This window comes from Streptomyces sp. NPDC021562 (genome assembly GCF_040640875.1).
GTDB lineage: Bacteria > Actinomycetota > Actinomycetes > Streptomycetales > Streptomycetaceae > Streptomyces.
The window spans coordinates 1-106,962 of sequence record NZ_JBFACN010000029.1; the positions used below are offsets into that span (position 1 = coordinate 1).

The window sequence follows — 106,962 nt, forward strand, 5'->3', positions numbered from 1 at the left end:
CCCCGCGGGGGGGCCCGCCCCGCCCCCGCCCCCGGCCCGGTGGGGCGCCCCGGGTTTCCCCCCGCCCCGCCGCCCCCCCCCCCCCCCGGCGGGGGGTCGCGGGAGCCGGCGTCGTCGTCCGGCGCCACGGCCGGGCAGGCCGGTCCTGACCCGTCGCGCACCCCCGCCGTTGTCAGTCGTGTTTGGTAAGAATGCAAGCGTGAGCAGCGAGAACGGGCAGGGGAGCGGGGGCGCCGAGGGGGCGCGGCCGGAGCAGCTCGCGCTCATCCGCGAGAGCGTACGGGGAGCCAAGGTGCCCCGGGCCAAGCCGCGGACCTGGCGGGGGGCCGCGCTCGCCGAGCGGCTGCCGGTGGCGCGCGTGCTGGTCGACAAGGGTGTGCTGCATCTCGACCGGTACTTCGACTACGCCGTCCCCGCCGAGCTGGACGCCGACGCACGGCCCGGGGTCCGGGTCCGGGTCCGGTTCGGGGCCGGCCGGAACCGGGTGCGGGACGGCCGCCGGGAGGGCGGGGGCCTCATCGACGGCTTCCTGGTCGAGCGGCTCGACGAGTCCGACTACTCCGGGCCGCTGGCCGCGCTGGCACAGGTCGTGTCGCCCGAGCCGGTGCTGAGCGAGGAACTGCTGCGGCTGGCGCGGGCCGTCGCCGACCGGTACGCGGGGAGCCTCGCCGACGTGCTCCAGCTCGCCGTGCCACCGCGCAGCGCGCGGGCGGAGAAGCGGCCCTCGCCCGAACCCCTGCCGCCGCCCGCGGCACCGGATCCCGGCTCCTGGCCACGGTACGAGCACGGCGCCGCCTTCATCGAGTCGCTGGCCTCCGGCGGCGCCCCCCGGGCGGTGTGGAACGCCCTGCCCGGGCCGGAGTGGAGCGAGGAGATCGCCCGGGCCGTCGCCGCCGCGCTCGCCTCGGGACGCGGCGCGCTCGTCGTCGTACCGGACGGGCGGGCCGCGGCGCGGGTCGACGCCGCGCTGACCGACGTCCTCGGCACGGGGCGGCACGCGCTGCTCACCGCCGACGCCGGGCCGGAGAAGCGGTACACGCAGTGGCTGGCCGTCAGCCGCGGGGCCGTCCGGGCGGTGGTGGGGACCCGGGCGGCCATGTTCGCGCCGGTACGGGACCTCGGACTCGTCGCCATCTGGGACGACGGGGACGACAGCCACAGCGAGCCGCACGCTCCCCAGCCGCACGCCCGGGACGTGCTGCTGCTGCGGGCGGCGCTCGACAGGTGCGCGTTCCTGCTGGGCGGCCGCAGCTGCACGGTGGAGGCCGCGCAGCTGGTGGAGAACGGCTGGGCCCGCCCCCTGGTGGCCGGCCGGGAGCAGGTGCGGCGCACCGCGCCGCTCGTCCGCACGGTGGGGGACGGCGACCTCGCGCGGGACGAGGCGGCACGGGCCGCCCGGCTGCCGACGCTCGCCTGGCAGGCCGTACGGGAGGGACTGCGGCACGGACCGGTCCTGGTCCAGGTGCCCCGGCGCGGCTATGTGCCGCGGATGGCCTGCGCCCAGTGCCGGGAGCCGGCGCGCTGCCGGCACTGCGCCGGACCGCTGGAGGCACGGGACGCGGGCGCGCTGCGATGCGGGTGGTGCGGGCGCGAGGAGAGCGACTGGCACTGCCCGGCGTGCGGCGGCTTCCGGCTGCGCGCCCAGGTGGTCGGGGCCCGGCGGACCGCGGAGGAGCTGGGGCGGGCCTTTCCCGCCGTGCCCGTGCGGACCTCGGGACGCGAGCATGTGCTGGACACCGTGCCGGGTACGCCGGCGCTGGTCGTGAGCACCCCCGGCGCCGAGCCGGTCGCCGAGAGCGGTTACGCGGCAGCCCTTCTGCTGGACGGCTGGGCGATGCTCGGGCGGCCGGACCTGCGGGCCGGCGAGGACGCGCTGCGCCGGTGGATGGCCGCCGGGGCACTGGTGCGGCCGCAGGGGGAGGGGGGCACCGTGGTCGTCGTCGCGGAGCCGACGCTGCGGCCCGTGCAGGCGCTGGTGCGCTGGGATCCGGTCGGACACGCGGTGCGCGAACTGGCCGAGCGGGCCGAGCTGGGGTTTCCGCCGGTGTCCCGGATGGCGGCGGTGTCGGGAACCGCCGAGGCGCTGGCCGGGTTCCTCAGCACGACTGAACTGCCTCCGGACGCCGAGGTGTTGGGGCCGGTCCCGCTGCCCGTGGTGCGAGCCGGGGCGCCTCGGCGGGTCGGCGCGCCGCCACCCGGAGAGCACTGGGAACGGGCGCTGGTACGGGTGCCGCCGGGCAGCGGCGCGGCACTGGCGGCGGCGCTGAAGTCCGCCCAGGCGGCGCGGATGGCGCGGGGGAGCGGGGAGCCGACGGTGCGGGTGCGGATCGATCCGCCGGACATCGGGTGACGAGAGCAAGTCGCCGGCATCGGCTGACGAGAGCGAGTCGCCGGCATGGGGTGGCGAGAGTGAGTCGCCGACATGAGGTGGCGAGAGTGAGTCGACGGCATCGGGTGACGAGAGCGCCAGGCCGGACACCGGAGGGTGAAGGGGTGCGGCCGGGCAGACGGCTGCCCTCCCGGGTGCTTGCCGGGAGGGCAGGGGGCGGGCTGGTGCCCTGAGGTCAGCCGTGGCGTACGCCTTCTCGGCGGGGCGTCAGCCGTTGCGCGGGCCGGGGAAGGCGGTGGGCCTGGCCTCGTCGCGCAGGGTGGGGCTGCCCGCGGTCGGCTGCGTGGGCATGGAGCGGGCGGCGGGGACCGTGGGCACGGTGGGCAGGCCGGAGCCCACGTTGAGGGTGCGGGTGCCCGACGGCTCCGCGGGCCGCTCGGTCTCGGGGACCGCCGTGGCCTGGGCCGTGGCACGCCGGGCGCCGTAACGGCGGTGCACCGCCTGCTTGGTGACGCCGAGGGCGGAGCCGACCGCGTCCCACGAGAAGCCGAGCGAGCGGTCGAAGTCCACGGCGGCCGTGACCAGGGTCTCGACGCTGTCCCGGAGTTCCTGGGCGAGCCGGACCGTCGGGGCGGGAGCGCGTCCGTAGACGACGAACCCCGTGGACGGGCCGGAGCGGCGCGGGCGGTAGACGTTGCCCAACTGGGCGGTGAGCGTACGCAGTGCGTCCACCTGCCGGCGGACCCGCTCGATGTCCCGCACCAACAAGTGCAGGCTCGCCCGGGCCTGGGCGTCGTGGGTTGCGTGGTCGGCCATGAACAAGCCTCTCGAACCGGCGTGAAAGGAACGGGCCGCGCGTGCGGCCCGTGGTGGTCAACTCTCTCTTGACCAACGCGTGGACGCTCCGCTGGTCACGGTGTGGGGGCGTATGGGCATATGCGTACGCCCTGTTCGTTCACCCGCGCACCGTCCTCGCCCCACGGGTCGGCCGGGAGGCCGGCCGACCCGTGGGCGCCGGACCGGTGTCGTGGCACGGAGCGGCATAGACTGGTGCGTCACCCGTAAGTGCCCCCGTCCGAGAGGCCCTCAGCCGCCCATGAAGCTCGTCTTCGCCGGTACCCCCGAAGTCGCCGTTCCCGCTCTGGACGCGCTCATCGCCTCCGGGCGGCACGAGGTGGCCGCCGTGGTCACACGGCCCGACGCGCCGGCCGGGCGAGGGCGCAGGCTGGTCGCCTCGCCCGTGGCCGAGCGGGCGGCGGAGGCCGGCATCGAGGTGCTGAGGCCGTCGAAGCCGCGCGATCCCGAGTTCCTGGAGCGGCTCAGGGAGATCGGGCCGGACTGCTGTCCGGTGGTGGCGTACGGGGCGCTGCTGCCGCGCGTCGCCCTGGACGTCCCGGCCCACGGCTGGGTCAACCTGCACTTCTCGCTGCTGCCCGCCTGGCGCGGAGCGGCCCCCGTGCAGCACTCCATCATGTCCGGGGACGAGATCACGGGGGCGTCGACCTTCCTCATCGAGGAGGGGCTCGACTCCGGACCCGTCTACGGCACCGTCACCGAGGAGATCCGGCCCACCGACACCAGCGGCGACCTGCTGACGCGGCTCGCCTTCGCCGGGTCCGGGCTGCTCGCCGCCACCATGGACGGCATCGAGGACGGCACCCTCAAGCCGGTGCCGCAGCCGGCCGAGGGCATCACCCTCGCCCCGAAGATCACTGTCGAGGACGCCAGGGTCGAGTGGTCGGCGCCCGCGCTGCGCGTCGACCGGGTGGTCCGGGGCTGCACCCCGGCCCCCGGCGCCTGGACCACCTTCCGCGGCGAGCGGCTCAAGCTGATCCAGGTCACGCCGGTGCCCGAGCGGACCGGTCTCGCGCCCGCCGAGATCGCCGTGGGCAAGAACAGCGTGCACGTGGGGACCGGGTCGTACGCCGTGGAACTGCTCTGGGTGCAGGCCCAAGGCAAGAAGCCGATGCGGGCCGCCGACTGGGCGCGCGGCGTGCGCATCGGCGCCGGGGAGACCCTCGGAGTCTGAGCCCCCCTTCCCAGCAGCGGCTTTCCGGCGTACCCGGCGTACGCTTGAAGGCCGCACCATTCCCGTACCCGGAGCACCTTTTTCGTGAGCGAGCAGTCCCGGCGGCCGCGCAGACCTGCCAAGCCCTACCGCCGTCCCCAGAAGGACCCCGTCCGCATCCTCGCCTTCGAGGCGCTGCGCGCCGTGGACGAGCGGGACGCGTACGCCAACCTCGTGCTGCCGCCGCTGCTGCGCAAGGCCCGGGAGAAGGAGGGACCCGAGAAGTTCGACGCCCGGGACGCCGCGCTCGCCACCGAGCTGGTGTACGGGACGCTGCGCCGGCAGGGGACGTACGACGCGATCATCGCCGCCTGCGTCGACCGGCCGCTGCGCGAGGTCGACCCGCCGGTGCTCGACGTGCTCAGCCTCGGGGTGCACCAGCTGCTCGGGACCCGCATCCCCAGCCATGCCGCCGTCTCCGCCTCCGTCGAACTCGCCCGCGTGGTGCTGGGCGACGGGCGGGCCAAGTTCGTCAACGCGGTGCTCCGCAAGGTCGCCCAGGACGACCTGGAGGGCTGGATCGCCCGCGTCGCTCCCGCCTACGACGACGATCCCGAGGACCACCTCGCCGTCGTCCACTCGCACCCGCGCTGGGTCGTCTCCGCGCTCTGGGACTCGCTGGGCGGCGGCCGCGCCGGGATCGAGGAGCTGCTGGCCGCCGACAACGAACGTCCCGAGGTGACCCTGGTCGCCCGCCCCGGGCGGGCCACCACCGAGGAACTGCTGCGCGAGGACGCGGCCGTCCCGGGGCGCTGGTCGCCGTACGCGGTGCGGCTCACCGAGGGCGGCGAGCCCGGTGCCGTCCCGGCCGTCCGGGAAGGCCGTGCCGGGGTCCAGGACGAGGGCAGCCAGCTGGTGGCCCGCGCGCTGGCCGACGCGCCCGTCGAGGGGCGCGACGAGAAGTGGCTGGACGGCTGTGCCGGGCCCGGCGGCAAGGCGGCGCTGCTCGCCGCGCTGGCCGCCGAGCGGGGGGCGTCGCTGCTCGCCTCCGAGAAGCAGCCGCACCGGGCCGGACTGGTCGCCAAGGCGTTGCACGGCAACCCGGGGCCGTACCAGGTGATCGCCGCCGACGGCACCCGGCCGCCGTGGCGGCCCGGCACCTTCGACCGGGTCCTGATGGACGTCCCCTGCACGGGCCTGGGCGCGTTGCGCCGCCGCCCCGAGGCACGGTGGCGCCGCCGCCCCGAGGACCTCGACACCTTCGCCCCGCTCCAGCGCGCCCTGCTGCGCACCGCGCTCGACTCGGTCCGGGTGGGCGGTGTGGTCGGCTACGCGACCTGTTCCCCGCACCTGGCGGAGACGCGGGCCGTGGTCCAGGACGTGCTGAAGCAGCGGCCGGACACGGAGCTGGTGGACGCGCGTCCGCTGCTGCCGGGCGTGCCGGAGCTGGGGGAGGGGCCGGATGTGCAGCTGTGGCCGCACCTGCACGGCACGGACGCGATGTATCTGGCCCTGATCCGGCGGACCGGCTGAGGGGGACGCGGGCCAGGGAAGGCAGGCCCCGGAACCTGATTCGGCCCACCCCGCCGGGGCATGGCACGCTTGGGGCATGGCCGTGCAGATCAACCCCAGCATCCTGTCCGCAGACTTCGCCCGCCTCGCGGACGAGGCGAAGGCGGTCGAAGGCGCCGACTGGCTCCACGTCGACGTCATGGACAACCACTTCGTCCCGAACCTCACGCTCGGCGTGCCGGTCGTAGAGTCCCTGGCCCGTGCTACGGACACCCCGCTGGACTGCCACCTGATGATCGACGCCCCCGACCGGTGGGCGCCCCAGTACGTCGAGGCGGGTGCTTCTTCCGTCACCTTCCACGTCGAGGCGGCCGCCGCCCCCGTGCGGCTCGCGCGGGAGATCCGGGCGAAGGGGGCCCGCGCCTCCATGGCGCTCAGGCCCGCGACGCCGGTCGAGCCGTACGAGGACCTGCTCCCCGAGCTGGACATGCTGCTCATCATGACGGTGGAGCCGGGCTTCGGCGGTCAGGCCTTCCTCGACATCATGCTGCCGAAGATCCGCCGCACCCGGGAGCTGATCAGCAAGCACGGACTGGAGCTGTGGCTCCAGGTCGACGGAGGAGTTTCGGCGTCGACGATCGAAAGGTGCGCGGACGCCGGAGCCGATGTTTTCGTGGCAGGTTCCGCGGTATACGGGGCAAACGACCCGGCAGAGGCGGTACGTGCACTGCGCACCCAGGCGGAGGCGGCCACCGCCCAGGCGTCCTGGGCGTGCGACCACTGAGGTACGGGAACGTGAACGGCTCCGATCAGGGCTGATCAAGTGCGCCGGATCTGCAAGGATGAACGGCGTATCCAGAGTGTGAACAGCAGTGAGGAGATGGCCGTGTCGGGTATGTCGGCGGGCCGGTCAGCCATGCGGATGGGACCCGCTGAGCTGGTGCAGGCGGCGGCCATGGCCCGCCGCTTCTACCTCGAGGGCAAGTCCAAGATCCAGATCGCTGAGGAGTTCGGCGTCAGCCGCTTCAAGGTGGCGCGTGTTCTGGAGACTGCCCTCGAAAGGGATCTCGTACGCATCGAGATCCGGGTGCCCGCCGAGCTGGACGCCGAGCGCTCGGACGCGCTCCGCGCCCGCTACGGTCTGCGGCACGCCGTGGTGGTCGAGTCCCCGGCCGAGGCGGAGGAGACCCCCGACCCCGAGAACCTCGGCGAGGTGGCCGCCGACCTGCTCGGCGAGCTGGTCAACGAGGGGGACGTGCTGGGCCTCGCGTGGGGCCGCTCCACGATCCACATGGCGGCGGCGCTGGACCGGCTGCCGCCCTGCACGGTGGTGCAGCTGACGGGCGTGTACGACGCCGGGACCTCCGAGCGCGGTTCGGTGGAGGCCGTGCGGCGGGCCGCTCAGGTGTCCGGCGGCGACGCCCACCCCATCTACGCGCCGATGCTGCTGCCGGACGCGGCCACCGCGGCGGCGCTGCGCAACCAGACCGGGATCGCCCGGGCCTTCGAGTACTTCGACAAGGTCACGGTCGCCTGTGTCTCCATCGGCTCCTGGGAGCCCGGCATCTCCACGGTGCACGACATGCTCAGCGACGAGGAGCGCGCCCACTACGCCACCCTCGGTGTGGCCGCCGAGATGGCCGCGCACCTCTTCGACGCCGACGGCCGCCGGGTCGGGCGCGACCTGGGGGAACGATGCATCACGGTCAAGGCCGACCAGTTGCGCCGGATCCCCGAGGTCGTCGCGATCGCGGGCGGGCAGCGCAAGGCGGCCGCGATCGACGCGGTCCTCAGGTCGGGGCTGGTCACCAGCCTCGTCACCGACACCTCGGCCGCGGACTACCTCATGACGGCGGGCGTCACCCCGAAGCCCGCGCTGAACCGCGCCGACCCGGACGGCCCCTGAGGGTCCCGAGGGCGTGCCGACGCACACGCGCCGCGGCCGCATGAGCTGCTTACCGGGTCGCGGTCCTGCTTGCCGGGGTCTCGGTCCGCCGGACCCCGGGCTGGGGCCCGGTCGGGTTTGCCTGTGCTCTGCGCCCCCGGATCTCGGGTCCGCCCGGACTTCGGGCCTCCTCGCGGCCTGCCTGGGCTCTGGGCCGCCGGGTTTCGGGGCCGCCGGGTTTCGGGGCCGCCGGGTTTCGGATCCGCCAGGTCTCGGGACCGACGGGACTCCGGGCCTGCCGGGGCGTCGGGCCTGACCGGGCTCTGGGCCGCTGGGTCCTGGGTCCGCCCGGACTTCGGGGCTCCTCGCGGCCGGTCGGGCCTGCCGGGCCGTTGGGCCCGTCAGGGAACCGGCCCGGGTGGGGCTCGGGCCCCGTCGGGGTCACTCCTGCTTCGGTAGCGCCGCGTCGATCAGTGCCGCGGCTGCTTCGCGGGCGACCGTGCCTGCCGACGGGTCGCGGTCCATCCGTGCGGACACCCCGCCCCCGTCGTACAGCAGGTGGAGCTGGTGGGCGAGTGCCTCGGGGTGCGGGGCGCCGGCGTCCCGGGCGAGGTCGGTGAACAGGGTGCGGATCCAGCCGCGGGCGGCGTCGGACGCCTCCTCGATGGCGCTGCCGTGCTTCGCCTCCGCGCTCGCCGCCACGAAGGCGCAGCCGTGGTAGGTCTGCTGGGCGTACAGCTCGGCCTGTGCGTCGAAGACGGCCAGCAGCCGGTCCCGCGGACCGTCCGCCCGCTCGACACTGCGCAGCAGACGCTCGGTCAGCTTGGCGTGCCGGGAGTCGAGGTAGGCGCGGATGAGCTGTTCCTTGCCGCCGAAGGTGTTGTACAGCGAGGCCTTGGCGACCCCGGCGCGCTCGATGATCCGGTCGATCCCGACCGTCTGCACGCCCTCCGCGTAGAACAGCTCGTTCGCCGCTGCGAGCAGCCGCTCCCGGGCCGTGGGTGCCTTGGCGCTCAACGTCTTCGTCATGCCGCTCACCTTCTCCGACTCTCCCATTCTACGGTCGGTCAGACCGGTCTACTCAGTGGTCGCGACGCCGGTCAACGGGACCTCTCCGCGTGCTCGGCGGCATGGACGGCCGGGGTGCTGCCGGAGGCGACCAGCACCCCGGGCCCGCTCTGCGGCCGGCCACGCAGCAGCAGAGCGGCCAGGGCCAGCAGTGCCAGGGCGATGACCACCGCGCCGTACTCCTCGGAGGTCGGCACCAGGCCGCCGCCGTGCACCACCAGCACTCCGGCGACGACGGACGGGACACCCATGCCCAGGTAGGAGACGACGAAGAGCAGGGACAGCACGCCGGAGCTCTCGTGCGGCCTGGTCAGCGGCATCACGGTGCGGATGCCGCCCTGGAAGCCGCTGCCGAACCCGAGGCCGGCCACGGCCGTCCCGGCGAAGAACAGCACCGGCTCACTCTGGTCGACGGCCACCAGGGTGAGCGTCACCCCGGCGATGAGGGCCGCGATACCGGTGTACATCACGGTGGTCGCCGAGGCGGCACGCAGGAGGAGGACCGAGCCGGCCGCCACGAACGCCAGGACGAAGAGGCCCAGGCCGCCGTAGACGGCGGAGGTCGAGCCGACCAGGGTGCGGACCAGGGCCGGTCCGAGGGAGCCGTAGAAACCGGCCAGCGCCCAGACGGCGAACATGACGGGGGCGGTCGCCAGGACGGCACCGCGGACGGTCCGCGGGAGCCTGATCTCGGGCACCAGGCTGGCCGCCGCACCGGGCTTGCGGGTGACGGTCTCGTCGATCAGGGCGACGGCGACGGCCTGGGCCGCGAACACGGCCAGCAGACCGAGGTAGACGGTGTGGGTCGGGGCGGGCAGGTACTGCACGACGAACCCGCTGACCAGGGCGCCCGTCGCGGTGCCCACGCCGGGCGCGAAGGCGTTCGCGAGCGTGCCGCGGGAGCGGTTGATGTCCATCATCCCGGCCCCGATCGCACCGAGCGCGGCGCCGGTCGACAGGCCCTGCACCACACGGGCGACGAGCAGTTCGCCCACTCCCGAGGCGGTGGAGAAGACCAGCATCGCGGCGGCCTGGGCGGCGATCGCGGTGATCAGCACCGGGCGGCGGCCGACGTGGTCGGAGAGCTTGCCGAGGACCAGCAGGCCGGAGAGCACGGCGATCGCGTATACGCCGAAGACGACGGTGGTGGTGATCGGGGTGAAGCCCCATTCGGCCTGGTAGGTCGCGTAGAGGGGGGTGGGCGCGCTGGAGGCGGCGAGGAAGGAGACGACGACGGAGGCGAGCACGTAGAACGCCGCACGGGGCGGGATCGGCTTGCCGGGGGCTGCGAGGTGGTTCATCGGTGTTCGGTGGTTCATCGGTGTTCCTTCGCGGGGACGGGGCCGAGGAGCGTCGGTTCCGGAGCCGGTTTTTGAGTAGACCGGTCTGTCCATATGGCCACGTCAACCTCTTGGACAGCTCTGTCTATTCCCGTCTCCGGAAAGAATCCGGAAGGCGGCCGACGGCCTTCGGCGCCGAGTATGTGTACGACAGGCCGAGCGCCGAGCACCGATCGCATCCGGAGGACACGTTGACCGCAGATCCCCGACCCGAGCCGGGAGCAGAACCACAGCCCGTGCTCAGCCCGTTGACCACCGCCGCGATCTTCCTGGTGGTCACCGTCCGCCCCGGTGGCGAGGAGGCCGCACGCGACGTGCTGGGCGAGCTCCGCGCACTGGAGCGCAGCTTCGGGTTCGGTGCCCCGGAGGCCTCCCTGAGCTGCGTGGCGGGCATCGGCTCCGACGCCTGGGACCGCCTGTTCGACCACCCTCGCCCGGCCGGCCTGCACCCCTTCCAGCCTCTTGAGGGCCCCCGGCACACGGCCGTCGCCACCCCCGGCGACCTCCTCTTCCACATCCGGGCCACCCGGTTCGACCTGTGCTTCGGGCTCGCCGCCGAGGTCATGCACCGGCTGCGCGGCGCGGTCACCGTCGAGGACGAGGTGCAGGGCTTCAAGTACCTCGACGCCCGCGACCTCCTCGGCTTCGTCGACGGCACCGAGAACCCGGTCGGGGCCGCCGCCCGCAGAGCCGTGCTGATCGGCGAGGAGGACCCCGCGCACGCCGGCGGCAGCTATGTCGTCGTCCAGAAGTACGTCCACGACCTCGACGCCTGGAACGCCCTGCCGGTCGAGACCCAGGAACGGATCATCGGCCGCACCAAGGCCACCAACCTCGAACTGGCGGAACCCGCCTCCCACGTGGACCTGAACACCGTCACCGGACCGGACGGCGAGGAACAGCAGATCCTCCGCGACAACATGCCCTTCGGCAGCCCCGGCCGCGGCGAGTTCGGCACCTACTTCATCGGGTACGCCCGTACCCCGGACGTCACCGAGCGCATGCTGCGCAACATGTTCCTCGGCACCCCGGACGCCGGCCACGACCGGATCCTCGACTTCTCCACGGCGGTCACCGGCACGCTCTTCTTCGTGCCCTCCGGCGACTTCCTTGACGACCTCCCGACTGCTCCTGGACGGTGCTGAGATGACGACGAGTCCGCACGTGGTCACGCTCGACCTCGCGGGGGTCGCGGACAAGGCCGGCCTCATGGACCGGGCCGTGTCCGCCCTGGGCCTGCCCGACTGGTTCGGCCGCAACTGGGACGCCCTCGCCGACAGCCTCCGCGACCCCTCGGTGTGGCCGCCCCCGGCGGCGGACCGCGGGCTCCTTGTCGTCGTCACCGGCTGGCAGGAGTACGCAGAGGCGCGGCCGGACGAGTGGCGGGTGGCCCGGGACGTCCTCACCCGGGCGGCCGCCGGCGAACCCGCCCTCACCGTGGCCCTGGCACTCGGCTGACCCCCTTGGAGGTTCCTCCGAGGCGCCGCTGACCTGCCTGGATGTTCGTCCCGGGCATCACACGCCGGTGCCCATGGGAGAATGAAGTACGTGCTTTTCCCTCTGGCCGGCCGGTCCGGGGGTCACCTCTGATCGACTGGGATGTGCGGCACGTGCGTTTCCTCAATGACATCCAGCCCGCGTACGACCTGACGTACGACGACGTCTTCATGGTGCCGAGCCGCTCCGCGGTCGGCTCGCGTCAGGGCGTGGACCTCGGCTCGCCGGACGGCACCGGCACCACGATCCCGCTGGTCGTCGCCAACATGACCGCGATCGCGGGCCGGCGGATGGCCGAGACGGTGGCCCGGCGCGGTGGACTCGTCGTGATCCCGCAGGACATCCCGATCGACGTGGTCACCGATGTCATCACCTGGGTGAAGAGCCGCCACCTGGTGCTCGACACCCCGATCGTGCTCGCCCCGCACCAGACCGTCGCCGACGCGCTGGCCCTGCTGCCCAAGCGGGCGCACAACGCCGGTGTCGTCGTCGACGAGGGCGGCCGTCCCGTCGGCGTCGTCACGGACCGGGACCTCAGCGGCGTCGACCGCTTCACCCAGCTCGCCGAGGTCATGTCCCGCGACCTGCTGCTGCTCGACGCGGACATCGACCCGCGGGAGGCGTTCAACAAGCTCGACGCGGCCAACCGCAGGTACGCCCCGGCCGTCGACCGGGACGGCAAGCTCGCCGGCATCCTCACCCGCAAGGGCGCCCTGCGCGCCACCCTGTACACCCCGGCGACCGACGCGAACGGCAGGCTGCGCATCGCCGCCGCCGTCGGGATCAACGGCGACTTCGCGGACAAGGCGGAGCAGCTGCTCCGCGCGGGTGTGGACACCCTCGTCATCGACACCGCGCACGGCCACCAGGAGTCGATGATCAGCGCGATCAAGCTGGTCCGCGACCTCGACCCGCAGGTCCCGGTCGTGGCCGGCAACATCGTCTCCGCCGACGGCGTCAAGGACCTGATCGACGCGGGCGCCGACATCATCAAGGTCGGGGTGGGCCCGGGTGCGATGTGCACCACCCGCATGATGACCGGCGTGGGCCGGCCCCAGTTCTCGGCGGTCCTGGAGTGCGCCGCCGAGGCGCGGAAGTACGGCAAGCACGTCTGGGCCGACGGCGGTGTCCGGCACCCCCGCGACGTCGCCATGGCACTGGCCGCGGGTGCGTCCAACGTGATGATCGGTTCCTGGTTCGCGGGGACCTACGAGTCGCCGGGGGACCTCCAGCAGGCCGCCGACGGCCGGCTGTACAAGGAGTCCTTCGGCATGGCCTCGGCGCGGGCGGTGCGCAACCGCACCTCCGAGGAGTCGGCCTACGACCGGGCCCGCAAGGCGCTCTTCGAAGAGGGCATCTCGACGTCCCGGATGTTCCTCGACCCGGCCCGGCCGGGGGTGGAGGACCTGATCGACTCGATCATCGCGGGGGTGCGGTCCTCCTGCACGTACGCCGGCGCGGCGTCCCTGGAGGAGTTCGCCGAGAAGGCGATCGTGGGCATCCAGAGCGCGGCCGGGTACGCGGAGGGCAAGCCGCTGCACGCCAGCTGGAGCTAGGCGCGTCGGGCTCGTGTTCTACTTCGGGTACGGCTACCGCCGGTCCCGTCCTGCACCGTCCGAAAGCTGAACGACCCCTTGCTGAACGATCTCGACGAACGCATCGTGCACGCCCTCGCCGAGGACGCCCGCCGCTCCTACGCGGACATCGGGCAGCTGGTCGGCCTGTCCGCGCCCGCCGTGAAACGCCGCGTGGACCGGCTGCGCGCGACCGGGGCGATCACCGGATTCACCGTACGCGTCGATCCCGCCGCCCTCGGCTGGGAGACCGAGGGGTTCGTCGAGATCTACTGCCGGCGCAACACGTCTCCGGAGACCATCCAGCGGGGGCTGGAGCGGTACCAGGAGGTGGTGGCCGCGTCGACGGTCACCGGTGACGCCGACGCGGTCGTGCAGGTGTTCGCGTCGGACATGCGGCACTTCGAGAGGGTGCTGGAGCGGATCGCCGGGGAGCCGTTCGTCGAGCGGACCAAGTCGGTACTGGTGCTGTCCCCGCTGCTGAGGAGGTTCTCTTCGGGGGCTCCGGGGTGAGAGCGGGAGCGGGGGAGGGGGCGGGGGCGGGGGGTCCGGTGGGTGCCGGGTGCGGGTGGTTCGTGGCTGATCGCGCAGTTCCTCGCGCCCCTTGGTGGGCGGTGGCACCGCGCTCTGAAGGGGCGCGGGGAACTGCGCGACCAGCCCCACCGGCCCGCACCCGGCACTCCGTCGCGCCCCCCGCTACTCCGCCGTCTTCCGCGCCAGCGGGTTGCTGCCGATCGAGTTGTGCACGCTGAAGCTCACCGCGTCCGACCGGTACCGGTCGTCGGACCACTCCACCGGCCGCCCCTCCCGCGTCGTCGTCACCCGCCGCACCCGCAGCAGCGGGCTCGACCGCCGCACCCCCAGCAACTCGGCGTCCCGCGCGCCGCAGGCGACCGCGTCGATGACGTGCTCGCCGTACGCGAAGACCAAGCCGGTGTCCTCATAGAGGCGTTGCGTCACCGACGGGCACTCCGGTTCTATCTCCGCCACCGCCGGGGAGATCCAGTCCGCGTACACCGTGCGTTCCAGCAACACCGGTTCGCCGTCCAGCCCGCGCACCCGCAGTACGTGCAACACCGGTGTGCCTACCGGGAGTTGGAGACGGACGGCGTCCTCCTGCGCAGCGGGCCGGTACTCCTGCGCCACCACGTGTCCGGTCGCCTCGCGGCCCATCGACCTGGCCCACTGCGCAAAACTCCGCAGCTCCGCGAAGCTCTGGCTGCGGCGGCTGGCCAGCACCACCCGGCGGGCGCCCTGACGGGAGCCGATCAGCCCCTCGGAGGTGAGCGCGGCGACCGCCTGGCGGACCGTGCCGCGTGAGACGCCGTACTGCGCCGCCAGCTCCGTCTCCGAGGGCAGCCGGCTGCCGACGGTGTACTCCTCGCGGTCGATGGCGCGCCGCAGTTCGTCGGCGATCTCCTCGTGTCGCGCCGTCATGCTTCCCCTCTGAGTAGATCGCTGTGCACAGCGTGACCAGCCTAATCGACGTCCCCCGGTGATGCGTGTCAGCCCGTGTCCGGCCAGGATTGTGCAGGGAATAAGGGGACGGAGTTTCGCCGCCGTTCATGAAGGGGAAACCCACGGCGGGCGTACTAAGGCCAACTTGTTCAGACAAGTTGCCCGGTGCCATCCGCAGCGCCACCCACCCTCGTGCGTACTCCCTGGAGAGACCGTGACCGTGTCCCTGCCGAGAACCGCCCTCCTCGGCGGCTCCCTCGCCGCCGTAGCCGCGCTCGCCCTGAGCGCCTGCGGCGCCGCTCCCGACAACGCGTCGGCCACCACCTCCGGTGGCAAGAACGCCGCCACCGCCACCTCCGCCGCCGACCTCGGCGGCATGGACAAGCTGGTCGCCGCCGCCAAGAAGGAGGGCACGCTGCACATCATCGCGGTGCCCCGCGACTGGGCGAACTACGGCGCGATCATCGACGGCTTCCAGAAGAAGTACGGCATCAAGATCGAGGACGAGAGCCCCGACGGATCGAGCCAGGACGAGATCAACGCCGTGACCTCGCGCAAGGGCCAGGACCGGGCGCCCGACGTGCTCGACCTCGGCTCGTCGTTCGCGCTCAGCGCCGCCCAGCAGGGCCTGCTCGCACCGTACAAGGTCACCTCGTACGCCGACATCCCCGAGGGCCAGAAGGACCCGCAGGCCCGCTGGTACAACGACTACGGCGGCTACATCTCCATCGGCTGCGACGCCAAGCGCGTCAAGACCTGCCCGACCACCTTCGCCGACCTGCTGAAGCCGCAGTACAAGGGGCAGGTCGCCCTCAACGGCAACCCGACCAAGTCCGGTTCGGCGTTCGGCGGCGTCTACGCGGCGGCGCTCGCCGGCAAGGGCTCCTTCGACGACATCCAGCCGGGCCTGGACTTCTTCGCCAAGCTGAAGAAGAACGGCAACTACACGCCCGTCGAGTCCACCCCGGCCACCGTCGAGAAGGGCGAGACGCCCATCTCCATCGACTGGGACTACCTCAACGCCGGCTACGCCGACGAGTTCAAGTCCAAGGGCGTGGACTGGAAGGTCGCCATCCCGGCCGACGGCCAGTACGCCCAGTACTACTCCCAGGCCGTCAACAAGGACGCCCCGCACCCGGCGGCCGCCCGCCTGTGGCAGGAGTACCTGTACAGCACCGAGGGCCAGAACCTGTGGCTCAAGGGGTACGCGCGCCCGGTCCTGATGTCCGCCATGGAGAAGGCCGGCACGCTCGACAAGACCGCCGCCGCCAAGCTCCCCGCGGTCACCGGCACCCCGACCTTCCCGACCGAGGCCCAGCAGGACAAGGCCAAGACGGTCCTCTCGGCGGGTTGGTCGAAGGCCGTATCCGGATGACGGCCACGCTCACGCGGGCCGACGTGGCGACCGCCGCTTCCCAGAAGCGGCGGCGCCGCGCCCCCGGCTGGCTCGCCGTCGTCCCGCTGCTCGCGTTCACGGCCGTCGCCTTCGGGCTGCCGGCCCTGGCCATGCTGAACGGCGCCTTCACGGTCAAGGACCCAGATACGGGGACGAGTTCGTACACCACGAGCAACCTCGGCGACTCGCTCCAGGGGCCGTACCTCACCGCGCTCGTCGGCAGCGTGAAGCTGTCCGCGCTCTCCGCCGTCATCGCCGCGGTCCTCGGGCTGCCGCTCGCGCAGGCCGTGGTCGGCTCGCGCTCCCGGGCGCTGCGCGAGGCGGTGCTCACGGCCTCCGGTGTGCTCGCCAACTTCGGGGGTGTGCCGCTGGCGTTCGCGTTCGTCGCGACCCTCGGCAACGCCGGTGTGCTGACCGTGCACCTCGGGCTCGCCCGGCACGGCTGGGACCTGTACAGCTTCTGGGGACTCGTCCTCGTCTACCTGTACTTCCTGATCCCGCTGATGGTCCTCACCATCACCCCGGCCCTGGACGGCCTGCGCGCCCAGTGGCGGGAGGCCGCGCTCAACAACGGCGCCACCGGTGTGCAGTACTGGCGGTACGTGGCGCTGCCCGTCCTCACCCCCTCGCTGCTCGGCGGCCTGGTGCTGCTCTTCGGCAGCGCCTTCGCCGCCTACGCCACCGCCGCCGCCATGGTCGGCAGCGCGGTCCCGCTGGTCACCCTGCAGATCGCCGACGCCCTCTCCGGCAACGTCCTGGTCGGCCAGGAGAACGTCGCCCTCGCCCTGAGCCTGGACATGGTGCTGGTGGCGGGCCTGGTGATGGCGGTGTACCTGCCCCTGCAACGACGGAGCGCCCGATGGCTCGACGCCTGACCCCCTGGCGCTGGGCCGTCCTCGGCCTGGCCGCCCTGTACTTCCTGGTCCCGCTCGCCGCCTCCGTGCTCTTCACGGTGGACGTGCCCGGCCAGGGCGTCACCTTCGACGCCTACACCCGGATCATCTCCGCCGACGGCTTCCTCTCCAGCCTGCTGCTCTCCCTGGAGCTGGCCGTCGCCACCATCGCCGTCGTGCTCCTGCTGTTGGTGCCCGCGGTGGTCGCCCTGCGGCTGAGCGCGCCGAAGCTGCGGCCGGTCGTCGAGATCGTCTGCTCGCTGCCGCTGGTGGTGCCGCCGATCGCGTTCGTCGCCGGCATCGTCACCGTGCTCAAGTGGGGCCCCGACCACCTGTCCCGGACCCCGCTGTTCGAGACGTTCGTCGCCGTGCAGAACCCGGACTTCCCGGTCGTCCTGGTGGTCGCCTACGTCGTGATGGCGCTGCCCTTCGTGTACCGGGCGCTGGACGCCGGGCTGCGCGCGATCGACGTGCGCACCCTCGTCGAGGCCGCCCGCAGCTGCGGTGCCTCCTGGCCGCAGGCGCTCGTCAGGGCCGTCCTGCCCAATCTGCGCGGGGCGCTGCTCAACGCGTCCTTCCTCACCCTGGCGCTGGTCCTCGGTGAGTTCACCGTCGCCCGGCTGCTCGGCTTCGAGCCCTTCGCCGTGTGGATCTACGACGTCGGCGGCTCGCAGGCCCAGCTGTCCGTCGCCGTCTCCGTGCTCAGTCTCCTGGTGACCTGGGCCCTGCTCCTCGCGCTCGCCGGTGCCGGCGGGCGTGACCGAACCGCTTCCTCCCGGGGATGAACCATGAGTGTCAGCACGCCCGACAACGCCGCCACCGTCGAATTCCGGGGACTGCGCCGGGAGTTCGGGGCCACCGTCGCCCTCGACGGACTCGACCTGACCGTACGGCCGGGGGAGTTCCTGGCCTTGCTCGGCCCGTCCGGCTGCGGCAAGACCACCGCCCTGCGCATGCTCGCCGGGTTCGAACACCCCGACTCCGGCGCGGTGCTGGTCGAGGGCGAGGACGTCACCCGGGTCCCGGCCCACCGCCGTGACGCCGGGATGGTCTTCCAGTCGTACAGCCTCTTCCCGCATCTCGACGCCGTCGACAACGTGGCGTTCGGGCTGCGCATGCGCAAGGTGCGGGCGGGGGAACGGCGCGCCAAGGCGGCGGAGTTGCTGGACCTCGTCGGGCTCGGTGACAAGGGGGAGCGGTTCCCGCACCAGCTCTCCGGCGGCCAGCAGCAGCGGATCGCGCTCGCCCGCGCCCTCGCCCTGCGGCCCCGGGTGCTCCTCCTCGACGAACCGCTGTCCGCCCTCGACGCCAAGGTCCGGCTCACGCTCCGCGAGGAGATCCGCCGGCTCCAGCAGGAACTCGGCATCACCACGTTGTTCGTGACCCACGACCAGGAGGAGGCGCTGTCCGTCGCCGACCGGGTCGCCGTGATGCGCGCCGGGCAGCTCGAACAGTGCGCCGAACCCGCCGAGCTGTACGGCCGCCCGGCCACCGCGTTCGTCGCCGAGTTCGTGGGCACGATGAGCCGGATCCCGGGGACGGTCAGGGGCGGCTCGGTCGAGGTGCTCGGGCAGCGGCTGCCCGTCGAAGGACAGCCGTCCGGCGCCGGCGAGGTCGACGTCCTGGTGCGGCCCGAGGCCGTCCGGGTGCGCGCCGACGCCTCCGGTACGGCCACCGTCGTCGCCACCGCCTTCCTGGGCGCGGTCGTCCGCGTCACCGTACGGCTCGCCGACGGTACCGAGGCCAAGGCCGACCTGCCCGCCCACGAGGCCGCCGCACTGGGCGCCGGATCCGCCGCGACCGTCTCGCTGCCCGAGCGGCCGGTGCTCGTCGCCGAACGCGTCCAGAAGTAGCGCCCCCCGAAATCCCGCCCCGCCCCCCACGTGAGGAATGACGACAACGTGACCCCCCACCCCCGGCTCCCGCTCCAGGCCGTCCTGTTCGACATGGACGGCACGCTCGTCGACACCGAGCGACTGTGGTGGGAGGCGGTGGAAAGCGTCGCCGGACGGGCGCTCGGCGAGGCCGACGAGCCCGACGTACTGGGCCGTCCGGTCGAGCACACCGCCCAGTGGCTGGCCCACGCCAGCGGCCGGCCCGCCGCCGGGCTCGCGGCCGAGCTGCACCGGGAGTTCGCGGACCGGGTCCGCACCGGCATCGTGCCCCGCCCCGGCGCCCTCGACCTGCTGGACGCCCTGGCCGCGGCCGACGTGCCCACCGCCCTGGTCACCGCGTCCCCCCGCGCGGTCGCCGGCCTCGTGCTCGACGCCCTCGGCCCCGGCCGCTTCGCCGCGTCCGTCACCGCCGACGACACCGGCCGCACCAAGCCCGCCCCGGACCCCTACCTGGCCGCCTGCCGGGCGCTCGGCGTCGACCCGGCGGCGTGCGTGGCCGTCGAGGACACCGAGACAGGGGTCGCCTCCGCGGAGGCCGCCGGGTGCGCCGTGCTGGCCGTGCCCTCGCTCGCGCCGATCGCCGACGCGCCCGGCCGGACCGTCCGGGACACGCTGGTCGGGGTCACCCCGAAGGAGCTGAGCGCGATGGCCGTACCGGAACTGCGGGTCATGTCCTGGAACCTGTGGCTCGGCGGCAGCCTGATCACCGACCACCGGGCCAAGCAGGTCAAGACCGTCCTGGACGCGCGCGCCGACGTCGTCGGGCTCCAGGAGACCGCCGGCACCTCGGCCCGGGACCTCGCCGCGGCCCTCGGCTGGCACCACCACACGGCCGGCGAGAACCTCGGGATCATCAGCCGCTACCCGATCACCGCCCGCCTCGGCGACCCGGAGGTCGGCTTCTACGGGGCCGCCGGGGTGCGCATCGCCGTCCGCCCCGGCCGCGAGGTCGACATCTGGACCGCGCATCTGCACTACACGCCGTACGGACCGTACGAGTACCACTTCGACGGGCTCGGGGCGGACCAGCTGGTCGCCCACGAGGAGGTGCGGCTCGCGCAGCTGAAGGAGGCGCTGCGGTGGATCGGGGACGGTGCCGTGCCGGTCGTGCTGACGGGCGACTTCAACTGCCCCTCGCACCTCGACTGGACGGCCGTCGAGTGGCCGGTGACCAGGGCCGCCGAGGAGGCCGGGTTCCACGACTCCTACCGGCAGGCGCACCCCGACCCGGTCGCCGCACCCGGGCACACCTGGTCGCCGGTCCACCCCGTCCACGAGGACGGCGGCGGGCGGCCCGAACCGCAGGACCGGATCGACTACGTGCTGCACAGGGGGCTGCGCGTGCTCGACTCCCGGACCTGGGTCAGCGGCACCCCGGCCTCCTGGCCCGAGGTCGCGGACAACGACTGGCCCTCCGACCACGCGGCCGTCGTGACCACGTTCGCCGTCGAGCCGTGACCCCGGCACCGCTGACGGGGACCGCGGCACGGCGGCGGGAGCCATGACCCGGCGCAACGAATCGCCGCCCAAGCCACCCCGCACGCAACGAACCGCTCACCACCGCGCAACGGCTCCTCCTTGTCCGGTTCGGCCCGCCGACCGTACGGTCTAACTGGCCCCCAGACCCCCCTTCCGTAACCGGTGAGGACCCGCATGCGCACCGCCCTGCTCCAGAGCTCCGGCCGCCCCGGCTCGACCGTCGAGAACCTCAAGGTGCTCGACGAGGCCGCCGCCCGGGCCGCCGCCGCGGGCGCCGCGCTGCTCGTCACCCCGGAGATGTTCCTGACCGGCTACGCGATCGGCGACGGCATCGGCCGCCTCGCCGAGCCCGCCGACGGCGACAGCGCGGACACGATCGCCGAGCTGGCCCACCGCCACGGCCTCGCGATCGCCTACGGCTACCCGGAGCGCGCCGGCGCCGGCGTCCACAACTCCGTCCAGCTGATCTCCGCCGACGGCACCCGGCTCGCGAACTACCGCAAGACCCACCTCTTCGGCTGCTTCGAACGGGACCACTTCACCCCGGGCGAGCAGCCGGTGGTCCAGGTGGAGCTGGGCGGAATGAACGTCGGCCTGATGATCTGCTACGACGTCGAGTTCCCCGAGCTGGTCCGCGCGCACGCCCTGGCCGGTACCGACCTGCTGCTGGTCCCGACGGCGAACATGCACCCGTTCCAGTTCGTCGCCGAGTCCCTGGTCCCGGTGCGGGCCTGGGAGAGCCAGATGTACGTGGCGTACGTCAACCGGGTGGGCAGCGAGGGCGAGTTCGAGTTCGTCGGGCTCTCCACGCTGGCCGGGCCCGACGGGATCGCCCGGGCCCGCGCCGGACGCGGCACGGAGCTCCTCCTCGCCGAGGCGGACCCCGCCTTCCTCGCCGCCTCCCGCGAGGCGAACCCGTACCTGAAGGACCGCCGCCCCGGCCTCTACGGGTCCCTGGCCTGACCTTCCCGCCCCCCTCGCTTCTCCTTCGCCCTTCTCCTCCGTCTCCCTTCTCCCTTCTCCCTTCTTCACGCATGTCGCAAGGAGTCCGTACCCCATGACGTCCACGGTGCCCAACGCCGTCGAGCACGCCGACGAGCAGCAGCCGCCGATCACCATGTTCGGCCCGGACTTCCCCTACGCCTACGACGACTTCCTCGCCCACCCGGCGGGCCTCGGCCAGGTCCCGGCGACCGAGCACGGCACCGAGGTGGCGGTCATCGGGGGCGGACTGTCCGGCATCGTGGCCGCGTACGAGCTGATGAAGATGGGCCTGAAGCCGGTCGTCTACGAGGCCGACCGGATCGGCGGCCGGCTGCGGACCGTCGGCTTCGAGGGCTGCGACCCCTCGCTGACCGCCGAGATGGGCGCGATGCGCTTCCCGCCCTCGTCCACCGCCCTCCAGCACTACATCGACCTGGTGGGGCTCCAGACCCGGCCGTTCCCCAACCCGCTCTCGGAGGCGACCCCTTCTACCGTGGTCGACCTCAAGGGCGAGTCGCACTACGCCGAGACGATCGCCGACCTGCCGCAGGTCTACCGGGACGTCGCCGCCGCCTGGAACACGTGCCTGGAGGAGGGCGCCGACTTCTCCGACATGAACCGTGCGATGCGCGAGCGGGACGTGCCGCGCATCCGCGAGATCTGGTCGCGGCTGGTGGAGAAGCTCGACAACCAGACCTTCTACGGCTTCCTCTGCGACTCCGAGGCGTTCCGGTCCTTCCGGCACCGGGAGATCTTCGGCCAGGTCGGCTTCGGCACGGGCGGCTGGGACACGGACTTCCCCAACTCGATCCTGGAGATCCTGCGCGTCGTCTACACCGAGGCCGACGACCACCACCGCGGCATCGTCGGCGGCTCCCAGCAGCTGCCGCTGCGCCTCTGGGAGCGCGAGCCGGAGAAGATCGTCCACTGGCCGTACGGCACCTCGCTGAAGTCCCTGCACGTGGACGGCGAGCCCCGCCCGGCCGTGACCCGGCTGCACCGCACCGCGGGCAACCAGATCACCGTGACCGACGCGAACGGCGACATCCGGACCTACCAGGCGGCGATCTTCACCGCCCAGTCCTGGATGCTGCTGTCCAAGATCGCCTGCGACGACTCGCTCTTCCCGATCGACCACTGGACCGCGATCGAGCGCACCCACTACATGGAGTCCAGCAAGCTCTTCGTGCCCGTGGACCGGCCGTTCTGGCTGGACAAGGCCGTCGACGACAGGGGAAATCCGACCGGCCGGGACGTCATGTCGATGACGCTCACCGACCGCATGACCCGCGGCACCTACCTCCTCGACGACGGCCCGGACCGGCCCGCCGTCATCTGCCTCTCGTACACGTGGTGCGACGACAGCCTGAAGTGGCTGCCGCTGTCCGCGAACGAGCGGATGGAGGTCATGCTGAAGTCGCTCGGCGAGATCTACCCGAAGGTCGACATCAGGAAGCACATCATCGGCAACCCGGTGACGGTCTCCTGGGAGAACGAGCCCTACTTCATGGGCGCGTTCAAGGCCAACCTGCCCGGCCACTACCGCTACCAGCGGCGCCTGTTCACGCACTTCATGCAGGACCGGCTGCCCGAGGACAAGCGGGGCATCTTCCTCGCCGGCGACGACATCTCCTGGACGGCGGGCTGGGCCGAGGGCGCCGTGCAGACCGCGCTGAACGCCGTCTGGGGCGTCATGCACCACTTCGGCGGAGAGACCGACCGGACCAACCCCGGCCCCGGCGACGTCTACGACGAGATCGCCCCGGTGGAACTCCCCGAGGACTAGGAGGCGGGCGCGGGCCGGTGCTCGCGGCTCAGTCGCGCAGCGGGGTGAGCAGCATGCGGCTCGCGAGGCCGACCGCCGCGTCCAGGCGGTCGGCGGACTCCTCGGCCAGGTCCTCGAACCGGCGCAGCGCCCACAGGGCCCGCGCCGCCGACCAGGTCGCGTCCCGGGCCCGTTCCAGGCTCCAGGAACCGAGCAGGTGGGTCAGCGGGTCGGCGATCTGCAGCAGGTCGGGTCCCGGCATCAGGTCCTCCCGGATCCGCTCCTCCAAGGAGACGAGGAGGTCGCCCACGCGGTCGAACTCGTCCTCCAGCTCGGCCGGTTCGCAGCCGAGGGTACGGCAGGCGTCCACCACGGCCAGCGCCAGGTCGTGCCCGATGTGGGCGTTGATGCCCGCGAGGGCGAACTGCAGGGGCCGTACCCCCGGATGGCGCCGGAACTGGAACAACGGCCGCCAGCAGGCCGGCGGGCGGTGGCCCGCGGCCTCCGCGTCCACCGCCGTCAGGTAGCGCTCGGCGAACCGCACGTCCAGCGTCGCGGCGGCTCTCGGATCCCCGAACCGGCCCGCCCGCAGGCGACGCCCGACCTCCTCCGTGACGGCCAGGTAGACGCGGTTGAACACCGCCACGCCGTCCCGCCGGGGGAGGTCCTCGTCCAGGGCGCGCATCCGGGAGACGACGGTGTCGACCGGAGCGGTGAGGTGTTCCAGCTGCGCCATGGGGGCAGGGTCCCAGCCTCGGGCCGGCGCACGGGCCGACGGGCCCGGCGCTTCCCCGGAACGGGGGAACGGCGGCCGCCGGGACCCGTGCCCGCCGTCTGCCTAGGGCCTGGTGTCGTCGTAGGAGCTGGTGCCCTCGTCGAGCAGCGGTTCCTGCGACTTGAGGTGCGCCGGGGCCATGGCGCGCAGCGCGTGGTAGCCGGTGATGACGACCAGGGTGCCGAGCGCGATGCCGCTGAGGGAGAAGGTGTCGGTGAACTTCATGCTGACGTTGCCGACGCCGATGATGATGCCCGCGGCGGCCGGGACCAGGTTCAGCGGGTTGCGCAGGTCCACCTTGGCGTGCAGCCAGATCTGGGCACCGAGCAGGCCGATCATGCCGTAAAGGATCACCGTGATGCCGCCGAGCACCCCGCCCGGGACGGCGGCCACCACCGCGCCGAACTTGGGGCACACGCCGAAGAGCAGCGCGAAGCCCGCGGCGGCCCAGTAGGCGGCGGTGGAGTAGACGCGGGTCGCGGCCATCACGCCGATGTTCTCGGAGTAGGTGGTGTTGGGCGGGCCGCCCACGGCGGAGGAGAGCATCGAGGCGGCGCCGTCCGCCGAGATCGCCGTGCCGAGCCTGTCGTCCAGCGGGTCGCCGGTCATCTCGCCGACGGCCTTGACGTGTCCGGCGTTCTCGGCGACCAGGGCGATCACGACGGGGAGGGCGACCAGGATCGCGGACCACTGGAAGGACGGGCCGTGGAAGGACGGCAGCCCGATCCAGTCGGCCTTGCCGACGCCCGAGAGGTCCAGGCGCCAGTGGTCGGTGACCTTGCCGCTCGGGCTCATCGAGTGGATCCGGCCGAAGATCCGGTCGAGGGCCCAGGACAGGACGTATCCGAAGACCAGGCCCAGGAAGATCGCGACGCGTGACCAGAAACCACGCAGACAGACGACGGCCAGACCGGTGAACAGCATCACCAGCAGCGCCGTCCACTGGTCCTGCGGCCAGTAGGTGGCGGCGGTGACGGGCGCCAGGTTGAAGCCGATGAGCATCACGACGGCGCCGGTCACGATCGGCGGCATCGCGGCGTGGATGATCCGGGCGCCGAAGCGCTGGACGGCGAGCCCGATCAGGAAGAGCACGGCACCGACCACGAGGGTCGCGCCGGTGACCGTGGCGCTCGTCCCGCCCTGTGCGCGGATCACCGCGGCCACCCCGACGAACGACAGCGAACAGCCGAGGTAGCTGGGCACCCTGCCGCGCGTCGCCAGCAGGAAGATCACGGTCGCGACGCCGGACATCATGATCGCGAGGTTGGGGTCGAGGCCCATCAGGACGGGTGCCACGAAGGACGCGCCGAACATGGCCACCACGTGCTGGGCGCCGAGCCCCACGGTGCGGGGCCAGGAGAGCCGTTCGTCGGGGCGTACCACCGCTCCGGGCGCGGGCGTACGCCCGTCGCCGTGCAGTTTCCAGCGCACGCCGAGATCCATGGTGGGGCTTCGCTTTCCTTGTACGTGAAGTCGGTCCGGACCATTGTCACGGCTACCTGACGGTCCTACGCTCGCACGGTCCTAATCATGAACAGTGTTCACGTATCTGAACATCCTGTCTGAAGAGACGATCGGAGTGCTCGATGAGTGGAAGATCCCGTGCGGCCGTCGTCCTGGCGGCACTCGCGGCCGTCGCGGCCGTGCTCGTCCCCTCCGCCCACGCGACCACGAGGACGGACCGGGTGCCCGACACCGCCGTCCTCGACGGCGCCCGCCTCCAGCGCACCAGGGCGGAACTCGGCCACGGCGACCCGCGACTGCGCCGCGCCGTCCAGGACCTGACCGCACGCGCCGACGCCTGGCTGGACCAGGGCCCCTGGACGGTCGTCGACAAACCGAAGCCCGCCCCCGGCGGTGACGTCCACGACTACCTGAGCCAGGCGCCCTACTGGTGGCCCACCACCACGCCCACCGCCGACAACCCCTGGGGCTGCCCCTACGTGCAGCGCGACGGCCAGCGCAATCCCGAGGTCGACAGCGGCACCGACCGCCAGGACGTCGAGAAGGTCTTCGACTCGACGTACGACCTCTCCCTGGCCTGGTTCTACACGGGCAGGCGGGCGTACGCCGAGAAGGCCGGGCAGGTGCTGCGCACCTGGTTCCTGGACCCGGCGACCCGGATGAACCCGAACCTGAACCACGCCCAGTTCATCCCGTGCAAGTACGACGGCCGGTCGATCGGCATCATCGACTTCTCCCAGTCGTACACGAGTGTGGTCGACGCGCTCGCGATCCTCGGCACCGGAGCGCCCGGCTGGAGCGCCGCGGACCGGTCCGGCATGCGGATCTGGAACACGGACTTCCGGGACTGGCTGGAGAACAGCGCCTTCGGCAAGGAGGAGGGCGCCGCCGCCAACAACCACGGCACCTTCTACGACATGCAGCTCGCCGCCCTCGCCTACGCGACCGGCGACAAGGCGCTGGCGCGGAAGACGGTGCTGGACGCGCGGGCGAAGCGGATCGACCCGCAGATCGCGGGCGACGGCAGCCAGCCGCAGGAACTCGCCCGCACCCGCAGCTGGCACTACTCGGCCTTCGACCTGGTCGCCTACACCCGGCTCGCTGCCATCGGCCGGCATGTCGGGGTGGACCTGTGGGCCTACCGGGGGCCCGACGGGCAGGGCCTGTCCAAGGCCGTCGACTATCTGCTGCCCGCCGCGACGGGCGCCGCCGCCTGGCCCTACCCGGAGCTGGAGTTCCACCGCTACGCCGCGACCGACGTCGTCCACGCGGCGGCCGACGCGGGCGACCGGGCGGCGCAGCAGGCGGTCCGGCGGCTGGAGGCACCCCCCGGTGGCGACCTCTGGGCCCTGCGGCCCGCCGCCGAGCAGCTGGACTCGATCGCGGGCTGAGAGCCCCGTCCCGGCCGGGGCTCCTGAGCACGCGCTTAGGATGGAGTGTCCCCACCACTTCGTCACCCGTGCTCAGGAGCCCCACCCGTGACCGCCGAAGCCCCGACCGCCCCCGCCCTGTCCTACGGCCGGCTGATTCCCGTCACCGTCCACTTCGACGACCTGGACGCGCTCGGACTGCTCCACAACGCCCGCTACCCGGTGATGGTCGAGCGGGCCTGGGCGGAGCTGTGGCAGGAGCACGGCTTCGCCTTCGAGGGCGACTGGGCGGCGGCCGAGGACGCCTGCAACGCGGTCAAGGAACTCCGCATCGGCTACGAGGCGCCGGTCACCCGCCCCGGCGTCTACGCCGTCCACCTCTGGCTGGAACGGCTCGGCACCACGGGCCTGACCTACGGCTTCCGGTTCTGCTCGGCGGACGGCGCGGTCACCTATGCCCAGGGCACCCGGGTCCTGGTCCGGCTGGACGCCGGCACGCTGCGCCCGGCTCCCTGGAGCGAGCGGTTCAGGGCCGCGGGCCGGGAACTGCTTCGACCCGGGAGCTGACCTCCGCCCGGACCGCGCGTTCCCCGGACCTCAGCACGCCCGCGCACGCCACCAGGCCGAAGGCCAGCGCCGTGACGAGGCCGAACGACACCACCAGACTGGTCGCCTGCGCCACCCCGCCGATCAGGCTCGGGGCGACCAGCCCCGAGGTGTAGGTGATCGTCGCGACGCCCGCGATGGCCTGGCTGGGATTCGGTCCCGCGTGCCCGGCCGCCGCGAAGCACAGCGGGACGACCACCGCGATGCCGAGGCCCATCAGCGCGAACCCCGTCATCGCCACCGCCGGATGCCCCGCGAGGACGATCAGCAGCCCGCCGAGCACGGCCAGCACCCCGCCGCCGCGCACGGTACGCACCGCGCCGTAGCGGTTCACCACCGCGTCCCCGCTGATCCGGGCGATCGCCATGGTCAGCATGAACCCGGTGGTGGTGGCCGCCGCCAGCCCGGCCGAACTCTCCATCCGGTTCTTCAGGAACACCGCCGACCAGTCCAGGCTCGCCCCCTCGGCGAACACGGCGCAGAAGCCCACCGCGCCGATCAGCAGGGCCGAACGGGGCGGCAGCGCGAACCGCGGCGGCGGCTCCTCGTCCGCCTCCGGCCTGAGGTCCGGGACCCAGCCGGCGGCCAGGATCCCGAGCAGGGTCAGGGTGGCCGCCGCCAGCGCGAAGTGCAGCCGGGCGTCCGAGCCCAGGTGTGCGGCGAGGGTGCCGGCCGCCGAACCGATCAGGGCGCCCGCGCTCCACATGCCGTGCAGCCCCGACATGATCGACTTCCGGAGCCGCCGCTCCACCTCCACGCCGAGCGCGTTCATCGCGACGTCGGCCATGCCCGCGCTCGCGCCGTAGACGAACATGGCCAGGCAGAGCGTGTACACGTTCGGCGCGAGGGCCGGCAGTACCAGGGCCAGCGTCCACATCGCGATCAGACCGCGCATCGCGGTACGGCTGCCGAAGCGGTGGCTGATCCGGCCCGCCAGCGGCATCGAGCACGAGGCGCCGAACGCCCCGAAGGCGAGCGCGAAGCCGAGCTGTCCCGCGCCGAGCGAGGCGTGGTCCTGGATCCACGGCACCCGGGTCGCGAACGAGCCGGTGACGGCACCGTGCACGGTGAAGACGGCCGCGACGGCGTAACGCGAGCGCCTCACCCCGCCCTGCCCGTGGTCCACGTCTTTCATGGTCCCGCCCTCCCCGGCCGGTTGCCGCCCCGCTGTCCGCCGTAAACTATCAGGGACCCTGCCTGATAGATAGGGAGCGAAGTGGCCGTCCCGGGCCGCGCGTTCTGGGAGGATGCCCGTCATGCCCGCATCACCTAGTACCGCCCGGGCCATCAACGACCGGCTCGCCCTGGGTCTGCTCCAGCAGGAAGGTCCGCTGACGGCAGGCCAGTTGAAACAGCTGACCGGGCTGTCCCGGCCGACCGTCGCCGACCTGGTCGAACGGCTCAGCGCGTCCGGCCTGATCAGGGTGGTCGGCGAGTCGGGGGAGCAGCGCCGCGGGCCGAACGCCCGGCTGTACGGGATCGCCGCCGACCGCGCGTGTCTGGCCGCCCTCGACGTGCGCACCGACAGCGTCTCGGTCCTCGTCTCCGACCTGGTGGGACGGGTGCTGGCGGAGGGGGCGGTGCCGGTCGGCCCGGAGACGGGGACCACGGCCGCCGTCGAGCAGGCGGTGGGGCTTGTGGAGCGGGCGGTGAAGGAGGCGGAGGCCACCGGAGGGGGGCGGCTGCACACCGTCGGCATCGGGGCGCCCGGGCTCGTCGATCCGGCGACCGGCGAACTGCGCGACTCCGCGGGGCTGCCCGCCTGGCACCGCCGCCTGGTCGCCGTCCTCCAGGAGCGCTTTCCCGAGGCCCGGGTCAGCGTCGAGAACGAGACCAACCTGGCGGCCCTCGCCGAGCAAGGGGAGGGCGTGGCACGCGACCGGGACACCTTCGTCCTGCTCTGGCTGGGCGACAGCCCCGGCGCCGCCGTCGTCCTGGACGGCAGCCTGCGCCGGGGCGCCTCCGGCGGCACCGGCGAGATCGGCTTCCTGCCGGTCCCGGGGACCCCGGCGCTCCCGTCGGCGACGGACTGCTCCGGCGGCTACCACTCCCTGGTCGGAGCGGCGGCGATCAGGGAACTCGCCGAACAGTGCGGCATGACGTCGACCGAGACCGCGGCACACGCCGTGGAACTGGCCGCCCGAACAACGCCCGCCGACCCCGACGCTCCGGCCCCCGACAACCGCCAGGTCAGCCCACAGGGCCCCCACGCCGACGCCGACGCATCGGCGCCCCTCGGGGGCGCGGGGAACGGCGCGACCGGCCACGACGCGCCGGCGCCTGACAACTGCCTGGTCGGCCCGCGGGGTTCCCGTACCGGCGCCGACGCATCAGCGCCCCTCGGGGGCGCGGGGAACGGCGCGACCGGCCACGACGCGCCCGCGCCCGGGCACCGGGCCGATCCGGGCCCGCTCGTGGCGCGCTCCCGGTTTCTCGATGTGCTCGCCGATCGGATCGCCGTGGGTGTGGCCGCCGTCGTCGCCGTCCTAGACCCCGGCTGCGTGGTGCTCGGCGGAGAGGTCGGCCCGGCCGGCGGCGCGGCGCTCGCCGCCCGCGTCGAGGACCGGCTGCGCCGGATGTCCCCGATGGCCACGGAGGTGCGGGCGAGCACCCTCGGCGGCGCGGCCGTCCTGCGCGGCGCCCTGCTGACCGCCCGGGAGCGCGCCCAGGACGACCTGTTCGCGCCCCCCGATCGCTGACCCGGCCCCGCGCGCCCTCAGCGCCGGGCGAGGAAGTCCTCGAACGTGCCCTTCCCGACCGCCCGTTCCGGCGCCAGATGACCGCCCTCCCGAAAGGCCCGGTACACCCCGCCGAACAGCGGCACCCCGACCAGCGCCCGGCGCCGCCCGCCCGCCTCCAGGTACGCCCGCGCCAGCGACTCCAGCGGCCGCACCTCGGGCCCGCCCATGTCGGCCACCCGCCCCGCCGGCCCCGCACCGGCCAACTCCGCGAGCCGGTCGGCGACTTCGCCCACCTCTATCGGCTGGTCGGCCACCCCGCGCGGCACCGGCAGCACGGGCGCCTTCGCAAGCCCCTCGAACAGCGTCACCAGCAGATCGTGGAACTGCGTCGTACGCAGCACGGTCCAGCCCAGCCCCGACTCCTCGACCAGCCGTTCCACCGCGAGCTTCGCCCGGTAGTAGCCGAGCGGCACCCGGTCCACGCCCACGATCGAGATGTACAGGAGATGGCCCACCCCGGCCCGCCGCGCCGCCGCGATCAGGTTCGCCGCCGCCCGCTCGTCACCTCCCCTGGGGGTGCTCGCGCAGTGCACGACCGTCTCCACGCCGGTCAGCGCGGCCTCCAGACCGGCCCCACCCGTGCGCAGGTCCACGGCGTAGGGGGCGGCGTGCCGGCTGAGCACCCGCACCTCGTGGCCGTCCGCCCGCAGCCGCCCGACGACGAGCCTGCCCAGCGTTCCGGTCCCGCCGGTCACCAGGGTCGTGGTCATGTCGTTCCGTCCCTCCGGACACCGGGCGCTCCCGGCCGGAACGCCCCTCCGGCGAGTACGACCCCGCGGGCGCCGGGAAATGTGACATCGGCGCGACCCGGCGGCGGGCAAGGGCCGTCGTCACCGCCGCCGGGCCGACCGCACCCTAAAAGGACTAGACCAGCTGGGTCAATAGAGGTGAATCGAAGTCAAGAGCGCGGACCCGCACGGCCGTTGGGCACATGGCGCCCCTGGTGAGAAGTCCAGCGGCATCCGCTGTGAGGCAGCCCACACGGTTCCCCTGTATGGACCACCATCGGGCGTGGCACACTGGCGGTGTACCAGAAGCAGCGCACTCCGGGGTCGGTGAAACTCCGAACCGGCGGTTACAGTCCGCGACCCGTCCGCTTCCAGCGGCCGGTTGACCAGGTGAAATTCCTGGACCGACGGTTAAAGTCCGGATGGGAGGCAGTGCGCGGCGGGCGAGCATGTACGTGTGCGCGCCGCCGTATCTGGTCTCGTCCGATGCAGGGCGGGACCTCTTCGGCGTCGCCCCGGTCTGCTCACCCGTACATTCTGTCGTCCTTCGACAGGCCCCGGAGTCCGCGCCCCGTTGAGGCAGGAGGACCCGGGAAGTGTTCACCGGAATCGTCGAAGAGCTGGGTGAGATCACCGCCGTCGAGAACCTCGGCGACGCCTCCCGTTTCCGGCTCCGTGGCCCCGTGGTGACCAAGGGCGCACAGCACGGCGACTCCATCGCCGTGAACGGGGTCTGTCTGACCGTCGTGGAGCACGAGGGCGACGAGTTCACCGCCGACGTCATGGCGGAGACCCTCCAGCGTTCCTCCCTCGGCGCCCTCGGCGTCGGCTCCCGCGTCAACCTGGAGCGTCCCACCGCCGTCGGCTCCCGCCTCGGCGGCCACATCGTGCAGGGCCACGTCGACGGCACCGGCGAGGTGCTGGCGCGCACCCCCTCGGAGAACTGGGAGATCGTCAAGATCTCGCTCCCGGCCCACCTCAGCCGGTACGTCGTGGAGAAGGGCTCCATCACGGTCGACGGCATCAGCCTCACCGTCGTGGAGGCGGGCCAGGACCACTTCACCGTCAGCCTCATCCCCACCACCCTCGACCTGACCACGCTCGGCCACAAGCAGCCCGGCGACCCGGTCAACCTCGAGGTCGACGTGGTCGCCAAGTACGTCGAGCGGCTGCTTGCGAACACGCGGGGAGCGGGCAAGTGAACTGGCTGAACTCCGAGGCCTTCACCCTCCTCCACCAGCGCATCATCTGGTCGGACATGATCGGGAACATCCTGGGCCTGATCACCCTCGCCCTCGGCTGGCGACGCTCCCTGCTGACCTGGCCGGTGCAGTTCCTCTCCGGCCTGGTCCTGTTCATCGCCTTCTACGGCCACCTGGCCGGCAGCGCGGGCAAGCAGGTCGTCGTCATGGTGGTCGCCCTGTACGGCTGGTGGCAGTGGAACCGGAACAAGGGCCAGTCCGGCGACGGTCACATCGTCCCCCGCTTCGCCACCTGGCGTGAGCGCGGCGCGATGCTCGCCGCCGCGGCCGCCGGCACGGTCGCCGTCGCCCTGCTCTTCGAGGCCTTCCCGTCCCTGTCCTGGGACCCCTGGCCGGACGCCTACATCTTCGTCGGCACCATCGTCGCGATGTACGCCCAGGCCCGCGGCATGGTCGAGTTCTGGATCGCCTGGCTCCTGGTCGACGTGGTCGGCGTCCCCCTCAACTTCGCCAACGGCTACGCCTTCTCCGGCTTCGTCTACGTCATCTACGGCGCGCTCGTCCTGTGGGGCATGCGCGACTGGTGGCTGCGCTCCCGCCAGGGTTCGCGGCCCGCTCTGGAAGGAGCACCCGCATGACCGCGGCACCCGTTCTCCACCACACCCACGACATCGAGGGACTCACCCTCGACCCGGTCGAGCAGGCCATCGCCGACATCGCCGCAGGACGGCCGGTCGTGGTGGTCGACGACGAGGACCGCGAGAACGAGGGCGACCTCGTCATCGCAGCCGAGAAGGCCACCCCCGAGATCATCGCCTTCATGATGAGCGAGTGCCGCGGCCTGATCTGCGCTCCCATGGAGGGCGACGAACTCGACCGGCTCCGGCTGCCGCAGATGGTCGAGGACAACACCGAGTCCATGAAGACCGCGTTCACCGTCTCCGTGGACGCGTCCGCCGCGCACGGCGTCACCACCGGCATCTCGGCCGCCGACCGCGCCACCACCCTCCAGCTGCTGGCGAGCGGCCAGGCCGAGCCCACCGACCTCGTCCGCCCCGGCCACGTCTTCCCGCTGCGCGCCCGCCCCGGCGGCGTCCTCGCCCGCAACGGCCACACCGAGGCCGCCGTCGACCTCGCCCGCCTCGCGGGCCTGCGTCCCGCCGGTGCCATCGTGGAGATCGCCGGCGAGGACGGCCGGATGCTCCGCCTCCCCGAGCTGGTCCCGTTCGCCCGCAAGCACGGCCTGACGATCATCTCCATCGCCGACCTGATCACCTACCGCCGGTCCGCCGAACCGGCCGTGCGCCGCGAGGCCGAGGTCAAGCTGCCCACCCGGCACGGCACCTTCACTGCGTACGGCTACCGCTCCACCGCCGACGGCGTCGAGCACGTCGCCCTCGTGCACGGGGAGATCGGCGACGGCGAGGACGTCCTGGTCCGCGTCCACTCCGAGTGCCTCACCGGCGACGTCTTCGGCTCCGCCCGCTGCGACTGCGGCCCCCAGCTCGACGAGGCGCTCGGCCGGATCCAGGCGGAGGGCCGGGGGATCGTCGTCTACCTGCGCGGACACGAGGGCCGCGGCATCGGGCTGCTGTCCAAGCTGCGCGCCTACGAACTCCAGGAGCGCGGCCGCGACACCCTCGACGCCAACCTCGAACTCGGTCTGCCCGCCGACGCCCGCGACTACCGCGCGGGCGCCCGGATCCTGGCCGACCTCGGCGTCCGCAGCGTCCGCCTGATGACCAACAACCCCGACAAGAGCGACGCGCTGCTCAGCCACGGTCTGAGGATCAGCGGGCGCGAGCCGATGCCCGTGCAGGCGGGCGAGCACAACCTCCGCTACCTGCGCACCAAGCGGGACCGGATGGGCCACGACCTGCCCTGGCTGGACACGGCGGCCGTGGCCACCTGCGCGAACCAGTAGAGAAACAGCACTGAGGAGAGACGTACGTGAGCGGCAAGGGTGCACCGGAGTTGTCCGTACGCAATGTCAGCGACCTGCGGGTCGCCGTCATCGCGGCCCAGTGGCACGAGAAGGTGATGGACGGACTGGTGGACGGCGCCCTGCGCGCCCTGCGCGAGCTGGGGATCGACGAGCCCACCCTGCTCCGGGTCCCCGGCACCTGGGAGCTCTCGGTCGCCGCGAAGGTCCTCGCCGGCCGCGGCTACGACGCGGTGGTCGCCCTCGGCGTCGTCATCCGCGGCGGCACCCCGCACTTCGAGTACGTGTGCCAGGGCGTCACCCAGGGCCTCACCCAGGTCTCCGTCGACACCGGCGTCCCCGTCGGCTTCGGCGTCCTCACCTGCGACGACGAGGAGCAGGCCCTGGACCGCGCGGGCCTGCCCGGCTCGAACGAGGACAAGGGCCACGAGGCGGTGACCGCGGCGGTGGCGACCGCGGCCACCCTCCGCTCAGTATCCGAACCCTGGCACTGAGCGAGGCGGCGTTTGGCGTAGTCTGGCGCTCACCATGTCCAACAAGACTTTCGAGGAGCTCTTCACCGAGCTCCAGCACAAGGCCGCCCACGGCGACCCCGCCACGTCCCGCACCGCCGAGCTGGTCGGCAAGGGCGTCCATGCCATCGGCAAGAAGGTCGTCGAGGAGGCCGCCGAGGTCTGGATGGCCGCCGAGTACGAGGGCAAGGAAGCGGCCGCCGAGGAGATCTCGCAGCTGCTCTACCACGTCCAGGTGATGATGGTCGCCCGCGGGATCTCGCTGGACGACGTCTACGCCCACCTGTAGAACCCCGCTCAGACACCCCCTATCAGCCCTCTTTCGAAGCGAAGGAAGCCGACCTCATGCTGCGCATCGCCGTCCCCAACAAGGGTTCCCTCTCAGGCCCTGCGGCGGACATGCTGCATGAGGCCGGCTACCGGCAGCGCCGGGAGTCCAAGGAACTCCGCACCGTCGACCCGGTCAACGACGTGGAATTCTTCTACCTGCGCCCCCGCGACATCGCGATCTACGTCTCCTCCGGACGCCTCGACATCGGCATCACCGGCCGCGACCTGCTGGTGGACTCCGGCGCCGACGCCGAGGAGATCCTCCCGCTCGGCTTCGCCCGCTCCACCTTCCGCTTCGCCTCCAAGCCGGGCGCCGCGAACACCCTGGCGGACCTCAAGGGCAAGACGGTCGCCACCTCCTACGAGGGGATCGTCGCCAAACACCTCGCCGACAGCGGCGTCGAAGCCTCCGTCGTCCACCTCGACGGCGCCGTGGAGACCGCCGTCGAGCTGGGCGTCGCCGAGGTCATCGCCGACGTCGTCGAGACCGGCACCAGCCTGCGCAACGCGGGCCTGGAGGTCTTCGGCGAGCCGATCATGAAGTCCGAGGCGATCGTGGTCCGCCGTACCGGCGCCGACGCCGAGGAACCCAAGGTCCAGCAGTTCCTGCGCCGCCTCCAGGGCGTCCTGGTCGCCCGGACGTACGTGATGATGGACTATGACTGCCGGGTCGAGCAGCTGGAGAAGGCCGTCGCCCTCACCCCGGGCCTGGAGTCGCCGACCGTCTCCCCGCTGCACAACGAGGGCTGGGTCGCCGTCCGCGCCATGGTCCCCGCCAAGGACGCCCAGCGGATCATGGACGACCTGTACGACCTCGGCGCCCGCGCCATCCTGACCACGGCCATCCACGCCTGCCGCCTCTGAGGGGCCGCGAGAGATGTCCGAGCCGCCCACCCTGCCCGTCACCTTCCGGCCGGGCCACACCCGCGCGATCCTGCTCACAGCGGGTGCCGCGATCTTCGTCACCATCTCCGGCGTCGCGCTGCTCCTGGAGCAGCTCGGCCCGGGGGAGAAGCTCAGTTTCGTCCTCACCGGCGCCCTGATCTTCTGGGTGCTGGCGCGGCTGGCCCGCGTGAAGGTCGTCGCCGAGGAGTCCGGCGTCACCGTCGTCAACATCGCCGGCGAGCGGCACCTGGAATGGGCGGAGATCCTCCAGGTGAACCTCCGCCCGGGTGACCCGTGGGTGTTCCTCGACCTCAGCGACGGCACCAGCCTGCCCGCGCTCGGCATCCAGCCGGGCATCGCCAGGCAGCGCGCGATCGCCGACGCCAGGGCCCTGCGAGCGCTCGCCGAGGCCCGCGCGATCCACGACCCCGAGCAGCATCAGGGCTGAGATCACGCAACTTCGGGGGCTCCTCGGGGCCGTCGACCCTGCCGCAACGGCCCCGGTCTTGATTAATCTGTTGGCGGAGGCTTTTCACGTCCCGCCTCCACCCCTGTGGCGCGCCCCGCGCACAGGGGTTCCTGCTACCCGAGGAGTGACCCTCTCCGGCGATGGACGGATCGTCCTGTAGTACCTGCGCCGCCCCCTCCCGACATACCGCGGACCGCTCCGGCCCCGTCCGCGACGAAGCGGAGGCGGCGGCACCATGACCACCCCCCTGCTGCTCCTGGCAGCCGCGTTCCTGCTCATCCTGGCCAACGGCTTCTTCGTGGCCGCCGAGTTCGGACTGGTCACCGTCGAGCGCCCGGAGGCCGAGAAGGCCGCCGCAGACGGCGACAAGCGTGCCCGTACGGTCGTCGAATCGCTGAAGGAGCTGTCCTTCCAGCTGTCCGGCACCCAGCTCGGCATCACCATCACCTCCCTGGTCGTCGGCATGCTCGCCGAACCGGCGCTGGCCGCGCTGCTGCGCGGCCCGTTCACCGCGATCGGCCTCCCCGAGGGCGCCGTCTCCGGTATCGCCGTGGTCGTCGGCATGCTGCTGGCCTCGGCCATCCAGATGGTGATCGGCGAACTCGTGCCCAAGAACTGGGCGGTCTCCAAGCCCCTCCAGGTCGCGCGCTTCGTCGCCGGCCCCCAGGCCCGCTTCTCCCGGCTCCTGCGCCCGGTCATCGCCGCGCTGAACACGGTCGCCAACCGGCTCGTGCGCGCGCTGGGCGTCGAACCGGCCGAGGAGCTGGCGTCCGCCCGCACCCCCGGCGAGCTGGTCTCCCTGGCCCGGCACTCGGCTCAGGCCGGCGCCCTGGAGCAGGACACGGCCGACCTGTTCGTCCGCACCCTGTCCCTGGGCGAGCTGACCGCCCAGCACGTCATGACCCCCCGGGTGAAGGTCAGCGCCCTCCAGGACTCGGCGACCGCCGAGGACGTCGTCAACCTCACCCGGGCCACCGGCCTGTCCCGCTTCCCCGTCTATCGGGAGAAGATCGACGAGATCGTCGGCATGGCCCACCTCAAGGACGCACTGGCGGTGCCCGTGCACGAACGGCTGCACACCCCCGTGGGCCGCATCGCCCGCCAGGCGCTGCTGGTCCCCGAGACCCTGCCGGTCCAGCCCCTGCTGGCACGGCTGCGCAGCGAACAGCCCATCGCGGTCGTCGTCGACGAGTACGGCGGCACGGCCGGCGTGGTCACCCTGGAGGACATCGTCGAGGAACTCGTCGGCGAGGTCCGCGACGAGCACGACAGCCCGGACGCGCCGGAGCTCTCCGCCGCCCCCTCCCAGGACGGCAAGCCGGCCTGGGACGTCGACGGCAGCGTCCGCGTGGACATCCTCCAGCGGATAGGCCTGGACGTGCCGGAAGGCCCGTACGAGACGGTCGCCGGCCTGGTCGCCGACCTGCTCGGCCGCATCCCGGCGCCCGGCGACCGCGCGGAACTGCCCGGCTGGCGGCTGTCGGTCCGCCGGGTCGGCCACTACCGGGCCGAACGCGTCCGCCTGGTCCGGGTCGCCCCAGCCGTCGCGGAGGCCGCCCGATGAGCGTCCTCCAACTGGTTTTCGCCGGGCTGCTGGTCCTGGCCAACGGCTTCTTCGTGGGCGCGGAGTTCGCGCTGGTCTCGGTCCGCCGCAGCCAGATCGAACCGCTCGGCACCGCGCGGGCCCGCCAGGTGCTGTACGGCCTGGAACGCCTGCCGCAGATGATGGCCGCGGCCCAGTTCGGCATCACGGTCTGCTCGCTGACCCTGGGCGCGGTGGCCGAACCGACGGTGGCGCATCTGCTGGAACCGTTGTTCGAGGCGATCCACCTGCCCGAGGGCGTGATCCACCCCCTCGGCTACGTGATCGCGCTGGCCGGTGTCGTCTTCTTCCACCTGGTCATCGGTGAGATGGTGCCGAAGAACCTGGCGATGGCGGCGCCGGAGAAGGCGGCGCTCTGGCTGAGTCCCGGCCTGGTGGCCTTCGCCCGGGTGTGCCGGCCGATCACGGTCGCGCTCGGTGCCTGCGCCCAGGGCATCCTCAAGCTCTTCCGGGTGGAGCCGAAGGACGAGGTCGAGGCCGTCGTCACCAGCGAGCAGCTGAACCGGCTCCTGGAGGACTCCGGCCAGGCGGGGCTCCTCGACCCCGAGGAGCGGGAGCGCCTGGAGGACGCGCTGGAACTGGGCTCCCGCCCGGTGACGGACGTCCTCCTGCGACGCGAGTCCCTGATCACGGTCCCGCCGTCGGTCACCCCGGGCCAGATCGTCGAGCTCACCGCCCGCACCGGGTACTCCCGCTTCCCGGTGGCGGCCGAGTCCGGCGCCTTCATGGGCTACGTGCACGTGAAGGACGTCCTGGACCTGGAGGACTCGGAGCGGGCGGTGCCGCAGCAGATATGGCGGCCGATGACGACCCTGCGGGCGGAGCTGCCACTCGACGACGCCCTCACGGTGATGCGTCGGGCCGCCACCCACCTGGCCCAGGTGGCCGACGCGAAGGGCAGGGTGCTCGGCCTGGCGGCGCTCGAGGACGTCCTGGAGCTGCTGGTCGGCGAGGTCCGCGATCCGGCACACCGGAACCAGCCGACGCCCCCGAGGACACCGGAACCGAGGGTGAGCGGAGAGCCGGAGGAAGTGCCGGTGGGCTGAGCGGCGCCGGAAGCAGGCGGCCGTGGGTGGCGTCGAGGGGAGTCGAGGGGAGCTGCGGGCCGGTGGAGGCCGGTCGCGCGGTTCCCCCCCCGCCCATGACGGGGCGCTGCGGTGGCGTCAGCTACATCCCGGCCGCCGGGTCCTGCGGCCCACGCCCCGACAGCACCTCCCCGTACGCCTGCATCAGGTCCGGCAGCCGCAGCGTCGCCAGGTCGTCCCGCGTCAGCACGCCCGGGTAGGCCGACAGCCGCAGATCCCGGTACGCGCAGCTCTTCTCGTACAGCGTGCGCAGGAACCGGCCGTTGCCCAGTTCGTCGATCCAGCCCTGGGCGACCACGTGCCCGGCGATGGAGCGCAGCTCCTCCAGGGCCTCCTCGTCCCACGCGTCGCCGTTCTCGGCGGCCAGCACCTCCCCGATGGAGGTCAGCTCCGGCGGACGGTAGGACGGGAAGTCGACGCGGGTGGTGAAGCGGGAGGAGAGCCCGGGGTTGGCGGCCAGCAGGCGGTCCATGCCCTCCGGGTAGCCCGCCAGGATCACCACCAGGTGGTCGCGGTTGTCCTCGGCCCGCTTCAGCAGCACCTGGAGCGCCTCGTCGCCGTACGCGTCGCCCTTGCCGTACCCGGAGTTGGACAGGGAGTAGGCCTCGTCGACGAAGAGCACACCGCCGATCGCGGAGTCGATCAGTTCGTTGGCCTTGACCGCGGTCTGGCCGAGGTACTCGCCCACGAGATCGGCCCGCTGGGCCTCCACCAGGTGGTCCCCGCCCAGCAGCCCCAGCGCGTAGAACACCCGGCCGAGGATCCTGGCGACGGTGGTCTTCCCGGTGCCGGACGGCCCGGAGAAGACGAAGTGGCGTTTCGGCGGTTGGACCGGCAACCCCTGCCCGGCTCGCAACCGGGCCATGTTCAACTGCGCGGACAACGCCTTGACCTGCCGCTTCACGGGCTCCAGCCCGACCATGCGCTCCAGTTCGGCGAGCGCCTCCTCGAGTAACGCGGGATCGGTCGGGCCGGCCGGCAGCGGTGGCGCCGCCACCGTCTTCTCGCGCACCGCCGGGTCGATCACCGACGGCATCGCGCCGGCCGGTGGCTCCGCATCCCCGAACCGCAGGTCGCGCCCCTCCGTGCCGAACAGCGGGTCGAGCAGGTCGGGGCCGTCCACCACGTCCTGCCCGGCGCCGGCGAGGGTGATCGCCGCGAGGTCGGCGGTGTCGTCGTACCCGTCGCCCTCGGCGATGGCGGCCAGCCGGGCGGAGGTGTCCATGAACGCGGGGTCGACCCGGTGCACGGCCCGGTACAGGGGGAGCGCGGCGGCGCTGCGGCCGGTGCCCTCGTGCGCCCGCGCCAGCCAGTAGCGCAGCTCCTTGCGCTGCGGCTGCTCGCTGCGGCACCGCATCAGCGCCGCGGAGAGCAGGGGTTCGGCCTGTCCGTACATCTCGAGACGGACGCGGGCCATGCCGCCGAAGAGGCCCGCCTCGATGCCGAGCAGGGGGTCGTCGAGGAGCGGGTCGGTGTGCCGTACCAGCTGTTCCCAGTCCTTGACCAGATAGGCCCGGCAGGAGTGCAGGAAACGGACGTGGGGGTCGGTGTCGACGGGCGGCAGTCCGGCGAGGGCCCGGTCGAGTTCCGGGACGTGCCTGCCGTCCAGCCAGTGGGAGGCGTGGGCGAGCAGCAGATCGCGAGGGCTCTCCAGGACCGGCTGCACCCACCAGCCGAGCCAGTACCAGGAGTTGAGCGTACGGCGGTGGCGGCCGCGCTGTTCGCCGAACCGGTCCCGGTGCCGGAACATCCGCAGCAGCGCGGTGGTCGTGTCGACCCGCAGCGCGTGCAGTCCGAGCCAGGCGTCGGCCATCCCGGGATCCATCCGCACCGCGGTGCGGAACTCCTCCTCGGCCTGCGGATAGGCGCCCATCGTGTAGGCGTCCACGCCTCGCAGCCAGGCGAGGTCGGCCGGGGCCTCGGGGCCCTGCGTGCCGAATTCCATCACGTCCCCCACAAGCCGTGCCCCCGGGCTCCCCCCGATGGCCGCCGTTGGTCGAACCGCTGTGCCGCGGACCGGAGTTGCAGGTGCGCGAGGCAGCCGTTCGAAGGTCGCACCGAGGGCATCGTACCTGCGGTTCCGGTGCCCGCCGAAGGGTGCCGCACAGGCCGTTCGGCGAGGTGGGAGCAGACGGGGCGGGCACCGGTCGGTGACCCAGGGTGAGCGCGAGGGCGCGCGCGGCGCACGCAAAAGGGGCAAAGGGCAGAACGAAGCCCCCGATCACGGGGGAACAACCGGGGGCTTCGCGTCTGCGGGGCGGCCCGAGAGGGCCGCTCCTTGAGAACGTAAGACCTGTACGACCCTTGGGTCAAGCGGAGTTGAGGTACTCGGGCAACTTCTTCGGGGCGGGTCTTCACAAGTTCAGCACACCGCCGACGGCCCGTCACGGTGGGTGACACCGTGGTCCGGTCCAACGGTCTTCCCGGGCCCCGGCAGCACCTCGTACCCCTGCTGTGACTGTGCCACCAGAAGGTCGGCGTACGGTCTGGACGGGTCCTCGGTGAAGTGTTCGCGTTCCTCCTCGACCCACCGGACCCAGAAGTCAAGTTGTTCCGCGCCGTCCCGTGCCCTGCCCCGGGTCCAGGACTCCTCGTGGGGCAGCTCCATCCACAGCAGCCGCGCCAGATGGGGGCGCAGGGCCCGGCGGCCGGCGCCGACCCCCTCGACGAGGACCACGGGGGCGGGCGGCAGCGGGCGGGAGGGGCCGAAGCGACGGGCCCGCCAGTCGTAGGGGGAGTACCGCGCCGTCTCGCCGCGGCCGAGCGGCTCGATCACCTGGGTCAGCAGGCGGCCGGTCCAGTCGAACAGCTCCTCGTGGCTGGCGATGTCGTCGAGGTGCAGCACCGGCGCCCCGCCCAGCGCGCCGGCCAGGCGCCCGGCGAACGTGGTCTTTCCCGAGCCGGCGTGCCCGTCGACGGCGACGAGCCGGACCGGACCGCAGGAAGGGGGCAGGTTCCGGAGCGCGGAGGCGAGGTGGCGAATGACGGTTCCCGAGGTGTGCCGTGGTGTGGGGTGTTTTCCGGAAACAGTCTAGTAGTCCGGCGCATAGCGGGCGTTTGTGCCCCCGGGAAGTCGCGGGTTGAACTAATTCCGGGTCGGTCTCCGGCAAGGCCCGCCAATATTTCCGACCGGCTGACCGATATGTCGAATTCGGACGTTCCCGCCCTCCCCGGCCGTGAGTAAGGTGCCTTCAGCGTGCACGCGTCGAACGGGGACGGACAGGGGAAGATGGCCGCGGAGTTATTCGAGGGGCAGTACGTATGGCATCCGGCGGCCGATGACCGCTTCCTCGCGAGTGTATGCGTGGACGTACGCGCCGGACGATATCTGAGCGCGCGCGAGGCGCTGGCCGAGACGCGTTCCGACTTCGCCCTGCGTGCCCACCGCTCCCTGGTCCTGGCCTCCGAGGCGGCCGGCACCGACCTGGTGGAACGCTGGCTCGCCGAGGAACCGGGCCCCGAGTCCGCGCTGATGTGGGCCCGCGTCGCGGTGCAGCGTGCCATCCGGGCGGCCGACGCCCAGGACGAGCGGGCCGAGGCGCTGGAGCGGATCGCCCTCACCGCCTGCGAGCGCGCCGCCGCCATGAACCCCGCCGACCCCACGCCCTGGGCCGCCAAGCTGGCCATGGCCCGGCTGCACCGCCCGCACGACGCCGCCCCCGGCGGCCTGCTGACCTCGCCGCCGGGGCCCTGGCGGCTGTTCGCGCACACCCTCAGCCTCGACCCCTGGCACCGCGAGGCGCACCACCGCTTCCTGTCCTTCTTCTTCACCCGGCACGGCGGCTCGGTGACCGCGGCCTGGGACGTCGCCGCCTTCCTCGGCCAGCGGGCCCCCGCCGACTCGGCGCTACGGCTGCTGCCCCTGGTCGCGCTGGTGGAGAGCCACAACCCCACCCAGCTGCTCGCCGAACGGGTCTGGGAGCAGCCCCAGTGGCGCGCCACGGCGCTGGCGATCTACCACCACTGGCTGCCCGCTGTGGCCGGCTACCGCTTCACCCCCGTGCTCGATCTGGCCTACCTCGCGCACGCGCTGGTCATGGCCCAGCGCGAGTTCGAGGCCCGGGCGGTCTTCACGGCCATGGGGCCGTACGCCTCCCGGATGCCGTGGAGCGTCTTCGGCGAGCCCGCCGAGCAGCTCTCCCGGGCCCGCCGCGCCTGCGGCCTGTCCGTCCCCTCCTAGTTCCTGCTGCTCCCTCCCGGTCCTCCTGTTCCCCCCTGGTCCCTCCTGGTTCCTCCTGGCGAAAGGTCGGCAAGTGTCAGAACGCACAGCGGATCCGATCGTGCTCGACGACGACGCGACCCTGCACGCGATGGGCTATCCGCGGAAACTCACCCGCCGATTCAAGGCGTTCGACAATTTCGCGATCTCCTTCACCATCATCAATATCCTTTCGGGAATCTTCTCCTCCTTCGGGTTCGGTATGAATGCGGGCGGTCCCCGCATTCTCGTGTTCGGCTGGATCGGTGTCTGCGTGCTGGTGCTGTGCATCGGCGCCGCCATGGCGGAGGTCGCCTCCGCCTATCCGACGAGCGGCGCGCTGTATTTCTCCGCCGGCAAACTCGCCAAACGGCACAAGGGTGCCTGGTCCTGGTACACGGGCTGGCTCAACTTCGTGGGCCAGATCGGCGGTACGGCCGCCACCGGATACGCGGCGGCCACCTTCGTCCAGGCCTTCGTCGCCCTCCAGTGGACCTCGTACACGCCGACCGCCCACCAGACGGTGCTGATCACAGCCCTGATCATCGTGCTCCAGGGACTCGCCAACACCTACACCGTCCAACTCGTGGCCGTGCTGAACCGGATCTCCGTGTGGTGGCTGCTGGTCGGACTCGTGGTGATCGTGAGCACACTGACCGTGCTGCCCGACCATCACCGGTCGGCGTCCTTCGTGACGCATTTCGTGAACAACACCGGCTTCACCAACGGCCTTTACGGCGGCATGCTCGGTCTGCTGGTCACCAGCTGGACCTTCACCGGCTTCGACGGCAGCTTCCACATGTCCGAGGAAACGGTCCAGGCCACCGTCAACGCCCCCAAGGGCATCATCCGTTCCATCGGCTATTCGGCGATCGCCGGTCTGGTCCTGATGCTGGCCCTCGTCTACAGCATCGGCGACTACGCCAAGGTGGCGAGCTCCTCCGCGCCGCCCGTCCAGATCCTCATCGACGGGCTCGGCATGGGCTGGGCCAAGGCGATGCTGCTCGTCGTCATCGGCGCCATGCTCTTCTGCGGCCTCGCCAACCTCACCAGCAACACCCGGCAGATCTTCGCCTTCTCCCGGGACGGTGCCATGCCCGGCTCCCGGCACTGGCACTCTGTCTCACCCCGCACCCGGACCCCCGTCAAGGCCGTATGGCTCGCGGTGGCCTGCTCGCTCGCGCTGGTGGTGCCGGGCTGGTGGTCGCACACGGCGTTCACCGCGATCGTCAGCGTCAACGTCGTCGGCCTGTTCCTCGCCTACGCCGTGCCGGTGTTCCTGCGGCTGCGCCTCGGTGCCGAGTTCCAGCCGGGGCCCTGGAACCTGGGCCGCTGGAGCAAGCCGGTCGGCTGGCTCGCGGTGGTCTGGATCCTGCTCAGCAGCGTCCTGTTCATGCTGCCGCAGGCCTCGCCCGTCACGGTCGACTCCTTCAACTACGCGCCGATCGCACTCGCCGTCGTCCTGGTCGTGGCCACGGCCTGGTGGTTCGCCACCGCCCGCCGCCGCTTCCAGGGCCCGGTCAGCTACGGCGGCCCCGACGAGGTCGCCGCGATGGACCTCGTCTGACCCCGGGCCGCCTTTCAGTGGACAGGACCAATATCGGTGGGCGTGGCACGCGCGGAAGTGCTGGTGGAGGCAGGGTGCCTGTTCCATAGTGGGCGCACGGTCCCGCATCCCGACCAGCCGCGACGCGCACCCCTGGGGGTCTTCCACCCATGAGCAGAGCCGAACAGCCGTCCCGCAGAACCGTGCTGGCCGCCGCCGTCCGCGTCGCCGCGGCCGCCGTGGCCCAGGGGGCGGTCGCCGCCGTCCCCGCGGCCGCGGCACCGGAGACGGACGCCGAGGCCGGGGCGGCCGGCCGGACCGCGAGCGCCCTGGTCGACCACTGCTCCTGGACCACCTACGACGACTGGCGCAGCGGCACCGCCAGGGGGACCGAGGCCGTCGCAGGTGACCGCCCCGGCGTGGTCGTCGCCACCCCGGCCGGGACCACCACCTACACCGATCCCCACACCGGCAGGACCGCCGACTGGGAGTACGCCACCTGGACCGGCCCGGTGCACCGGCTCGCCGTCCCCGCCACGGAGGCCGTCGCCTCCTGGAACGCGGACACCCCGGCCGGCACCTGGATCCAGGTCGAACTGCACGGCACCTACTCCGACGGCACCGACACCCCCTGGTACGTGATGGGCCGCTGGGCCGCCGGCGACCAGGACATCAAGCGGACCTCGGTCGACGGCCAGGGCGATGGCAGGAGCAGCATCTCGACGGACACCTTCGCCGTCGGCGACCCCGCCGACGGGCTGCGTCTCGCGTCGTACCAGCTGCGCCTGACCCTCTACCGCCGGCCAGGTACCGGCCTGACCCCGACGGTGTGGCGGATCGGCGCCATGGGCTCCGACGTCCCGGACCGCTTCACCGTCCCGGCCTCCACGCCCGGCCTCGCCCGGGAACTGCAGGTCCCGCGATACTCCCAGGAGATCCACAAGGGCCAGTACCCGGAGTACGACAACGGCGGCGAGGCCTGGTGCAGCCCCACCTCCTCGCAGATGATCGTCGAGTACTGGGGCGGCCGGCCCACCCCCGCGCAGCTGGCCTGGGTCGACCCGTCCTATGCCGACCCGCAGGTCTGCCAGGCGGCCCGCTCCACCTACGACTACCAGTACGGAGGCTGCGGCAACTGGCCGTTCAACGCGGCCTACGCGGCCACGTACAAGGACCTCCAGGGCGTGGTGACGCGGCTCGGTTCGCTGACCGACCTGGAGACCCTGATCGCGGCCGGCATCCCGGCCATGACCTCGCAGTCGTTCCTGGCGAGCGAGCTGACGGGCGCCGGGTACGGCACCTCGGGGCACCTGATGACGGTGATCGGCTTCACCGCGGACGGCGACGTGATCGCCAACGACCCGTGCTCGCCCGCCGACGACGCGGTCCGGCGGGTGTACCGGCGGCGGGAGTTCGAGAACATCTGGCTGCGCACCAGGCGCTACAACGCCGACGGCAAGGTGACCTCCGGCACCGGTGGGATCTGCTACCTGTACTTCCCGGCCTTCCCGACGCCGGACCAGACCGCGGCGCTCGCGGCGGTCGGGGTGCGCTGACCTGGGCTCCTGTGACCAAGCTCTCCGTCGCAAATGCCGTGAGCGGTGGCATGGTGGACATCATGACCACGCACTCCGCCACCGCTGTCCGCGCCCGTACCGGCGGCCCGAAGGACGACGGCCCCGGCGTCCTGGAACACGTCATGGGCTGGACCCTGGTCGTGGTCGTCGCCATGCTGGTCACTCAACTCGGGTTGCTGTGACCTGACGTGCGACCCGAGCTGACATACTGCGGATGTCCCGCAGCCCGTTGAGACCAGGGTCGAAATTGAATATCAGTCAACAGCGTGCCGCCGCCCGCCCGCGGGCGCGCGGCACCGAGCGCTCGGTGGCCCGTCGCGCCGAACTCATCGCCATCGGGCGGAAGTTGTTCGCCGACACCTCGTACGACGCGCTCTCCATGGACGACATCGCCAAGCAGGCGCATGTCGCCAAAGGGCTGATCTACTACTACTTCCAGTCCAAGCGCGGTTACTACCTGGCGATCATCCAGGACTCGGTCGCCGACCTGGTCACGTACGCCGCGAGCGGTCTGGAACTGCCCCAGGTGGACCGCGTCCACCGCACCATCGACAGCTATCTGCGCTACGCCGAGCACCACCAGGCCGCGTACCGCACGATCGTCAGCGGTGGGGTCGGTTTCGACACCGAGGTGCACGCCATCCGGGACGGAGTGCGCGAGGCGATCGTCGCGACCATCGCCGAGGGCGCCTACGGCCGTACCGACATCGCCCCACCGGCCCGGATGGGCCTGCTCTCCTGGCTGTGCAGCGTGGAGGGCGCCACCCTCGCGTGGATCGACCGTCCCGAACTCTCCCGCGACACCATGTGCGCCCTGCTGGTCAAGACCCTCGGCGGCACCCTGCGCGCCATCGAGGAACTCGACCCGTCCTACCCCGCCCCGCCCCCGGCCCGCCGGGACACGTGACGTGCGCGGGGCGGAGGTCTCGTGGCACCCCCGCCCCGCGCCCCCCGTGGCGGGGGCTAGTGGATGGCCCTGATCAGCTCACCGTTCGCGGTGTCGCCGCTCAGCTCCCAGAAGAAGGTGCCGCCCAGGCCCTGCTGGTTCTTGTAGGCCATCTTGGTCCCGATGGTCGCCGGGGTGTCGTAACTCCACCAGTCGCTGCCGCACTTGGCGTACGCCGTGCCGGCCACCGTCCCGGTCGCCGGGCACGTGACCTTGAGAACCTTGTAGTCGTCGATGCCCTGCTCGTAGGTACCCGCCGCCGGTCCGGTCGCCGTGCCGCCGGGGGCCGCCTGGGTGACACCGGTCCAGCCGCGGCCGTAGAAGCCGATGCCGAGCAGCAGTTTGGCCGCCGGAATGCCGAGGCCCCTGAGCTTGGTGATGGTCGCCGAGGTGTAGTAGTTCGCCGTCGGAATCCCGGAGTAGGAGGTCAGCGGCGAGTGCGGGGCCGTCGGGCCGGTCGGGGCCCAGGCGCCGAAGTAGTCGTAGGTCATCGGGTTGTACCAGTCGACGTACTGCGCCGCCCCGGCGTAGTCGGCCGCGTCGATCTTGCCGCCGCCGGTGGCGTCGGCCGTGATCGCCGCCGTGACGAGCGAGCCGCTCCCGAACTTCGAGCGCAGCGCCGCCATCACCTTCCTGAAGGCGTCCCGGCCGCTGGTGTCACAGGTGTTGCCGCAGGCGTTCGGGTACTCCCAGTCGATGTCGATGCCGTCGAAGACGCCCGCCCACTTGGAGTTCTTCACCAGGTCGTAGCAGGACTGCGCGAAGGCGGCGGGGTTCTTGGCGGCCTCGCCGAACCCGCTGGACCAGGTCCAGCCGCCGAAGGACCACAGGATCCTGAGGTTCGGGTGCTTCTTCTTCAGCTTCAGCAGCTGGTTGAAGTTGCCGCGCAGCGGCTGGTCCCAGGTGTCCGCGACGCCGTCCACTGACTCGGCGGCGGTGTAGGCGCGGTCGGTCGCCGCGTACGCGTCGCCCATCGCGCACTTGCCGCCGGTCACGTTGCCGAAGGCGTAGTTGATGTGGGTGAGCTTCGCGGCCGAGCCGGAGGTCTCGACGTTCTTGACCAGGTAGTTGCGCTGGTAGGTGCCCCATTCCGTGAAGTAGCCGACGATCCTGGAGCCGGCCTTCACCTGGGAAGCGGGCGGGGCGGCCGCCGAGGCGGTGCCGGCACCGGCCAGCAGCCCGGCGCCGAGGACGGCGCAACAGGCCGCGGACAGCAGCGCCCGGAAACGGGAGCGGTGGGAGAGGTGCATCGGGTGTCTCCTCCTGGGGGAGAGGGGAACGCGCGCCGATTGGCATGAACGCGGTAAAGCGTTGGTCATGAACCCTAGGAGGACTAGACCACGCGGGTCAATGGTTCGGACCAATTCCGGTGCGCCCGCATGTTGGCCTGTAATTCCAGAAGTAAGCGGTCGTTAACTGGTGACGGAAGGTCCCCGATCGGGCATACTCACTGCGCAGCCGCAGGTCAGCAGCTTCCGAGACCCGGAAGTGCGCACCGCGGCCGCACCCGAACGACAGGCGGAGCCGCCCCCACCCGTGGGCGCGACCGCCGGTGCCCGACAGGGAGGAGACCGACGCCATGTCCGACCGTGACCCGCAGCCGGTGGAGCGTCAACTGCCCACGGAAGAGGCGAGAGACCTGCTCTCGCTGGTCCGGGACATCGCCCGGCAGGAGATCGCGCCCCGGGCGGCCGAGGAGGAGGACGCCGGACGCTTCCCGCGGGAGGTCTTCACCCTGCTCTCCGCGTCAGGCCTGCTCGGCCTGCCGTACGACGCCGAGTACGGCGGCGGCGACCAGCCCTACGAGGTCTACCTCCAGGTCCTGGAGGAGCTGGCCGCGGCCCGCCTCACCGTCGGCCTCGGGGTCAGCGTGCACACCCTCGCGAGCTACCCGCTCGCCGCCTACGGCAGCAAGGAGCAGCAGGTCGAGCACCTGCCCGCGATCCTCGGCGGCGGCCTGCTCGGCGCCTACTGCCTCTCCGAACCCGCCTCCGGCTCGGACGCGGCCTCCCTGCGCACCAGGGCCGTCCGCGACGGCGACTCCTGGGTGATCAACGGCACCAAGGCCTGGATCACGCACGGCGGCATCGCCGACTTCTACACGGTGATGGCCCGCACCGGCGGCGAGGGCTCGCACGGCATCACCGCCTTCCTGGTCCCCGGCGACGCCCCGGGCCTGTCCGGCGCGGCGCCGGAGAAGAAGATGGGCATGAAGGGCTCACCGACCGCCCAGGTCCACCTCGACGACGTCCGGGTCCCCGACGAGCGCCGCCTCGGTGAGGAGGGCCAGGGCTTCGCCATCGCCCTGTCCGCGCTGGACTCGGGCCGGCTCGGCATCGCGGCCTGCGCGATCGGTCTGGCCCAGGCCGCCCTCGACGAGGCGGTCGCCTATGCCACCGGACGGCGGCAGTTCGGGCACCCCATCTCCGACTTCCAGGGCCTGCGCTTCATGATCGCCGACATGGCCACCCAGATCGAGGCCGGGCGCGCCCTCTACCTCGCGGCGGCCCGGCTGCGCGACGCCGGCCGCCCGTTCGCCCGGCAGGCCGCCATGGCCAAGCTGCACTGCACCGACACGGCGATGAAGGTCACCACGGACGCCGTCCAGATACTCGGCGGCTACGGCTACACCGCGGACTTCCCGGTCGAACGCTATATGCGCGAGGCCAAGGTCCTGCAGATCGTCGAGGGGACCAACCAGATCCAGCGGATGGTCATCGCCCGTCATGTGGCAGGGCCGGAAAGTCGCTGAACTGCCCGCGTGCGACCGTCGGCGCCGCCAGCCTGACCCACTCCGGGTCGTGGCGGCCCGGCAGGGCGCGGCCCCGGTCGGCCCAGATCCGCATCAACTCGCGGTAGATCGGCGGGTCCTGCGGCGTGGGCGGCGGAAGCGACGAGGCGGGCGGGGGGACGAAGATCCGGCGCTGACGGCCGAGAGCGGAGTACGTGGTCGTCATGCCCGGCCAACGCGGCGCCGGCCGCCCAGGTCACCGGTCCCCCCATTCGCGCGTGAGTTCACGGGCGTCCGGTCGCGGATCCGGGCGCACCGATCCCGCACCACGGCAGCCTGCGTGCCATGGTGCAGGGGCGACTGCTGGAGTGCGGTGCGCCGACTCAGGCGGCCTGACGGCCGAGGACACGGCCGCCGAAGCGCATCGCCGGTACGCGCATCGGGCGTGAGCCCGGGCCGCCGACGTGCGAGAAGGGCTGCGTCCGCCAGTCCAGACCCTGGGGCAGGGTGAGCAGGAGGGCGGTGTCCTGCTCCTGCGGCTCGGCCGACTCGTCCGCGGACGGGGCGTCGGCGGCCGCGCGGCCCGTACCGGGGCAGACCGTGAGGCCGAACGGGTTCCACGGCGACGCGCACAGCGCGTGCTCGGGAAGGAACTCCTCGTCCGCCAGCAGGGCGATGGGCTGCGCACAGTCCGGGCAGACCACCCGGAACATCTCGAAGGTGTCGTAGGCGTCCAGTTCCTCGGCCTCGTAGAGGTCGGGTTCGACGCCCTCCGGCTCGGGCTCGACGACCAACTGCGGGCGCTTGGGCGCGGGACGACCAGGGCGCTTAAGACTCTGCATGGGTACTCCCCCTCGGGCTGGGCCGTGACGGCACTGCGGCCTCGACCACAGCAAGCACTTCCCGTCCGGTCTGGGCGGTAATCACGAGACCATCACGGAGCCCGCCCGAGAGCTGTGTCCTTCGTCACATGCCATGCGCAGCTGCCCGCTGCGGTGGCTTTGTCCCCCCGCGTACGCCGCGGCGCACTCCCGTGACCTCGCGAACCGGCCATGACCTGCGTCGCCGAGGTATCCCAGGAGATCAGGCGCACGGTAGCTTTTGCGCCATGGAGGAGCTGGACCGTCACATCGTGCAGCTGCTCGTCAAGGACGGGCGGATGAGCTACACGGACCTGGGCAAGGCCACGGGTCTTTCCACGTCGGCCGTGCACCAGCGGGTGCGCCGGCTGGAACAGCGCGGCGTCATCCGCGGTTATGCCGCGGTCGTCGACCCCGAGGCCGTCGGGCTGCCCATGACGGCGTTCATCTCGGTGAAACCGTTCGACCCGAGCGCCCCCGACGACATCGCGGACCGGCTGGCCGGGGTCCCCGAGATCGAGGCCTGCCACAGCGTGGCCGGGGACGAGAACTACATCCTCAAGGTACGCGTCGCCACGCCCCACGAGCTGGAGGAGCTGCTGGCGCGGCTGCGCAGCCTGGCGGGGGTGTCCACGCGGACGACGGTGGTGCTGTCGACGCCCTATGAGGCCCGTCCGCCGAGGATCTGAGCGGTGCGCGCACGTTCACGCGGCCCCTCGTGACCGTGTGACCGGCGTGAGGGGCGAGACTGTTCCCCATGAGTGAGCGCACCGAGCAGCCCCAGACCGTCCTCCTCCGCCGCGGCGAGGTGCACAGCCCCGCCGATCCGTTCGCGACCGCGATGGTCGTGGAGCGGGGACAGGTCGCCTGGGTCGGGTCCGAGGGTGCCGCCGACGCGTTCGCCGACGGGGTCGACGAGATCGTCGACCTGGACGGTGCGCTCGTCACCCCCGCTTTCACGGACGCCCATGTCCACACCACGTCCACCGGGCTCGCGCTCACCGGCCTCGACCTGTCGGGGGCGGCCTCGGTCGCCGAAGCCCTCACGCTGGTCAGGGACTTCGCCGCCGCCCGCCCGGACGACCGGGTCCTGCTCGGGCACGGCTGGGACGCCTCCCGCTGGTCCGGCGGCCGGCCGCCGAGCCGCGCCGAGCTGGACGCGGCCACCGGCGGACGCCCGCTCTACCTCTCCCGGGTCGACGTCCACTCGGCCGTCGTGACCACCGCCCTGCTGGACCTGGCCCCGGCCGCGGCGGCCCGTCAGGACGCCCCGCTGACGGGCGACGCCCACCACGCCGTACGGGCCGCCGCGTTCGCGGCCGTGACGCCCGCCCAGCGTGCCGAGGCCCAGCGCACCGCCCTCGCGCGCGCGGCCTCGCTCGGGGTCGGCACGGTGCACGAGTGCGGCGGCCCGACGATCTCCTCCGAGGACGACTTCACGGACCTGCTGCGGCTCGCGGCCGAGGTGCCCGGCCCCCGGGTCGTCGGCTACTGGGCCGAACAGGACGCCGACAAGGCGCGGGAGCTGGGCGCGCTCGGCGCCGCCGGTGACCTGTTCGTCGACGGTGCCCTCGGCTCGCACACCGCCTGCCTGCACGAGCCCTACGCCGACGCGGACCACACCGGCGCCGCCTACCTGGACGCGGCGGCCGTCGCCGCGCACGTCGTCGCCTGCACCGAGGCGGGCCTCCAGGCGGGCTTCCACGCCATCGGCGACGCCGCCGTGACCGCCGTGGTGGAGGGCGTGCGCGCCGCCGCCGAGAAAGTCGGCCTCGCCCGCGTACGCGCCGCCCGGCACCGGGTCGAGCACGCCGAGATGCTCACCCCCGACCACATCGCCGCCTTCGCCGAACTGGGCCTGATCGCCTCCGTGCAGCCCGCCTTCGACGCCCTGTGGGGCGGGGTGGACGGCATGTACGCCCAGCGCCTCGGCGCCGACCGGGCCCGCGCCCTCAACCCGTTCGCCGCCCTGCTCAAGGCCGGGGTCCCGCTCGCCTTCGGCTCCGACAGCCCGGTCACCCCGCTCGACCCCTGGGGGACCGTCCGCGCCGCCGCCTTCCATCACACGCCGGAGCACCGCATCTCCGTCCGCGCCGCGTTCACCGCGCACACCCGGGGCGGCTGGCGGGCGACCGGCCGGGACGACGCCGGTGTCCTGGTGCCCGGCGCGCCGGCCGACTACGCGGTGTGGCGCACCGACGAACTGGTGGTGCAGGCCCCGGACGACCGGGTCGCCCGCTGGTCCACCGACCCCCGCTCGGGCACCCCGGGGCTGCCCGACCTGACCCCCGGCCGCGCGCTGCCGGTCTGCCTGCGCACGGTGGTCGGCGGCCGAACGGTGTTCGTACGGCCGGGCGAGTGACCGGACCGCATTCGTACGGCCGGGCGAGTGATCTCCCGGGGTGGCGCGGCCGTGATCACCGGCCGCCGCCGCGTCGCGCGACCTGCGCATCCTCCGCTCTGACCAGGGGTTTGAGCACGTCTGTGCAGGTCAAACGGCTGTTGACAGCCGACGGCAGCGGGCCGGTAGGTTCGGCGGAGTCCACCACCGGACGCCCGACCGGGGAGCAGTTCGCGCACTCGTCGCAGCGCCGCTGGGTCAGGGACGGCGCCCCGCACCGGGGCACCGTCACTGGGAGCCAGGCTCAGCGCCCGCGCCGACGAGGGAACGTTCCGCACGGTCGGGAGGTGTGACCCGGGTGGGGCCCGGAGCTCAGTAGACAACGGCTTTCGGTCGACCCGCAGCCAGCGGGCCCCAGGTCGGCCCGAAGGGCACCGGGCCCCCATCCGCAGGGGAACGGACCGGCCGTCCGGGGGAACACGGTGGCGAAAGCGCGGATGACGGCCACCCGAAACGGGCATCCTTACCCCGTTCTTGTGCAATCGACACCGCCATACGAATGAGCTGTCACGTCCCCGCAGGCCGTGGCCACTATGGTGGTCCCCTGCGTACGACATGAAGGGGCAGCAGTGAACGACGGCGACGGGACCCTCGCGGCAAAGGCCCAGGGTAGGCAGTTCGGTCCGCTCGGCACGGCCTTGGTGATCATTCCGACCTACAACGAGGCGGAGAACATCAAGTCCATCGTCGGCCGGGTGCGCAAGGCCGTCCCCGAGGCGCACGTTCTGGTGGCGGACGACAACAGCCCCGACGGCACGGGCAAGCTCGCCGACGAACTGGCCGCCGAGGACGACCACGTCCAGGTCCTGCACCGCAAGGGCAAGGAAGGCCTCGGCGCGGCCTACCTCGCGGGCTTCCGCTGGGGCATGGAGAACGGCTACGGCGTGCTCGTCGAGATGGACGCCGACGGCTCCCACCAGCCGGAGGAGCTTCCCCGGCTGCTGACCGCGCTGAAGGGTGCCGACCTGGTGCTCGGCTCCCGCTGGGTGCCCGGCGGCAGGGTCGTCAACTGGCCGAAGTCCCGCGAGTTCATCTCCCGGGGCGGCTCGCTGTACTCCCGCCTCGCCCTCGACCTGCCGCTGCGCGACATCACCGGCGGCTACCGCGCGTTCCGCCGCGAGACCCTGGAGGGCCTGGGCCTGGACGAGGTCGCCTCCCAGGGTTACTGCTTCCAGGTCGACCTGGCCCGCCGCGCGGTCAAGGCCGGCTTCCACGTCGTCGAGGTACCCATCACGTTCGTGGAGCGCGAGCTGGGTGACTCCAAGATGAGCCGGGACATCCTGGTGGAGGCCCTGTGGCGGGTCACCTCGTGGGGCGTCAGCGAGCGGGTGGGCAGGATCACCGGCAAGGGCGGCCAGTCCTAGGGCGGCGGCCGCCGTCGAGGTCCGCGAACGCCACAGATCCGGCTGATCATCCCCTTATCCCGCGCTGAGCCGGGCCCAGGCACACTGGGTGCATGACGACTGGCGCGACGACCCCTCCGTACACCGACCGGCCCCGGCGTTCCCGGCGCGCCCGGTACCTGCCGCTGGGCCTCGCGGCATGGCTCGTGCTGGAGATCTGGCTGCTGACCGTGGTCGCGGGCGCGGCCGGCGGCACGACCGTCTTCCTGCTGCTCGTGGCGGGCTTCGTCGGCGGCGCCGTGGTCATCAAGCGGGCCGGCCGCCGTGCCTTCCAGAACCTCGACGAGGCGATCCGGCGCGGCGGCTCCCCGGAGCGCGGCGGTGGCAACGGCCTGATGATGCTGGGCGGCCTGCTCCTCATGATCCCCGGCCTGGTCTCCGACGCCCTCGGCCTGCTGCTCCTGCTGCCCCCGGTCCAGAAGGCCGTCTCCCGCCTCGCGGAGCGCACCCTCGACCGCCGGCTCCGCGCGGCCGCCCCCGGCACCCTGGGCAACGCCTTCCAGCAGGCCCGGATGCACCGCCCGGACGGCAAGGTGGTGCAGGGCGAGGTGATCAGGCACGACGGCCCCGACCGGGGCGACGAGCCGGCGGGGGAGCGGCCGCCGCTGACGCGGTGAAAAGCCGAGGGCGCCGTACGTTCACAGAACGTACGGCGCCCTCGATGGGTTGTGTCGGCTTCCCGTTACACGGAACTATGCGGACTTGCGGCTGTCCCTCGGGTGAACCGCGATGTTCATCGCGCCGGAGCGCAGCACCGCCAGACGCTCCTCGAGGACCTCTTCGAGTTCCTCGCGGGTGCGCCGCTCCATCAGCATGTCCCAGTGGGTACGCGCGGGCTTGGCCTTCTTCTCTTCAGGGCCGTCGCCGTCCACGAGGAGTGCCTGGGCCCCGCAGACCTTGCACTCCCACTCCGGCGGGATCTCCGCCTCGACCGAGAAGGGCATCTCGAAACGGTGCCCCTTCTCGCATGCGTACTCCACGGCCTGGCGCGGGGCCAGGTCGATACCGCGGTCCGTCTCGTAGCTGGTCACCACGAGGCGCGTACCGCGAAGAGCTCGCTCACTCATGAATCGTGCCTCCCGGGCTTGTCGCCCACAGGACAGGTGTCGCTGTCGTCGTCATCCGGTCAACGTCCGGTCGGCGGTAAAGATTCCCGTTCCGGGTCATGCGTCGCCGTCGTAGCCGCCCCTTGTTGTACCCACCGGCGCCCGGTTTGTCACATCTGCTAACAGATGTCACCCAGCGTTTCGGCATCTTTGACGCGCAGTAACGGTACGCCTGGCAGGCCAAACGCGTACACTACCGCCCTTTCGCGTTGAACGCTAAATCTTCCCGCTGGATCTTTGTGCTAGACCTTCTGCGGAACCGGGTTGCCCGCCTCGTCGATCGCCCGCCGTACCGGTACCCGCGCGAGCAGCGCGAACCCGATGACGAAGAAGGCCACCAGCGAGATGATCGCCGAACGGTAGCTTCCGCTCAGCTGGTAGGTGATCCCGAACAACAACGGTCCCAACCAGCTCATCCCCCGATCGCTCATCTCGTACGCCGCGAAGTACTCGGCTTCTTTGCCGGGCGGCACGAGATGCGAGAAGAGCGAGCGAGACAGGGCCTGGCTGCCGCCGAGGACGAGACCGATGCCGCCCGCGAGGACGAAGAACCACACCGGTGCTCCGGCAGGCAGGAAGTACCCCGCCGCCAGCGTCACCGTCCACGCCACCAGCGACCCGAGAATCGTGCGCTTGGCCCCGTGGACCCGCGCCAGCCGCCCCATCCCCAGGGCGCCCGCCACCGCCAGCACCTGCACCATCAGGACGGCGCCGATGAGCGTCGACTGGCCGAGCCCGAGCTCCTCGGAGCCGTACACGGACGCCTGCGAGATCACGGTCTGGATGCCGTCGTTGTAGACGAGGTACGCCAGCAGGAAGGACAGCGTCAACGGGTGACGGCGCATGTCCCGGACGGTCGCCGACAGCTGACGCAGCCCCGGCGCCGCCGCCCCGGCCGTCCGGTCGCCGCGGCCACCGCGGTCGCGCAGCCGACGCAGCGGCACGAGGGCGAAGGCGCCCCACCACAGACCCGCCGCGGCCAGACAGATGCGGACCGCCTCCGTCTGCGACAGGCCGAAGGAGCCGTGCGCCGAGTAGAGGACCAGGTCGGCCACGAGCACCAGCGAACCGGACGCGTAGCCGAAGGCCCAGCCCCGGGAGGAGACGGTGTCGCGTTCCTCGGGCGCGGCGATCCCCGGGAGGTAGGAGTTGTACAGCATCAGCGCCACGGACTGGGCGGCGTTCGCGACGACCAGCAGCAGGCCGCCGAGCAGATAGCGGTCGCCGTCCAGGAAGAACATGCCGGTCGTCGCCGCGGCCCCGGTGTACGCGGCGGCGCCCAGCAGGCGCTTCTTACGGCCCGTGCGGTCGGCCGCGCCGGCCACCAGGGGCATGAGGACGACCGCCAGGACCACCGACAGGGAGACCGAGTACGCGAAGAACGAGCCGGCCCGGACCGGGACGCCGAGCGGATGTACATAGCCGTCGGCGTCCGCCGCGTGGTCGGCCACCGAGGTGAGGTAGGGGCCGAGGAACACGGTCAGGACGCTCGTCGAGTAGACCGAGCACGCCCAGTCGTACACATACCATCCGCGCTGTTCGCGCCGCAGTGCGGCGGCCTCGTCCAAGGCCTCCGTCCGCACGGTCTCCGTGCCCACCCGTGCCCTCGTCCTTCCCGCGGCGGCGCCGCGCGCCTCTCAGACCCAGACGCCCCGGTCCGTCATGACCTCGCGCAGCGTGTCGATGTGATCGGTCATGATGCCATCGACACCCAGGTCCAGGAGCCGGTGCATCCGCGCGGGTTCGTTGATCGTCCACACGTGGACGTGCAGCCCGCGCGCGTGGGCGGCGCGCACGAACCGCCGGTCCACCACCGGGACCCCCGACTGGGACTCGGGCACCTGGGCCGCCACCGCCGACCGGCGCACCGCCGCGGGCAGCCCCCAGGAGCGCAGCCGCAGCCCGACCACCCCACGGGTGCCGAACGAGGTGGCGAGCCGGGGCCCGGCCAGTCGCTGCGCCCGCAGCACCCGCGCCTCCGAGAAGGAGCCGACGCAGACGCGGTCGTAGGAGTCCGTCTTCTCGATCAGGTCGAGAAGCGGGCGCAGGGCGGGCTCGGCCTTGGCGTCCACGTTCCACCGGACGTCCGGGAACTCCTCCAGCAGTTCCTCGAAGAGGGGGAGCGGTTCGCGGCCCGCCACGCGCGCGTGCCGTACGTCGTCCCACGGCAGGTCGGCGATCCGGCCCGCGCCGTCGGTGACCCGGTCCAGGGTGTCGTCGTGGAAGGCGACGAGCCTGCCGTCCGCGGTGGTGTGGACATCGGTCTCGATGTACCGGTAGCCGGCCTCGACCGCGCGCCGGAACTGCGCCACGGTGTTCTCCAGGCCGTCCGCGGCCCCGCCCCGGTGGGCGAAGGCGATGGGGCCGGGATGGTCCAGGTACGGATGGCGTTTCGGCGTGCTCACTCGGGCAGTATCGCGTGTTCCGGTGACCCCGTGGCAACGACCGTGCTGCGGCCGGATGCCGCCCGGACGGCGAACACCTTCAGGAACAGCTGCGCGAGCGGCCCGATGGAGACGGCGTACAGGAGCGTGCCGACGCCGACCGTCCCGCCGAGCGCGAAACCGGTGACCACGACGGCCACCTCGATCCCGGTCCGGATCAGCCGGATCGAGCGTCCGGTACGACGGTGCAGCCCCGTCATCAGACCGTCCCGCGGCCCCGGCCCGAAACTCGCCGCGATGTACAGGCCGGTCGCCGCTCCGTTCAGCACGATTCCCGCCGCCATCAGCGGCACCCGCAGGACGAACCCGTGCGCCACCGGGACGACGGCGAGCGTGGCGTTCATCGCGAGGCCGATGACGAAGACGTTGGAGACCGTGCCGAGTCCCGGCCGCTGGCGCAGCGGGATCCAGAGGACCAGGACGGCCGCGCCCACGATGATCGCCACCGTGCCGATGTCCATCCCGGTGTGCCCGGCGAGGCCCTGGTGCAGCACGCCCCAGGGCTCCAGGCCGAGACCGGCCACGACGAGAAGTGCGGAGCTGACGCCGTACAGCGTGAGCCCCACGTAGAGCTGGACCAACCGTCGTCCGAGACGGCCGTGCGTGGACAAGTGGATACCCCCGATGGGAGAGGTGGAAAAGGTGGCCTGACCCGTGTCACTCTGTGGCTTGGGAGGAAGAGCCATCCATGGCCAATTCGGGGAAGGTGGACTGATTCTCATGGCGCAGTGGACGTCAGCGGTGGGAGCCGCGCAGCTCGCCCGGCTGCTCAACTCGCAGCAGGACCGGCCGGCCGGCCCCGGCACCCGGCGCCCGCCCGCCTACCGCGCGCTGGCCGACGGCATCCGGCTGCTCGTGCTCGAAGGCCGCGTCCCGGTCGCCGCCCGGCTGCCGGCCGAACGGGAACTGGCGCTCTCCCTTTCCGTCAGCCGGACGACCGTGGCGGCGGCCTACGAGGCGCTGCGCGCGGAGGGGTTCCTGGAGTCCCGGCGCGGCGCCGGCAGCTGGACCGCCGTCCCTGCGGGCAACCCGCTGCCCGCCCGAGGCCTCGAACCCCTGCCCCCCGAGGCGCTCGGCTCGGTGATCGACCTCGGCACCGCCGCCCTGCCCGCCCCCGAGCCCTGGCTGACCCGGGCGGTCCAGGGCGCCCTGGAGGAACTCCCGCCCTACGCCCACACCCACGGCGACTACCCGGCCGGCCTGCCCGTCCTGCGCGCGATGATCGCGGAGCGCTACACCGCGCGCGGCATCCCCACCATGCCCGAGCAGATCATGGTCACGACCGGCGCGATGGGCGCGATCGACGCGATCTGCCATCTCTTCGGGGGCCGCGGCGAGCGCATCGCCGTCGAGTCGCCGTCGTACGCCAACATCCTCCAGCTGATGCGGGAGGCGGGCGCCCGGCTGGTGCCGGTGGCGATGGCCGAGGGGCTGGGCGGCTGGGACGTGGACCGCTGGCGCCAGGTGCTGCGGGACGCGGCGCCCCGGATCGCGTACGTGGTCGCCGACTTCCACAACCCCACCGGGGCGCTCGCCGACGACGACCAGCGGCGCCGGCTGGTGGACGCGGCGCGCTCGGCGGGGACGGTGCTGGTCGCCGACGAGACCATGAGCGAGCTGTGGCTGGACGAGGACGTGACCATGCCCCGCCCGGTCTGCGGCTTCGACCCGGCCGGCTCCACGGTCGTCACGGTCGGCTCCGCCAGCAAGGCCTTCTGGGCGGGCATGCGCATCGGCTGGGTCCGGGCGGCCCCGGACGTCGTCCGCAGCCTGGTCGCCGCGCGCGCCTACGCCGACCTGGGGACCCCGGTGCTGGAGCAGCTGGCGGTGAACTGGCTCTTCAGCACGGGCGGTTGGGAGCAGGCCGTCGACCTGCGCCGGGCCCAGGCCCGCGAGAACCGGGACGCCCTGGTGGCCGCGGTGCGCCGGGAGCTGCCGGACTGGGAGTTCGAGGTGCCGAAGGGCGGCCTGACGCTGTGGGTCCGGACCGGCGGGCTGTCCGGGTCGCGGCTCGCGGAGGCGGGCGAGCGGGTGGGCGTGCGGGTCCCGTCCGGTCCCCGCTTCGGGGTGGACGGGGCCTTCGAGGGCTATGTGCGGCTGCCGTTCACCGTGGGGGGAGCGGTGGCGGAGGAGGCGGCGGCACGGCTGGCGGCGGCGGGGCGGCTGGTGGCGTCGGGGGCGAGCGGGGGGAGCGAGGGGCCGCGGTCGTTCGTGGCGTAGCGGCTGCGCCGCGGGCGGGCGGGGCCGGTGGCGGGGTTCCGCGCGCCCCCGCACCCAGCGTCAGCTCTCGGCCACTGCGGCTTCCATGGGCGGCGCTCCGGCCTGTTCCACCACCCCGCTGCGCGGCGGCAGCAGGGCCAGTACCGCTTCCCGGTCCACCTCGCTCGTCGCGTCGTCGTACGGGTCCGGTGTCGCCGGTACCTGAAGGCGCAGCACCGGCCCGTGCCCCAGCCGGGCGTAACCCCGCCCCGGCGGCACCTGGGCCAACGGCGTCGTGTGCGGCGGCGCCCCCAGCACCGCCGTCAGCTCGTCCGGCAGCGCCGGTCCCAGCACGACCCGCGCGCGCGTGTGCTGTCGTACCGCCTCGCTCAACGTGTCCGCGCTGTCGAGGTGTTCGGCGACCGCCACGGTGACGTTCGCCGCGCGGCCGTGCCGGAGGGGGACCTGGAGGAGGGACTGCGGGTCCTCGTGGCCGTCTGCCGAGGCCAGGTGGACGAAGGCGCTCGGGCGGTCCAGCAGGATCCACAGCGGACGTCTGCAGTCCTCCGGCGGAGCGTGACCCGCCTGCCGCGCGAGGTTGAGGGCGATGAGCCGCCGCTCCGTCTCGTGCGCGGCCCACTCCAGGCTGGCCAGCGCCCCGGCCAGGCCGCACTCCACGGCGAGCACCCCGTCCCGGCCGCTGAGGCAGGCGTACTCGCCGGTGCCGCCGCCCTCGACGACGAGTACGTCGCCGTACTGGAGCGCCTGCAGGGCTACGGAACGCAGCAGGGTCGTGGTGCCGCTGCCGGGCCTGCCCATGACCAGCAGGTGGGGTTCGGTGGAGCGGGCGCCGGTGCGCCAGACGACCGGCGGTACGTCCCGCTGCTCCTCGCCGTACCCGAGCGGGAGCGTGCGCAGGACCTCGGTGGGGTCGGTGAAACCGAGGACCGTCTCGCCCGGCGTGGTGACGAAACGCTGGGCGGCGATGTCGGTGGGCAGCGGGGCGAGGACGGTCACCGTGAGCTGGTTGGCCTCCTCGTCCCATGCGAAGTGGTACTCGCGGCCCCGGCCGGACTTCGCGGTGAGCAGGTGCTCGATCCCCGCGCGGGCCGCGGGGTCGCCGTCCGGGAAGTACGCGGGGTAGCGGATCACCAGCTGGCCGATCCGGCCCGTGTCGTCGAACTCGTGGGCGAGGAAGGCCTTGTCCCACTCCCCGCCGTGTGCGTACAGCGGCGCCGGGTCCTCGGCGGCCGAGAAGTACGGCACCAGGGCCTCGTACAGGGACTGGAGTCGCTGGGTCTGGGACTCGTCGGGGCCCTCCGGCGGGGGCGGGGTGCGGTCGCGGCCCTGCCAGGCGCTCGCCGCCATCAGGGTGATGACGGCGAGCAGTGGTCCGTACGGCACCAGGGCCACGACCAGGACGGCCGAGGCCGCCAGGAAGAGCAGTGGCCCGCGCTTGTCCTTGGGCGTCTCCGCCCACCTGCGCCGTCCGGCCGAGGCCAGCCGGCTCAGCCCGCGGGTGACGGTGATGAGCGGGTGGAGGACGTCGGTGGCGTTGTCGGCAGCCGTCCGGGCCAGCTCCCGGCTTCGGGCGAGCTGCGCGGTGCCGTTGCTCAGAATGCGGGGGAGGGGGCGCCGGGCCACTGCTGTCTCCTGGTGGTGCGTACGGGCGGGACGAGCGTCAGAACTTGATGCCGCCGAGCAGGCTCGCCAGGCTCTCGCCGCCGGCCTTGATGCTCGGCGCGATGGCCGTGCTGGCGAGGTAGAAGCCGAAGAGCGCCGAGACCGTGGCGTGCGAGGGCTTCAGGCCGTCCTTGCGGAAGAAGAGGAAGACGATGATGCCGAGCACGATGACGCCTGAGATGGAGAGGATCATTGAGATCTCCTGGTGTCGAGGGGGGACAGTCACCATGAGTTCTTCCAGCATCACAGAAGGTATCCATACGATTAAAGGTGCAATTGGGTGAATCTCGGTATATTTCACTCTGCTGGTGGATCACTCTCGACCGGAGCTGACCGGATTGCCCGTCCGTACCGAACCAGTACGCTGTCGATTCACTCGTACGTCCCGCAGCACACAGGAGAGGCGGTCCCGGTGATGACCGAAGCCCCCGACCCCGAGGTCGTGGAGCTGGCGACCAAGATCTTCGATCTGGCCCGGCAGGGCGGGACCGAGGCGCTCGTGGCGTACCTCGACGCGGGCGTTCCGGCCAACCTCACCAACGACCGCGGCGACTCCCTCGTGATGCTCGCCGCCTACCACGGGCACGCCGAGGCGGTACGAGAACTGCTCGCCCGGGGCGCCGAGGCCGACCGGGTCAACGACCGAGGTCAGACACCACTCGCCGGTGCGGTCTTCAAAGGTGAGACGGAAGTGATCAGAGTGCTCCTGGACGCGGGCGCGGACCCGGCGGCGGGCACTCCGTCGGCCGTCGACACGGCGCGCATGTTCGGCAAGGCGGACCTTCTGGAACTGTTCGGTACCCACTGACCCATCTGTTCTGACCAGCTAAAACACACATAACGGGGGAGGCGGTACAGGGCCGCCGAAATTTCGGTCGCGGCAGGTCGAAGTGCCGGGTCATCATGACGTCGTGATTCACGGACGCGATGGCCGGGCAGGTCTTGCCGCACCGCGCGGGCCGTGATCGGCCCGCATGGGCCACTGACGAGAGGCAGAGAGAAATGGTCTACAGCAAGCAAGAGACGGCGGGCGCCCCGACGTTGTGTCACGCGGCCAGGTAATGCGTGTTCTCCGGTTGCGTCGACGCTTGATGTGAGGCTGTTTCCCATGTTCGATCCGGTCATAGCGCCCAGCGGTACGCTGCTCGGCCTGCTCCAGCGGGGCCGAGGCGACGGCACGCTGCACGCGCTCACCGCCCCGCGCGCCGAGGCGCTCGCGGCGCTGAACCACTGTGTGCTGAGCGACCCCCGCCACGACTGGCAGGTGGAGAACCGCTCCCTTTACTACGCCCGGCTCTACCTCGACCTGAACGGCGAGCTGGACGCCATCGAGGCACACCTCTTCGACCCCGAGGACGTCCTCGATCCCGAGGAGTCCCGCACCGGCCTCGCGCTGGCCGTGCTCGGGCACCTCGCCTCCTACGGCAGGAGGGACGCCCTCGAACTGCTGCGCAGGTACGCGGCGTGCGGCGCCAACTGGGCCTGGGCGCTGGACGAGCTGGCCCTGCGGGACGACGACGCGGGCCTGCGCGCCCTCGCCGCCCCGGTGCTCGCCCGCTTCGCCGCCGACGCAGAGGGCGAGGCCGAGCTGGCCGCCGCCGTACGGGACGCCTTCGAGCCACGGCCCTGGCGGCTGTGGGCCGAGGACCCCCGCGAATCGATCGCCACGCGTGTGCGTGCCGCGCAGGAGACCGGCTGCTTCGACCGCTGGCAACGCCAGATGCGACCTACCGGGCCCCGTCCGGGGTGGAGCGTGCGGGCGGTCTTCGAGTGGGCCCAACAGGGCATCGAGCGCGGTGCGGCACTCCACGTGCCCGCCGCCCGGTGTCTGGTCGCCGTCGCCGGGCCCGAGGACCGGCCGGAGATCCTCCGGGCCGCCCAGGACGGCACCGACGGAGCCCGCTGCACCGCCCTGCGCTACCTCGCCGACAACAACGACCCCGCCGCCCTGGACCTGATCGAGGCCGCGGTGACCGACGGCACGGCCACCGTGGCGGAGGCCGCCGTCGACGCCTTCGAACGCATGCGCAGCATCGCCGCCGTCGACCGCGCCCGTGGCTGGGCCCGCCGCCCCGACGCCCTCGGTGCGGCCGCCGGCCGGATGCTGGCCTGCCGGGGCGGTGCCCAGGACAGCGAACTGGTCCTCGCGGCGCTCCGGGAGGCCGTACGCGGCGAAGGCCCCGACGCACCGACCCTGTGGACGCTCGTCGACGGCACCGGACGGCTCGGCATCGCCTGCGCGGCCCCCGTCCTGCGCCACGTCTACCGCGAGACCGCCTCGTCCCACCTGCGTGGCCGCACCGCCCGCGCCCTGGCCGCCACCGATCCCTCCTTCGCCACCGGCTTCGCCGTCGAATGCCTGTGGGACTGCGAGGAGACCACCCGCGAGATCGCCGCCCGGCACGCCGAGACCGGTGACGCCCGGGTCGTCGAACAACTCCGCCGGCTCGCCGCCGACCCCGCCGAGGAGGCCGAGGTCCAGACGGCCGTACGCAGCCGCATCGGACCGGACGCACCCGCCGTGTGACACGGGACCACGGGGGACACGGCGGCATCGGCAGCACGAGAACCACGGGAATGACGGGAACCACGGGGGACCCTCACGCGTTCCAGGTGCGGACGGCCGCCCGCCGGGTGAACGAGCGGTGACCGGCGGCTCAGCCGGACATGGACACCGGCTGGCCTGCTCGGGTGTGCAGAGCAACGCTCATGGGACGTTTAACATCCGGAAAGATCCACTTTGACGCGGCCACGTCCGGCACGGCGACAACACCGGTATGCGTGTCGTCATCGTGACCGAATCCTTTCCCCCCGATGTGAACGGCGTGGCCCACTGCGCGCTCCAGACCGCCCGACACCTCGTCGATCGCGGTCACGCCCCCCTTGTCGTCGCTCCCGCTCCCGCTCCCGGAAACAGGCTCGCCGCCGCCGAAGCGCCCTGCCCTGTCGTCCACGTCCCCTCCCTCCCGCTCCCGGGCTATCCCCAGGTCCGAGTGGCTCTCCCCAGCCGCCGACTCGCGGCCGCGCTGATCGGGCACCGCCCCGACGTGGTGCACCTGGCCAGCCCCTTCATCCTCGGCGTCCGCGGCATGGCCGCCGCCGCCCGGCTCGGCATCCCCGCCGTCGCCGTCTACCAGACCGACCTGGCCGGATACGCACGTACCTACGTGGGCGCCGGCGAGGCGGCCGCCTGGCGGCGGATCCGGTCCGTCCACGGCGCCGCCGACCGCACCCTCGCCCCGTCCACCGCCTCGATCGGCGACCTGGAGGCGCACGGCGTCCCCCGGATCCAGCTGTGGCAGCGCGGCGTGGACACCGTCCGCTTCCGCCCCGAGTTCCGCGACGAGGCGCTGCGCCGCGAGATCGCCCCGAACGGCGAGGTGATCGTCGGCTACGTCGGCCGTCTCGCCCCCGAGAAGCAGGTCGAACTCCTCGCCGGGGTCTGCGCCCTGGAGGGCGTGAAGGTCGTGATCGTGGGCGACGGGCCGGCCCAGGCCCACCTCACCGAGGCGCTGCCCGGCGCGGTCTTCCTCGGCCGCCGCACCGGCGACGACCTCGCCCGGATCTTCGCCTCGTTCGACGTCTTCGCCCACACCGGCCCGTTCGAGACCTTCTGCCAGACCGTCCAGGAGGCCATGGCCAGCGGGGTCCCGGTCGTCGCCCCCGCCGTCGGCGGCCCCATCGACCTGGTCGACCACGGCCGCACCGGGTTCCTGGTCCCGCCGCGCGACGCCGGGGCCGTACGGGAGGCCGTCGCCTCCCTCGTCGCCGACGCCGGCCTGCGGACCGCGTTCGGCGCCACCGCCCGGGCCACCGTCGAGGGCCGCACCTGGGCCGCGGTCGGCGACCAGCTGATCGGCCACTACGAGGACGTGCTCGCGGCGCGCCGGCCGGTGGTGGCGGCATGAGCGCCTCCCCGTCCGTCCCGCCGGGCCCGCTGCGCATCGTCCGGCTGGCGAACTTCGTCGCCCCCTCCTCCGGGGGGCTGCGCACCGCCCTGCGCGAACTCGGGAAGGGCTTCGTCGCGGCAGGTCACGAATCCGTCCTGATCGTGCCCGGCGAGCGCTACTCCGACCGGGACGAGGAACAGGGCCGGGTGATCACCCTGCCCGGCCCGCTGCTGCCCGGCACCGGCGGTTACCGCGTCCTCGTCGACAAGCGGCGGGTGCAGACCCTGCTGGAACACCTCGCGCCCGACCGCCTGGAGGTGTCCGACCGCACCACCCTGCGCTGGACCGGCCGCTGGGCCCGGCGCGCCCGGATCCCCGCCGTGATGGTCTCCCACGAGACCGCCGACGGCGTCCTGCGGACCTGGGGCATGTCCGAGCACATGTCCCGCCGCACCGCCGACGCGCTCAACGCCCGTACGGCGCACACCTACGCGCGCGTGGTGTGCACCACCGAGTTCGCCGAGCGCGAGTTCGTCCGCATCGGCGCCCGCAACGTCGTCCGCGCACCGCTGGGCGTCGACCTGGTGAGCCGCCACCCCTCGCTGCGCGACCCGGACCTGCGCACCCGCTACGCGCGCGAGGACGAGACGCTGCTGGTGATGTGCTCGCGGCTGTCCGTGGAGAAGCGGCCGGGCACCGCCCTCGACGCCGTGGACGCGATGGTGCGGCGCGGGCGACGGGCGGTCCTGATCGTCGCCGGTGACGGGCCGTTGCGCGAGCGTCTCGAACAGCGGGCACGGGAACGCAGGCTGCCGGTCACCTTCCTGGGACACGTCTCCGACCGCGGCACCCTGGGCGCCCTGCAGGCGTCCGCGGACGTGTGCCTGGCGCCCGGGCCCGCGGAGACCTTCGGGCTCGCAGCCCTGGAGGCCATGGCCTGCGGGACACCCGTGGTCGCCAGCGCGTCCTCCGCGCTGCCCGAGGTGATCGGATCGGCGGGGGCCACCGCGGCCGACCGCGGCGAGGCGTTCGCCGACGCCGTGGAGACGATCCTGGAGCGGCCCGTCGCCGAACGCCGGGAAGCGGCACGCGCGCGTGCGGAGTGCTTCGGCTGGCGAACGGCGGTGGAGGCGTTCCTCGACGCGCACGACGCGCCGCTGACGTGCCACCGGACCGAGGACGCGGCGACGGCACCGGCCCGCCGTGTCGTGGCGGAGGGCGTGGCATGAGAACCGTACGGTTCGTGGCGCTCGGGGACTCGCTGACCGAGGGCGTGGGCGACCCCGCGGGCGACGGGTGGCGCGGCTGGGCCGCGCTGCTGGCCGGCGGACTCGCCGCGCAGGACGTGGACTTCACGAACCTCGCGGTCAGCGGGGCGCAGACCCGGGACGTGCTGGAACGTCAGACCCCGGCCGCACTGGAACTGCACCCCGACATCGTCGCGGTCGTCATCGGCGTCAACGACACCCTGCGCTGCACCTTCGACATCCACGCGGTGGCCGAACGGCTGGACAAGGTCTACGCCGCCTTCACCGCGTCGGGCGCGACGCTTCTCACGGCCTGCCTGCCCGACCCCGGTGCGATGCTCGGGCTGCCGGGCGCCCTGGCCCGCCCGCTGGCCCGCCGGCAACGCGCGGTCAACACGGTGGTGCACGCGCTGTCCGAGCGGTACGGCGCCGTCCACCTGCACGCGGCGGAGGGCGCCTGGCTCGCCGACCGCGCGATGTGGAGCGCGGACCGGCTGCACCCCGGCGAGCGCGGGCACCGGCAGCTCGCCGTCCGCTTCCACGCGCTGCTCGCCCCGTTGGGCAAGGCGACCGGGACGGCGCCGTCGTCCGAGCCCGAGTTCCCGGCGCCGACCAGGAAGGCGAGCCTTCTGTGGCTGGCCACCGCCGGTACCGCCTGGGTGATCAGACGCTGCCGCGACCTGCTGCCCCAGCTGCTGCGGCTGGCCGTCGACGAGATGCGGCACCGTCGCAAGGGCACCAGCGCCCGCCTGGACCTGAGCGCGTCGGCCGCCGTATCCGCCGCACTGGCCGCCCTCCAGCCACCGGAGCGCCCGGCCGACGCCGCGTGACATGCGTGACCTGGGTGACCTGCGGGGCGGTCGGCGGCGGTGCGCGCCGGTTCAGCGGCGGCGTACGGTCACGAAGCGCACCGGGGTGCCCGGGACCGCCTGGGCCGCCGCCGGGAGGTCGGCGGCACGGACCACCGCGATCACCGGGTAGCCGCCGGTGGTCGGATGGTCGGCCAGGAACACCACCGGACGGCCGTCCGGGGGGACCTGGACGGCACCGAGCACCATGCCCTCGCTGGGGAGTTCACCGGGACGGGCCCGCTCCAGGGCCGGCCCCTCCGTGCGCAGCCCGATGCGGTTGCTCGCCGACGACACCCGGTAGGCGCGCGTGGTGAACACCCGGGCGGCCTCGGGCGTGAACCAGTCGGCCCGCGGGCCTGGTGTCACCCGCAGCACCAGCTCCGTCGGCGGGGACGGCTGCGGCGCGACGTCCACGCGCGCGTACGGGCCCGCCGCCGTGCCCAACGGCAGCACGGTGCCGTCCGTCAGCGGCGCGGGTCCGAGCCCGGAGAGCAGGTCCGTGGCCCGGCTGCCCAGCACCGGATCGACGGCGATCCCCCCGGAGACCGCCACGTAGCTGCGCACCCCGGACAGGGCCGCCCCCACCTCCAGGAGCTCTCCGGCCGGCACCGCGACCGGCGCGCCCCACGCGGCGGGCCGGCCGCCCACCGCCACCGGGCACGGCGCGCCCGCGACCGCGACCACCACCGCGGAACGTGCCCGCAGGGCACAGCCGTCGAGGGTGGTCTCCAGCACGGCCGCCGCGGCCGGGTTGCCGACCAGGCGGTTGGCGAGGGCGGCGGCAGGCGCGTCCAGGGCCCCGGAACGGGGCACCCCGAGATGCGCGTACCCGGGCCGTCCCCGGTCCTGCACGGTCGTCAGCGCCCCGGCCCTCACGACGACCAGCGCACGGTCGGTCATACGTCCCCCACCGGTACGAACCGGACCCGTGTCCCCGGCGCCAGCAGCGCGGCGGGCACGCGCGTGTGGTCCCACAGCACCGCCTCCGTCGTCCCGATCAGCTGCCAGCCGCCCGGCGAGGAGCGCGGGTACACGCCGGTGTAGGGGCCGGCCAGCGCCACCGCTCCGGCGGGCACCGCGGTGCGCGGGGTGGCCCGGCGCGGCACGTCGTAGCGGTCCGGCAGCCCGGTCAGGTAGCCGAAGCCGGGCGCGAAGCCGCAGAATGCGACCGTGAACTCGGTGCCCGCGTGGATACGGGCCACCTCCCGTTCGGTCACCCGCCAGTGCGCGGCGACGTCGGCGAGGTCCGGGCCGTCGTACCGGACGGGGAGTTCGACCGCGGCCCGCGCGGGCGGGGGAGTGCGACGGAACTCCGCGGTGGTCAGCTCGGCGGCCCGGCGGGCGGAGTCGTCGACGCCGTCGAGCAGGACGGTGCGGGCGGCCGGCACGATCTCGCGGACCGTCAGTGAGCCCTCCGCGCGGCGGCGCACCAACTCGGCGTGCAGCCACTGCGCCTCGGCACCGGAGCCGACCTCCACGAGGAGGGCGTCGTCACCGACGGGACGGACGGTCATCGGCAGGGCGGTGCCGGTTCCCGCTTCCGGGCTCACGCCGAGGCCCTCGCGAAGGCCCGCGCCCAGGCCCTCGCTCCCCGGACGGCCGCCGCTCACGCGAAGGCCGCCACGGTCACGCCCGCGTCCGTGAGCCGTGCGCGCACCCTGCGCGCCAGCTCCACGGCGCCCGGGGTGTCGCCGTGCAGACAGAGCGAGCGGGCGCGTACGGAGATACGCGCGCCGGAGTACGCGGTGACCGCGCCGGAGCGCGCGAGTTCCACCGAGCGCTCCACGACCGCCTCCGCGTCGCTCACCACCGCCCCCTCCCGCCCGCGTGGGACGAGCGTGCCCTCGTCGGTGTACGCGCGGTCCGCGAACGCCTCCGTGACAGCCGGCAGCCCCGCCTTCGCCGCCAGCGCCAGCAACCGCGAACCGGGCAGCCCGAGCACGGGCAGCGAACCGTCCGCGAGGAGCACCCCGTCGACCACCGCGGCGGCCTGCTCCTCGTCGTGCACCACCCGGTTGTAGAGCGCGCCGTGCGGTTTCACATAGGCCACGCGCGAGCCCGCGGCACGGGCGAAGACCTCGAGCGCGCCGATCTGGTAGGCCACTTCGGCCGCCAGTTCCGCGGGCGGCACGTCCATCGCGCGCCGCCCGAACCCGGCCAGGTCCCGGTAGGACACCTGGGCCCCGATCGTCACCCCGCGCCCCGCCGCCAGCTCGCACACCCGCCGCATGGTGGCCGCGTCCCCCGCGTGGAAACCGCAGGCCACGTTGGCGCTGGTGACGACGGACAGCAGCTGCTCGTCGTCGGTGAGCCGCCAGCGGCCGAAACCCTCGCCGAGGTCGGCGTTCAGGTCGATCGAGGTCATGGATCGGCTGTCTCTCCTGTCAGGCCACACGGAACTGCTCGTCGCGGGCGTCGCTGATGAACATCTGGCCCGGCGCGTGGGTGATGGCGAACGGCGGCCGGGAGGCCGTCACCGCTGCCTGCGGGGTCACCCCACAGGCCCAGAACACCGGGATGTCGTCGGCTTCGGTCTGCACCGGGTCGCCGAAGTCGGGCCGGCCGAGGTCGTCGATGCCGAGCGCCGAGGGATCGCCGCAGTGTACGGGGGAGCCGTGCACCGCGGGCAGCAGACTGCTCTCCCGGATCGCGGCCGACAGGTGCTGCGGCGGAACCGGGCGCATCGACACGACCATCGGCCCGCGCAGCCGCCCCGCGGGGCGGCACGGACGGCTCGTCACGTACATGGGCACGTTCCGGCCCTGCTCGACATGCCGGATCGGCACCCCGGCCGCGGCCAGCGCCCACTCGAACGTGAAACTGCAGCCGAGCAGGAACGACACCAGGTCGTCCCGCCAGTACGCCCGCACGTCCGTCGGCTCGTCCACCAACTCCCCGTCGCGCCACACCCGATAGCGCGGCAGGTCGGTGCGCAGGTCCGCGCCGCGCGCGAGCACTGTCCCGGTGGCACCGGCGTCGGTGACGTCGAGCACCGGGCAGGGCTTGGGGTTGCGCTGGCAGAACAGCAGCATCTCGTAGGCCCAGTCGGCGGGTACCGAGATCAGGTTGGCCTGGGTGTGACCGGCCGCGACCCCGGCCGTGGCGCCCGTGAGGCCGGCCCGGAAGCGGGCCCGGGCGGTTTCCGGCCGCCACGCGTGCGCGTGCCCGTCGGTCAGGACGACCGGGCGGTCCTCGGCCGAGAGGACGGGTTCCGTGTGGTTCACGCCAGTTCCTTTCCGCGCGTCTCCGGCAGCCCGAGCAGCGCCAGGGCGGCGAGTCCGTAACCGGCCGCGCCGAAGACCAGCGCGCCGCCGACGCCCCAGCTGTCGGCCAGGAAGCCCACCAGGGTCGGGAAGACCGCGCCGACCGCGCGTCCCGCGTTGTACGTGAAGCCCTGCCCGGTGCCGCGCACCTCCGTCGGGTACAGCTCGCTCAGATACGAGCCGAAGCCGCTGAAGATCGCCGACATGCAGAAGCCGAGCGGGAAACCGAGCACCAGCAGCAGCGTGTCGGCACTGCCGGGGATGTGCGCGTACACCAGCACACAGACCGCCGAGAGCAGCGCGAACAGCCAGATGTTGCGCCGTCGGCCCAGCCGGTCGGTGAGGTACCCGCCGGTCAGGTAACCGAGGAAGGCCCCGGAGATCAGGAAGGCCAGATAGCCTCCGGTGCCGACGACCGACAGCCCGCGCTCGGACTTGAGGTACGTCGGGATCCAGGTCGCCAGCGTGTAGTAGCCGCCCTGGACGCCCGTCGACAGCAGAACCGCGAAGACGGTGGTGCGCAGCAGCCCCGGGGTCCCGGCCGTACCCGGACGGAAGATCGCCGCGAACGAGCCGCGTGCCGCGCTGCGTTCCCGCGCGGCCGTCGCCTGCGGGGCGTCGTGCACCCGGCGCCGCAGCCACACCACGAGCAGCGCGGGCAGCGCCCCGGTCCAGAACATCACCCGCCAGGCCAGGTCGTCGCCGACGAAGGAGAAGACCAGCGTGTAGACGATCGCCGCGAGGGCCCAGCCGACGGCCCAGGCGCTCTGCACCGCGCCCAGGGTGCGGCCCCGGTGCCGGGCGCTCGCGTACTCGGCGACCAGGATCGCGCCGACCGCCCACTCGCCGCCGAAGCCGAGGCCCTGCAGGGCGCGGAAGACCAGCAGGGTCTCGTAGTCGGGCGCGAAGCCGCAGGCCACCGTGAAGACCGCGTAGGTGGTCACCGTGATCATCAGGGCCCGGACCCGGCCGACCCGGTCCGCGAACACGCCCGCCGCGGCGCCGCCGACCGCGGAGACCACCAGGGTGACCGTGGTGAGCAGGCCGGTCTGGCCGCTGTCCAGGCCGAAGTACGCCGCGAGCGCGACCATGCTCAGCGGCAGGGTGAAGTAGTCGTACGCATCCAGGGCATAGCCGCCGAAAGCGCCGGCGAACGCGCGCCGGCCGCGGGGGCCGAGGGCGGCCAGCCAGCCGAACGCGCCGTCGCGGGAAGGGTGTTCGCCCTTGGCCGGGTGGGGGTCGGAGGTCACGGCTTGTGGTGGCGGAGTCGTGCTCATGGGCACCTCGCAGGTGAGGGAAGGAGGGTGCGGGGACCGAGCAGTGCGGAGCCGTTCCACGGAGAGCGTGGTGGAGCGCGGTGAAGCGTGGTGGAGCGTGGTGAAGCGAAGTCGAGCGCGGAGGAGCGTGATGAGCACCGTAGAGGATTGTTCAACGATCCCTCAATAGCTACGTTGTCTCGTCCTTGGGTCTGCGGTTGAATTCGGGCATGACAGAGCAGCTGGCGGGACTGGCCGACGACCGTGCCCTCCTCGGGCGGACCAGCACCGCCGAACGGGTCTCCGACATCCTCAGGAGCCGGATCGCCGACGGCTACTTCCCGCCGGGCACCCGTCTGTCGGAGGACGGCATCGGCGGCGCTCTCGGCGTCTCCCGCAACACCCTGCGCGAGGCGTTCCGGCTGCTCACCCACGAACGCCTGCTCGTGCACGAACTCAACCGGGGCGTCTTCGTCCGGGTCCTGACCGTCGAGGACGTCGAGGACATCTACCGCACCCGCCTCCTCGTCGAGTGCGCCGTGGTCCGCGGCCTCGGCGAGCCGCCGTACGCCCTGGACGCACTGGCGGCGGCGGTCACCGAGGGGCAGTCGGCGGCGGCCGGAGATGACTGGAAAGCAGTGGGTACGGCCAATATCCACTTCCACCGCGAACTCGTCGCCCTGGCCCGCAGCGAACGCACCGACGAACTGATGCGCAGCGTCTTCGCCGAACTCCGGCTGGCCTTCCACGTGGTGGACGACCCCCACGCCCTGCACGAGCCCTACCTGGCCCGCAACCAGGAGATCCTCCAGGCGCTGCGGACCGGTGACCGGCACGGCGCGGAACACCTGCTGGAGACGTACCTCACGGACTCCCTGGAACGCGTGGTGGACGTCTACCGCCGCCGGGTCGACAGCGCCCCGTGAGTCCCACCAGTGGTGCCCCCCGGCGGAGCCGTCCCGCGTCGTTTGGGCCGTTGTCAGACCAAGGACCTAGTCTGTGCACCGTGACTTCGCCTGCACCGACGGACAGCGTTCCGCCCCAGCTCAGCGCGGGGCCGCGCCCGGCGCCGGGCCCGGCCGCCGACGAGGGGCTGGCGCGGCGGCTGCGCGCGCTCGCCTGCACCGCGCCGCTGCACGACCTGGACGCCCGCAAGGCGAACCTGGCCGGCGAGTACTCGGTGTACGGCATGGCCGAGGTGGCCCTCTCCGCCATCGACCTGGTCACGCTGAACATGGACTTCGACACCGGCGCCGACCACGAGCAGATCGTCGCCCGGCTCATCCCGCGCATCTCCGCCCAGACCCCGCACCGTCCCGCCGCCGAGCACGAGCGGGTGGCCCGCTGGGTCCTGGAGAACCTGATCAACGTCGGCAGCGTCGACCGCGGCTTCCGCGCGGTGTACGGCACCTTCGCGCCCGACGGCTCGTACGTCCGCCGGGACTACGACTTCAAGCTGATCGAGGAGGTGCCGGGCCCGGGCGGCACGGTCTACCTCCGCACGACCGACGAAGCGGTCAACGTCCTGGTCGGCGCCCTCGACACGGACGTCACCAGCGCCCAGATCGCCGCCGAGGTCAAGCTGGAGGTGCTGATCAACCGCGGCCGGCTGGCCGACGCCCAGCTCGCCGCCGAGCAGGCCCGCTACCGGACCGTGCAGTACTCGGAGAGCCTGCGCCGCGCCCTGGAGGCCACCCGTCGCAACGTGCGCGCGGTGGACTGGCTCAACGCCGTGCCCGACATGATCGCCGAGGCGCTGGACCACGTCGCCGACCGGTACCGGCACGAGAACGCGATCCTCACCAACATCCGCAAGGCCCGCGACGAGACCGAGGACGCCGAGAACAAGCGGCGCGCCGCCGAACTCGTCGACATCGTCAAGGACTGCATCCGACGGCACACCCAGTTGCAGTCGCGACTGCTGGAGGCCGGCCCGCTGTTCCGCGCGGAGCAGGACCGGCAGGCGTTCGCGACGCCCATGACGACCTCCGGAACGGACCTCTACGGGCATCTCCTCGCGCCGGTCCTGCCGTTGCCGCTGGAACAGGCGAGCCGGGTCACCGGGGCGTTCTTCGCGCACGGGACCGGCCTGCGGACACCGGTCGCGGTGCGGTTGGGAGACCTCGTCGACATACTGCTGACCCCGCCGGTGGAGCGGGAGCACCTGGGTGCGGAGATGCCGGAGCCGGACCTCATCGCCACACCGGACGACAGCCGGTTCAGCGAGTCGCAGCTGGCGGCCGCGACGGATCTGCTGGACCTGCCGCCCGACGCGCCGCGGCGGCTGTCGGGGCTGCTGGCCGAGGCACGCCGCACCGATCCCGAGCTGCCCTATCTGGTGGCTCTGCTGGCGGTGCACGCGGCCAGTCCCGCGGTCGGCACGGCGTACCGGCAGGGTGAGGAGAAGCTCCTGTTCGCCGTGGACGACGGGACGGAGCTGGACGATCCCGAGTTCGGCGGGGCGGATCTCATCGTGGGCACCGCTCTGCTGGACGCGGCGGGGATGGCGGCGGACCGGACCGAGGCCGCGTGATGGCGTGTGTCCGGTGTGAGCCCCGTGAGCCCCTGCCAGTTGCCGAGTTCGAGGAGTTGTCGTTGTGAGCGAGTACGTCGAGGCCGAGGTGTCCCCCGGCGCGGCGCCCGCTGCCGTCACGCCGGCCGACGCCGCCGATGCCGCGCGGCTCGTCGCCTTCGGTCTGCAGCCCAAGCTGCAGCCCGCGCGGGACCAGGAGTACACGGAGCTGCTGCGGCGCTACCGGGAGGAATCCGCCTTCGCGCGGCTCGCGGACGCCGTGGCCGCCGGGCTCGGGCTCGTGGTCCTCGAGGTGTCGCCCCGCGCGGGGATGGCGGTGGCCGCCGCCGAGGACTCGGTGTTCGCCGTTCGCATGGGTGACTACGCGCGCCGTACCTCCGCGGACGGCGGCGACCGGTTCCTGCACGGGCTCGCCCATCTCGCCGTCGCCGCGCTGGCGTTCCCCCGCCCCGAGGACCTGGCCGACGACGGCTACATCGGACGGATCACGGTCAACGGCGTCGACGCCTTCGTCCGGCAGGCCTGCCGACGCCTGGAGGAGCGGGCGGAGGAACGCGGTGAGAACACCGACCCCGCCACCGACGCGCCCGGCCTGGAGGCCGCCTGGCGGATCTGGGCCAGGCGCAGCGCGACCGGCGCCACCAAGGACGCCCGCAGGCTCGCCGGTTCCACCACCGGCATCATCGGCAAGGCGGTCGCCTTCCTCACCGACTCCGGCTTCCTCCAGCGCACGGGCGACGACCAGGGCGGCACCTACCGCACGACGGCCCGCTACCAGCTCCAGGTACGGGACCTCGCAGGCAGCGCCGCCATGGCCGAACTGCTCGAACTGGGGGTCGTCCCGGTCACCGACGGCACGGCCAGCCTGCTGCCCGCCGAGCACACCGAGGACCTCGACCTGGTCGCCGACGCCGGCCTGCCGTTCCACTCCTGAGCCCTCCGAACCCCTTTCCCACGTCTCACGAGAGTCCGACATGTACGAGCTGTCCCGGATCCGCCTCTACTCCATCGGACCGGCCGGTGCGCGCTACGCCGACACCGTGCTGGACCTGCGGGGTGTCGGCGAGCCGGTGCCCGACCCCGCCCCCACCCAGGCGGAGTTCTTCGAGGAGGAGCCGGTCGGCCCGCCGCGCCGGCCCGCGCCCGCCGGCGTGCTCTTCCTGGAGAACGGCGGCGGCAAGTCGGTGCTGCTCAAGCTGATCTTCTCGGTGATGCTGCCGGGTCACCGGAACACCCTCGGCGGCGCCAGCTCGGGCGTGCTGCGCAAGTTCCTGCTCGCCGACGACTGCGGGCACGTCGCCCTGGAGTGGCAGCACACGCTCACCGGCGAGTGCGTGGTCGTCGGCAAGGTGAGCGAGTGGCGCGGGAGGCAGGTCTCGAACGACCCGCGGAAGTTCGCGGAGGCCTGGTACTCGTTCCGGCCCGGCCCGGGTCTCTCGCTCGACAGCCTGCCCGTCGCCGAGTCCACCGCCGTACGGCCGCCCGTGGAGGGCGCCTCCGGGGCGCAGGGACGGCGTCGCACCATGAAGGGGTTCCGGGACGCCATCACCGAGGCGAGCAAGGCCTACCCGCACCTCGAAGTGCACTGGGAGGAGATCCACGACCGCTGGATCGAGCACCTCGGTGACCTCGGCCTGGACCCCGAACTCTTCCGCTACCAGCGGGAGATGAACGCCGACGAGGGTGAGGCAGCCGGCCTGTTCGCGGTGAAGAAGGACTCCGACTTCACCGACCTGCTGCTGCGCGCCGTCACCGACACCCGGGACACCGACGGACTGGCCGACCTGGTCAGCGGGTTCGGCAACAAGCTGGGGCGGCGCGCCGAACTGATCGCCGAACGGGACTTCACCGCCGGCTCGGTGGACCTGCTCGGGCGGATCGTGGAGGCCGCCGGGGCACGCGCACGGGCGCGTGACATCCACGCCGGGGCCGAGCGCCGTACCCGTACGCTGGCGCGGCGCCTGTCCGCGCGGGGCGTCGAGGAGCGGAACCGCGCCGGCGACCTCGCCCAGCAGGTCACGGCCGCCGCCCACGCCGTCACCCACTCCGAGGACGCCCGCGAGCGCAGCGCCCTGATCGCCGCCGAACTCGCCTACCGGCACGCCTCGCTGGCACTGGCCGCCGGTGAGAAGTCCGCCGCCGCGCAGAAGCGTGAACTGGCCGACGCGCGCACCCTGCACTCCGCCTGGCAGGCCGCCGAGGCCGTACTGCGCCACCGCGCCGCCGCAGACCGCGTCGCGCGCGTGGCCGCCGCCATCCAGGAGGCCGAGCGCGACGCGGCCCCCGCCCTCGCCGCCCGCGCCAGGGCCGCCGTCGATCTCGTACGCGCCCTGCACGCCGCCGCCGAGGGCGCCGAGCACCTCGCCAACGAGGAGGAGGAGCGGTCCGCCGCCCTCCAGGAGGTCAGCGACGCCGCCTACCGGGACTCCACCGCCGCCGCCACCGAGGCCCAGCGAGCCCGCAGCGAGGTGGGGCACCTGCGCCAGCGCCTCGGCGAGGTCGAGCAGGAGACGGCCGAGGCGGTCCGCGCGGGCTGGCTCGACGACAGTGCCCCCGACGCCGACCCGGCCCGGGCCGCGCTCGCCGCGAGCGACGCCGAGAAGACGGCCGTGACCGCCTGGGACACCGCACGCGAGGCCTCCCGCAAGGCGAGCGAGCACGCCCGCGAGGCGGCCGCCGCCGAGTCCCGTGCCGAACTCACGGCGGCCCGCGCCGCCGACGCGGCGACCGCGGCGGAGCGGACGTACGACGCCGAGAAGCGGCTGGCCGAGAGCCTTGCGGCGGAGGACCGGCTGGCCGAACTGCTGGGCCTCACCGGTTCCCGTACGGTCATCCCGAGGCCCCGGCACGAGGACGGCGACGACACGCTCGGCCCCGAGGAACTCGACCGGTTCGCCGACGAGTTGCGCGAACTGCTCGACGACGCCGTCGGCTCCGCCGAGCGCCACCTGTTCGAACTGCGCACGGCGGCCGCCGACGACTCCCGGATCCTCGGCGCCCTGGGTGACGGCGGTCTGCTGCCGCCCGGACCGGACGTACTGGCCACCGTCGAGTTCCTCGGCGAGCACGGCATCCCGGCCCTGCCCGGCTGGCGCTATCTGGCCCAGGCCGTCGACCCCGCCGACCACGCGCGCGTGCTGGCCGCCCGCCCCGAACTCGTCGACGGCGTCGTCATCACCGACCCCGGCACACACGCCCGGGCCCGCGAGGCACTGACCGACGCGGCCCTGTTGCCGCGCTCCGCCGTCGCCGTCGGCACGGCCGCCGCCCTGCTCGCACCGACCCCGCCCGCCGACGCCACCCCGGGCGACGTGTTCCTCGTACCGCCGAACCCGGCCATGCACGACGAGCACGCCGCCGACGAGGAACGGCAGGCGCTGCGAGCCCGGGCGACCGAGCGGGACGAGGAGATCCGCACCCTCGCCGCCCGGCTCGGCAAGGACCGCGAACTGGCCGCCCGGCTCGCCTCCTGGCGCACCGGCTGCCCCGCCGGACGGCTCGTGGAGCTGGCCCGGGCCGCCCAGGAGGCGCGCGCCTTCGCCCAGGAGGCCGAGGCCGAGCTGGCCGAGGCGCGCACCGCGCGGGCCGAGGCCGACGAGGCCGCCGCCGAGACCGCACAGGTACGCGACGAACGCCAGGAGGCCGCACAGAAGGCCCGACGGGCCGCCGACGCCCTGGCCGGCCTCGCGTTCCGGCTGCGCGAACGGGCCGGCTGGCAGGTCAAGCTCCGCGAACTCGCCGACGAGGCGGCCGAGTCGGAGGCCCGCGCCCAGTCCTGTCTGGAGCGCGCCCGCGCCGCCGACGAGGACCGGCGCGGCGCCCAGCGCGCCGCGGACGACGCCCGCCGCACCGCCCGCGCCCTGCGTGCCGAGCGCTCCGAGATCGCCGGCGCCCCCGACGACGTACCCGACGCGGACGAGGACGGTCCGAAGGCCTCACTGCCCGCCCTGCGCGAGGCCTACCGGACCGCTTCCCAGGTGTACGAGAAGGTCGGCGTGGGCGCCGATCTGCGTGCCGAGCAGGCCCGCGCGGAGAGCGACGACAGCGCGGCCCTGGCCGAACTGGACCGGCTGAGCAACAAGGTCCGCACCCGCGCGGAGCAGCTGCTCCAGTCACCGGACGGCTCCGACGGTCCCTCCCGGCAGGCCGCCGCCGCCCGGGCGGAGGAACTGGTGCAGCTCCTGGAGACCCGGATGTCCGCCGCCAGCGAGCAGCTCGGACGGCTGCGCGGCGAGGCCGAACGGCACGCTCCGCAGGACGGCGAGGCCCACACCGAACTCCCCGAGGAACTCCAGCCGCGCGACGCCGAGCACGCACAGGCGCTGCTGCGCACGGCGACCGCCGAACTGGCCTCCCGCACCGAGGCGCTGGCCCGGGCGCGGGAGGCCCACGCAGAGCTGCTGGCGGCCCACCGGGCGGCCGAGGACGCGGCGAGCGGCTTCGACGAACTCGCGGCCATGCTCCGTGACCTGCTGCGCGAACACACCGCGGAGGAGGAGCAGGAGGAGCCGGAGCCCTACCCCGGCAGCCCGGAGGAGGCCCGGCAGTCCGCCGCCGAGGCCCGCAGGTCGCTGCGGGGCTGCGCCGGTGACCTGTCCGCCGCCGAGGCCGCCGTACGCGAGGCGAGCGACGTGCTCGTAAGGCACGCCAACTCGACCCGCTACGAGGCCGTACGCACCCCCGCCCGGCAGCAGATCCGCGAACTGCCCGCCGCCGCGCTGCCCGAGCACGCCCAGAAGTGGGCCGACGCCTTCGCTCCCCGGCTGCGGGTCCTGACCGACGAACTGGCCCAGCTGGAACGGAACCGGGACTCGATCGTGGACCGGCTGCGCGGCCTGGTGGAGTCCGCGCTGGCCACCCTGCGGTCCGCGCAGCGGCTGTCCCGGCTGCCCGAAGGGCTCGGCGAGTGGTCCGGGCAGGAGTTCCTGCGCATCCGGTTCGAGGAGCCCGACCAGGCCACCCTCACCGAACGCCTCGGCGAGGTCATCGACGAGGCGACCCGGGCCGCCGTGAAGAAGAACTCCGATCTGCGCCGGGACGGAATGTCCCTGCTGCTGCGAGGGGTCGCTGCGGCGCTGCAGCCGAAGGGCATCGCCGTGGAGATCCTCAAACCGGACGCGGTGCTGCGCGCGGAGCGGGTGCCGGTGGGCCAGATGGGCGACGTGTTCTCCGGCGGCCAGCTGCTGACCGCCGCGATCGCCCTGTACTGCACGATGGCCGCGCTGCGGTCCAACGACCGTGGGCGGGACAAGCACCGGCATGCCGGGACGCTCTTCCTCGACAATCCCATCGGCCGGGCCAACGCCACCTACCTGCTGGAGCTCCAGCGAGCGGTGTCGGACGCGTTGGGCGTGCAACTCCTCTACACGACCGGGTTGTTCGACACCACCGCGCTGGCCGAGTTCCCGTTGGTCATCCGGTTGCGCAACGACGCCGACCTGCGGGCCGGGCTGAAGTACATCAGCGTGGAGGAACACCTCCGGCCCGGGCTGCCGCAGCAGCCCCAGGCCGGTGAGGCCGTGCACAGCGAGATCACCGCCACCCGGATGTTCAGGAAGCCGTCGGACTGAAGGCTCCCTCGCCCTCAGGGGTGGGACAGCTGCCCGGCCTGACCGCCGCGCCCGGGTATCCGCTTCTGTCCGCGCCCGGCGGCACGCTCCTGCCGCCGGGCCGCGCGCCGCTCGCGGCGCAGTTCCCGCGCCGTGCTGCTGGGCTCGGAGACCACGCCGTTGCGCTGGTTCCACACCTGGCGGGTCACCCAGACGTCCACCACGCTCCAGGTGGCCACCACCGTGCTCACCACGCTGCTGATCACCATCGGGAAGGCAAGCCAGGACTCCGCCATCGTGCAGAAGAACGCCACCATCGCCTGGATCAGCGTCACCGAGATGATGATCAGCGCCCGCACCCCCGCGGTGCGCACCGGGTCCGGCATCCGGTACCGCTTGGCGGGTTCCTCGACCCACAACGGCCGGTACTGCGCGTGCGGTTGCGCCGTCGATCGCCCCACCGCACCGTCCTCGGGCGCCAAGCGCCGCTGAGCCGTCCCCATCAACGTGTCACTCCCCACCGCCGGCAGAACCTCGCCCGGAGTCCGACGACCCCGCTCCCCAGTGGCTGCCCGGCTTACGTTGTTCTACGCCGCCCGGACACGGGATCCGGCTCCTGTGGCCGATTTCCGATTCCGCATCCATTGCCCACCAACAAGGACGAACGAACTCGCCCGATGATTCCCGACCAGCGAAAAATTCCGGCCAACTGATCCTTCGTACCGGTCCCGCCCCACTCGCGCGAAGACGACGCGATCGCGGTGGCAATCTCCCGCAATGCCCGGACAACTCCTCCTGTCCGTTCCCGTCCGCCCGTCATGTCTCGGCGCGGATGCGGAAGTTCACCGTCCGGACGGTTCTTCGAGTTATCCCTGTGGCGGTAGTAGGCTCGCGCCGTTTGTTGACGCACATATGTACCCCCGCCCCGCGGGGGTCGAGCTGGGGGAGGCCATGCGCTTTCGCGGGAAGTCGATCCGCCGGAAGATCGTGGCGCTGCTCCTCGTGCCGCTGGTGTCCCTGACGGCCGTCTGGGGCTTCACCGCCGTACTCACCGGGCGCGAAGTCAGCCGGCTGTTCCAGGTGTCGGCCGTGGTCGAGGACATCGGTTACCCCACCGACGACACCATCAAGGTCCTCCAGCAGGAACGCCGGCAGACCCTCGTCTATCTCGCCGATCCGCGCGCCGCCGACGCGCTCGCCGCACTGCGCCGCACCCGCAGCGCCACCGACGGCGCCGTCGCCAGGCTCCGCGCGAACGCCCGGAAGGGAGACGTCCGCGACGCCGTGAACGCGGACGACGGCGACCGCCTCACCGCCGTGCTCGACGCCTTCGACGGCATCGCCCCCCTGCGCCGCAGCGTCGAGGCGGGGACCGTCAGCCGCTCCCAGGCCTTCGACCTGTACAACCGCCTTGTCGAACCCTGCTACGCGCTGCTGACCAGTCTCGACGGCCTGGACGACGTCGAGATGGAGAAGCAGGGGCACGCCCTCGACAACCTCACTCTCGCCCGGGAACTCCTCTCCCGCGAGGACGCCCTGCTCGGCTCGTCCCTGGTGGTCGGGAAGATCTCCCGCGACGAGACCCGTGAGATCTCCGACCTGGTCGCCCAGCGCACCCTCCTCTACGACACCAGCCTGCCGCTGCTCCCGGCGACGGAACGCGACCGCTTCGACCGCTTCTGGAAGGACGCCACCAGCGCTCCGCTGCGGGCCTCGGAGCAGTCCGTCATCGCCCTGGGCTCCGGCACACCCGACGACGTCAGTGCGAAGAGCTGGGACACCGCCGCCGGCAGCGTCCTGAAAGAACTGAGCAGGCTCGACGACCAGGTCGCCGACGGCTACCAGAACCGCATCCGGCCCGTCGCCGTCAGCGTGATCGTCCAGGCGGCCGTCGTCGGGGTCCTCGGACTGGTCGCCGTGCTGTTCTCGCTGATCATGTCGGTCCGGGTCGGCCGCTCCCTCATCCGTGACCTGCGGCTGCTGCGCCAGGAGGCGCACGAGGCCTCCGGGGTCCGGCTGCCGAGCGTGATGCGCCGGCTGTCCGCCGGGGAGCTGGTCGACGTCGAGACCGAGGTCCCGCGCCTGGAGTACGACAAGAACGAGATCGGCGAGGTCGGCCAGGCCGTCAACACCCTCCAGCGCGCCGCCGTGGAGGCCGCCGTCAAGCAGGCCGAACTGCGCTCCGGCGTCTCCGAGGTCTTCGTCAACCTCGCCCGCCGCAGCCAGGTCCTGCTGCACAAGCAGCTCACCCTGCTCGACACCATGGAACGCAGGACCGAGGACACCGACGAACTCGCCGACCTCTTCCGCCTCGACCACCTCACCACCCGGATGCGCCGCCACGCCGAGGGCCTGGTGATCCTCTCCGGCGCCGCGCCCTCGCGCCAGTGGCGCCGGCCCGTCCAGCTGATGGACGTGGTGCGCGCCGCCGTGGCCGAGGTCGAGGACTACGAACGCATCGAGGTGCGCCGGCTGCCCCGCGTCGCCGTCACCGGCCCCGCCGTCGCCGACCTCACCCACCTCGTGGCCGAACTCCTGGAGAACGCCACCGTGTTCTCGCCGCCGCACACCGCGGTGCAGGTCCTCGGCGAACGTGTCGCCAACGGCTTCACCCTGGAGATCCACGACAGGGGTCTCGGCATGGCCGCCGAGGCGCTGCTCGAGGCCAACCTGAGGCTTGCCGAGACACCCGAGTTCGAACTCTCCGACACCGACCGGCTCGGGCTGTTCGTGGTCAGCCGCCTCGCCCAGCGCCAGAACGTGCGCGTGTCGCTCCAGCCGTCCCCCTACGGCGGCACCACCGCGGTCGTCTTCATTCCCGACGTGCTGCTCACCGACGACGTCCCCGACACCAACGGCATCGGCTTCCGCCTGGACCGCGAGCACCTCGCCCCCCAGGCGGAGACCGAGAAGAGCCGGGCCGCCGCCCTGAGCCAGGTACCTTCGCACCGGACCGGGACGCCGGCCGCGCCGCTCGACGGGCCGGTCGAGCTGGAGGCGCCGGCCGACCTGGACCCACTGGGCGGCTTCCCGGGCGCCCGCACCGCCGACGACCGCGAACGCGGCGGACTCCTCCACCCCGGACGCCCCCTCACCCGGACCGGCGACGACACCGTGCCCGGCGTGGACGAGCCTCGTCGGAGCGCGCCCGGGACCGCGGACGCCTTCCAGGACGAACGCCCCGGCGGACCCGTGGCGCTGCCCAGACGGCATGCGCCCAAGCTGGTCAGCTCGCACGGCAAGCCCGTCACCGAGCCGCGCGCCCGCCGGGCCGAGTCCGACCGGCGAGAGCAGGCGGACCCGGGCCGCCCCGAGCCGGGGCGGCTCGCCCCGCTGCCGTCCCGCCGCCGCACCGACGCCTCCGGGCACCGCGCCACCGGCTCGGCCGAACGGCCCGGGGAACACCCGGCGTACCCGTCCGAACCCGCCTGGCCGACCGCCCCGCCCCAGCGTGACCGCCGCTCCGAGCTCACCACCGGCAGCGGCCCCGACGACTCCGTCCCGCCCCTCGGCAGCACGCCCCCGGAGGCCGAGTCCGGCACCCGGCCGCTGCCCAGGCGGGTACGGCAGGCCAACCTGGCCCCGCAACTGCGACAGGACCCCGCACGACCCGCCCCGCGCGAACCGGAACCCGTCGAGCGTGACGCCGACGAGGTCCGCAGCCGCATGGCCTCGCTCCAGCGCGGCTGGCAGCGCGGGCGGACGGAGAACGCCACGGGCGACGGGGTCCGGCAGGGCACAGCACAAGGAACGACTAAGGGGGACGGTCGATGACCGATCCGATGGCGACCGGCCGCACGGCGACGAACAAGGGCGAGCTGAACTGGCTCCTGGACGACCTCGTGGACCGGGTGGCAAGCATCCGCAAGGCCGTCGTGCTCTCCGGCGACGGCCTGCCCACCGGGGTCTCCAAGGACCTCACCAGAGAGGACAGCGAGCACCTGGCGGCCGTGGCCTCCGGCTTCCACAGCCTCGCCAAGGGCGTGGGCCGCCACTTCGAGGCGGGCAGCGTCCGGCAGACCGTCGTCGAACTCGACGACGCGTTCCTGTTCGTCACCGCCGCCGGCGACGGCAGCTGCCTCGCCGTCCTCTCCGACGCCGACTCCGACGTCGGCCAGGTCGCGTACGAGATGACCCTGCTGGTCAAGCGGGTCGGCGTACATCTGGGGTCCGCTCCGCGCACCGATCTGCCCGCAGGCGGGTAGTGGGATGACATGAGCGCAGACGGTCAGGGAACAGGTCGCTGGTTCGACGACGAGGCCGGACCGGTCGTCCGTCCGTACGCCATGACGCGCGGGCGCACCACGAGTCCGGCCCAGCACCGCCTCGACCTGATCGCGGTGGTCGTCACGGAGCCCCACGCGGACGACCCCGAGGCCGACCGGACGCTGTCCCCGGAGCACGTCGACATCGTGGAGCTCTGCCGCGAGGTACCGCAGTCGGTCGCCGAGCTGGCTTCGGAACTCGATCTGCCCATCGGAGTCGTCCGGGTCCTCATCGGCGACCTCGTCGCCGGGGAACTCGTCCACGTCAACCGGCCGGTGCCCCCGGCCGAGCTGGTGGACGAGAGTATTCTGCGCGACGTGATCAACGGCCTCCGGGCGCTGTGACCGGCGTGGAAGCGGAGTGGTGACGTGACAGGCTGGCAGTTCTGGGTCGATCGCGGCGGGACGTTCACCGACGTCGTCGCCCGGCGCCCGGACGGCCGGCTGCTCACCCACAAGCTGCTCTCCGACAACCCCGCGCGGTACGCCGACGCGGCCGTGGCGGGCGTCCGCGAACTCCTCGCCGACTCCGGCGAGCCCGTGGACGCCGTCCGCATGGGCACCACGGTCGCCACCAACGCGCTCCTGGAACGCAAGGGCGAGCGCACCCTCCTGGTCGTCACCCGCGGCTTCCGCGACGCCCTGCGCATCGCCTACCAGAACCGCCCGCGCATCTTCGCCCGCCGCATCGACCTGCCCGGGCTGCTGTACGAACGCGTCGTCGAGGCCGACGAGCGCATCGCGGCCGACGGCACCGTCCTGCGCGCCCCCGACCTGGACGCCCTGGCGGGCCCGCTGCGGCAGGCGTACGAGGACGGGATCCGCGCGGTCGCCGTCGTCTGCATGCACAGCCACCTGCACCCCGCCCACGAGCGGGCGATCGGCGAGCTGGCCGCCCGCACCGGCTTCCCGCAGATCTCGCTGTCCAGCGAGGTCAGCCCGCTGATGAAGCTCGTCCCGCGCGGCGACACCGCCGTCGTCGACGCCTACCTGTCGCCCGTCCTGCGCCGCTACGTCCGCCGTGTCGCCGACGAACTCGAAGGCGTGCGGCTGATGTTCATGCAGTCCAACGGCGGCCTCGCCGAAGCCGGGCAGTTCCGCGGCAAGGACGCCGTCCTGTCCGGGCCGGCCGGAGGCATCGTCGGCATGGCGCGGATGTCGCAGCTCGCCGGCTTCGACCGTGTCATCGGCTTCGACATGGGCGGCACCTCGACCGACGTGTCCCACTTCGCCGGCGCGTACGAGCGGGTCTTCACCACCCAGATCGCGGGCGTCCGACTGCGCGCCCCCATGCTGGACATCCACACCGTCGCCGCGGGCGGCGGCTCGGTGCTGCACTTCGACGGCTCCCGCTACCGCGTCGGCCCGGACTCGGCCGGCGCCGACCCCGGACCGGCCTGCTACCGCGGCGGCGGCCCGCTCGCCGTCACCGACGCCAACGTCATGCTCGGCCGTATCCAGCCCGCCCACTTCCCGCACGTCTTCGGCCCAGACGGGGACCGGCCCCTGGACGCCGACCTCGTCCGCGACCGGTTCGCCGACCTCGCGCGGCAGATCCGCGAGCAGACCGGCGACGACCGCACCCCGGAACAGGTCGCCGAGGGCTACCTGAGCATCGCCGTGGCCCACATCGCGGGCGCCGTGAAGCGGATCTCCGTCCAGAAGGGCCACGACGTCACCCGGTACGCCCTCACCACCTTCGGCGGGGCCGGCGGGCAGCACGCGTGCCCGGTCGCCGACTCGCTCGGGATCCGTACCGTCCTGGTGCCGCCGATGGCAGGCGTCCTGTCCGCGGTCGGCATCGGGCTCGCCGACACCACCGCCATGCGCGAACAGTCCGTCGAGGTCCCTCTGGAGCCCGCCGCCATGCCCGGCGTCCGCAGGACCGCCGACGACCTGGAAGCAGCGGCCCGCGCCGAACTCCGTGCCGAGGACGTCCCCGAGGACCGTGTCGAGGTGACCAGGCGCGCCCAACTCCGCTACGACGGCACCGACACCGTCCTGACCGTCGACCTCACCGAAGCGGGCGCGATGAAACGCGCCTTCGAAGATCGTCATCGCGCCACGTACTCCTTCACCCTCGACCGTCCGGTCGTCGTCGAAGCCCTTTCCGTGGAAGCCACCGGCATCACCCAACCCCCCGATCTGTCCGCCCTCGCCCCGTACGAAGGCCGCCCCGCCGCCCCGGAGACCGTCCGCCTCCACACCGGCGGCGCCTGGTGCGACGTACCCCTCCACCGCCGCGAGGAACTGCCTCCCGGCGCACCCGTCACCGGCCCGGCGATCATCACCGAGGCCAGCGCCACGACCGTGGTCGACGACGGCTGGCGGGCCACCGCGACCGACGACGGGCATCTGGTCATGGAACGCGTGGCGGTCACACAGAGTTCCGAACTCGACACGAAAGTCGATCCCGTTTTGCTTGAGGTCTTCAACAACCTCTTCATGTCCATCGCCGAGCAGATGGGCGCCCGGCTGGAGTCGACGGCCCAGTCCGTCAACATCAAGGAACGTCTGGACTTCTCCTGCGCCCTGTTCGACCCGGACGGGAACCTGGTGGCCAACGCCCCCCACATCCCCGTCCACCTGGGCTCGATGGGCACCAGCGTCAAAGAGGTCATCCGCCGTCGCGGCGCCTCGATGCGTCCTGGCGACACCTACGCCGTCAACGACCCGTACCACGGCGGGACCCACCTGCCCGACGTCACCGTGATCACTCCGGTCTTCGGGACCGGCGGCACCGCGGTCACAACGGGTGACGGTGGGAACATCCTCTTCTACGTCGCATCCCGCGGCCACCACGCCGAGATCGGCGGTGTCGCCCCCGGCTCGATGCCCGCGAACAGCCGCACCATCGAGGAGGAGGGAGTCCTCTTCGACAACTGGCTGCTCGCCGAGAGCGGCCGGTTCCGGGAGGCCGAGACCCAGCGGCTGCTCGCCGAGGCCCGCCATCCCTCCCGCAACATCCCCACCAACCTCGCCGACCTGCGTGCCCAGATCGCCGCCAACCGCAAGGGCGTCGACGAGGTCGGCCGCATGATCGAGGAGTTCGGTCTCGACGTCGTCCAGGCCTACATGCGCCACGTCCAGGACAACGCCGAGGAAGCCGTCCGCAGGGTCGTCGACGCCCTGGACGACGGCGAGTACGCCTACGAGACCGACTCCGGCGCCGTCATCCGGGTGAGCGTCCGCGTGGACCGCGGCAACCGTCGGGCGACCATCGACTTCACGGGCACCTCCGCGCAGCTCGCCACCAACTTCAACGCCCCGTTCTCGGTCGTCAACGCGGCGGTGCTGTACGTCTTCCGGACCCTGGTCGCCGACGACATCCCGCTCAACGACGGCTGCCTGCGGCCCCTGGACATCGTCGTCCCACCGGGTTCGATGCTCGCTCCCGAGCCGCCGGCCGCCGTCGTCGCGGGCAACGTCGAGACCTCCCAGGCCATCACCGGCGCCCTCTACGCGGCACTGGGCGTCCAGGCCGAGGGGTCCGGGACCATGAACAACGTCACCTTCGGCAACGCACGCCACCAGTACTACGAGACCGTCGCCTCCGGTTCCGGGGCGGGCGACGGATTCCACGGCGCGAGCGTCGTACAGACCCACATGACCAACTCCCGGCTCACCGACCCGGAAGTCCTGGAATGGCGGCTGCCCGTGCGCCTCGACGAGTTCGCCGTACGGCGGGGCAGCGGCGGCGCGGGCCGCTGGCGCGGCGGGGACGGCGCGGTCCGCCGGATCCGCTTCCTCGAACCCATGACCGTCTCCACCCTCTCCCAGCACCGTCGCGTCCCGCCGTACGGGATGGCGGGCGGGGCGCCGGGCGCGCTCGGCGCGAACCGCGTGGAGCGGGCGGACGGCACGGTCACCGAACTCGGCGGCAGCGACACGGCGGACGTCGGCACCGACGACGTCCTCGTCATCGAAACCCCGGGTGGCGGCGGGTACGGACATCCGTCACCCGGCGGCGCATCAGGCATCACCCTCACCGAGCACGACCCCATCAACGAATGACCCTCATCAAGCAGGAGAAGAGATCGATGATCTTCGGGCGATCTGAGCGCGGCAAGCCCCCGGTCGAGCCCGTCACGCTCAAGATCCTCGTGGCCGGCGGCTTCGGCGTGGGCAAGACGACGCTGGTCGGCGCGGTCAGCGAGATCAGGCCGTTGCGCACCGAGGAACTGCTCACCGAGGCGGGGCGGCCGGTCGACGACACTTCCGGTGTCGAGGGCAAGCACACCACCACCGTCGCCATGGACTTCGGCCGCATCACCCTGCGCGAGGACCTGGTGCTGTACCTGTTCGGCACCCCCGGGCAGGAACGGTTCTGGTTCATGTGGGACGAGCTGTCCGAGGGCGCGCTGGGTGCCGTCGTGCTGGCCGACACCCGCCGCCTGGAGGACTGTTTCGCCGCCGTCGACTACTTCGAGCGGCGTTCCATCCCCTTCCTCGTGGGCGTCAACTGTTTCGAGGGCGCGGACCGTTACCCGGCCGAGGACATCCGCCGCGCCCTCGACCTCGACCCGGACGTACCGGTCGTGCTCTGCGACGCCCGGGACCGCGGGTCGGTCAAGGAAGTGCTCATCGGCGTCGTACAGCACGCGATGGCCGCTGCGGCGGCGCACCGGCAGGCCGCCACCACCTGAGCGGCGGCACGGCCCGTACCCCCGCCGACCGGGGTACGGGCCGTGGTCCGAGGGGACTACTCGGCGTCCTCGTCGAGCCAGCCGAAGCTCTTCTCCACCGCCTTGCGCCAGTTGGCGAACTCCCGTTCGCGCACCGACGCCTGCATGGCGGGCGTCCATTCGGCGTCCTTCTGCCAGTGCGACCTGAGTTCGTCCAGATCGCTCCAGAAGCCGGCTGCAAGGCCGGCCGCGTAGGCGGCGCCCAGGCAGGTCGTCTCGGACACCCGGGACCGGATCACCGGCACCCCGAGCACGTCGGCCTGGTGCTGCATCAGCAGGTTGTTCCTGGTCATGCCGCCGTCCACCTTCAGGGTCGTGATCCGTACCCCGGAGTCCTGGTACATGGCGTCCACGACCTCCCGCGTCTGCCAGCTCGTCGCCTCCAGCACCGCACGCGCGAGATGTGCCTTGGTGACGTAGCGGGTCAGCCCGGTGATCACACCGCGCGCGTCCGAACGCCAGTAGGGGGCGAACAGACCGGAGAAGGCCGGCACGATGTAGGCGCCGCCGTTGTCGTCGACGCTCGCGGCCAGGGGCTCGATCTCGTCGGCGGTGCGGATGATGCCGAGCTGGTCGCGGAACCACTGGACGAGCGCGCCCGTCACGGCTGTCGAACCCTCCAGGCAGTACACCGGTGCCTCGTCACCGATTTTGTAGCCCATGGTCGTCAGCAGTCCGTTCTTGGACGCCACCGGCCGGTTGCCGGTGTTGAGCAGCAGGAAGCTGCCCGTTCCGTAGGTGTTCTTCGCCGTGCCGACCTCGTAGCAGGCCTGCCCGAAGACCGCTGCCTGCTGGTCGCCCAGGGCGGCGGCCACCGGCACCCCGGCGAGCCGGCCGACGGCGGTGCCGTACACCTCCGCGGAGGACCTGATCTCGGGCAGGACCGCCGCGGGGACGTTCATCGCCGCGAGGATGGCGGGGTCCCACTGGAGGGTCTCCAGGTTCATCAGCATGGTGCGCCCGGCGTTGGTGACGTCGGTGACGTGCCGGCCGCCGTCGGTGCCGCCGGTGAGGTTCCAGATCAGCCACGAGTCGACGGTCCCGAAGGCGATCTCGCCGCGCTCGGCGCGGTCCCGGAGCCCGGGCACGTTGTCGAGCAGCCAGGCCGCCTTGGGCCCGGAGAAGTAGCTCGCCAGCGGCAGCCCGGTCTGCTCGCGGAACCGGTCCTGGCCGTCGCTGCCGCCGAGCTCGTTGCACAGGGCGGTGGTACGGGTGTCCTGCCAGACGATCGCGTTGTGCACGGGCTTGCCGGTGGCCCTGTCCCACAGGACCGTCGTCTCGCGCTGGTTGGTGATGCCGAGCGCGCTCAACTGGTCGGCTCGCAGCCCCGCGTTGGCGAGCGCCCCGGCCACCACGGCCTGCACCTTGGACCAGATCTCGGTGGCGTCGTGCTCCACCCAGCCGGGCTTGGGGAAGATCTGGCGGTGCTCGCGCTGGTCGACGGCGACGATCGCGCCGCCGTGGTCGAAGATGATGCAGCGGCTCGACGTGGTGCCCTGGTCGATGGCGGCGACGTACTTCTCGGCGGTGTCCGGCATGGCTACCCCTTGGTCGCTGGGTCCGAAGGCTGCGGTGGTCGCTGGGTCCTGGGGTCGCGGGTGAAGGCGGGGAGATCAGAAGGCCACGTTGTAGAGGAGACCCGCGAGTGCCCCGCCGATCAGCGGGCCGACGACCGGGATCCAGGCGTAGCCCCAGTCCGAGGTGCCCTTGTGGGGGATCGGCAGCAGGGTGTGCACGATCCGGGGACCGAGGTCGCGCGTCGGGTTGATGGCGTAGCCGGTGGGCCCGCCGAGGGACAGTCCGATGCCGACGACGAGCAGGGAGACGATCAGGACGGTGGTGCCGGACTCCCCGAGCCCCTTCGTCAGCCCGAAGGCCAGGATCGGCAGGACCAGCGCCATGGTCGCGATGATCTCGGTGATGAGGTTGGCGACCGGGTTCCGGATCTCCGGGACGGTGGAGAAGATGCCGAGCGTCGGGGTCGGCTCCTCTCCTGACTCCTCGTCCGGCACGTTGGCCCGGAACTGGGCGAGGTAGACCAGGTAGGTCAGGAAGGCTCCCAGCACCGCGCCGGCGAGCTGGCCCAGCAGATAGACCCAGACCTTGTTCCACCTGCCGGTGTCGACGGCGATGCCGATGGTGACGGCCGGGTTGAGCTGCCCTCCTGACAGCGGGGCGGCGGTGTAGGCGCCGGCCAGGACGCCGAAGCCCCAGCCGAACGCGATCACCACCCAGCCCGCGGCCCGGGCCTTGGAGTGTCGGAGGGTGACCGCGGCGCAGACACCGGCGCCGAACAGGATCAGGATGGCCGTGCCGATGACTTCGCCGACGAATATGTCTCCGTTGCTCATGGCGGCTCCCAGGGCGCTGGCCGGGGGACTGGCCCGGCACTTAGAGCAGGAACGGTTCTTTGGCGATGTCGGGACAGCCCAGGGCGCAGTGCCTGATTACGCCGAGTATGTGCGGCGATGTCGACCGACACCGGAAGTTTTCACCGGCGTCCAGGGGGCGTCAAGGTCGTTGACGGCAACGATGACGGGCGAGCGCCAGGGAGCAGTTCTCACGGTTCCACCACCGCGTACCCGGCCTGGGCCGGGTGAGAGCCCGAGCCGCGCCGGATCTCGTACCCGGGCAGCCCCGCCCGCCCCAGCACCCAGCTCGCGCCCGGCAGCGCCTTGGCGGCCTTCTTCAGCGGTGCCAGACACGCGGCCGCCTGCCGGTGGTCGGCCACGCTGCCCGGGGGCAGACGACGGTGGCCAGGGACAGCGTGACGGGACGGCCACCGGCCGACCAGGTGGCGTCGAGCACCGCCTCCAGCGGGCCGAGGCCCGTCTCGTCGGCCAGCACCAGGAAGTCGTCGCCGCCGATGTGCCCCACGCGCGCGTGCCCGGCTGCGGCCTCCTGCAGGGCCCGTCCCACCGCGCGGATCAACTCGTCGCCCGCCGCGAACCCGGCCCCGTCGTTCACCAGTTTGAAGTGGTCGATGTCCAGCCAGCTCAGCGCGACGACCCTACCGTCCGCGATCCAGCGGTCCGCCTCCACCGTGATCGTGTCCGAACCGGGCAAGCGCGTCAGCGGGTTGAGACCGGCGGCCTCCTCGACCCGGCTCTCGGCGAGTGCCCGCAGCAGGTCGGCTAGGTGGACGACGCCCACGCAGCGCCCCAGCCGGTCGACGACGGCCACGTCGTCGCAGGCGCGGTCCCGGCCGCCGACGGCCACCACGTCCAGCACCTCCCACGCGGTCGCGTCGATGCCGACCGTGCGCGGTGCGTCGCCCAGTTTGAAGGCCGGGCGGTCGGCGTACAGGGCGTGCCCGTAGCGGCCTGACATCGACAGCAGGAAGCGGGAGCGGTGCACCGACCGCACCGGAGTACCCGCCTGGTCCACCAGGAGGACGCCCGAGACGTCCGGGGACCCGGTCAGCAGCGTCCGTACCTGCGACGCGGACGCGGTGACCGGCAGCAGTGCGGCAGGCCGTACGAACTCCCGCACCGACGGCCCGGAGCGCGGCCGGGTCACGGCGGCGGCGGGCGAGGGCGGCGGAACGTACACCTCGGCCACCGGGATCCGGGCCGGCGGTGCGAACAGTTCGCCCTGGCCCAGCTGCGCCCCGGCCGACAGGGCCGCCGCGTACTGCAGTTCCGTCTCGACGCCCTCGACGGCCAGGAGGGCGCCCAGTTCCTCGCACAGGGTGCGCATCGCCCGGACCGCGGCAGGCCGGCCGAGCAGCGAGGCGTCCAGTTTGACCAGGTCGGGGGAGAGGTCGGTGAGCAGTCGCAAGGGCACGTCCCCGTCGCCGATGCCGTCCGCGCTGATCCGGAAGCCCTGGCCGCGCAGGGTCGCCACGGCCTCCAGCAGGGACCGCTGCGGCACATGCGCGTACGGCGGGACGACGTCCAGGGTGACCTCCCAGGGCATCCGGCCGGCTTCGCGGACGGCCTCGGGCAGCGGGCCGATGCCGCCCAGGTCGGCGAGCGTGGCGGCGAAGACGTTGATGTGCAGTGGCAGGAGGGTCTCCCTGCGGGCCGCCGACCGGAAGGCCAGCACGGCCAGCCTGCCGTCGAGTTCGGGGTCGCGGTGGGCTTCGGCGAGGATGTCACCCGTCTCGGGGCGGGCGAGGATCTCCAGTGCGGCGACCCCGCCTGTCGTCAGGTTGACCACCGGCTGGAAGGCGAAACGGAGAGCATCCGTCCAGGAGAGCACGGGAGCATGATGGCTCGCCGGGCGTGCGCCCAGGGGCAGTTCATGAGACGTTCACGCATCATTCCGGGGTGGTCACGCAGTGTGCGAATCCTGCCGTCACACCGGTCCCGTCAGGCCACCGCTATCACGGACGAACCGTGCCCGAACAGCCCCTGGTTGGCCGTGATGCCCACGCGCGCGTGCGCGACCTGCCGGTCTCCCGCCGCGCCCCGCAACTGCCAGGTGAGTTCGCAGACCTGGGCGATCGCCTGGGCCGGCACCGCCTCTCCGAAGGAGGCGAGGCCGCCGCTGGCGTTGACGGGTATCCGGCCGCCCAGCGCCGTCGTGCCCTCCCGCAGCAGCTTCGCCGCCTCACCCTCGGCGCACAGCCCCAGATCCTCGTACCACTGCAACTCCAGTGCGGTGGACAGGTCGTACACCTCCGCCAGGGACAGCTCCTCGGGTCCGACGCCCGCCTCCTCGTAGGCGGCGCTCGCGATCGACGCCCGGAAGGTCCGCTCCGGGGGCTCGACCGTGGCGGCCGAGTCCGTGGCGATGTCCGGCAGGTCCAGCACCGTGCTCGGATAGCGGGGCGTGACCGTGGACACGGCCCGGATCCGCACCGGCCGCCGTGACCCGTGCCGGCGGGCGAACTCCAGGCTGGACAGGACCAGCGCGGCCCCGCCGTCGGAGGTCGCGCAGATGTCCAGCAGCCGCAGCGGATCCGCGACCACCTGGGAGGCGGCGACCTCCTCGGGGGTGACCCTCTTGCGGTAGCGGGCGTACGGATTCGCCGCACCTGCGGCCGCGTTCTTCACCTTGACCAGTGCGAAGTCCTCGGGGGTGTCCCCGAACACGGCCATCCGCCTGCGCGCGTACAGCCCGAAGTAGGCCGGATTCGTCGCCCCGAGCAGCCTGAAGCGCAGCCAGTCGGGATCGTCGGGACGCTCTCCTCCGGCGGGCCGGAAGAAACCCTTGGGCGCCGCGTCCGCGCCCACCACGAGTACCGCGTCGGCGAGCCCCGCCAGGATCTGCGCCCTTGCCGCGGCGACGGCCTGGGCACCGGAGGCGCACGCCGCGTACACGCTCGTCACCCGGGCCCCCTGCCAGCCCAGCGCCTTGGCGTAGGTCGCGCCCGCGACATAGCCCGGATAGCCGCCACGTACCGTGTCCGCGCCCACGATCGAGCCGATGTCCCGCCACCGGAGCCCCGCGTCCTCCAGAGCGGCGCGGGCAGCCGCCGTCCCGTACTCGACGAATCCGCGTCCCCACTTGCCCCAGGGATGCATGCCCACGCCGAGCACCGCCACGTCCGCCGTCATCGCGCCACCCCCGTCGGCCGCCAGTGCCAGGTGGTCCAGGTCGTCTCCGCGTCCTCGGCCAGCACTCCGGGGACGACCTCGGCCTCCATGCCCACCGCCAGATCGGCGACGGTGATACCGGGAACCGCCTGGCCCAACACCACGATCCGCTCGGCCTCCAGCTCCACAGCGATCAACGCGTACGGCTCCCAGGGAAGTTCCGGATCGCTCACATAGGGTGACGGAGGCCGGTATCTGCTGTCGGTGAACGACCAGATCCGCCCGCGCGGGGAGAGCGGGACCTCGTTCAGATCGCCACCCGGGCACACCGGGTTGCGGCAGTGGACGTCCTCCCGCGGAAAGAAGACCGTGGCGCAGGCGGCACAGCGGGTGCCCAGGAGCCGGAAGGCGTTCCCCTCGCCGGCGAACCAGCCGTCGACCGCCGGCATGCGTGTACGCGACAAAGCTCCTCCACGGCAGCAGATCTGACGGGACGTCAGAAGTGTGCCACGGGCCGCCCGGATTGGGCAGGCCGCGGAGCCGAACGCCGACGGCCGGTCCGCCGCCTGATCACTCTCCTGATCACTCGGCCGATCACTCGGCGTCGCTTCACTTCCGGAAGAAGACGCTCCGCTGACCGTGAGACGACACCCTCGTGATCGGATAAAGTCCGCGCGTGTCCGAAAATCAGCACCCCCTTGCCAACTCCGCTCCGGACTCGCACTGTTCGAGCTGTGGAGCGGCCTACGGAGAGGGCATCTCCGGCTGGCCCCGCACCTGCGCGGCCTGCAACCACACCGCGTACCGCAATCCGCTGCCGGTGGCGATCGCCCTCCAGCCCGTGTACGACACGAAGGGCACCGCCCTGGTCGTCATCACCCGCACCGTCGCCCCCGCGCGCGGGGGCGTCGCGCTGCCCGGCGGTTACGTCGACGACCGCGAGGACTGGCGGCACGCCGTCGTCCGTGAGCTCAAGGAGGAGACAGGCATCGACGCGGCCGCCCGCGACGTGCGCCTCGTGGACGCCATGAGCTCACCCGACGGGCACCTGCTGCTCTTCGGCCTCCTCCCGGAACGTCCGGCCGAAGGCCTCCCGCCGTCGGGTGCGACGGACGAGACGGAGGGCTGGCACCTGCTGCGCCGACCCGAGGAACTCGCCTTCCCCTTGCACAGCGTCGCCGTGCGCGCGTGGTTCGAGGGCCGTTACTGAGCCCTCCGGCTCAGCCCAGCCCCCTGACACGCACGGGCCGGGACGGCTCGCCGACGCCGTTCTCCCCCTCGCGCCGGACCACCACCTGCCGGCCCTCCCAACGGGCGACGTACCGTTCCACCTCCGGCTCGTCCCAGCCGTCGCCCGCGTCCGGCACGACCAGCCCGCCGCCCGTCCGCCCCCGGACGGGCGCCCACACCTCCAGCTGCGTACCGCCGTCCTCGCCCCGCACGGGAAGGACGGCACCCGCGCGCGCGAGCACCGGGATCCGGGACAGCGGCGCGTCCACGAGGACCTGCCCGGGACCCTCGTACGCCTGCTCCGACAGCGTGTCGTACCAGCGCCCCCGGGGCAGCTGCACCGCACGCCGGTCCGTGCCCGGATCGAGCACCGGCGCCACCAGCAGAGCGTCGCCCAGCAGGAACGCGTCCTCCCGGTCACGCAGCGCCCGGTCCTCCGGCGCACCCCACCACAACGGCCGCACATAGGGCGCGCCGGTGCGCCTCGCCAGATGCGCCAGCGTCATGAAGTACGGCAGCAGGCGTCGGCGTTCCAGGAGCGCCGCGCGCGCGTGCTCCAGCACCTCGGGCCCGAACTCCCACGGCTCCCGGCGCCCCGCCCGCATGCCGGCCTGCGTGCGGAACAACGGCAGGTACGCGCCCAGCTGGAACCAGCGCAGGAACAGCTCGGGCGACGGGCTCCCGTCGAATCCGCCCACGTCCGGGCCCGAGTACGGCACCCCGCACAGCCCGAGCCCCAGCACCAACGACAGGGACGCGCGCAACCCGGGCCAGCCGGTGGCGACGTCACCGGACCAGGTGCCGCCGTAGCGCTGCATTCCCGCCCAGCCGGAGCGCGAGAACAGGAAGGGGCGCTCACCCGGCGCCGCTTCCCGAAGCCCCAGGTAGGCGGCCTGGGCCATGCAGAGCGCATAGACGTTGTGCGCCTCACGGTGGTCGCCGCCGCGGCCCTCCAGAGCGTGCCTCGACGACCGCGGCAGCGTCGACTCGCCGAAGGCGTTGAAGGAGGTCGGCTCGTTCATGTCGTGCCAGAACCCCGCGAAGCCCAGCGCCAGCCGCTCCTCGTACAGAGCACCCCACCACTTGCGCACGCGCGCGTGCGTGAAGTCGGGAAAGACCGACTCCCCGGGCCACCCCACCCCCTCGACCGGCCGCCCCGACGCATCCCGTACGAAGGCGTCCACGGCCGCCCCGCTGTCATGAACCGCGCAGCCCCGCTCCGCCCTCACCGCCGGGCCCACGGTGGACACCAGCCGGATCCCGTCCCGCCGCAGCTCCTCCGCCAGCGTCGGCAGCTTCGGGAAGCGTTCGCGGTCGACGGTGAACACCTGATGGGCGTCATGGTGGTCGATGTCCAGATGGACGGCGTCCAGTGGCAGATCCCGCTCCTGGTAACCGGCGACGATCCGCCGCACTTCCTCCTCGCTGCCGAATCCCCAGCGGGCGTGGTGATGGCCCAGCGCCCACGCCGGCGGAAGGGCCGGCGGCCCCGTGAGCGAGGCCCAGGTGTGCAGCACGCGCGCGGGGGTGCCCACCATCACCCAGCAGCGCAGCGGGCCGCCGTCCATCCGCAACTCGCTCCGTCCGGTCCGGTCATGACCCGAACCAGCCCCCTCCTCACCCTCCCGGAGCGTCACCGTCCCGTCCCACGAGGTGTCGTGGAACACCAGGTGCGCGGCGGCGTCCGCCACCACGAACTGCACCGGCATGGTGATGTACAGCGGATCGTCACCGGGCCCGAAGGCGTGCCCGGGGTCGGTGTTCCACAGCCGGTAGGACCCGTCCCGCAGCCGGGGCCCCGAGGCCCGCCCGCCGAGACCGAAGAACCGCGCGTCCGCCGCCACCTCCGAGCGCTGCACCCAGCGCGCCGCACCCCCGTCCACCGGCTCCCACCACCGGGGCGGCAGGTCCCGCCGCAGCATCACCCCACCCGGCGTGCACACCTCCACCGCGCCGTGCCGCGAGACACTGACCGTCACCCGCTCCGCCACGACCCGCCAGCCGCCGTCGGTGTCCGGTTCGAGCACCGCCCGCGGGTCGGCCTCAGGACCGCGACCCGCGAGACCGTACGACGGTTCGGGACCGGCCCCGTCCCAGCCCCAGAAGACCGCACCGTTCAAGGCGACCATGATCCGCAGCTCGGACCGGCTGAAGCGGATCACTCCGCCCCCGGGGCCCGGCTCCGCGCCCTGCACCGGCCCGGGCACCCGGGCCCGCTCCGCCCCCCGCGCGGGCAGCCCGACCGCATCGATGCGCCTCCTGCGCCACGCGGCGCGTACGGTACGCAACCCCAGAGCCGCCTTCCTCGAACCGCCCACTCTTACCGAACGCACCAGGTCACGACCGTCCATGCTGCTCACCCTGCCACTCCACGCGCCGCACGTGCGCGCCGTTCAACTGCCGTTCACCCGTGCCGGGACCAGATCTTCACGACACGGTCCACGTGGAGCGCGCCCTGGTGCAGAAGTCGATCACATGGCATCGTCCCTGTCAGCCGCGTCACGCGCCCACCCCCGCCCGTGCGCGTCCCCCGCACACCAGCGCAGAAGCCCGGGAGCCGCCCCATGTCGACCGCGAACCCCCAGCCGCTCTGGCAGCCCGATCCGCAACGGATCGCGCAGGCCCGCATCACCGCGTTCCAGTCCTGGGCGGCAGCACACCACGGAGCACCCGCCGACGGGGGCTATCCGGCCCTGCACCGCTGGTCCGTCGACCACCTGGACACCTTCTGGAAAGCCGTCACGGAGTTCTTCGACGTACGGTTCTCGACGCCCTACGCGCGCGTGCTCGGCGACCGCTCCATGCCGGGCGCCGAATGGTTCCCCGGCGCCACCCTGAACTACGCCGAGCACGCCCTGCGGGCCGCCGGCACACGCGCCGACGAACCCGCGCTCCTGCACGTCGACGAGACCCACGAACCCCACCCGGTCACCTGGGCGGAGCTGCGCCGCCAGGTGGGCTCCCTGGCCGCCGCGCTCCGCGCCCTCGGCGTCCGCCCCGGCGACCGTGTCAGCGGCTACCTCCCGAACATCCCGCAGGCCGTGGTCGCACTCCTCGCCACCGCCGCCGTCGGCGCCGTCTGGACCTCCTGCGCCCCCGACTTCGGCGCCCGCAGCGTCCTGGACCGCTTCCAGCAGGTCGAACCCGTCGTCCTGTTCACCGTCGACGGCTACCGCTACGGCGGCAAGGAACACGACCGCCGCGAGACCGTGGCCGAACTCCGCGGCGAGCTGCCGACCCTGCGCGCCGTCGTGCACATCCCGCTGCTCGGCACCCCGGCCCCCGAGGGCGCCCTGGACTGGGCCGCGCTGACCGCCGCCGACACCGAGCCCGAGTTCGAGCAGGTCCCGTTCGGCCACCCCCTGTGGGTCCTCTACTCCTCCGGCACCACCGGCCTGCCCAAGGCCATCGTCCAGTCCCAGGGCGGCATTCTCGTCGAACACCTGAAACAGCTCGGCCTGCACTGCGACCTGGGTCCGGAGGACCGCTTCTTCTGGTACACCTCGACCGGCTGGATGATGTGGAACTTCCTCGTCTCCGGCCTCCTCACGGGCACCACGATCGTCCTGTACGACGGCAGCCCCGGACACCCCGACATCAGCGCCCAGTGGCGCGTCGCCGAACGCACCGGAGCCACCCTCTACGGCACCTCCGCCGCCTACGTGATGGCCTGCCGCAAGGCAGGCGTCCACCCGTCCCGGGATTTCGACCTCTCCCGGGTGCAGTGTGTCGCCACCACCGGCTCCCCCCTGCCTCCCGACGGCTTCCGCTGGCTGCACGACGAGGTCCGCGACGACCTGTGGATCGCCTCCGTCAGCGGTGGCACCGACGTGTGCTCCTGCTTCGCCGGGGCCGTCCCCACCCTCCCGGTCCACACCGGCGAACTCCAGGCACCGGGCCTGGGCACCGACCTCCAGGCCTGGGACCCGCACGGCAACCCCGTCATCGACGAGGTCGGCGAACTGGTCGTCACCAACCCGATGCCCTCCATGCCGACCCGGTTCTGGAACGACCTCGACGGCAGCCGCTACCACGACAGTTACTTCGACACCTACCCCGGCGTCTGGCGGCACGGGGACTGGATCACCGTCACGTCACGCGGCTCGGTCGTCATCCACGGCCGCTCCGACTCCACGCTCAACCGGCAGGGCGTACGGATGGGCTCGGCCGACATCTACGAGGCCGTCGAGCGCCTGCCCGAGATCAGGGAATCCCTGGTCATCGGCATCGAGCAGCCCGACGGCGGCTACTGGATGCCCCTCTTCGTCCACCTGGCGCCCGGGGCGGTCCTCGACGAAGCCCTGCTGAACCGCATCAAGCAGGCCATCCGCGAGCAGCTGTCGCCCCGGCACGTCCCCGACGAGATCATCGAGGTGCCCGGCGTCCCGCACACCCTCACCGGCAAGCGCATCGAGGTCCCGGTCAAGCGCCTTCTCCAGGGCACGCCTCTGGAGAAGGCCGTCAACCCGGGCTCCATCGACAACCTCGAGCTGCTGGGCTTCTACGAGGACCTCGCCCGAATGCGCACCTGAGCTCCTCGCCGAGGCGGTCAGCCCCCGTAGGTGGCCTCGGACTCGCCCAGTACCGAGGCGAAGTCCGAGGCCAGCCGTACGGCGTCGACCGGCTCGAGCCCCGCGGTCGTCATCCGCACCCCCGGGCCGGCCGAAAGCCTGAAACGCGCGCCCGCCGCGACCCACCAGCCGTACGAGCGCAAACCGTTCACCACGGCCGACTCGTCCCGCACGGGCACCCACAGGTTCATCCCACTCGCCCCGTGCGAAGCGATGCCACGCTCGGCCAGCTCTCCTGCGAGCGTTCGCCGGCGTACCGCGTAGGCCGCACGCGCGCGTGCCACCAACGCGCGTGTGTCCGCGTCGGTCATCAGGCCGAGCACCGTCTCCTGCAGCAGATGACTGACCCAGCCCGACGTCACGAGCAGCAGTCCGTCGTGACGCGCGAGCGTCGTCGCGTCACAGGTGGCTGCCGCCCAGCGCAGGTCGGTACCGAGGAACTTGCTCACCGTCCGCACATGCACCCAGCGCGCCAGGCCCGCGCCGACCGCCGAGTGCAGCGGGGCGTCGGTCACCGAGGAGGCGTGATCGTTCTCGACCACCAGGACGTCGGGCTCGGCCCGCAGCAGCTCGGCCAAGGCGTCCCGGCGCGCGGCCGAGAAGCAGCCGCCGTACGGATTCTGCGCCCGGGGGCTGTACACCACGGCCCGGGCACCCGCGCGCAGGGCCGCGGCCAGACTGTCCGGACGCATTCCCTCGTCGTCCACGGCAACCGGAAAGGTCCGCAGCCCCAGCGCCGGGACGAGGTCGAGCAGGTGGTGATATCCGGGGTCCTCCATGGCCACGGCGTCGCCGGGCCGCAGCTCCACGGAGAGAACGCGGGCGATCAGGTCCAGGGCGCCGTGCGCGAACGTCACGTGCTCCACCGGGAGGCCGTCGGGCCGCAGCCAGTCACGTACGGCTTCCTCCAGCCGCGCGAGCCGTGGCGCGGAACGGTGTGACCGGGCGCCCGGGGACAGCCGCGAGGGCGGCACCAGACCCGGCAGCAGGGCCGCATCGGGATGCCCGCCGGCCAGGTCGCGGAGGCCTGGGGGCACTCTGGGCGGCCGCCTTGACGCCAACGCCGGAGCGGGCGCCACCACGGTGCCGCCACGCCCGCGCGTGACGACGATCCCGCGCCGTCTCAGTTCCTTGTACGCCGCCGCGACCGTGCCCGGGCTCACCCCCAGCTCCTCCGCGAGCCGCCGCACCGGCGGCAGCGGTGCCTCCGGCGCCAGCTCGCCCTGGGCCACGCCCTGTTCGACGGACGCGGCAATCCCCTTGGCCGTGGACCCGGTGATCCCATATTGTATTACCACGTTGGCAAGTATGTATCAGTACATAATTTCCGGCAAGGGGGAGCATTGCAGACGACGCCCGGCACGAGGACACGACCGAAACGCATACCCGGAGGCCGCGACGGGCGCAGAATGCTCGCCATCGCCCTGATCGACCGCATCGGCAGCGGACTGTGGGCGTCGGTGTCGGTGCTCTACTTCACCTACGTCTCCGGTCTCTCCCTCCCCGAAGTCGGCACCCTCGCCGCCGTGTCGGGCGCCATCGGCATCGCGGGAGCACCCCTGGGCGGCCGCCTCGCCGACCGGCTGCCCCTCACCCGCGTCCTCACCGCGTGCCAACTCCTGCGCGCAGTCGCCTCATTGGCTCTCCTCACCACCGACGACTACACCCTGCTGCTCGCCATCTCGGCCGTCGGCGCCCTCGGCGACCGCGCCGCCAACGTCCTCACCAAGCTGTACGCCACCCGCGTCGCGGGCCCCGAACGAGTCCGCTACCAGGCCCTCAGCCGGACCCTCGCCAACGCAGGCTGGGCCCTGGGCGGTCTGGCGGCCGCGGCAGCGCTCGCCCTGGGCACCACCACGGCCTACCGCTGGCTCCTGACCGGCGATGCCGTCTCCTTCGTCGTCATAGCACTCCTCACCCTGCGCTGCGGCGAACCCCCCTCCGCCTCCCGAGTCGTGACCGGCTCCGGAACCAGGCCCCGCACCCCGAACCCGGCCGGCCCCTGGCGAGACCGGACCTACCTCGCGTACGTCGCCACCGACACCGTCCTCTTCCTCGACGACGCCGTCTTCAAAATCGGCCTGCCCCTCTCGATCGCCCACAGCGACCACGTCCCGCACGGCCTCGCACCCCTGCTGCTCGTCCTCAACAACGTGCTGGTGGTGGCCCTGCAAGTGCCGCTCGCCCGCTTCGGCACCAGCAGCGAGGCCGCCCGCCGGCTCCTCGTCCCGCTCTCCGCCGCCTTCGCGCTCGGCGGCACCGCCATGGCCCTCTCCGCCACCGGCGGAACCCCCACCGCGGTCCTCCTGCTCACCGCCGCGGCCACTGCCTTCACCCTCGCCGAAATCCTCCACGCCACCATCTCCTGGGAACTCTCCGTCGCCCTGGCGCCCGCCACCGCCCAGGGCGCCTACCTCGGCGTCCACGGCCTCGCCCAGTCCGCCCAGCGCAGCATCGGCCCACTCGCCGTCACCGCCGCCATCGCCGTCGGCCCACTCGGCTGGTCGGCGTTCGGCGCCCTCATCGCCCTGACCTGCGGAATTCAGCACCGATTCGTCCGGGACCGGCTTCCGCACCCCCGATTGTCAGTGGCGCCGATTACTGTGAGTGAGCATTGATCGACCGCACACAGGGGGAAACCATGGCGCGCACCGACCACCGGGGCATGCGACGCGTCCTGCGCCGCGAAATCGCCGGCACCATCGGCCTGCTGACCGACGAACACGACTTCCGCGCCATGCGGCGCTACCGCACCTTCACCTTCGACGACCACCCCACCTACCTCCACCAGATCGAAGCCCTCCTCAGGATCCGCGCGTCCGAAGGCACCCACACCACACTCGCCCTGTTCGACCCCGAGGAGTACGCCGAGTTCTGCACGGGCACCGGACTCGACCCGGACCACCCCGCGAGCCGCACCCGCTTCACCGCCGAACTCGCCGCCACCGGCGCCACCATCCCCTACGACGGCCGGCCCCTCACCGATCTCGTCCCCGCCCTCGTCGACGAGGCCGTACGCCAGGCCACCTGGGAGTACGCCAGCACCCTCCTCGCCCGGCTCGGCCCCTGCCCCACCTGCGGCGAGGACGTCGGACGGGCCGCCTTCACCCGCGCCGCCCACCTCCTCACCCGCATCCTCGACACCGCCCCACCCGGCGACCGGCACCTCGTCTGCAGCGTCTCCGGACCACCCGAAACCCTCGTCACCGTCCTCCACGCCGACCGGAACGCCGCGGGCACCACCGACCTCGACGAGGCCGAGACCCTCGAATTCACCAGCGTCCTCGCCCTCGGCCTCGCCACCCGCAGCCCCGGCGGGCTCGTCATGCGCACCAGCGCCCCGGGCAACCCCGACCGGGTCTACGGCTGGCGACTGCGCGGAGACACCCTCGCCCCGCTGACCGCCGGAGAAGTCTTCGACGCCTACTGCACAGACATCGAATCCGGCGACCTCATCTCCCCGGAATCCGACGTCGACTACTGCGCACCGCCCGACCTCGGCGGTCAGGACACACCACCGGGCCACCACCACTGAAACGCGCCAGGGGCGCCCCACCCGCAGGTGGAGCGCCCCTGGAACGACAGCGGACCACGGCCGCGCCCGGCTACTCGCCCGACAGCACCGCCTGAGCCGCCGCGCGCGCCTCGTCCGCGCTGTCGGCAGCACGCGCCGCCGCCGCGGCCCGCTCGCACTGCGCCAGCGTGTACTTGGCGAGCATCGCCCGGACATAAGGAATCGACGCCGCACCCATGGACAGGGAGGTGACACCCAGACCGGCCAGTACACAGGCCAGCAGCGGATCGGACGCGGCCTCACCGCACACACCGCAGCTCTTGCCCTCGGCCTGCGCCGCCTCCGCGGACAGCGCGACGAGGTCGAGCAGCGCGGGCTGCCACGGGTCCTGCAGCCGGGACACCGCACCCACCTGACGGTCCGCGGCGAACGTGTACTGCGCCAGGTCGTTGGTGCCCAGCGACAGGAACTCGACCTCCTGGAGGATCGAGCGCGCCCGCAGAGCTGCCGACGGGATCTCCACCATCGCACCGAACTTGGCCCGCAGCCCCGCCTCCCGGCAGGCCTCCGCGAACGCCTTGGCGTCCGCGCGGTCGGCCACCATGGGCGCCATGACCTCGAGGTAGACGGGCAGCCCCTCCGCCGCCTTCGCCAGCGCGGTCAGCTGGGTGCGCAGCACCTCGGGGTGGTCGAGCAGCGTCCGCAGCCCGCGCACGCCCAACGCCGGGTTCGGCTCGTCCGCCGGGGTGAGGAAGTCCAACGGTTTGTCGGCACCCGCGTCCAGCACCCGCACGACCACCCGGCCCTCGGGGAACGCCTCGAGCACCTGGCGATAGGCCTCGACCTGCTTCTCCTCGGAGGGAGCGTTCTTGCTGTCGTCCAGGAACAGGAACTCGGTACGGAACAAGCCCACGCCTTCGGCACCGGCCGCCACAGCCGCCGGCACGTCCGCAGGCCCGCCCACGTTGGCCAGCAGCGGCACCTTGTGCCCGTCCGCGGTGACACCCGGCCCGGTCGAGGCGGCCAGCGCCGCCTTTCGCTCGGCGGCCGCCGCCTGCAGCTCCGCCTTCTTCTGCGCGCTCGGATTCACGAAGATGTCGCCGGTGCTGCCGTCCACGGCGATCACCGTGCCCTCGGCGAGCTCACCCGCGCCGGGCAGTGCCACGACCGCCGGCACACCGAGCGCCCGGGCGAGGATCGCGCTGTGACTCGTCGGGCCACCCTCCTCGGTGACGAAACCGAGCACCAGCGCCGGATCGAGAAGCGCCGTGTCCGCCGGCGCCAGATCCCGGGCCACCAGCACATACGGCTCGTCGCTGTCCGGGACGCCCGGCATCGGAACGCCCAGCAGCCGGGCGACGATACGATTCCGCACGTCGTCCAGGTCGGCCACCCGGCCGGCGAGGTACTCGCCGGCGCCGGCCAGCAGCTCGCGGTACGCGGCGAACGCGTCGTACACGGCACGCTCAGCGGTGCTGCCGACGGCGATCCGGCGCTCCACGTCGGCCATCAGCTCCGGGTCCTGGGCCATCATGGCCTGCGCCTCAAGCACTGCCTGGGCCTCGCCACCGGCGAGGTTGCCGCGTGCCATCAGGTCGGCGGCCACCGCGTCCACCGCCTGACGGGCCCGGCCCTGCTCCCGCGCGGCCTCTTCCGCCGGGATCTGCTTGGCAGGCGGTTCCAGCACCGCCGTTCCCATGTGCCGAACCTCGCCGATCGCCACACCGTGGCTCACGCCGACGCCTCGCAGCGTTGTCTCCATCTCACCCGTCTCCGATAGTGCGGCGGGTCCCGCCGCCGCGATGGTTGTCGTGGTCGTCGCCCCCTCCGTCATACGGCGGGCAGGCGAACGGGGTCGTCAGCTCCGGACGAGTCAGTTCCAGGCGAAGAGGCTGTCCCCGGCCTTCACATCGCCGTCCTCGCGGAGTTCGGAGAGGGAGTCCGCCGTGGCCTCGAGTGCCACGACGGGGCACACCGGGGACTTGCCGGCGGCCTCCACCTCGGCCGGATTCCAGCGGATGACGCCCTGGCCACGGGTCACGGTGTCGCCCTTGTTGACGAGCAGTTCGAAGCCCTGGCCGTTGAGCTGCACGGTGTCGATGCCGAGGTGGGTGAGCACGCCGTGACCGCTCTCGTCGACGACGACGAACGCGTGCGGGTGCAGGGAAACGATGACTCCGTCAACGGGTGCCACGACCTCGGCAGGCTCACGCGCGGGGTCGATGGCTGTGCCCGGGCCGACCATGGCCCCGGAGAAGACCGGATCGGGCACGGCGGCCAGTCCGATGGCGCGTCCAGCCAGCGGGGACGTCACGGTGGTCATGGGAAGCCTCCCAGGAGTGGAGCTGCTTACGGGCCGTCACTACCTGTCCCGGACGGCCCTGAGCAGCAGCGTATGTCATATGAAGTGGCGGTTCCGCATGGAAGCTACCAGGTAGTGGTCTAGACCACCAGGGTAATGGATTTGCACGGGCTCCGAAGCCCCGTGTACAGTCGTACTCCTGCTTGGGGCCAAGCGGCGCGGCAATGCGTCCTCGGTCGGGCAGAACCCAAATTCGTCAGATCCTAACTTCGGATCATCTTCCGCATGCCTGCGGGAGGGTGGTCAGAGGGCCGGAAAAACACTGATAGAGTTTGGAACACCGAAGGGAAGCCCGGAGGAAAGCCCGAGAGGGTGAGTACAAAGGAAGCGACCGTTCCTTGAGAACTCAACAGCGTGCCAAAAGTCAACGCCAG

The 106,962-nt window shown here is 72.6% G+C and carries 89 protein-coding genes, 2 pseudogenes and 1 riboswitch; of the genes and pseudogenes, 57 read left to right on the forward strand and 34 right to left on the reverse strand.

Annotated features, from left to right (window positions below; genetic code table 11):
• The first annotated feature begins 199 nt into the window (after positions 1–199).
• Complete coding sequence (locus AB0G52_RS33455; protein WP_361341710.1) at positions 200–2,350, forward strand: primosomal protein N'; 2,151 nt, start codon at positions 200–202, stop codon at positions 2,348–2,350.
• Between the two features lie 246 nt (positions 2,351–2,596).
• Here AB0G52_RS33455 and AB0G52_RS33460 read toward each other — a convergent pair whose 3' ends face one another.
• Complete coding sequence (locus AB0G52_RS33460) at positions 2,597–3,145, reverse strand: hypothetical protein (RefSeq protein ID WP_361341713.1); 549 nt, start codon at positions 3,143–3,145, stop codon at positions 2,597–2,599.
• Between the two features lie 280 nt (positions 3,146–3,425).
• On the opposite strand from AB0G52_RS33460, the gene fmt reads away from it, so the two are divergent.
• The 4 genes from fmt (at position 3,426) to AB0G52_RS33480 (ending at position 7,755) form a co-directional block, all read left to right on the forward strand.
• Entirely contained in the window at positions 3,426–4,358 is a 933-nt protein-coding gene (gene fmt / locus AB0G52_RS33465; RefSeq protein ID WP_361341716.1) for a methionyl-tRNA formyltransferase, read from the forward strand.
• An 84-nt stretch (positions 4,359–4,442) separates the two neighbouring features.
• A complete protein-coding gene (locus AB0G52_RS33470; protein ID WP_132894509.1) occupies positions 4,443–5,870 on the forward strand; it encodes a transcription antitermination factor NusB in 1,428 nt (475 codons plus the stop codon).
• 76 nt (positions 5,871–5,946) lie between these two features.
• Positions 5,947–6,633 (forward strand): ribulose-phosphate 3-epimerase, encoded by a 687-nt coding sequence (gene rpe, locus AB0G52_RS33475; RefSeq protein ID WP_132894510.1) that lies wholly within the window; start codon positions 5,947–5,949, stop codon positions 6,631–6,633.
• Positions 6,634–6,711: 78 nt separating this feature from the next.
• The gene (locus AB0G52_RS33480) at positions 6,712–7,755 is read left to right on the forward strand and encodes a sugar-binding domain-containing protein (protein WP_165939568.1); all 1,044 of its coding nucleotides are present in this window, start codon (positions 6,712–6,714) and stop codon (positions 7,753–7,755) included.
• A 420-nt stretch (positions 7,756–8,175) separates the two neighbouring features.
• On the opposite strand, the gene AB0G52_RS33485 is transcribed toward AB0G52_RS33480, so the two are convergent.
• The gene (locus tag AB0G52_RS33485; RefSeq protein ID WP_132894514.1) at positions 8,176–8,763 is read right to left on the reverse strand and encodes a TetR/AcrR family transcriptional regulator; all 588 of its coding nucleotides are present in this window, start codon (positions 8,761–8,763) and stop codon (positions 8,176–8,178) included.
• 71 nt (positions 8,764–8,834) lie between these two features.
• A complete protein-coding gene (locus tag AB0G52_RS33490; RefSeq protein WP_361341722.1) occupies positions 8,835–10,121 on the reverse strand; it encodes an MFS transporter in 1,287 nt (428 codons plus the stop codon).
• Between the two features lie 212 nt (positions 10,122–10,333).
• On the opposite strand from AB0G52_RS33490, the gene AB0G52_RS33495 reads away from it, so the two are divergent.
• From AB0G52_RS33495 to AB0G52_RS33510, 4 genes are all read left to right on the forward strand, one after another.
• Positions 10,334–11,287, forward strand: coding sequence for a Dyp-type peroxidase (locus AB0G52_RS33495; RefSeq protein ID WP_132894516.1), 954 nt, complete (start codon positions 10,334–10,336; stop codon positions 11,285–11,287).
• Between the two features lies 1 nt (position 11,288).
• The gene (locus tag AB0G52_RS33500) at positions 11,289–11,600 is read left to right on the forward strand and encodes a barstar family protein (protein ID WP_132894518.1); all 312 of its coding nucleotides are present in this window, start codon (positions 11,289–11,291) and stop codon (positions 11,598–11,600) included.
• A gap of 152 nt (positions 11,601–11,752) precedes the next feature.
• Positions 11,753–13,195: a GuaB1 family IMP dehydrogenase-related protein gene (locus AB0G52_RS33505; RefSeq protein WP_165939569.1), complete on the forward strand. Its 1,443-nt coding sequence runs from the start codon at positions 11,753–11,755 to the stop codon at positions 13,193–13,195.
• A gap of 78 nt (positions 13,196–13,273) precedes the next feature.
• Positions 13,274–13,726, forward strand: a complete 453-nt coding sequence (locus tag AB0G52_RS33510) for an Lrp/AsnC family transcriptional regulator (RefSeq protein ID WP_132894522.1) — start codon at positions 13,274–13,276, stop codon at positions 13,724–13,726.
• A 183-nt stretch (positions 13,727–13,909) separates the two neighbouring features.
• Here AB0G52_RS33510 and AB0G52_RS33515 read toward each other — a convergent pair whose 3' ends face one another.
• Positions 13,910–14,650 carry a GntR family transcriptional regulator gene (locus AB0G52_RS33515; protein ID WP_132894121.1) on the reverse strand — a complete coding sequence of 247 codons (741 nt, stop codon included), beginning with the start codon at positions 14,648–14,650 and terminating at the stop codon, positions 13,910–13,912.
• A gap of 235 nt (positions 14,651–14,885) precedes the next feature.
• Here AB0G52_RS33515 and AB0G52_RS33520 point away from each other — a divergent pair, with 235 nt between their 5' ends.
• The 7 genes from AB0G52_RS33520 (at position 14,886) to AB0G52_RS33550 (ending at position 23,104) form a co-directional block, all read left to right on the forward strand.
• A complete protein-coding gene (locus AB0G52_RS33520) occupies positions 14,886–16,046 on the forward strand; it encodes an extracellular solute-binding protein (RefSeq protein ID WP_132894123.1) in 1,161 nt (386 codons plus the stop codon).
• The gene (locus tag AB0G52_RS33525) at positions 16,043–16,942 is read left to right on the forward strand and encodes an ABC transporter permease (protein ID WP_132894125.1); all 900 of its coding nucleotides are present in this window, start codon (positions 16,043–16,045) and stop codon (positions 16,940–16,942) included. Before AB0G52_RS33520 ends, AB0G52_RS33525 begins: the two co-directional genes overlap by 4 nt.
• Positions 16,927–17,745: an ABC transporter permease subunit gene (locus tag AB0G52_RS33530; protein ID WP_132894127.1), complete on the forward strand. Its 819-nt coding sequence runs from the start codon at positions 16,927–16,929 to the stop codon at positions 17,743–17,745. Before AB0G52_RS33525 ends, AB0G52_RS33530 begins: the two co-directional genes overlap by 16 nt.
• A gap of 3 nt (positions 17,746–17,748) precedes the next feature.
• On the forward strand, positions 17,749–18,813 hold the full coding sequence (locus AB0G52_RS33535) for an ABC transporter ATP-binding protein (RefSeq protein ID WP_361341730.1): 1,065 nt from the start codon (positions 17,749–17,751) through the stop codon (positions 18,811–18,813).
• 48 nt (positions 18,814–18,861) lie between these two features.
• Entirely contained in the window at positions 18,862–20,313 is a 1,452-nt protein-coding gene (locus AB0G52_RS33540) for an HAD-IA family hydrolase (protein WP_132894130.1), read from the forward strand.
• Between the two features lie 195 nt (positions 20,314–20,508).
• The gene (locus tag AB0G52_RS33545) at positions 20,509–21,297 is read left to right on the forward strand and encodes a carbon-nitrogen hydrolase family protein (RefSeq protein ID WP_132894132.1); all 789 of its coding nucleotides are present in this window, start codon (positions 20,509–20,511) and stop codon (positions 21,295–21,297) included.
• A gap of 94 nt (positions 21,298–21,391) precedes the next feature.
• Positions 21,392–23,104 carry an FAD-dependent oxidoreductase gene (locus tag AB0G52_RS33550; RefSeq protein ID WP_132894134.1) on the forward strand — a complete coding sequence of 571 codons (1,713 nt, stop codon included), beginning with the start codon at positions 21,392–21,394 and terminating at the stop codon, positions 23,102–23,104.
• A 28-nt stretch (positions 23,105–23,132) separates the two neighbouring features.
• On the opposite strand, the gene AB0G52_RS33555 is transcribed toward AB0G52_RS33550, so the two are convergent.
• A complete protein-coding gene (locus tag AB0G52_RS33555) occupies positions 23,133–23,819 on the reverse strand; it encodes a DUF5995 family protein (RefSeq protein ID WP_132894136.1) in 687 nt (228 codons plus the stop codon).
• A gap of 102 nt (positions 23,820–23,921) precedes the next feature.
• Positions 23,922–25,301: a solute carrier family 23 protein gene (locus AB0G52_RS33560; RefSeq protein ID WP_132894137.1), complete on the reverse strand. Its 1,380-nt coding sequence runs from the start codon at positions 25,299–25,301 to the stop codon at positions 23,922–23,924.
• Positions 25,302–25,444: 143 nt separating this feature from the next.
• On the opposite strand from AB0G52_RS33560, the gene AB0G52_RS33565 reads away from it, so the two are divergent.
• Both AB0G52_RS33565 and AB0G52_RS33570 read left to right on the forward strand, forming a co-directional pair.
• Complete coding sequence (locus tag AB0G52_RS33565) at positions 25,445–26,713, forward strand: alginate lyase family protein (RefSeq protein ID WP_132894139.1); 1,269 nt, start codon at positions 25,445–25,447, stop codon at positions 26,711–26,713.
• An 87-nt stretch (positions 26,714–26,800) separates the two neighbouring features.
• Entirely contained in the window at positions 26,801–27,259 is a 459-nt protein-coding gene (locus tag AB0G52_RS33570) for a thioesterase family protein (RefSeq protein ID WP_132894141.1), read from the forward strand.
• Here the strand turns inward: AB0G52_RS33570 and AB0G52_RS33575 are convergent.
• The gene (locus AB0G52_RS33575; protein ID WP_132894143.1) at positions 27,219–28,433 is read right to left on the reverse strand and encodes an MFS transporter; all 1,215 of its coding nucleotides are present in this window, start codon (positions 28,431–28,433) and stop codon (positions 27,219–27,221) included. The genes AB0G52_RS33570 and AB0G52_RS33575 overlap by 41 nt on opposite strands.
• A 121-nt stretch (positions 28,434–28,554) precedes the next feature.
• Here AB0G52_RS33575 and AB0G52_RS33580 point away from each other — a divergent pair, with 121 nt between their 5' ends.
• Complete coding sequence (locus AB0G52_RS33580) at positions 28,555–29,997, forward strand: ROK family transcriptional regulator (RefSeq protein ID WP_361341737.1); 1,443 nt, start codon at positions 28,555–28,557, stop codon at positions 29,995–29,997.
• A 17-nt stretch (positions 29,998–30,014) separates the two neighbouring features.
• On the opposite strand, the gene AB0G52_RS33585 is transcribed toward AB0G52_RS33580, so the two are convergent.
• Complete coding sequence (locus tag AB0G52_RS33585; RefSeq protein ID WP_361341740.1) at positions 30,015–30,749, reverse strand: SDR family oxidoreductase; 735 nt, start codon at positions 30,747–30,749, stop codon at positions 30,015–30,017.
• A gap of 327 nt (positions 30,750–31,076) precedes the next feature.
• A riboswitch (FMN riboswitch) is annotated at positions 31,077–31,207 on the forward strand.
• 156 nt (positions 31,208–31,363) lie between these two features.
• Between AB0G52_RS33585 and AB0G52_RS33590 the strand changes: the two genes are divergently transcribed.
• From AB0G52_RS33590 to AB0G52_RS33630, 9 genes are all read left to right on the forward strand, one after another.
• Complete coding sequence (locus AB0G52_RS33590) at positions 31,364–31,969, forward strand: riboflavin synthase (RefSeq protein WP_361341743.1); 606 nt, start codon at positions 31,364–31,366, stop codon at positions 31,967–31,969.
• Entirely contained in the window at positions 31,966–32,607 is a 642-nt protein-coding gene (pnuC, locus tag AB0G52_RS33595; RefSeq protein WP_132894147.1) for a nicotinamide riboside transporter PnuC, read from the forward strand. The genes AB0G52_RS33590 and pnuC overlap by 4 nt, the downstream gene beginning before the upstream one ends.
• Positions 32,604–33,893: a bifunctional 3,4-dihydroxy-2-butanone-4-phosphate synthase/GTP cyclohydrolase II gene (locus AB0G52_RS33600; RefSeq protein WP_132894148.1), complete on the forward strand. Its 1,290-nt coding sequence runs from the start codon at positions 32,604–32,606 to the stop codon at positions 33,891–33,893. Before pnuC ends, AB0G52_RS33600 begins: the two co-directional genes overlap by 4 nt.
• A 26-nt stretch (positions 33,894–33,919) precedes the next feature.
• Positions 33,920–34,405, forward strand: a complete 486-nt coding sequence (gene ribH, locus AB0G52_RS33605) for a 6,7-dimethyl-8-ribityllumazine synthase (protein ID WP_132894150.1) — start codon at positions 33,920–33,922, stop codon at positions 34,403–34,405.
• A gap of 34 nt (positions 34,406–34,439) precedes the next feature.
• Complete coding sequence (locus tag AB0G52_RS33610; protein WP_030946750.1) at positions 34,440–34,712, forward strand: phosphoribosyl-ATP diphosphatase; 273 nt, start codon at positions 34,440–34,442, stop codon at positions 34,710–34,712.
• A 56-nt stretch (positions 34,713–34,768) separates the two neighbouring features.
• On the forward strand, positions 34,769–35,617 hold the full coding sequence (gene hisG, locus AB0G52_RS33615) for an ATP phosphoribosyltransferase (protein ID WP_132894152.1): 849 nt from the start codon (positions 34,769–34,771) through the stop codon (positions 35,615–35,617).
• Positions 35,618–35,630: 13 nt separating this feature from the next.
• Positions 35,631–36,086 (forward strand): PH domain-containing protein, encoded by a 456-nt coding sequence (locus tag AB0G52_RS33620; protein ID WP_132894154.1) that lies wholly within the window; start codon positions 35,631–35,633, stop codon positions 36,084–36,086.
• A 256-nt stretch (positions 36,087–36,342) separates the two neighbouring features.
• Positions 36,343–37,671 (forward strand): hemolysin family protein, encoded by a 1,329-nt coding sequence (locus AB0G52_RS33625; protein WP_132894156.1) that lies wholly within the window; start codon positions 36,343–36,345, stop codon positions 37,669–37,671.
• Positions 37,668–38,756 (forward strand): hemolysin family protein, encoded by a 1,089-nt coding sequence (locus AB0G52_RS33630; protein WP_132894158.1) that lies wholly within the window; start codon positions 37,668–37,670, stop codon positions 38,754–38,756. Before AB0G52_RS33625 ends, AB0G52_RS33630 begins: the two co-directional genes overlap by 4 nt.
• Positions 38,757–38,877: 121 nt before the next feature.
• On the opposite strand, the gene AB0G52_RS33635 is transcribed toward AB0G52_RS33630, so the two are convergent.
• Entirely contained in the window at positions 38,878–40,740 is a 1,863-nt protein-coding gene (locus AB0G52_RS33635; protein WP_132894160.1) for an AAA family ATPase, read from the reverse strand.
• 417 nt (positions 40,741–41,157) lie between these two features.
• Positions 41,158–41,778 carry a hypothetical protein gene (locus AB0G52_RS33640; RefSeq protein WP_361341823.1) on the reverse strand — a complete coding sequence of 207 codons (621 nt, stop codon included), beginning with the start codon at positions 41,776–41,778 and terminating at the stop codon, positions 41,158–41,160.
• A gap of 246 nt (positions 41,779–42,024) precedes the next feature.
• On the opposite strand from AB0G52_RS33640, the gene AB0G52_RS33645 reads away from it, so the two are divergent.
• The 5 genes from AB0G52_RS33645 to AB0G52_RS33665 all read left to right on the forward strand — a co-directional run bounded on the left by AB0G52_RS33645 (position 42,025) and on the right by AB0G52_RS33665 (position 47,023).
• Positions 42,025–42,975, forward strand: a complete 951-nt coding sequence (locus AB0G52_RS33645; protein WP_361341826.1) for a hypothetical protein — start codon at positions 42,025–42,027, stop codon at positions 42,973–42,975.
• 130 nt (positions 42,976–43,105) lie between these two features.
• Positions 43,106–44,560, forward strand: coding sequence for an amino acid permease (locus AB0G52_RS33650; protein ID WP_361341829.1), 1,455 nt, complete (start codon positions 43,106–43,108; stop codon positions 44,558–44,560).
• Positions 44,561–44,709: 149 nt separating this feature from the next.
• Positions 44,710–46,095, forward strand: a complete 1,386-nt coding sequence (locus AB0G52_RS33655; RefSeq protein ID WP_361341751.1) for a peptidase C39 family protein — start codon at positions 44,710–44,712, stop codon at positions 46,093–46,095.
• A gap of 62 nt (positions 46,096–46,157) precedes the next feature.
• The gene (locus tag AB0G52_RS33660; RefSeq protein ID WP_361341753.1) at positions 46,158–46,298 is read left to right on the forward strand and encodes an SCO1431 family membrane protein; all 141 of its coding nucleotides are present in this window, start codon (positions 46,158–46,160) and stop codon (positions 46,296–46,298) included.
• Positions 46,299–46,363: 65 nt separating this feature from the next.
• Complete coding sequence (locus AB0G52_RS33665; protein ID WP_132894168.1) at positions 46,364–47,023, forward strand: TetR/AcrR family transcriptional regulator; 660 nt, start codon at positions 46,364–46,366, stop codon at positions 47,021–47,023.
• 56 nt (positions 47,024–47,079) lie between these two features.
• On the opposite strand, the gene AB0G52_RS33670 is transcribed toward AB0G52_RS33665, so the two are convergent.
• The gene (locus AB0G52_RS33670; protein ID WP_361341755.1) at positions 47,080–48,312 is read right to left on the reverse strand and encodes a glycoside hydrolase family 18 protein; all 1,233 of its coding nucleotides are present in this window, start codon (positions 48,310–48,312) and stop codon (positions 47,080–47,082) included.
• 329 nt (positions 48,313–48,641) lie between these two features.
• Between AB0G52_RS33670 and AB0G52_RS33675 the strand changes: the two genes are divergently transcribed.
• The gene (locus tag AB0G52_RS33675; protein WP_132894172.1) at positions 48,642–49,814 is read left to right on the forward strand and encodes an acyl-CoA dehydrogenase; all 1,173 of its coding nucleotides are present in this window, start codon (positions 48,642–48,644) and stop codon (positions 49,812–49,814) included.
• Here the strand turns inward: AB0G52_RS33675 and AB0G52_RS33680 are convergent.
• Entirely contained in the window at positions 49,777–50,019 is a 243-nt protein-coding gene (locus tag AB0G52_RS33680; RefSeq protein WP_165939559.1) for a hypothetical protein, read from the reverse strand. The two genes, AB0G52_RS33675 and AB0G52_RS33680, sit on opposite strands and share 38 nt — an antisense overlap.
• Positions 50,020–50,176: 157 nt before the next feature.
• The gene (locus AB0G52_RS33685) at positions 50,177–50,635 is read right to left on the reverse strand and encodes a hypothetical protein (protein WP_132894174.1); all 459 of its coding nucleotides are present in this window, start codon (positions 50,633–50,635) and stop codon (positions 50,177–50,179) included.
• A 266-nt stretch (positions 50,636–50,901) separates the two neighbouring features.
• Here AB0G52_RS33685 and AB0G52_RS33690 point away from each other — a divergent pair, with 266 nt between their 5' ends.
• The 4 genes from AB0G52_RS33690 (at position 50,902) to fxsA (ending at position 55,074) form a co-directional block, all read left to right on the forward strand.
• Complete coding sequence (locus AB0G52_RS33690; protein ID WP_132894176.1) at positions 50,902–51,342, forward strand: Lrp/AsnC family transcriptional regulator; 441 nt, start codon at positions 50,902–50,904, stop codon at positions 51,340–51,342.
• A 68-nt stretch (positions 51,343–51,410) separates the two neighbouring features.
• Positions 51,411–53,015, forward strand: a complete 1,605-nt coding sequence (locus AB0G52_RS33695) for an amidohydrolase (RefSeq protein ID WP_132894178.1) — start codon at positions 51,411–51,413, stop codon at positions 53,013–53,015.
• A 608-nt stretch (positions 53,016–53,623) separates the two neighbouring features.
• The gene (locus AB0G52_RS33700) at positions 53,624–54,418 is read left to right on the forward strand and encodes a polyprenol monophosphomannose synthase (RefSeq protein ID WP_132894179.1); all 795 of its coding nucleotides are present in this window, start codon (positions 53,624–53,626) and stop codon (positions 54,416–54,418) included.
• A gap of 92 nt (positions 54,419–54,510) precedes the next feature.
• Positions 54,511–55,074 carry an FxsA family membrane protein gene (gene fxsA, locus AB0G52_RS33705; protein WP_361341761.1) on the forward strand — a complete coding sequence of 188 codons (564 nt, stop codon included), beginning with the start codon at positions 54,511–54,513 and terminating at the stop codon, positions 55,072–55,074.
• Positions 55,075–55,149: 75 nt separating this feature from the next.
• On the opposite strand, the gene AB0G52_RS33710 is transcribed toward fxsA, so the two are convergent.
• The 4 genes from AB0G52_RS33710 to AB0G52_RS33725 form a co-directional block, all read right to left on the reverse strand.
• Positions 55,150–55,524 carry an RNA polymerase-binding protein RbpA gene (locus AB0G52_RS33710; RefSeq protein WP_003977404.1) on the reverse strand — a complete coding sequence of 125 codons (375 nt, stop codon included), beginning with the start codon at positions 55,522–55,524 and terminating at the stop codon, positions 55,150–55,152.
• Between the two features lie 281 nt (positions 55,525–55,805).
• Positions 55,806–57,161 carry an MFS transporter gene (locus tag AB0G52_RS33715; protein WP_361341764.1) on the reverse strand — a complete coding sequence of 452 codons (1,356 nt, stop codon included), beginning with the start codon at positions 57,159–57,161 and terminating at the stop codon, positions 55,806–55,808.
• Positions 57,162–57,200: 39 nt separating this feature from the next.
• Positions 57,201–57,968, reverse strand: a complete 768-nt coding sequence (locus tag AB0G52_RS33720) for a glycerophosphodiester phosphodiesterase (RefSeq protein ID WP_132894185.1) — start codon at positions 57,966–57,968, stop codon at positions 57,201–57,203.
• On the reverse strand, positions 57,965–58,618 hold the full coding sequence (locus AB0G52_RS33725; RefSeq protein WP_132894187.1) for a hypothetical protein: 654 nt from the start codon (positions 58,616–58,618) through the stop codon (positions 57,965–57,967). Before AB0G52_RS33725 ends, AB0G52_RS33720 begins: the two co-directional genes overlap by 4 nt.
• Positions 58,619–58,727: 109 nt before the next feature.
• On the opposite strand from AB0G52_RS33725, the gene AB0G52_RS33730 reads away from it, so the two are divergent.
• The gene (locus AB0G52_RS33730) at positions 58,728–60,227 is read left to right on the forward strand and encodes a PLP-dependent aminotransferase family protein (RefSeq protein ID WP_132894189.1); all 1,500 of its coding nucleotides are present in this window, start codon (positions 58,728–58,730) and stop codon (positions 60,225–60,227) included.
• 60 nt (positions 60,228–60,287) lie between these two features.
• On the opposite strand, the gene AB0G52_RS33735 is transcribed toward AB0G52_RS33730, so the two are convergent.
• Together AB0G52_RS33735 and AB0G52_RS33740 are read right to left on the reverse strand one after the other, a co-directional pair.
• Positions 60,288–61,850 (reverse strand): ABC transporter ATP-binding protein, encoded by a 1,563-nt coding sequence (locus AB0G52_RS33735; protein ID WP_361341769.1) that lies wholly within the window; start codon positions 61,848–61,850, stop codon positions 60,288–60,290.
• 37 nt (positions 61,851–61,887) lie between these two features.
• On the reverse strand, positions 61,888–62,082 hold the full coding sequence (locus tag AB0G52_RS33740; protein ID WP_046731976.1) for a hypothetical protein: 195 nt from the start codon (positions 62,080–62,082) through the stop codon (positions 61,888–61,890).
• Positions 62,083–62,304: 222 nt separating this feature from the next.
• On the opposite strand from AB0G52_RS33740, the gene AB0G52_RS33745 reads away from it, so the two are divergent.
• The 5 genes from AB0G52_RS33745 (at position 62,305) to AB0G52_RS33765 (ending at position 67,856) form a co-directional block, all read left to right on the forward strand.
• Positions 62,305–62,697, forward strand: a complete 393-nt coding sequence (locus AB0G52_RS33745; protein ID WP_132894193.1) for an ankyrin repeat domain-containing protein — start codon at positions 62,305–62,307, stop codon at positions 62,695–62,697.
• A 300-nt stretch (positions 62,698–62,997) separates the two neighbouring features.
• Positions 62,998–64,416: a HEAT repeat domain-containing protein gene (locus AB0G52_RS33750; RefSeq protein WP_132894195.1), complete on the forward strand. Its 1,419-nt coding sequence runs from the start codon at positions 62,998–63,000 to the stop codon at positions 64,414–64,416.
• Between the two features lie 250 nt (positions 64,417–64,666).
• The gene (locus tag AB0G52_RS33755; protein WP_361341774.1) at positions 64,667–65,797 is read left to right on the forward strand and encodes a glycosyltransferase family 1 protein; all 1,131 of its coding nucleotides are present in this window, start codon (positions 64,667–64,669) and stop codon (positions 65,795–65,797) included.
• Positions 65,794–67,008, forward strand: coding sequence for a glycosyltransferase (locus AB0G52_RS33760; protein ID WP_361341777.1), 1,215 nt, complete (start codon positions 65,794–65,796; stop codon positions 67,006–67,008). The genes AB0G52_RS33755 and AB0G52_RS33760 overlap by 4 nt, the downstream gene beginning before the upstream one ends.
• On the forward strand, positions 67,005–67,856 hold the full coding sequence (locus AB0G52_RS33765; protein WP_132894200.1) for an SGNH/GDSL hydrolase family protein: 852 nt from the start codon (positions 67,005–67,007) through the stop codon (positions 67,854–67,856). Before AB0G52_RS33760 ends, AB0G52_RS33765 begins: the two co-directional genes overlap by 4 nt.
• 51 nt (positions 67,857–67,907) lie before the next feature.
• On the opposite strand, the gene AB0G52_RS33770 is transcribed toward AB0G52_RS33765, so the two are convergent.
• From AB0G52_RS33770 to AB0G52_RS33790, 5 genes are all read right to left on the reverse strand, one after another.
• On the reverse strand, positions 67,908–68,777 hold the full coding sequence (locus AB0G52_RS33770) for a biotin-dependent carboxyltransferase family protein (RefSeq protein WP_132894202.1): 870 nt from the start codon (positions 68,775–68,777) through the stop codon (positions 67,908–67,910).
• Complete coding sequence (gene pxpB, locus AB0G52_RS33775) at positions 68,774–69,391, reverse strand: 5-oxoprolinase subunit PxpB (RefSeq protein ID WP_361341832.1); 618 nt, start codon at positions 69,389–69,391, stop codon at positions 68,774–68,776. Before pxpB ends, AB0G52_RS33770 begins: the two co-directional genes overlap by 4 nt.
• 92 nt (positions 69,392–69,483) lie before the next feature.
• A complete protein-coding gene (locus AB0G52_RS33780) occupies positions 69,484–70,242 on the reverse strand; it encodes a 5-oxoprolinase subunit PxpA (RefSeq protein ID WP_132894204.1) in 759 nt (252 codons plus the stop codon).
• Positions 70,243–70,261: 19 nt separating this feature from the next.
• Positions 70,262–71,101, reverse strand: coding sequence for a putative hydro-lyase (locus AB0G52_RS33785; protein ID WP_132894206.1), 840 nt, complete (start codon positions 71,099–71,101; stop codon positions 70,262–70,264).
• On the reverse strand, positions 71,098–72,417 hold the full coding sequence (locus AB0G52_RS33790) for an MFS transporter (protein ID WP_361341781.1): 1,320 nt from the start codon (positions 72,415–72,417) through the stop codon (positions 71,098–71,100). The genes AB0G52_RS33785 and AB0G52_RS33790 overlap by 4 nt, the downstream gene beginning before the upstream one ends.
• 209 nt (positions 72,418–72,626) lie before the next feature.
• Here AB0G52_RS33790 and AB0G52_RS33795 point away from each other — a divergent pair, with 209 nt between their 5' ends.
• From AB0G52_RS33795 to AB0G52_RS33810, 4 genes are all read left to right on the forward strand, one after another.
• The gene (locus tag AB0G52_RS33795; RefSeq protein WP_132894210.1) at positions 72,627–73,322 is read left to right on the forward strand and encodes a GntR family transcriptional regulator; all 696 of its coding nucleotides are present in this window, start codon (positions 72,627–72,629) and stop codon (positions 73,320–73,322) included.
• A gap of 80 nt (positions 73,323–73,402) precedes the next feature.
• Complete coding sequence (locus tag AB0G52_RS33800; protein WP_132894211.1) at positions 73,403–74,929, forward strand: hypothetical protein; 1,527 nt, start codon at positions 73,403–73,405, stop codon at positions 74,927–74,929.
• A 64-nt stretch (positions 74,930–74,993) separates the two neighbouring features.
• A complete protein-coding gene (locus AB0G52_RS33805; protein WP_132894213.1) occupies positions 74,994–75,863 on the forward strand; it encodes a hypothetical protein in 870 nt (289 codons plus the stop codon).
• Between the two features lie 40 nt (positions 75,864–75,903).
• On the forward strand, positions 75,904–80,499 hold the full coding sequence (locus AB0G52_RS33810) for a hypothetical protein (protein WP_361341786.1): 4,596 nt from the start codon (positions 75,904–75,906) through the stop codon (positions 80,497–80,499).
• A gap of 14 nt (positions 80,500–80,513) precedes the next feature.
• On the opposite strand, the gene AB0G52_RS33815 is transcribed toward AB0G52_RS33810, so the two are convergent.
• Positions 80,514–80,999: a hypothetical protein gene (locus AB0G52_RS33815; RefSeq protein WP_361341789.1), complete on the reverse strand. Its 486-nt coding sequence runs from the start codon at positions 80,997–80,999 to the stop codon at positions 80,514–80,516.
• A gap of 430 nt (positions 81,000–81,429) precedes the next feature.
• Here AB0G52_RS33815 and AB0G52_RS33820 point away from each other — a divergent pair, with 430 nt between their 5' ends.
• From AB0G52_RS33820 to AB0G52_RS33840, 5 genes and pseudogenes are all read left to right on the forward strand, one after another.
• Positions 81,430–84,252 (forward strand): nitrate- and nitrite sensing domain-containing protein, encoded by a 2,823-nt coding sequence (locus AB0G52_RS33820; RefSeq protein WP_361341792.1) that lies wholly within the window; start codon positions 81,430–81,432, stop codon positions 84,250–84,252.
• Entirely contained in the window at positions 84,249–84,683 is a 435-nt protein-coding gene (locus AB0G52_RS33825) for a roadblock/LC7 domain-containing protein (RefSeq protein WP_132894220.1), read from the forward strand. The genes AB0G52_RS33820 and AB0G52_RS33825 overlap by 4 nt, the downstream gene beginning before the upstream one ends.
• A 9-nt stretch (positions 84,684–84,692) precedes the next feature.
• Positions 84,693–85,088, forward strand: a complete 396-nt coding sequence (locus AB0G52_RS33830) for a DUF742 domain-containing protein (protein ID WP_132894222.1) — start codon at positions 84,693–84,695, stop codon at positions 85,086–85,088.
• Between the two features lie 24 nt (positions 85,089–85,112).
• Positions 85,113–88,803 (forward strand): annotated as a pseudogene (locus AB0G52_RS33835) (hydantoinase B/oxoprolinase family protein).
• Positions 88,784–89,389 (forward strand): ATP/GTP-binding protein, encoded by a 606-nt coding sequence (locus tag AB0G52_RS33840; protein WP_132894224.1) that lies wholly within the window; start codon positions 88,784–88,786, stop codon positions 89,387–89,389. The pseudogene AB0G52_RS33835 and the gene AB0G52_RS33840 overlap by 20 nt, the downstream one beginning before the upstream one ends.
• A gap of 56 nt (positions 89,390–89,445) precedes the next feature.
• On the opposite strand, the gene glpK is transcribed toward AB0G52_RS33840, so the two are convergent.
• The 5 genes and pseudogenes from glpK to AB0G52_RS33865 all read right to left on the reverse strand — a co-directional run bounded on the left by glpK (position 89,446) and on the right by AB0G52_RS33865 (position 95,360).
• Positions 89,446–90,966 carry a glycerol kinase GlpK gene (glpK, locus tag AB0G52_RS33845; protein ID WP_361341797.1) on the reverse strand — a complete coding sequence of 507 codons (1,521 nt, stop codon included), beginning with the start codon at positions 90,964–90,966 and terminating at the stop codon, positions 89,446–89,448.
• 75 nt (positions 90,967–91,041) lie between these two features.
• On the reverse strand, positions 91,042–91,779 hold the full coding sequence (locus tag AB0G52_RS33850; protein ID WP_361341800.1) for an MIP/aquaporin family protein: 738 nt from the start codon (positions 91,777–91,779) through the stop codon (positions 91,042–91,044).
• A 209-nt stretch (positions 91,780–91,988) separates the two neighbouring features.
• A pseudogene (locus AB0G52_RS33855) lies at positions 91,989–93,631 on the reverse strand (GGDEF domain-containing protein).
• A gap of 110 nt (positions 93,632–93,741) precedes the next feature.
• Positions 93,742–94,932 carry a lipid-transfer protein gene (locus AB0G52_RS33860; RefSeq protein ID WP_361341803.1) on the reverse strand — a complete coding sequence of 397 codons (1,191 nt, stop codon included), beginning with the start codon at positions 94,930–94,932 and terminating at the stop codon, positions 93,742–93,744.
• Complete coding sequence (locus AB0G52_RS33865; RefSeq protein WP_361341806.1) at positions 94,929–95,360, reverse strand: zinc ribbon domain-containing protein; 432 nt, start codon at positions 95,358–95,360, stop codon at positions 94,929–94,931. The genes AB0G52_RS33860 and AB0G52_RS33865 overlap by 4 nt, the downstream gene beginning before the upstream one ends.
• 227 nt (positions 95,361–95,587) lie before the next feature.
• Between AB0G52_RS33865 and AB0G52_RS33870 the strand changes: the two genes are divergently transcribed.
• A complete protein-coding gene (locus AB0G52_RS33870; protein WP_361341809.1) occupies positions 95,588–96,121 on the forward strand; it encodes an NUDIX domain-containing protein in 534 nt (177 codons plus the stop codon).
• A gap of 10 nt (positions 96,122–96,131) precedes the next feature.
• On the opposite strand, the gene AB0G52_RS33875 is transcribed toward AB0G52_RS33870, so the two are convergent.
• Positions 96,132–98,492 (reverse strand): glycoside hydrolase family 31 protein, encoded by a 2,361-nt coding sequence (locus AB0G52_RS33875; protein WP_361341812.1) that lies wholly within the window; start codon positions 98,490–98,492, stop codon positions 96,132–96,134.
• Between the two features lie 213 nt (positions 98,493–98,705).
• On the opposite strand from AB0G52_RS33875, the gene AB0G52_RS33880 reads away from it, so the two are divergent.
• Positions 98,706–100,673 (forward strand): acetoacetate--CoA ligase, encoded by a 1,968-nt coding sequence (locus AB0G52_RS33880; RefSeq protein WP_361341815.1) that lies wholly within the window; start codon positions 98,706–98,708, stop codon positions 100,671–100,673.
• A gap of 17 nt (positions 100,674–100,690) precedes the next feature.
• Here AB0G52_RS33880 and AB0G52_RS33885 read toward each other — a convergent pair whose 3' ends face one another.
• A complete protein-coding gene (locus AB0G52_RS33885) occupies positions 100,691–102,010 on the reverse strand; it encodes an aminotransferase class I/II-fold pyridoxal phosphate-dependent enzyme (protein WP_132894239.1) in 1,320 nt (439 codons plus the stop codon).
• A gap of 111 nt (positions 102,011–102,121) precedes the next feature.
• Between AB0G52_RS33885 and AB0G52_RS33890 the strand changes: the two genes are divergently transcribed.
• Positions 102,122–103,330 carry an MFS transporter gene (locus AB0G52_RS33890; RefSeq protein ID WP_132894241.1) on the forward strand — a complete coding sequence of 403 codons (1,209 nt, stop codon included), beginning with the start codon at positions 102,122–102,124 and terminating at the stop codon, positions 103,328–103,330.
• A gap of 23 nt (positions 103,331–103,353) precedes the next feature.
• Positions 103,354–104,247: a hypothetical protein gene (locus tag AB0G52_RS33895; protein ID WP_361341819.1), complete on the forward strand. Its 894-nt coding sequence runs from the start codon at positions 103,354–103,356 to the stop codon at positions 104,245–104,247.
• Positions 104,248–104,317: 70 nt separating this feature from the next.
• Here the strand turns inward: AB0G52_RS33895 and ptsP are convergent, their stop codons facing one another.
• Positions 104,318–105,988 (reverse strand): phosphoenolpyruvate--protein phosphotransferase, encoded by a 1,671-nt coding sequence (gene ptsP / locus AB0G52_RS33900; RefSeq protein WP_132894245.1) that lies wholly within the window; start codon positions 105,986–105,988, stop codon positions 104,318–104,320.
• A gap of 111 nt (positions 105,989–106,099) precedes the next feature.
• Complete coding sequence (locus AB0G52_RS33905) at positions 106,100–106,549, reverse strand: PTS glucose transporter subunit IIA (protein WP_132894247.1); 450 nt, start codon at positions 106,547–106,549, stop codon at positions 106,100–106,102.
• Positions 106,550–106,962: the final 413 nt, after the last annotated feature.

Bases quoted from the DNA above. Each gene is read 5' to 3' on its own strand.
- AB0G52_RS33840 (WP_132894224.1), top strand. From the start codon at position 88,784: ATGATCTTCGGGCGATCTGAGCGCGGCAAGCCCCCGGTCGAGCCCGTC.
- ptsP (WP_132894245.1), bottom strand. From the start codon at position 105,988: ATGGAGACAACGCTGCGAGGCGTCGGCGTGAGCCACGGTGTGGCGATC.
- AB0G52_RS33825 (WP_132894220.1), top strand. From the start codon at position 84,249: ATGACCGATCCGATGGCGACCGGCCGCACGGCGACGAACAAGGGCGAG.
- AB0G52_RS33860 (WP_361341803.1), bottom strand. From the start codon at position 94,932: ATGACGGCGGACGTGGCGGTGCTCGGCGTGGGCATGCATCCCTGGGGC.
- AB0G52_RS33865 (WP_361341806.1), bottom strand. From the start codon at position 95,360: ATGCCGGCGGTCGACGGCTGGTTCGCCGGCGAGGGGAACGCCTTCCGG.
- AB0G52_RS33655 (WP_361341751.1), top strand. From the start codon at position 44,710: ATGAGCAGAGCCGAACAGCCGTCCCGCAGAACCGTGCTGGCCGCCGCC.
- AB0G52_RS33730 (WP_132894189.1), top strand. From the start codon at position 58,728: ATGGCGCAGTGGACGTCAGCGGTGGGAGCCGCGCAGCTCGCCCGGCTG.
- AB0G52_RS33755 (WP_361341774.1), top strand. From the start codon at position 64,667: ATGCGTGTCGTCATCGTGACCGAATCCTTTCCCCCCGATGTGAACGGC.
- AB0G52_RS33895 (WP_361341819.1), top strand. From the start codon at position 103,354: ATGGCGCGCACCGACCACCGGGGCATGCGACGCGTCCTGCGCCGCGAA.
- AB0G52_RS33485 (WP_132894514.1), bottom strand. From the start codon at position 8,763: ATGACGAAGACGTTGAGCGCCAAGGCACCCACGGCCCGGGAGCGGCTG.
- AB0G52_RS33670 (WP_361341755.1), bottom strand. From the start codon at position 48,312: ATGCACCTCTCCCACCGCTCCCGTTTCCGGGCGCTGCTGTCCGCGGCC.
- AB0G52_RS33780 (WP_132894204.1), bottom strand. From the start codon at position 70,242: ATGACCTCGATCGACCTGAACGCCGACCTCGGCGAGGGTTTCGGCCGC.
- AB0G52_RS33600 (WP_132894148.1), top strand. From the start codon at position 32,604: ATGACCGCGGCACCCGTTCTCCACCACACCCACGACATCGAGGGACTC.
- AB0G52_RS33675 (WP_132894172.1), top strand. From the start codon at position 48,642: ATGTCCGACCGTGACCCGCAGCCGGTGGAGCGTCAACTGCCCACGGAA.
- AB0G52_RS33500 (WP_132894518.1), top strand. From the start codon at position 11,289: ATGACGACGAGTCCGCACGTGGTCACGCTCGACCTCGCGGGGGTCGCG.
- AB0G52_RS33635 (WP_132894160.1), bottom strand. From the start codon at position 40,740: ATGGAATTCGGCACGCAGGGCCCCGAGGCCCCGGCCGACCTCGCCTGG.
- AB0G52_RS33560 (WP_132894137.1), bottom strand. From the start codon at position 25,301: ATGGATCTCGGCGTGCGCTGGAAACTGCACGGCGACGGGCGTACGCCC.
- AB0G52_RS33850 (WP_361341800.1), bottom strand. From the start codon at position 91,779: ATGAGCAACGGAGACATATTCGTCGGCGAAGTCATCGGCACGGCCATC.
- pxpB (WP_361341832.1), bottom strand. From the start codon at position 69,391: ATGACCGTCCGTCCCGTCGGTGACGACGCCCTCCTCGTGGAGGTCGGC.
- AB0G52_RS33545 (WP_132894132.1), top strand. From the start codon at position 20,509: ATGCGCACCGCCCTGCTCCAGAGCTCCGGCCGCCCCGGCTCGACCGTC.
- AB0G52_RS33740 (WP_046731976.1), bottom strand. From the start codon at position 62,082: ATGATCCTCTCCATCTCAGGCGTCATCGTGCTCGGCATCATCGTCTTC.
- AB0G52_RS33580 (WP_361341737.1), top strand. From the start codon at position 28,555: ATGCCCGCATCACCTAGTACCGCCCGGGCCATCAACGACCGGCTCGCC.
- AB0G52_RS33745 (WP_132894193.1), top strand. From the start codon at position 62,305: ATGACCGAAGCCCCCGACCCCGAGGTCGTGGAGCTGGCGACCAAGATC.
- AB0G52_RS33585 (WP_361341740.1), bottom strand. From the start codon at position 30,749: ATGACCACGACCCTGGTGACCGGCGGGACCGGAACGCTGGGCAGGCTC.
- AB0G52_RS33565 (WP_132894139.1), top strand. From the start codon at position 25,445: ATGAGTGGAAGATCCCGTGCGGCCGTCGTCCTGGCGGCACTCGCGGCC.
- AB0G52_RS33650 (WP_361341829.1), top strand. From the start codon at position 43,106: ATGGGCTATCCGCGGAAACTCACCCGCCGATTCAAGGCGTTCGACAAT.
- AB0G52_RS33760 (WP_361341777.1), top strand. From the start codon at position 65,794: ATGAGCGCCTCCCCGTCCGTCCCGCCGGGCCCGCTGCGCATCGTCCGG.
- AB0G52_RS33830 (WP_132894222.1), top strand. From the start codon at position 84,693: ATGAGCGCAGACGGTCAGGGAACAGGTCGCTGGTTCGACGACGAGGCC.
- AB0G52_RS33550 (WP_132894134.1), top strand. From the start codon at position 21,392: ATGACGTCCACGGTGCCCAACGCCGTCGAGCACGCCGACGAGCAGCAG.
- AB0G52_RS33905 (WP_132894247.1), bottom strand. From the start codon at position 106,549: ATGACCACCGTGACGTCCCCGCTGGCTGGACGCGCCATCGGACTGGCC.
- AB0G52_RS33620 (WP_132894154.1), top strand. From the start codon at position 35,631: ATGTCCGAGCCGCCCACCCTGCCCGTCACCTTCCGGCCGGGCCACACC.
- AB0G52_RS33530 (WP_132894127.1), top strand. From the start codon at position 16,927: ATGGCTCGACGCCTGACCCCCTGGCGCTGGGCCGTCCTCGGCCTGGCC.
- AB0G52_RS33525 (WP_132894125.1), top strand. From the start codon at position 16,043: ATGACGGCCACGCTCACGCGGGCCGACGTGGCGACCGCCGCTTCCCAG.
- AB0G52_RS33890 (WP_132894241.1), top strand. From the start codon at position 102,122: ATGCTCGCCATCGCCCTGATCGACCGCATCGGCAGCGGACTGTGGGCG.
- AB0G52_RS33535 (WP_361341730.1), top strand. From the start codon at position 17,749: ATGAGTGTCAGCACGCCCGACAACGCCGCCACCGTCGAATTCCGGGGA.
- AB0G52_RS33695 (WP_132894178.1), top strand. From the start codon at position 51,411: ATGAGTGAGCGCACCGAGCAGCCCCAGACCGTCCTCCTCCGCCGCGGC.
- AB0G52_RS33645 (WP_361341826.1), top strand. From the start codon at position 42,025: ATGGCCGCGGAGTTATTCGAGGGGCAGTACGTATGGCATCCGGCGGCC.
- fmt (WP_361341716.1), top strand. From the start codon at position 3,426: ATGAAGCTCGTCTTCGCCGGTACCCCCGAAGTCGCCGTTCCCGCTCTG.
- AB0G52_RS33680 (WP_165939559.1), bottom strand. From the start codon at position 50,019: ATGACGACCACGTACTCCGCTCTCGGCCGTCAGCGCCGGATCTTCGTC.
- AB0G52_RS33625 (WP_132894156.1), top strand. From the start codon at position 36,343: ATGACCACCCCCCTGCTGCTCCTGGCAGCCGCGTTCCTGCTCATCCTG.
- AB0G52_RS33875 (WP_361341812.1), bottom strand. From the start codon at position 98,492: ATGGACGGTCGTGACCTGGTGCGTTCGGTAAGAGTGGGCGGTTCGAGG.
- AB0G52_RS33795 (WP_132894210.1), top strand. From the start codon at position 72,627: ATGACAGAGCAGCTGGCGGGACTGGCCGACGACCGTGCCCTCCTCGGG.
- fxsA (WP_361341761.1), top strand. From the start codon at position 54,511: ATGACGACTGGCGCGACGACCCCTCCGTACACCGACCGGCCCCGGCGT.
- AB0G52_RS33660 (WP_361341753.1), top strand. From the start codon at position 46,158: ATGACCACGCACTCCGCCACCGCTGTCCGCGCCCGTACCGGCGGCCCG.
- AB0G52_RS33630 (WP_132894158.1), top strand. From the start codon at position 37,668: ATGAGCGTCCTCCAACTGGTTTTCGCCGGGCTGCTGGTCCTGGCCAAC.
- rpe (WP_132894510.1), top strand. From the start codon at position 5,947: ATGGCCGTGCAGATCAACCCCAGCATCCTGTCCGCAGACTTCGCCCGC.
- AB0G52_RS33770 (WP_132894202.1), bottom strand. From the start codon at position 68,777: ATGACCGACCGTGCGCTGGTCGTCGTGAGGGCCGGGGCGCTGACGACC.
- AB0G52_RS33555 (WP_132894136.1), bottom strand. From the start codon at position 23,819: ATGGCGCAGCTGGAACACCTCACCGCTCCGGTCGACACCGTCGTCTCC.
- hisG (WP_132894152.1), top strand. From the start codon at position 34,769: ATGCTGCGCATCGCCGTCCCCAACAAGGGTTCCCTCTCAGGCCCTGCG.
- AB0G52_RS33810 (WP_361341786.1), top strand. From the start codon at position 75,904: ATGTACGAGCTGTCCCGGATCCGCCTCTACTCCATCGGACCGGCCGGT.
- AB0G52_RS33710 (WP_003977404.1), bottom strand. From the start codon at position 55,524: ATGAGTGAGCGAGCTCTTCGCGGTACGCGCCTCGTGGTGACCAGCTAC.
- AB0G52_RS33490 (WP_361341722.1), bottom strand. From the start codon at position 10,121: ATGAACCACCGAACACCGATGAACCACCTCGCAGCCCCCGGCAAGCCG.
- AB0G52_RS33820 (WP_361341792.1), top strand. From the start codon at position 81,430: ATGCGCTTTCGCGGGAAGTCGATCCGCCGGAAGATCGTGGCGCTGCTC.
- glpK (WP_361341797.1), bottom strand. From the start codon at position 90,966: ATGCCGGACACCGCCGAGAAGTACGTCGCCGCCATCGACCAGGGCACC.
- AB0G52_RS33750 (WP_132894195.1), top strand. From the start codon at position 62,998: ATGTTCGATCCGGTCATAGCGCCCAGCGGTACGCTGCTCGGCCTGCTC.
- AB0G52_RS33575 (WP_132894143.1), bottom strand. From the start codon at position 28,433: ATGAAAGACGTGGACCACGGGCAGGGCGGGGTGAGGCGCTCGCGTTAC.
- AB0G52_RS33880 (WP_361341815.1), top strand. From the start codon at position 98,706: ATGTCGACCGCGAACCCCCAGCCGCTCTGGCAGCCCGATCCGCAACGG.
- AB0G52_RS33515 (WP_132894121.1), bottom strand. From the start codon at position 14,650: ATGACGGCGCGACACGAGGAGATCGCCGACGAACTGCGGCGCGCCATC.
- AB0G52_RS33790 (WP_361341781.1), bottom strand. From the start codon at position 72,417: ATGAGCACGACTCCGCCACCACAAGCCGTGACCTCCGACCCCCACCCG.
- AB0G52_RS33460 (WP_361341713.1), bottom strand. From the start codon at position 3,145: ATGGCCGACCACGCAACCCACGACGCCCAGGCCCGGGCGAGCCTGCAC.
- AB0G52_RS33765 (WP_132894200.1), top strand. From the start codon at position 67,005: ATGAGAACCGTACGGTTCGTGGCGCTCGGGGACTCGCTGACCGAGGGC.
- AB0G52_RS33685 (WP_132894174.1), bottom strand. From the start codon at position 50,635: ATGCAGAGTCTTAAGCGCCCTGGTCGTCCCGCGCCCAAGCGCCCGCAG.
- AB0G52_RS33610 (WP_030946750.1), top strand. From the start codon at position 34,440: ATGTCCAACAAGACTTTCGAGGAGCTCTTCACCGAGCTCCAGCACAAG.
- AB0G52_RS33690 (WP_132894176.1), top strand. From the start codon at position 50,902: ATGGAGGAGCTGGACCGTCACATCGTGCAGCTGCTCGTCAAGGACGGG.